This is a genomic window from Bradyrhizobium sp. CCBAU 51765, assembly GCF_015291725.1.
Classification (GTDB): Bacteria; Pseudomonadota; Alphaproteobacteria; order Rhizobiales; family Xanthobacteraceae; genus Bradyrhizobium; species Bradyrhizobium liaoningense.
On record NZ_CP030038.1, the window covers coordinates 6,542,407 to 6,657,749 of the forward strand.

Genomic DNA, 115,343 nt, shown 5'->3' on the forward strand with positions numbered 1-115,343 from the left:
TCGCGCGTGAGCATGACCTAGACCATGACACGCCCACGCACCTTGATTCGCGACACTGTCCGCCTCGCGGGCTTCATCTCTTCTATCCTTCTGTCGGTGCCGGCCTGCGCTCAGCACGCTCAACCGCTCGATGCCCGATTCCTGCTGGGTGTCGGCACCCATCAGGGGCTGGGCGGGCCGGTGAGCGCGCGCGGGTACGTGCCCGCAGAGAACGTCGCCCAGATCAAGCAACTCGGCCTCAATTCCTTCCGCGACGACTTCCCCTGGTCCGATTTCGAAACGGCAGGACGCCGGATGGGCTTCACGCCCAGACTCGGCAGGCTGGAGGCGCAGGTCAGGTCCGGCGTCGCGCGCCCGCTCCTGATCCTTGCGTTCGGCCATCATCTCGTTCCGAATTCGTCACCACCGACGACCGACGAAGCCCGGCAGCGATTCGCCGATTATGCCGCGGCCGCGGCGCAATCGGTCGTGGCGCAACACCCGCTGTTCGAGCTCTGGAACGAATGGAACCTGGCGGCAAAGAAAGATGCCGCGTTCTCACCGGAAAACTATCTGGCGCTCGCGGAGGCCGCACGCCCGGCGGTGAAGCGGGTCGCGCCGAATGCGCCTTTCCTGGTCGGGGCGCTCGGCGACGATCCGGGCTGGACTTGGACGGAGAAGATGCTGCGAACCGGCATTCTCCAGTACGCGGACGGAGCTTCGATCCATCTCTACAATTTCTGCATGGGCCCGAGCAAACGCACCTCCGCCGAGATCATCGATCGGCTCACCACGTTCCATCGGCTCGTGAGTCAGGCGAGCGGAAACGCCGACTTCCCGATCTATGTCACCGAGACCGGCTGGACCACGGCCACCAACAAATGCGGCGTCAGCGAACAAGCCCAGGCCGACAACACGGCACAGCTCATCCTGTGGGCGGCGACCGCGGGACGCTGGCTCAAGGGCATCTGGCTCTATGAGCTCAAGGACAGCGGCAGGAATCCATCGGAGCTGGAGGACAATTTCGGCCTCTACCGTTTCGACAACTCGCCCAAACCCGTCGCCTGTGCGGCCCAGGGCGCCTGGGCTTTCATCCGCTCCAGCCTGAATGCCGAGCGACGAGAACTCGCCAGCGGCGTCGTGTCGATCAATGCGTCAACGGCTTCCGGCGGCAGAATTGCAGTCTGGTCCGAGGCCCCGGACCGACGTTACGAAATCCGGCTCAAGGAGGATCAGGAAGGAGCAACCTTTGCGATGCCGTGCGATTCGGCGGCAAGACCGGCGTCCAGGGCCTGGATTCCGGTTTCGAGCACACCGGTTCTTATTGCAGTCAACAACGGTGCCATTCCCGCCCTGGAGATACGGCCGGCGCGGTAGGCGTGAATTTGCAAACACGAGGTTACGCGATGAAAGTTCTTTTGACGTCCACGCTTTATCCGACACCTCAGGCACCAAAGATCGTTGGCGGTGCAGAGGTCTTCGCGCGACGTTTCGCCGAAGGCCTGGTGCAGCGCGGAGACGAGGTCGAGGTGATACGGGCCGCACCGGCGCCCCAGCAGGCTCGCGAATCCTGCAACGGCATCAACATCTATTCCGCGCCGGTGCAGAACATCTATCTGCCTTTCACCGAACAGAAAAACGTCGCACTGCGCAGCATCTGGCACGCGGTCGACGACTGGCAGATGCAGGCGCCCCTGATCGCGGAACGAGTCCGGGCCTTCAAGCCGGACGTCCTGCATTCCAACAATTTGTCGGGTCTCACCACCGCGATCTGGCGCGTTGCCGCCCAGCTCGGCGTCCCGGTGCTCCATACACTTCACGACTATTATCTGACCTGTCCGCGCTGCTCGCGTTTCGACAAGGGACGGTCTTGCGAGCGCACTTGCACGAGCTGCGGAATCTTGAGCTATCATCGCAAGCGCGCCACGCATTGGCTCAGTGCCGTGGTCGGCGTGAGCGAGCGCGTCCTGTCCATTCATACGGACATGGGCATGTTCACCGAGACGCCGATCCGTACCGTGATCCGCAACGCCTCGACCGAACCGCCACGTGAGCCCTATCCCCGTCCGATCTGCACCACTGAAGTGACGTTCGGGTTCATAGGCCGCCTCACGGAGGAAAAGGGCATCGACAACCTCATGCGCGCTCTTGCCCTGCTGCCCCGCGATCGCATCCGCATGATGATCGCCGGCCGAGTCAGCGACGAGGAGCAAGGACGACTCCGGGGCCTCTCGCGGGATGCGCGAATAGAGTTCATGGGCTTCGTGGCGCCGGACGATTTCTACAGGCAGGTCGATGTGGTGGTCGCGCCGTCCATCTGGCACGACCCCGGTCCACTCGTCGTCGCAGACGCCAAGGCGGCTGGCAGGCCGCTGCTCGGAACGCCCTTTGGCGGCATGCCCGAGGTGATCGAGCATGGCGTGACGGGCTGGCTGACCGAAGCCGATCCGCAATCCCTGGCCGACAGCATGCTCGCAATCGCGGCGGATCCGCACAAGATCGACGAGATCAGCCGGCGCCTCATCGCGGATACCAACAAATGGGTATTTGCCGACGTGCTGTCTTCATACAAGAACCTGTATGAGCAATTGCGCGAGAAACGGATGTCGCGCTTGCACGCAGCAACGGCCGAGGCGCCGCTGGGACGGACCATCGGCAAGGGGCGCCTCATTCCGAGATGACACGCCTCCTGGCGATGGCGGGCTATTTCTATCAAAGCGCCGCGGCGATCATCCTGATCTTCGCGATCAGTCATCTGTTGCCCGCCGCCGACTATACCAATTTCTCCCTGGCACTGGCCTCGAGCCAATTGCTCTGCGTCCTGATGTTCGAATGGCTGCAACTCGCCGGACTGCGCTTTCTGGCGGCAGCGAAGGAGAACGAAGCGGCTCGGTTGAGGTGGTCGCTGCTTGCGGCGGGTCTGTCGAGTGCGGGCGCGCTCGTCCTTGTCGGGAGCTGCGCATCCTTGGCCAGCGTGCTCCCGACAGGGATCGTCGCCCTGGGCCTCGGCATATCCGTGCTCCAGGGCTTGACCGATCTCTATTTCCTGTCGGTCCGCCTGTCCGATCGGCTGGGCATCGCATCGTTTCTTCTTGCGTTTCGTGCCACCGCCCTTCTGACCGCGGCCGCCGCCGGCGCAGCGATCTCCGGAACGGCCGAAGCGACGCTGCTCGGCGTTGCCACCGGCCACATGCTGGGCCTTCTCGCCGGGCTGGTGGCCTATCGCACCCCCCTGGAGCGCGCTTCGCTGCGAACGATGCTCGCCGACTGGAAGGATTTCTCCCGCTACGGCATGCTCGCCGCGGGCGCGTCGGTCATCCATCTGTCGGTGCCGGTGCTGCTCCGTGTCATCGTCATCGGCCGGCTGGGTGCGACGGGAGCTGGCGCCGGATTTTCGATCGCGCTCGATTTACTGCAACGTCCCTTCTGGGTCCTCAATGCGGCGATCCACACCGTGAGCTATCCCGAAGTGGTCAACGATTTCGAGCACGGGACCGGCACAAAATCCGTGCAATCTGCACGCCGCATGTTCGAGTTCATGATCTGCACGACCCTCGTGCTACTCGGCGGATTGGTCGGCTTCATTCCGGATGCCGCGCGCATCCTGGTGCCCCGGGAGAGCCTGGATGGATTCCTGGAGACGGCGCCGGCGATCGCCGCCTTCTATTTCCTGCATACCCATCTGCAGGCGACGATAGCCGTTGTCCCCCACCTCGAGAAGCTGGCGACCAGGCTGGTCCTGGTCGCCGCCGGACAGCTCGCCCTCGTTGTCGCCCTCTCCCTGGTCGCCGTGTCGGCCGGCCTGTCGCCGCGAGCGGCGGTGGGCTGTGCTTCGCTCGCCACCCTCGCAACGATCCTGGTCGCGCTCGGTCCTACGCTGCGGTTCGAGGCATTCCCGCGCTGGTCCTTGGTCATGCAGGCGCTGGTGGCCGCGATCCTGATCGGATCGCTCGGTTCGATGCCGACGGAGCCCGCGGCATGGCTCGCCGGCAAGATCATGATCGCCGCGATCGCAACGGCGATCATCGCATGGCGCGGCGACTTTCTCATGCTGGCTCGCCGCGGCTGATTTGCCGCACCCGCAAGCCTGCCAAATCAGATCCGACGTCCGAGACGGAATCGGGCTCGCTACCAACTGCGCAGCGGGTGCGTGCACCATCACCGAACTGTCACAACCCTCCCGGGTATATCCTACACTTTAATCGCCCATAGAAACGGCATCTGCAAACGTTCTGTGCAGGAAGTTTCACGAAGAGTGGATGACACTCCGTAGGATTGCGGATGCTGCACAACCCATTGCCGACATCACGCACTGCAAGCGTGCAGCATCGTTCCCCTTCCCGACCTGTCGCATGGATCCGATCGGCACGGCCTGCGCATACATTCAGCAGTCAGATCGACAAAATTCTTGAAAGCGCCTTCCTCACGCCATCCTGCTCCGGCATCGCAATCAACGTTCTGCTGCAACAGAGCAAGTCTGTTCCTGCACAAGGAACCCGTTTCGCTCGCTATTTGTAGCTTTGGTTTTTATCTGAAATTCACACTCGACAGAGAAGCTTAACGCAAATCCCTGCGAGCAATTGGTTCGCGCTGAAATCGAGTGTGCAATGCCTGATCAAACAGTCCTCTCCGCCAGCGGCTTCATCAACTCCATCGGCGTCAACACACATGCCGGCTTCGGGTGGACCGGCTACAACAATCTCGCGCTGATGGTCGACGATCTGGAATATCTCGGCGTCACCCATCTCCGCGATGCGATGGGAACCAGCCCCGCTGCACAACCGGTGGTCGAGGGTCTCGCCGCCGCCGGTTACAAGTTCGACTTCCTGGTCTCGTCCGCCCTGCCGCAGTCGGGGACGGCCGGACTTCAGAAGTACATCGCCTCGCTCGAGAAGTTCGCGGCGACCCACGCGGGCAGCATCAGCGCCATCGAGGGGCTCAACGAGGCCAATCACCAGCCCTTCAGCTACAATGGCAGCTCCAGCCTCTCAGCCGCAGCCCAGTTCCAAAGCGCGCTCTATCAGGCCGTCAATTCCAACGCGGCGCTCGCCAGCGTCCCGGTCTACAATCTGTCACTGGCCTACAACGATCCGCAAGGCTACGCCCAGCTCGGCAACATGTCGGGCTCGGTCGACTACGCCAATGCCCACGCTTATGTCAGCACCGGCCTGACGCCCGGCAGCTCCATCGCGGCAACGCTCAGCGCCGTCATGACCGCGGCACCGGGAAAGCCCGTCGTCATCACCGAGACCGGCTATACCACGCAGGCCAACACTCAATATCTCGGCGTCAACGAGACGGTGCAGGCCAAATCGATCCTGAACACGCTGGTCGATGCCTACAAGGCCGGTGTCAGCGCGACCTATCTCTACGAACTGTTCGACCGCGACTCGTCGGCCGGCAACACCAACCCTGAAGCGAACTTCGGACTGTTCAATTCCGACGGCACGCCGAAGCTCGCCGCGACGGCGATTCACAACCTGACGACCATTCTGGCCGACGACGGCAAGGGCGGCCTGCAGCCGACTGGTCCATTGAACTACACCCTGAGCAACATGCCGGCCACAGGCAACAGCATGGTGCTCGGCAAGAGCAATGGCGCCTACGAGCTCGTCGTCTGGGCCGAGCCGAAGCTCTGGAACGACGCCACGGATACCGAGGTGTCCAACGCGGCCCAGACGGTCACGGTGAATCTCGGCGGCGTGCATCATACGGTGAAGGTCTACGACACGCTGACGGGAACCACGGCGATCGCCAGCTACACCGACGTCAGCACGATCACGATTCCGGTCAGCGATCACGCGCTGATCATCGAGATCGACGCGCCTCCGACCACGCCGACTCCGCCTGACACCCGGGCCAGCGTCAGCGGCACGGCTGCCGAGATCGTGCCGCAACTGTCCGACCTGAGCGAGTCGACGGCGCTGCAGACCATCACGTTGACGGATTCGCACGTCCTGCCGGTCGCTTCGAAAGCGACGATGGACTACATCATTGCCCATTACGGCAGCGCGCTGTCCAAGATCCAGGGCGGATACTCGTTCTCCGTGACGAATACGGCCGCGACCTGGACCAACACGAAGACTTACGACGCGAGCGGAAAGCAGCTGTCGAGGTCCGACACCGGCCTCAATTCAAGCGGGCAGCCGACCTCGACCACCGTCGTCTACAGCGACGGTTCCCAGGACCTGATCAGCTACACCAATGGTGTGAAGACGAAGTTCGTTCATGTCGGGACCGACGCAACCCGGACCACCGACACCTACAACACGGCCGGAGCCCTTCTGAGCGAGATCGTGCAGAAGTCGAACGGCTACTACTCCACCACGCTCTACACCAACGGCGTGAAGACCGCCGCCTACGTCAAGAACGCCGATGGTTCGCAGGACAATTATTCCTACAACGTCATCGGAAAGAGCTTTACCACACAGGTTCAGCACCTTGACGCCTCGGGGAAGGTCACCTCGGTCACCCGCAGCCATGCCGACGGCTCGCTGGATTCGACCCAGGTCTACAACAGCGACGGCAGCAGCGTGATCACGTTGTACAGCGCCACCGGCGTCAAGCTGGTCGCGACCAGCTATCATGCCGACAAGAGCAAGGATGTCTGGACCTACAACATCAAGGGCCAGACCTATGCGACCGAGCACGACGTCTACGATGCGACCGGATTCCTGACGACCCTGACGCGCCTGCATGCCGACGGCAGCCTCGCCTTCAAGCTGATGCAGACCGCGGACGGCACCAAGACGACCGACTGGTATAATGCCGCCGGCAGCCTCACCAGCGAGGTGGTTCAAAAGGCCGACGGTTTCACCTCGACGACCCTCTACAGCAACGGCATCAAGACCAAGGCCTATATCAAGAACGCCGACGGCAGTCAGGACAATTACGCCTATGGCATCACCGGCCAGAGCTACGTCACGCTGATCCAGCACGTCGATCCGTCCGGCAAGGTCACGGCCGTCACCCGCAAGCATGCCGACGGCACGCTCGACTATTCGCAGGTCATCAATGCCGACGGAAGCAGCGTCATCACCAACTACGACGCTGCAGGCGTGCGAACCAAGCAGACCGACTATCACGCCAACGGCAGCAAGGACGTCTTTCTCTTCAACATCACCGGTCAGAACTACACGACCGAGCACGACATCTACGATGCGACCGGCTTCCTCACCACGCTGATCCGCAAGCACGCCGACGGCAGCATGGCGTTCAAGCTGGTGCAGGGCAAGGACGGGACCAAGACGACGGACTGGTACGATGCCAAAGGCGTTCTCACCAGTGAAGTGCTCGAGAAGCCGAGCGGCTACAACTCGACCACGGTCTACACCAATGGCGTGAAGAGCGCGGTTTACATCATCAACGCCGACCAGAGCCACGACAACTACAGCTACAACATCGTGGGCCAGAGCTACACCACGCAGCACCAGCACATCGATCCGGCCGGCCGGACGACCGAGGTAACCCGTTGGCATGCCGACGGCTCGCTCGACTATACCGAGGTCGTCGGCAACGACGGCAGCAGAGTGGTGACCAACTACGACGCCTCGGGCATCAAGAAGACGGAGACCGACTATCACGCCGACGGCTCGAGGGATGTCCATCTCTTCAACGTCGTCGGTCAGAACTACACGACGGAGCACGACACTTACGATTCCACCGGCTTCCTCACCCACATCGTGCGCACCCACGCCGACAACAGCCTGGCATTCACGTTGGTGCAGAGCGCCGACGGCACCAAGACCTCCGACTGGTACGACGCGAAGGGTGTCATCACCAGCGAGGTGACGACCAAGAGCGATGGCTACAACTCCACGACCGTCTATACCGCCGGCGTGAAGACCGCGGCCTATATCAAGAACGCCGACGGGACGTCGGACAATTGGAACTACAACGTCACCGGGCAGTCGTATACGACCCAGCATCAGCACCTCGATGCCTCGGGCAAGCTGGTCGAGCTCACCCGGACCCATGCCGACGGCACGCTGGACTATACCCAGGTCATCCACGACGACGGCAGCAAGCTGACCGACATCTATAACAGCGCCGGCGTCAAGACTCAGGAGGTCGCCAACAACGCCGACGGCTCGAGGGACGTCTTCCTGTTCAACTTCAACGGACAGGCCGGCACGACGCAGCACGAGAACTACAACACCGCCAATGCACTGCAGTTCATCGATCAGACCAAGACCGACGGCACCCATAACGTCACGGCCGTTGGGAGCGGCGTAACGATCCAGGGCGGAGCCGGCAACGACGTGTTCTCGGCCGCGCCGAATTCGACCACCATCGCCTACGATCACGGCCAGGACCAGATCCTCAACTTCCAGGCCGGCAACGCCGCAACTCACGACGTGATCCAGATCTCGAAGCTGCTGGCGGCAGACTACAGTCACCTGCAGATGACACAGTCCGGCACGAACGCGCTCATCACGTTCTCGGCCGAAGACTCGATCCTTCTCAAGAACGTGTATGTCAGCAGCCTGACGAGCCACGACTTCTTGTTCGTCTAAAGTCGCGGCAGATTGGCATCTATCGAGGCAGCGTGGGACGGGGGAACCCCCGTCCCACCCACAGCAAGCGGCCGATGCGCCTACAACAGGCAAGGACCGCCTTCGGACTAATCACCTGATACAGCCGCACCGACCCCGGCTCGTTCAAAGGCCCATCAGCACTGCACATGATTGGCGGTGGCTACGAACTTGCGTCACAATTGCTGTCTAAAAGAGACCTTCTTGTTGCTGCAGGGATATCGACGCCGACATGGAAGTCCGCGAACCAAAGCGATTCGTTCTTCTCGACTTCTACCGGTTCATCGCCGCGCTAGGCGTCTTCATCTTTCACCTGAAGAACATCGACAAAGGCATCTCGCCGGCCTGGAACGGCTCTTACGGCCTGTTTGTCGACATGTTCTTCATCCTGTCCGGTTTTGTAATCTCCTATTCCTATCCCGCGACCTCGACAGGTCTGCGATCCTATGTGCGCTTCCTCGTCAGGCGGATCGCGCGAATCTACCCCTTGCATCTGCTCACATTATTGATATTCGCGGTCCTTGCTCTCGTGGGCATATCCGGGCCGACCTCGCACGCGAGCTGGCTGGATTTCCTTCACAACCTCCTCCTCGTGCAGGCGTGGGGCGTCACAGATCACCTCAGCTTCAACTCGCCGGCCTGGTCCATCAGCGCCGAGCTGTTCTGTTACGTTCTATTCCCACTGTTCATGCTGCTGGCCGGCAGGGTCTCGCCGCTGATGCTCGCGATCATCGTCGCGCTCTGTTACGGAATCCTCGCCCACGCTCACCTGCCGATCTGGCAGGAACGCTCGCAGATGTACGGAGCAACCTTCGATTTCGGGATGCTGCGGGCCCTTCCGAGCTTCCTGAACGGGATTCTCCTGACCGTCCTGTTCAGGCTCTCGAGCGACTGTCGCAGGAAGCCCGTCGCATTCGCCGGAATAGCGCTGTTCGCCGGCTCGGTCCTGCTCCTCAACCTCTATGCCAAGCCCGACCTTGCAATCATATTGTTCTCTCTCGCGATTCTCGTCACGGCCACCGGAGAGAGCGCGTTCGCCCGGTTTCCCGGCTCTGACTGGCTTGGCCGCCTCGGCAACACATCATACGCGATCTACATGGTTCACGAAGTGCTGCTGATCCTGCTTTTCAAGCCGGCGTGGCACTATTTCGGACTTCAACCAAGCATGTTTCCAGTGTTTGCGCTGGTCTGCTGCATCATTCTGACGGTCGTCGCCGACATGACGTATCACTATGTCGAGAATCCCGCTCGAAAATTGATCAACCGGCTTGCGCCGGGCGATGCAAGGTCGGCCCGCATCCCGAAGGCGGAGCCGCTCGATCTTTCGGAGACCCGGCAAGCGGCCAACGCGAGCTAGGTGTCTGCAGGGCGGATCCTGCAGCTAGGTTCTCGACGATCGCCGCACACGGCTCAGGATTTCCTGGCATATCCGCACCACGGCCGGCCGGGCGATCGCGACAACGACGACGAGATAAACCGAAGAACCGAGCAGCACGAGCGCGGCGAGACGCAGCCATGGCGACATGGCCGGCATCGCAACGGAGGCACCAGCCACCGCGCATGCCATCACCGCGGAGCCTGCAAGTGCGGGCACCAGCGCCGCGGCGTAGGGCCTGATACCGAGCGACAGGATCCGCATCGAGGCTCCGGCGGATAGCGGATACAGGAACAAGGCGCGAGCGACGTAGCCGACAGCAATCGCGATGAGGCCAAACGGCGCAGCGAGGATGAAGATGGCTATGTTCGAAACCGCGTAGATCAGCGTCAGCCAAGTTTGCCAGTGCGGTTTGCCGAACGCCAGGATAACGGAGTGATTGTAGAGGCCGATCGTGGTCAGGAATCCGGTGACCGACATGATCGCGAGCAGAGGGGCGGCCTCGCCCCACTTGGACCCGAAGAAGCCAGTGATCAGATCCGGCGCCAGAACCGCTATGCCAGCGAAGATCGGAGCCGTCAGCAGCGACGTGTACATGACGAAGGCAACCAGCGTCGAACGCGATGCTTCACGGTCATGCTGGAGGCCAGCGATGGTCGCAAAGAACACCCGGTTCAACGCATTTCCAATCACGGTACTCACGGCATTGACCAGGCGCTTGGCCAGGCTGTACAAGCCCGCGCCGGCGGCGCCGGTGTACCAGGTCACGAAGATCAGATCGGAATTGGCATTGGCGAAGTTCGTGATTCCCGTCATCGCCACGTAGCGCGCATAGCTCAGGAGTTCGACAACAGCCTGCCGGCTGACCCGGAGCCGAGGACGCCAGGGCGTCAGAATCCAAAGGCTGACCAGCGAGATCAACGACGTCGAGACGAGCTGTCCGACCAGCGCAAGGACCCCGTACCCCTGGATCGCCAGCCCAATCCCAACCGCCCCGCCAACCGAGATTGAAGAAAGCGAGCGGATGGCGAGGGATCGAAACTGTTGATTGCGCATCAACCAGGCTTCGTGCGTCCGTGACAGGCCCTGTACGGCCACCACGATGCAGAACCCCTTGAGAACGATGGCAATGTCCGAAAGACCCGAGAATCGTTCGATCGCGCCGCTCGAGGCGAACAGTGCGAGCGCTGCAAACAAGGAGAGGCCCGCGATGAGCCAGAACGAGGCAGTGTAATCCTCGTCCTTCGGCTCGGCACGCGCCTGGACCGCTATCGCGATGCTCTCGATCAGGACTGCCCGGCAGAATTCGAGCGCCAGCGCCCCCGTTGCCACGATGCCGAGAATCTGCGGCGACAGCAGCCGCGCCATGATCATGTAGATTGCGAGCGTGAGAGCCTGCCCGACTGCGGAATCGAGTGCGGACCAAATGACGCCCGAAACGATCGAGCGCGGCTTGATATTCTCGTGGCGCAATTGGAGGCCTGTCACAATTTCCGGTTAGGCCGACTTTCGTCGTTGAGCCATTGGCTGCAATGGTCCAATAGTCGCCTTGTTTACGAGGACACTACGGCAAGAAAGCAGCTACAATCCGAGGCAGCATGAATTTTCGGACCAATCTACGACGGTTGATGAACGAGGTCGGTTGCGACTTTATTCATCAGCTGCCGTATCCGCACGTGGACTTGTTCTTCTGGCGTCCCGACGACGGAACGATAAATTTCGGTGACTATCTTTCGATCGTCGTCGTTGACCATCTCTTGCGGCATTTCGGCTATACGCTCGCCGACGAGGTGCCCCGGCAAACGCGCTTGTTCGCGATCGGCTCCGTGCTCCATTACGCGCGAAACGGCGATGTGATCTGGGGCAGCGGCGTGAACGGACGCCCCGGCCAGGATGACCTCAATCGCCGCGTGCAGAACCTGGACGTGCGAGCGGTGCGCGGCCCTCGTACACGGGAGGTTTTGCAGCGTCGGGGCATCGCGGTACCCGAAGTGTTCGGGGACCCTGCGTTGCTGCTCCCTCAGCTGTTTCCGAATCGCTTTCGCCCCACGGCCAGGAAGCCGTGGGTGTTTGTTCCGAATTTGCACGATTTGAGTCTCATCGACCGTGGCGCCGATACAGTGGTCTCACCGCTGGGATCATGGAACCGACGAATTGACGCCATTCTCGAAGCGGAGCTGGTTCTGGCAAGCTCGCTCCACGGCATCATTGTCGCCGAGGCATTCGGGATACCGGCTCGCTACGTGCGTCTGAGCAGCGGAGAATCCGAGTTCAAGTATCGTGACTATTACGAGGGCACCGGCCGGTTTGCCGTCGAGTTTGCCTCGAGCATTGACGAAGGTCGCGAGATGGGCGGGGCTGCGCGCCTCAACTTCGACCATCGTGCCTTGATGAGTGCATTCCCGATCGACCTCTGGAGCGGAAACAGCTGATATGGCCAAGCGCCTCCGCGTCGCCATCTACGCACCGCATTTTGCGGAATATTCCTACCGTCTCGCATCGGGATTGGCCCGCCATAGCGATGTCCGGCTGGTGCTCAACCGCAAGGACGCCAATCAGCAATGGGAGCTGGCCGATATCGCCGTGCCGGCTCCATTCGAGACGAGAGTTCGCGACCTGAGCCTGCGCCGCGGCGGCGCCATCGGCATCCCGGCCTCGTTCCTCGACATAATTTCGTTTCGTCCCGACGTGATTCATTGTCACGAAGTTCCGGAGATCTACACGTCCAGACTGATCCAGCTTCTTCGTCCGCTCGGCATTCCGCTAGTGTTGACCGTTCACGACGCGATCCCGCATTCGGAAGGCGGCTCCGGTACGTCGCCGCGTGAAGATGCATGGCGCGGGCGCATGCGCGCAGCCGCGTCGGTCGTCACCACGCATGGCAAGAGCTGCATCGCCGATTTTCGCCGTGCCTCGCCTGACTTCAAAGGGGAAGCGATCTCCAGCATGCACGGCGTGCTCATGGTCCCACCGGCTGGGGGCGCGGTCACTGCGCCGGAGGCCGCGCGCATCCTGTTTTTTGGACGGATGTGGGCCTACAAGGGCCTCGACGTCTTCATCGATGCGATCGACATGTTGGCCCGGCGCGGTGTGGCCCATGAAGCGATCGTTGCCGGCCGCGGCCCCGAGATGACACGGCTCGGGGCGCGCATGGCGGCGATGCCGACGGTCAAGACCATCAACGCCTATATTGCGCCTGCGGAGACCGGACGACTGTTTCAGTCCGCGACCGTGGTGGCCCTGCCCTATAAGGATGCGACGCAGAGCGGCGTGCTTGCATCCGCCTATGGGAATTCCCGCCCCGTGGTCGCCAGTGCCACTGGCGGCATTCCCGACGTCGTCACCGACGGGGTCAACGGGCTCCTGGTTCCTCCCGGCGATGCCGCGGCGCTGGCCGATGCGCTCGAGCGCGTGCTGACGTCGAAGCCTCTCGCCGCAACGTTGACCGAGGGCGCACGGCAGACCGCCGCCGGCATCCTCAACTGGGATCGCATCGCTGAAGGACTGCTGGGGTCCTATCACAGGCTCGCCGGTCGCACCGCGAGCTGAGCGCGGCCGGTGCCCTCAAACCGATTGCTCGATCTGCGGCCGGGAGAACATGCCGCGGATCGCGCCATCCAGCAATCGCCTTAGCCTGACCTCGATCAGCTCATAGCTGATCGCGCTTGCAACCAGCGACATCACCAGCCCAAGCCCGATGAAGGCGGTCCACAGCAGCCAGCGGTCGACGCCGGCGGCGACCAGCTTCAGGCCGATCACCTGCAGGGGGAACAGCACGAAGGGGTGCACCAGATAGAGGCTGTAGCTGATCTTGCCGACATATTGCAGCGCCGGCAGGCTCAGAGCTTTGCCAAGGCCTGATTCCGGCGCAAGCACCATGCCGAACAGCAGGAATCCGGGAATGAGCCCCACGAACGGGTGAAACAGTACCAGGCTCGCATACAGCGCCGCCCCGCAAACGAGGCCTGCGAGAAGACCGAGCCGTCCGGGAATGGAAATGCGGAATCCCGTCGCACTGAACAGCATCCCGATGCAGAAGAACGCGGTGATCGGCCAGTGCATCAGGCAGGCGATGCCAAGCAGGATCAGGGGCGCCGCCAGCAATCTGCCACCGGTGCGCCACACCGAGAACGTCAGCGCAAACCAGATGTAGAACGCCCACTCATAGGTCAATGTCCAGGCGTTCTGCTGGGCGATGGGCAGGCCGAGCGCGTCCTGCACGAAGAACAGATTGGCCGCGAAGATCGCGAGGTAGCTGCTCAGATCGATGCCGCGGAAGAACTTGTAGGCCACGATCGGACCGATCGCGAACAGCGCAAGATGCAGCACCACGAACACTGGCATGATGCGCAGGACGCGGTCGAAGAAGAATCGCGACAGCGACCCATGCCGCACCAGGCTCGCCGGGATCAGGAATCCGCTGATCATGAAGAACAGCTCGACGCCGTGCCCGCCGACATTGATCACCGATTGCAGCCAGGGCCAGAGCGGCGGCAGGAAGCCGGGATCCGGGATGTCGTACATGCCCCCCTTTGGCATGTCGTAGAAATGATCCATCAGCACGCTCAGCGCAGCGATCGCGCGAAGGCCCTGGACCGACGGAACGAACGATCCGTCATAGGCAGCGCCTGGCTGGTGGGGTGTTTTGATCACTCTGCGGCACCCTGGGTGCTGAGGGCCGGCTCCAGAATGACAGGTTTTCTCCGCGCCGAGCGGAACCTCTGCCCGAAGGAAATGCTGGGCTTCTCGATGAAGGCAAATGTCATCCAGCTGACCAAGATCGACAACGCAAGGATCACGGCCAGGAAGATCGACCATCCCAGCGGCCCGTCGCCGAACCAGAACAGGCGGTGGACGACCACGATCACGAACGGCGACATCAGGTAGACCGAATAGCTGATCACACCGACGAACGCCATCGGACGCCACGCCATTCGCTCGCCGAACACGGCAAAGGCGATGAAGACCAGCGCCGCGCAGACATAGGCCGATCCGATCGAATAGCTGTAGAAGAAATTCTCGTGATAGACGCCTCCGAAACGCCGATCGGACAGGGCGGCGGCGAAGATCGCATACAGCAGCGTGCAGACGGCCACATGGGTCCATCGCAGCTTGCCGCCAATGACGGTGTCGCGGATGATCTTGCCCAGGAACATCGCCGAGAGGTTCAACCCGACCTCCATCACGGAGGATACGGTTCTGTTCTCGATCAGAAGCGCAGCGGTCGTTCCGACCAGCGCGGCCGCGACGACGATCGTCACCGCCGTGAAGCGCTGGTTCAGCAGTCCCATCGCAAAGAGGATCGTGCATCCGACGTAGAACAAGAGCTCGATCGCCAGCGTCCAGTAGAACACCCAGAGGTTCGGGACGTTCACGAAGGTCTGCAGCATGGTCACGTTGGCGGCGATCTGCCCCAGCGGATAGACTTTCGAATTGAGCAGCTGCATCGTCACAAGCCCGACGACGAGCGAGGTCCAGTAGGCCGGATAGAGCCGGAAGAAGCGGCTGATCGTAAAGTCCCGCACGGGTGTGGCGCTGTCCGGGAAGCTGAACGGAATGACGAAGCCGCTGACGAAGAAGAACAAGACGACGCCGAACCGGCCGAAGTTCATGTAGTAGCCGAACACGTCATGGATGGGCCAGTAATAGGCGCCCGTCGGATGCTGCTCGACGATCACCTCGAATACGTGCTGGACCAGGACCGACAGCACGGCAATGCCGCGGAGCGTATCGATGAATGCAAGGCGTTTATGCATGATTCGTTCTCACCTGCTCCCGCTCGCCGCCGGTAGATCCGGGCGGAAGCCTTCCAGCGGCGGCATCGGCTGCCGCATGACGATCGGCACGGCGTCGACGCCCCGTGCGGAGGTCGCACGCCGCGAGAAAACTTCGCTGAAGCTCAATGCGATGATCAGCAGGCCGGATGCCGGGCCGTAGTTGAGCACCGTGATCGTGAACAGATTGACGACGAACAGCAGCGTCAGCTTGTACACGTCGGTCGCACCGAACGTTGCCCGGAACACCATCACCATGAACGCGACGAAGGGAAGACCGAACATCAGGTAGGTCCCGATGTAGAAATTGTCGACCGGCACCCAGTAATGCGCAAGCGGCGAGAACAGCTTCTGCGGATAGTTGAAGCAGCCCGCGCCGCAGCCCGTCACGAGGCCTATCGGCATGAGCTGGCTCATATAGACGAAGGGTAACTGCCAGCTGTTGTTGATGCGATCGAGAATGCTGAACAAGGTCGAGTGCGGCACGGCGGCGGTGCCGGACGCCAGCACGATCATGAAGAACGGCACGAAGATCGCGACGAAAGACCATTGCGCAATGGCCCGGATCGCGGGGAAGCGCGATCTTTCCGGCAGCATCCGCACGAACACCAGCAAGAGCAAATAGAGCACGAGCACGATCATGGTCGTCTTGCTCGTGGTCAGCTTGATGGCATAGATCGCGATGGAGCCGAACAGGAGGCACCACGTCGTGCTCATGCGAATGGAGGTGATCGCGAACGATACCAGGATGAAGAAGGCCGCCATGGTATTGTCGGCTGCAAAGCCCATGAGGCGCTGGTCGTCGCCGCCATAGGCCCACCACAACCGCCCGGCCTCGCGTACGGCGCCGAAGGCCTCGTATTTGTAGCCCACCCAAGGCATCAGATAGAACTTCGTCAGGAAAACGCCGATCACGGACAGGTAGAAAGTCACGGCGATGACCGACAGCAGCTTTCGGTATGAGCCGAGGCTCGAATCGCAGAAGCAGAATCCGACGAAGACTGGCAGCATCATCTTGAACGACGAGATCGCTGCGTTCATCGTCCCCATCATGAAGTAGCCCAGCACGAGCGACAGCATGATCTGCACGAGCACCAGCAGAGCCAGCGTGCTGCGACTGCGCAGGACACAATGGACGAAGAACTGGGCGAGGCACAGGAGCGCAACGCCGTCGGGCACATACCACAGCGCATCCATGTGATAGATACTGGTATAGTAGCGCATCACGCCGCCGAAGGCGTCGCGGACCAGATAGGCGCCGAGCGCGATCGCCTCGATGTTGAGGCTGATCAGCGTGATTTTCGGCCGGTTCAGCGCGAGGATGGTCATGTCCGGCTCAGTTCGTCGGCCGCGCCGATGGCGCCGGAGAGGCGGAGAAATCGGTCCGGCTCCCGAGAGCGTTCCGCATCCACCTGCCGCCGGGAATCTCGACGTAGCGATAAGTGAAGTGCGAAACCACGAGCACCGCGGCCAGCGAGACGACCAGGTTCAGCGTGGCCGGCAGACCCGCCCAGACCGAATCCAGCGCAGCGATCCGCCCAGCTCCCACGGCCCGCACGAAATACTCGGCCAGCAGCACCACGAGCGCGTGCACCATATAGATGGAGTAGGAACGGCGACCGAGCCAGACCAGCGGCTTGGCCACCAGCATCCGCGGCACCAGCAGCGCATCCGGAAAGGCCAGCAGACTGCCAAGGAAGATCGCGAACGTCACCGGCGCGAGGAAAGTTGCCGCAGGATTGGTCTCCGCCAGGGACACCAGGACGATGCTGGCGATCATGGCGACGAATTGCAGCATGCCCTGCACGGCAGGACCCGGCTTCGCCGGCAGGCGATCGACGATCCTGACCGTCAGCACGCCCAGGAAGAAGCTCACGAAGCAGCGCAGGATCCCGAAATCGGTCTGAAGCCCGAGGCTCCTCTTGTCGAGCACGAAGATGATGAAGACCAGGCTGCCGACGGCAAGCGCCCCGCACAGGACGTAGAACCACAACAAGGAACGCATGCGCTGGGCCAGCAGCACGATCAGACCGAACACCAGATAGGTGTAGAACTCGACGCTGATGCTCCAACTCGGCGCGTTCCAGCTGAGATAGTCGATGAACCCCATGGAGTGCAGCAGCAGGACGTTGAGAATGAAGGAATAGGCGTTGTTCACCTCGAAGGCCGCCGGCGCGGCCACCACGACGCCGGCCATGACCAGGCTGATGCGCAGGAGGCGAAACAACAGATTTGCCAACAGCATGACGATGTGCAGCGGATAGACCCTCGCCAGGCGCCGCACCATGAATTCGCGCAGCGAGAAGCGCCCGAAGTCGCTCTCGACATAGCTGAGCGACATAACGATCCCGCTGAGAACAAAGAACAAATCGACCAACAGCCAAGCGCTCCTGAAGAACGAGCAGTTGATCCACGCATTGTGCGGGAATGCCGCGAGGAAAGTCGGCATCAGCAGCAGGTGGTGAATCACCACCGAAGTCGCGGCGATCCCCCGAATGCTGTCGAGCGGCAGGACATGCGTCTTCTCACGATGAACCGACTCCGTCACATCAACATTCCATAGCTATTGCACCGCAGCAGTGTGTATCAGGTCTCGCGCATGTTCAATCTTCGCGATCGCGGACTCGCGCTCGATGCATGCTGATCGACGATACTTTCAATGCTCGCAGATCATTCCGACATGCGAGCGCCAACTTCACGCCACTTTTTGTTCGAGGCGCGCATGCTTCGGGCGCAAATTTCATGAGCCGTGATGATTGCGAGCATTTGCGTGGAAAGTGTGCGCGAAATTCGGCGCTGTTGCGGTAGGGCGCAGCGACATTGATCCCGGATCTCTTCGCGTGCAGATGTCGCATATGTCGCGCCGATATTTTTCGGCAGGAAGGGAACAATGTCCGCGCATGGCGCTTGTGTCGGTTTTGCGACGCGTGTTTGCGGCGCCTTGACGGACGAACGCCTCATTTGTTTTCACGTTGCAACATTCCTGGGCGCAAGCATGCCGATCTCGCAGGCATTGCATCTCCCGCTTTTGCAACCGATCGGAAGCAGCTAACGCATTCGTTGTGGACGATCGTTGTATCGAGCTTTTGCGCCGCACAAAAATTGACACAGTTGACTGGCAAGTTTCGTGTGTTCTCCTACTGCAACAGGGACGAAGGGACACGGATGGGCTGCGGAGCAACACGTCGTCACATGAAGCTGGGATGGCTCCCGATCGCCTCTGCCCTGATTCTCATCAGCGTCGATGCTTGCCATGCGCAGTGCGTCGAATTCTCGGACCGCGCCTCGCAGCTCGAACTCGACACCTTCGTCAAGTCGCCCTCCTCGCTGCTGGAGCGGCTGCGCAATGACAAGGAGAAGTTGCGATATCGGCTCTCTGCCTATCTCGTGACGGATCCATCGGTGTTGCCGTCCGTGCAAACGCTCATCTCAGCATCGGCTTCAGCCGATCGGTCAGCCATCGGCGCCGCGCTGCGGATAGCGGAAGGCCGGTGCACGTCGACGAAGCCTGACGCGGCGCGCAAGATCAAGGATTTTGCACAGCGGATCGGAGATCTCAACGTGCAAGCAGGCTATTCCGCGGCGGGAGAGGACAACTCCGGCGCCCCGCTGGCCCAATCGCAAGGCAAGGGGCTTGCGCAGCCGCGCCGAGGCGGAGCCCTGCTCGACGGCGAATGGAGGACCAAGCTGGCCGACCCGTTCAAACCCGTCCCCATTCCGAATTGATCAGCGATCGTCAAAGGCAGCGAATTCACAGATGTATCAGCCTAGAGAGCACTTTCAGTCGGGCCACCGCTTCGGCATCGAGTTCGGCGGAGCGGTCCTCAGCTTCGAGCGCGTGACCGATGTGCTGCGCCGCCAGTGGCCGATCATCGCGGTGTGCGTCGGAGTTTCGCTGGCCCTGGTGATCGTGTACCTGGCCACGGCGCAACCGATGTATACGGCGAATGCCCGCATCATGATGGATACGCGTCAGGCGCAGGTGCTGGACAAGGACAGCAACGCCAGCAGCGCTCTGATCGATACCGGCTATGTCGACAGCCAGGTCGAAATCATCAACTCGGACGACCTGATTCTGTCCGTTGTCCGTCGCCTGAAGCTGACGGAGGATCCGGAGTTCAATGGTTCGAGTCCAGGCCTCCTCTCCCTCATCATCGGCAAGGCCACGTCGATATTCAGCTCCCGCGAGCCCGCGTCCCAGGAACGAATCGAACATGCCGTGGTCGGGCAGGTTCAGAAGAACCTGCGAACGGAGCGCGTCCTCGCCACATATGTCCTGTCGCTGAACTATCGCTCGCGGAGCCCCGACAAGGCCGCCAAGATCGCCAATGCCATCGCCAATGCCTACCTTGTCGGCGCCCTCGAAGCCAAATATCAGTCCACCAAGCGGGCAACCGAGTGGCTTCAGCAGCGCAGCCTCGAGCTGAGCGAGCAGGCGACGGCCAGCGACCGCGCCGTGCAGACCTTCAAGGCCGAGCACAACATCGTCGGTACCAGCCGCGGCCTGATGTCCGAGCAGCAATTGTCGGATCTGAATACGCAGCTGGTTCAAGCGCGGGCTGCGACCGCCGAGGCCAAGGCCCGGCTCGACCGGATCGACGCGATCTCCGATCAGGATCTCGCCCAGCCGACGGTGACGGACGCTCTCAACAACGCGGTGATTACCCGCCTCCGCGCCCAATATCTCGACCTCCAGGCCCAGTATGCCGACTGGTCCAAGCGCTACGGCAAGACTCACCTTGCAGCGGTCAATCTGGCCAACAAGATGGAGGAACTGCGCAAGAACATCGCCGATGAGCTGCGTCGGATCGGCGACGCTTATCGCAGCGACTACGAGATCGCAAAGAGCCGCGAGGCCTCGCTCGAGAAGAACGTGAAGGAGCTCGTTGCCCAGGCGGGTCACACCGGCCAGGCCGAAGTCAAGCTGCGCGATCTCGAAAGCGCCGCCGACACCTATCGCAATCTCTACAACAACTTCCTCGAGAAACTGCAAAGCGCGACTCAGAACCAGAGCTTTCCGCTCAGCGAGGCGCGTCTCATCAGCACCGCCGCCAAGCCGGATCGCAAGAGCTCGCCGCGCACGGTTCTGGCGCTGGTGGGAGGCCTGGTGGGCGGTCTCTGTCTCGGCTTCGGCGTCGCTTTTGCGCGGGAACTGCTGAGCGACGTGCTGCGGACCCCCGGCGAGGTCGAGGACGAGCTCGGCGTGAAATGTCTCGGCGTCCTGCCCGATATTCGGTCGTCCACGAAGGCCGGCCCATCCGATCTGTCCCGCTACGTCGTCGATCATCCATTCTCGCGGTTTGCCGAGACGCTGCGCAACATCAAGGTTTCGATCGACGTTGCCCGCCTGACCCGCGAGATCAAGGTGATCGGCATCGTCTCTTCCCTTCCCAAGGAAGGAAAAACGACTGTCGCCGCGAATTTCGCGCAGTTGGTCGCTCTGACAGGGCACCGCACGGTTCTGATCGACGGCGATCTGCACACGCGTTCGCTGACGCGAGAGCTCGCGCCCAATGCCAAGAGCGGACTGGTGGAGGCGCTGAACGATCCCGCGAGCCTCGGCTACCACGTGCAGCGGAGCAAGGAAACGGGACTGGATTTCCTCCCCTCCGTCGTAGCTTCCCGCATGGTGAATTCGGCGGACGTCATCGGATCGAAGGCGATGGCCGAACTGCTCAAGGTGCTGAGAGACCACTATGAGTACATCGTGATCGATCTCGCCCCGGTGATGCCGGTGGCGGATTCGAAGGCCGTGAGCTTCCTGATCGATGCCATGGTCTACGTCATCGAATGGGGGCAGACGACACGAAGCGCCCTTCAGGAGTCGGTTTCCGGCTCGGAAGTCCTCCAGAAGAAGCTGCTCGGCGCCGTGCTCAACCGCGCCAACCCGAAGATGCTCAAGCGCATCGAGGCCTACAAGGGCAAGCACCACAACAGCTATTACGTCGAGCATGCCTGACGCGCAGGCGCGGCGGCTGGCTTTGGGTTGAATAGATTGCCGCGGGTCGGTCACTTTCCCGCTTGCGGGAGAGGCGTAGGCCGCCTCCGGCGGCCGTCATCTCAAAAGACGCCGAGGCTATGCCGAAGCGCCGGGTGAGGGCTTTCTCCTCTTGGGGATTGTCCCATTGCGGAAGTACCCTCTCCCCAACCCTCTCGCGCAAGCGGAAGCGAGGGCCCACCACCGTCGTCGCAGCGATCAATCCCTTCAGCCGAACAGGACGACCCCGGGCCCGCTGCCGTGGCAGCGGGCCTTGTCGTGCTTAGCGGAATTGCCGCGCGAAAGGGCCATCGAGTGCGTCTTCGCGCACGAGGCAGTTCGAGCCCGTCGGGTGATCGGAGATTGTGCCGGGCACACCCGGGCCTCCGTATTCGTCCGGAATCCACAACTTGCGGTTATTGCTCTAGCCAAAAGCAAGGATTGACGACAAGATGGTGGCTCAGGCAATGCCGCCATTGGCGAGACCTCCGTCGAAGAGAGACGGGACAATCCTGGCCTTGATGCCTCAAAATGCTGAAACTTTAGGCATCTTTCTTTCTCGGTGCCCTGAGGCTAGTCTGGCCTCATATTCGCAGTTCCTTTTCCGGTGGCTCGGATGCTGATCGTATTTACGATTCTGACGATTTGGGTTTTGCTCAACATTCTATTCGTGTTGGTCGTAGTTCCCCCGCGCAAGTCGCTGCGGCCACCCGCGACGACGACGCTCTCACCGGCGCCCATCGACCCAAGCCGGCGTGAGATCGAGCATGACGAACCCTTCTCGATCCGCCACGTCATCGTCTCCGTTGCAATGGGGGCCTTCTTCGTGCTCGTGCCGCCGCTGCTCGCCCTGCGCGATGCAATCATGCGGCTCTTCGGCAGGCCACCGCGCAGCGGAGCCTGAGGCCCTCGGGCCGGAGGTTCCAGCAATTCAGAAATCGACCGCCTAATAGGCTTCCTGGAACATCACTGCGGATGCAGTGCGGGCCATGATCTTCAGGTCGAGCCAGATGCTCCAGTTGCTGACGTACCAGACGTCGTACTCGACCCGCTTCTCCATCAGATCGATCGTCGGCGTTTCTCCCCTGAATCCGTTCACCTGGGCCCAGCCCGTCAGGCCCGGCTTCATGTGATGGCGGTAGACGTACTTGCTGATGAGCTCGTCGTAGTAATTGTCATGGGCGAGCGCGTGCGGGCGCGGGCCAACCAGTGACATGTTCCCACGCAGCACGTTCCAGAGCTGCGGCAGCTCGTCGATGCTCGTCATGCGCAGGAAGCGCCCGATCTTGGTGACCCGAGCATCCCTCTTGGTCGCCTGCGTCACTGTCTCACCGTTCTCACTGACGGTCATGGTTCGAAACTTCCAGATCTCGAACGGCCTGCCGTTAAAGCCGCGGCGCGACTGCCGGAATATGACGGTTCCGGGGGAATCCAGCTTGATCAGCACGGCAACGGTCAGCAACAGCGGCGTCAGCATCACAAGCGCGAACAGAGCGACGCCGATGTCGAGACAGCGCTTCTGCAGCCGCTCGAGGATCGTGAGCGGGGGCCGCTGGATCTCGACCGCGACGGTTCCGCTGACCGGCAGAAAGGGACGGGTCACCAGGTCAGCGACCGAGTCGTCCGGCAGCAGGCGAATGGGCTGCGGGACGGCGCGCAAATATGGCCCGAGCTTGCGCAGCATCGGCAATTCGTTCCAGTCGATCGCAAGCAGGTATTCATCGACATCAGCCGAACGCGACTGGCGGATGACGTCGCGGATCTGACGCTCCCAGTGCCCATCATCCCGGTCGGCTCCGAGCACGAAATGGCGCGTGACGTCGAAGCCATTCCTCCGCAGATCCTTGAAGCGGTTCGAGGTGAAGTCGAGCGGCTTCAGGCTGAGCAGGATCACCTTGCGGTCGACCAGCCGGCTTCGCGCAAAGCTCGTGCCGAACACGGCCTGCCAGCCGAAGCGGAGGCTGATCAAGCCAAGTCCGCCGATCAAGGCGAACACGATGACGGTGCCACGCGATAGGTTGTCGGTCGATTTCAGCAGGAAAGCCGCAACGGCAAGGATCGTGAGCGACGTCAGCCAGATAAACACCGCCATTCGAAGCTGCCACACGAGATTGAGCAGGCGGTGCGTGGAATAGACGTCGCGGAAATAGGCAATCCCGACGAACACCACGCCGACAAACAATCCGGCTCCCACCGACGCGCCGTCGGGAGGCGAAGTGACGGCCATACCATACAACGAAGCACCCGCCGCATAGCTCAGCAGGATCAACAGAAAGTCAGCACCGATGACGACGATCTGAAAAGGCCTCTGAAGAGCGCTGCCGCGCGCAGACGACAGCGCATGCGCATTCTCAGAACCATAAGTTGCAACAGCCATTCGAACCTCTGCCTATCGAGAGAGTGCATGACGCTCATCGTGATGCTGAAGACTCGTCACTTCCCCGCAGTGAAAGTGTTGATTGATCGCAGCGACATTGTGGCGCTGCACGCAAAACTTTTGCGGCGCACGGATGACGCGTCGTGTTGACATGCGCAGCGAAATTCGACGCGCCGAAAATGTCGTCACAGTGCTGACATATGAGCGGACGGACTGCCCTATTTTGAATCAAGTTCCGCATCGAATGCGAAGCGGTCGTTGCATCAACGCTGCTTCGCTCAACTTTGAGGCGGTGCATTGCTCCCGCCGAAAGCAAAGCCGGGTCGACACGAGAATTTCCTCGGGCTTCAATCTGTGGATGCATGCAAGACTTCGTGCTAAGTCATGCAGACTTGCCGCACGCTTCGGGGCAGCGATGCAATTCTGCGAACCGCTCCTGTTCCTGAAGCCCGAAACAAGGCCGGCAAAAAATGCCGCGCCCTTCTTTTGGCGTGATCAGGTCGGAGAACAAGACGCGGCCCCACCGAACGCACGTTGTTCGTGTTGGATGGAAGCTCTCCGGTGCCGACGACTTGGGGACATTTTTTCGACCACCCGATCGATTCAGCGCCATGATATCCCTCGTGCGACCACGCCCGCCCACTCCCAAGCCGCAATTGCCGGACGGAGTTCGGATCTATGCGATCTCGGATATCCACGGCTGCGCGCATCTGCTCCAGCCCATGCTGCGGGTGATCGACGCCGACGTCGCGCGCAGCCGGCCGCGCTATGCCGTCGAAGTCTTCATGGGCGATTACATCGATCGCGGCCCGGATACGCGCTCCACCCTCGACATCCTGGTCGAGCGGAGCCGCAGGGGAAATGCGGTTTTCCTCAAGGGCAACCACGAGGCCTTTCTGGTGAGGGTGTTCGAAGACCCTTCGCTATTCGAGGACTGGATTGCCTTCGGCGGCACCCAGACATTGATGTCCTACGGACTTGCCCCGCCGGACCTCAAGCGCGACGAGCCGGCATCGATCCTGCGCGACTTGATTCGCGCGATGCCGACCGAGCATCTGGAATTCCTGGACAATCTGCGGTTGAGCTTCAGTTGCGGAGACTTCTTTTTCGTCCATGCCGGCGTTCGCCCGGGCGTCCCGTTGGCCGAGCAGACGGAACGCGATCTGCTCTGGATTCGCGAGGAGTTCCTCCGGAGCGAGGAGCAGTTCGGCAAGTATATCGTCCATGGCCACACGCCGGTGCGCAGCGCGGAATTCCTGACCAACCGCGTCAACATCGACACCGGCGCCTATGCGACCGGCAACCTCACGCTGATGAGCATCCAGGGAAGCCGCATGCTCGCGGTGTGATACGGACGCGACGTGCCCGCCATGGCGAGACGCTTCGCCTAGTTGAGCAAGCGGCGCTTATCTACCCGGGCCCGGGTTTCGGCCATCCAATCGTTCCAGGCCCGCTCATGTCTGACGTAGAGCTCGAGCCAACGCTCGTTCTCGCCCTCGCGAACGCAACTTTCCTCGCCAGCCAAACCGGCGCTCAAGCGGGCATCAGGATTGTCCAGGGTTTCGAATTCGATCGTCTCCGAGATCGTCAACCCAACAGGCACACGTTGTCCGGCGCCATCGACGATGTAGCGCCGAGGCGCGTCCTTGTTCACTCATACCTCATGCCCATTCTTTCAGTGAGACCCCAGATGCCTGCGAGCCGATCGGACCTTACCTAAAAGGCTCGCCGGGCATGGCCGAATGTCGAGGTGGGATTCGGCTGGGCCGCTCGACGCGAAGTACCGCGGGATGAGTTCGCAGGTCCTCGCTGAACGTGCCAGGCGCGCAGTACGTATCCCAAGATGACGCCGGTGCCGAAAATGGAAGCGGAGACAAGTGCAGAAGCCATAGGAGTCGTCCCGGATAGTGCAGGATTTATCAAGGCCAAGCAGTGTGTCGACATCATGGTTCTCGGCGATTCCTGGCGCCGAAAGATTGTTCAGGCGTGACCTCTCGTGAGCATGCAGCGCTTGTGGCAGCCCTGTGGGGCCTCCCGTGCATCTCATCTCGGCCGCAACGTTCGAGATCTTTCTAAACGGGTCACCCTCTATATCTCTATATAGAGAGATTGCTCTTGGCCTTCGTATCCTGTTGCCGCAGAGCAGACGCCTCTTCCTCGCGCAATGAAATTTAGGACAACCGGCGAGCCCATGCCCTTGCAACCATCTGGAACCCGTCGCATTATTTCACATCTCACTCACGAGGGATTTAATCCAATGCAGGTCCGCGCCCTTATTCCATCCATTGCCCTGGCTGCCCTCGGCCTCGGCTTGACGGTATCCGTGGCTCCAGCCGCCGAGCTCGCCCTTGCTCCGGCGCAACAGCGGGTAGCCCACGTTCAAGGCGGAGTTGTGCTATGGGATGACGTCTACCCGCCCGCAATTTACGGCCCCCAGCTTCGCCCGGTCGAGGAAGTCGCAGCCATGAAGGCGCAGGCGCGCCCGGTGTCCCAGCGCTGGTGGGGATATTGGTACGTCCGGTAGGATCCCGAAGCGAATTGACTTGAGCGACTTTGCACTAACACCAAAGGCGCTGGATTGACCGGGGAGCGGGTCGCCGGATTTGAGCTAGCGCGTTCTCTAATGCTGCTTCTCGTCATTTTGGCTCGGGGCCAGTATCGCCCACATGCCTCGCAAGTGCCAGCAGGCTGGCTTGCAACCCCAAGGCATCGACCGACGGATTGTACTTGAGGTGGGGTCATGCGCAATACGTCATGGCGCGCGACTTCACCGCCCCGGAGTCGGCTCTGGCTCATAGATATCACCTACATCCCGACTGAAATGGCTAGCTGTATCCGGCTGCCGTCATCGACCTGCTCAAGATCATACGCCTGCGCGACCAGATGCGCTCGAACTCGCACCATCCGCATTGACGATCGCCATCCGTCAGCAGCGGTCCGCTGCCGGATTGATCAATCAATTCCGATTGCGTGGTGCCGCGTGCCTTCCAAGGACATCGCTCACGGCAAAGCAATCAAAAGACGAGTGCGGGTAAGATCGAATCGGGGACATTCTTGAAGCCGGACCAGGGAGGGCTGCCATTTCTCCCTTGCGGATTGCAGCATCTACAACCGTCGGTTTTACAAATTCAGTTGGCGGAGCAAAGCTTCACGCTCGTCGAGAAGTTCTCGTAGTCGTCGAGCATTGTCGGATTGCGTCTCCTGCCACTCTATGCGGTCCTCGGCAGTCCACAGGTAAGACTCGCAATTCAACCGAGCTTTCTCTGCCCTATCAAACTCGGTGAAGAGTTTGATGTCGCGCTCAACCTGGTCCAGCTGTTCCTGCAGAGTTCTTGGCATCAGCCGTTCCCTCGGCTCTGCCTCTAGCCCATTTCGATTTTCCGTGTATTCGGCGTAGCGATCAATAGGCATTCACTCGCCTCGGGCGCATGGATCGTCGCTCAGACATCACCACAGGTTGCATTTCTAGGTCTAGATATCCTTATTTCTCGATTGAGGTCAAACGAGGACGGCTGCGACGCAACTTTTGATCTGGAACGGGGGCGCCGGATCCGGACCACGAGGGCAACAAGATTGCTGCAAATTTCTCGACTTGAGAACAGGTCCCAGGAGCCGCCTACATATTTGTATCTTAAAATTGAATTCCTAGTTGAATACAACTAAGGTCTGGAGCCGGTCCGTGAGCGCCTGGAATTGAAGGCGCAGCGCGGCATCCGTCCGGTCGTCGATTCGCCACGACCGAAGCGCTGAAGGCCGCGACGAGCCGCTACTGCTCATATGGATCTCTGCGATGAAGTCGGCCTAGACGCCCGAGCTTATTGATCGCATCGCCACACCAGGCAATCGCTCCATGGTTGGCACATTAACGGCCCTTGGTCAGCCAGGTTGTGCTGGATCTGCATCATGATCTGCACGTGTCCACCGGAAGACGACGCAGGATCAGGAATCCAAGGCCTGTGGCTTGAGCCAATCAGTGGCGCGGATCGGATGGCTCCGAGATTGCATTGCAGGACTGGTCCCCATCGGACGCGAGGCGATCGCGCACGACCCGCGCGGGCTCGCCAATGGCCACGACCTCGGGAGGAACGTCCTCGCGTACGGTGCTCCGCGCGCCGACGACGGCGCCTCTGCCCACCTTCACGCCCGGCGCAACAAATACGTCGCTGGCGATCCAAACTTGATCGCCGACCGTGATCGGGGCAGTGATGTAGCTGAACGCGAGGTCGGCCATGTCATGCGATCCCGTGCAGAGATAGGATCGCTGCGAAATGACGGAATGAGAACCGATTGAAATGCAATCCAGGCTGTACAGCTCGACGTGATCACCAATCCAGGAATAGTCCCCTATCTCAGTCTTCCAAGGGTAGGTCACGCGCACCGTCGGGCGCAGCAGCACCTTGCGGCCGATCTTTGCTCCGAACAGGCGCAACAGAAAGCGCCGCCATGCAAAAAAGGGCTGAGGCGAAAGTGCAAAGAGTGTCGATTGAACGACCTGCCAAAGCAGCACGACGACCGCTCCCCGTCCGCGAAACCCCGGCGGTACACGAAACTGATCCAGCTTCTGAAACTCGCGCATTCTGGTAAGTTTGGCCGACAGAGGGAGGGCTACGCTTCACCGATCGTCTATGGCGGATGCCTGGGTCGTCAGGTAGGCCTCATAGGCGCGCCGCATCCCGGCCTCCAACGGAGTCTTGGCCTGCCACCCGAGTGCTGAGAGACGACTGACATCAAGCAGCTTGCGCGGCGTTCCGTCAGGGCGTGTCGGGTCAAAGACGATATCCCCCCGATAGTCGACGATACCGGCGATCATACGGGCGAGCTCAGCGATGGTGATGTCGCTGCCGGTCCCGATGTTGATCGGCCTCTCGTCGGAATAGTTCTTCAGCAGGTGAATACAGGCGTCCGCCATGTCGTCCACGAAGAGAAACTCGCGACGCGGCGAACCGCTTCCCCAGACCGCGACGCTCTTGCTTCCGGCGACCTTGGCTTCGTGAAAGCGTCGGATCAGGGCCGCTGCGACATGGCTATATTCCGGGTGATAGTTGTCCCCGGGGCCATAGAGATTGCTCGGCATCACGCTAATAAAGTCAGAGCCATATTGGCGCCGATAAGCCTCTGCCATCTTGATGCCGGCGATCTTGGCGATCGCATAGGGCTCGTTGGTCGACTCAAGCAGACCAGTCAAGATCGAGTCTTCGCGCAGCGGCTGAGGCGCAAATTTTGGATAGATGCAGGATGAACCGAGAAACATCAGCTTCTCGGCACCGCTTGTATGCGCAGCGTGGATGACGTTAGCCGCGATTGCGATGTTCTCGTAGATGAACTCGGCGCGAAGCTTGTCGTTCGCGGAAATTCCTCCCACCTTGGCCGCTGCGACGAACACGACCTGCGGCCGCATCCTTGCGAACCAATCGGACACCTGAGCTTGGTTGATCAGGTCGATTTCGGTTCGCTTTGCGGTGAGCAACCGCACGTTTTCCTGCGCGAGCCTGCGCACGAGCGCAGCGCCGACCATCCCCCGATGCCCGGCGACGTAGACGCTCTTGCCATTCAGATCAAACTTTGTGGTTGGCACTCGATAGCTCCCGCCTTGCATCCTTCAGATCGCTTGCCACCATCTCGTGCACGAGCTGGCCGAACGTCCGCTTCGGCTTCCAACCCAGCATCCTGTTCGCTTTGCTCGCATCGCCAACCAGAATGTCCACCTCGGTCGGGCGGAAATAGGTCGGGTCGATTCGAACCACCGTCTTGCCGGTGCTTCTGTCGATGCCAGTCTCATCAACGCCCTTGCCGCGCCATTCGATCTCGCGTCCTACCTCCCTGAAGGAGAGTTCGACCATCTCGCGCACCGAGCGGGTCTCGCCAGTGGCAAGCACGAAATCGTCCGGCTTGTCCGCCTGCATGATCAAGTGCATCCCTTCGACATAGTCCTTGGCATGCCCCCAATCTCGTTTCGCCTCGAGATTGCCCAGGTAAAGCGTATCCTCGATCCCGACCTCGATGCGGGCCACGGCGCGCGTGATCTTGCGGGTCACGAACGTTTCACCGCGGATGGGACTCTCGTGGTTGAACAGGATGCCGTTGCTGGCAAACATCCCGTAAGCCTCGCGGTAGTTGACCGTGATCCAGTATCCGTAGAGCTTCGCGACACCATAGGGCGAGCGCGGATAGAACGGCGTTGTCTCCCTCTGCGGGATCTCCTGCACCAGCCCATATAGCTCGGACGTGGATGCCTGATAGAACCGCGTCTCCTTCTCCATGCCCAGGATGCGGATCGCCTCCAGAAGCCGCAGTACCCCGATTGCGTCGGCGTTAGCGGTGTATTCGGGACTCTCGAAACTGACGCCGACATGGCTCTGCGCCGCGAGATTGTAGATCTCCGTCGGCTTGATCTGCTGCACGAGCCTGATCAGATTGGTAGAATCCGTCATGTCGCCGTAGTGCATCAGGAACGGCACATCACCAATGTGCGGATCGCGATATAAATGATCGACACGGGCAGTATTGAAGGAAGACGAACGTCGCTTGATGCCATGAACGACATAACCGAGCGATATAAGGTGCTCGGCGAGATACGCACCGTCTTGTCCAGTGACGCCCGTAATTAGCGCAACCCGCCCACTCATATGCGAAAACCTGCCGTTGACCGCCGGGATTGGAAACAAATACGATAACGATGGAACCGCTCAACCACCGTTGTCATGTAGAAGCGACCTTCCATGCAGGTCAATCGTAGCAGGGACTGATCATTAACGCCGGAGACATTCTGACGTGTCACGTCAGGACAGACGAAGAGCGTCATTGATCGACGTCGTCGCCTTCTCGGAAACCACACCCGTCCCGTGTTCAGATCTACCCGGCAGACCGCAAATCGAACTCATGCTCTCGATCCAGCGACGCACGATGGTACGGCGGTCCCAACGTTCGATGGAACGTTTTCGTCCCTCTGCGCCAAGCCTCTCGCTAAGAGAAGGATCTTCGCTTAACTGAAGAATGGCATCTGCAAGCGATCGAACGTCTCCCGGCGGAACGAGCAAACCGGCACCCTGCACTTCGGCAGCAAGTCCCGTGCCCCGTTCTGCCATCGCGACGACGGGGCGGGCGGACGCAAACATCGCCCCCAACTTAGACGGCAATACAAGGTCGGCCGCCTCCGCCCTCTGCGGGACTACGTGAAGGTCAGCCGTCGCCAACAATTCGTTGAAACTTTCGTTCGACTGGAGTCCCAGGAAATGAATTCTCGGATTCTCAGAGGCCATGTCCACCAATCTTGCCTTGTGCGGCCCTTCACCGGCCAGAATGAAATGCAGTCGCGGATTACGCCGAAGAAGAGCGGCGGCTTCGACGAGGAGGTCGAGTCCCTGCTTGGCCGACATGGTCCCGGAGTAGAGAGCAACGGCGTCATCTTCGTCGATATTCAGGGATGCGCGATATTTGGTCTGCTTCGGACGGGGAAATATCACATCCGTGTCGATCCAGTTTCGGATCTCGGTCGTTCTTTGCGGATCGACGTCCTTGTCCCACAAACGCTCCACCATTTGCGGACAGATGCTGGAAACGCGATCAAACGATCTGAGGACCGCCGCCTCCGCCTTGAGCATCACCTTCCGTAGGGAAGCATTCCGGAGCAGTCCTAGACCGTATGCGGCATCAATTTCGAAGTCTTGCACATGAAGCCACGACTTAGCGCCGGTGCGACGAGCAACAAAGGAAGCAAACCGGGCCGACATCAACGACGGCGCGACGGAAATTATAATGTCGGGCCGCCAGGAATATGCATCGATCAGCGCCGGCACCAAGCTTGTCAGCGCAAAGGACAAGTGGTGAATCAGACGCTTTGCACCAGTCGGCTGCTTGGGAACGTAGATCGGCGCTCGCATGACGCCCACGCCCCCCATCATCGAGCGCCTGAAATAGGAGCCACTCAAACCGGCTGGGATGCTCCAGGCCGGATAGTAGGGAGGCGCCGTAACGACCCTCACCTCGTGGCCCTCGGCAACAAGGCTTTCGCAAAGCTCCGTATTGTATTTGGCCACGCCGATCAGATCGGGAGCGTAATTGATGCCGACCAAAAGAATACGCATTCAATCCAAATCCTAAACGATAACTCGTATCCAAAGAGCCCAAGACAGCCAAGGATCACCGTTTGGCTTTGCAGCCTCCGCTGAAACGATCGCTGCCGCGGCGGCTAATCGCCGCTTGAACTCCGGTGCAAAATCGAGGGGACTACGTTCGGTAAGGCCCGCCAATCGTCGGAAAGAAAAACTTCGCTCCGCATCGACACGCTTCTGCCGATCTTGGATCCTGACCGAACTCAGCCCCGCAGTCCGTGAACCTCCGGGCCAGTACGTGCGCTTGCGCAAGGTACCAGTCTGTCGTTCCCCGCACTTTCGCTTGCGAGGTTGGTGGCAGCTCTCATTAACGGAGTAAAGAAAGGATCATTTTAATGATGAACGCGTACCGTCAGGAGCCGTCAAGCGCGACAAGCAACGCAAGCCCTCCGAGAAACGTCCCGTCTAGTAAGGCCGGCGAAGGATCGGGCTGGTCTCCGCTATACAGACCCGATCCCAATACCAACCGTAGGGAGTTTCCACGCGGACTTGAGGGCAACGCCGCCGCGGTACATAGCGGTATGGATATGGTTGAGCCCAGAAGGTGACCGGAAATACGTGTTCGGCCGGCGTCGGGACGACGGGTGCCGGCAACTGCATCGCAGCGATTGCCTGCGGCCCGGCCAACAAGACCATTGCCGATACCAACAACCCCAAACGCCGGATAGTCTGCTTTGCCATCACCTTCCCCTGCGCTCGCCAACCGGCGACGAAATGCGCCAAATCAGAATATTTCAAAATTCAGCCGGATATCGAGCAGATTGTTTATCAACGGGATCGGAAAAAGGCAACGGACCATAGCGTACTCATCCACCAGCCCGGAATGTCGAATCGGGGCCGCTAGAAGGCGCCGGCACCCTCCTTTTCCGGCGCTCGCCGGTACTCGCCCTTGATGAATTGTGTGCTGACAGCCTGAAACAGCGGGGCGTTCTCCCTGCCAAGACCCGCGAAGACCAGGATATCGCGCAGGGTTCGCCACCGACTTTCGTCGTATTCGCCTATTCGGGCGCCGACAGGTAGCACCAGCGACCGCTGCTGCTCCATTTCGAACTTGACGCGCTCGGGATCGAGGCCGGACCGGTCAAAATCGACAATGATCGGAATCGCCCGGCTGTAGTCGGCATAGGCAAATTGCCACCCCCGAACCAAGCCGTGCAACAGATCGGCAATTGCGGACGGCCGCTCTCGAATCAGATCGTTGCTGGCGAAATAAACCTGCCCAGGCACGTGGATTGCGTAGTCCTGGGGTTTCATGACGTTCAATGGGACGTAGTTCGCGCTTGTCTGGCTAGGCTGCTGATCGATCGGGACAACGATCGCGTCCACATCCCCAGATCTCAGTGCCTGGAAGTCGGCCCGGTCGGAAACCTTGACGATCTGGCTACGTGGCAATCGAAGCCTGGCCATCATGGCGTCGAAGACGACTTCTGCCTCACTCCCCTCGCGGCAACCGATGCGCTTGCCGATGAGGTCATCCGGCCGATGCAAGCCCGACCGCTCCAGCGCGAAAATCGCCACCGAGGTGTCAAGGAAGCTGGCTGCAAAGGCCGTGACAGGAGCCCCTCGCCAAACCGCAAGCAAGAACTTCTGGCCCGTCGTCACCCCGATTGCATTTTCCCTCGCAACCGTTTCGACGAAATTGGGATCGTCTGGAAGGGCTCTCATTGCGACGCCTCGCTTGAAATAGCCCTCCTTGGCAGCAATCATCTCCCCGGCGAAGCGAGCGGAGTAGGGCCCATCCAGGAAGAAGCTAGCGTGAAACGCGGAATCGGCGGGGGTGTGGACGGGCGTAACGTCGGGAATCAAGGCGAAGACAACAAGGCCGGTTGCGGACAGCGCCGCGAGACCGATCGCCACCCGGCGCGTCACCGTTGATCCCGATCGCCGTCGTCGGTGACGCATGAACGTATCCCCTTCCGACCTTCGAATTTTGTGTTCCAAATGGCAGAATTAGGATAATAAGAGTACAAGAAGTAAGGTTATTTTTTCATTCGTCTTGTTTCGGCTACGGCCTTTCCTGATAGCACCCAACCGGATCTTCCTTTTTCTGAGTTGATATTATGACAATTGCATCGGCTCGCCCGACCTGCGCCGCGGACAGTCCGGTAGAGATTCACGTTCTCGATGAGGCGAATCCGGCACGTGCAAGTTTAGTCGTACGATGGTGGCGACCCAACATTGTCGAGCTGCTTGCTCTTGTGGCCGACGCTATCATCATCGTCGCAAGCGGCGTCGGCTGCGCCGCCGGATACCAGATCTATGCACGGCCTGAGCACGATCAACTCGATGTCTACACCGCACTCAGCTTCCTCGTTGCGCTCAACTTTATACTTCTGATCAAGGTTCAGCACGGCTACGCTCTCAAAAACTTTACTGACCTGCCGCGGCTATTCAAAAAGACACTGGCAACGTGGACAGCCTTGTTCAGCGCGCTGATCGTTATCACCTTCGCCATGAAGGCCAGCAATCAAGTCTCGCGCGGCACGATAATCTCGTTCTACCTGGTCACTCCAGTCCTGCTTCTGCTGGCGAAGGCAGCCATTGCGCGATTTGTCACGACGGCGTTGCGGAACGGTGGTGCCTTCGCTAGGCGCCGTGCTGTGGCGATCGCCGAGCGCGGGTTGCTGTCATCGGAGGCAATGGCAGAGCTCACACAGCATGGCTACCGGATCACGCGGATCATGGAGCTCCGCCCGGAGTGCCTGACTTCGTCGACGCTGATCCCGTCGATCGGACCGCGCCTCGACGACTTCATCGCCTACGCGCGGGAGAACCAGATCGAACAGGTGTTCCTGCTGCTCAAGTGGGATCATTGGCACGCGATCGACATGATCGCGGACGCGCTGAGAATCCTTCCGATACCAGTAAATCTCGTCTCCGATCCGGATGTCTCGAGGTTCTTGCGCTACCCGGTCACGACCGCCGGAAGCAGCATGATTGCAGAGATACGGCGTGCACCAATTTCGCGACAAGAACAGGCTCTCAAACGCGCGTTCGACCTGATCGGTGCCAGCCTCGGCCTGCTGGTGTTCGCACCGGTCATGCTGATGACCGCGATCCTAATCAAATGCACATCGACCGGCCCGGTGCTGTTTCGGCAGACCCGGAACGGCTTCAACGGTCGCGCCTTCAAGATCTACAAGTTTCGGACGATGCGCGTGCTGGAAGATGGACCGATCATTCTGCAGGCGCGCAGGAACGATCCTCGCGTAACCCCGGTCGGCAGATGGCTACGTAAGACCTCGATCGATGAACTGCCGCAGCTCCTCAATGTCCTGCTCGGCGACATGTCGCTGGTCGGCCCCCGCCCCCACGCAGCTGCGCACAACTCGGAGTATAAGCAGGTCATCAGCAACTACGCGTTTCGCCAACACGTCAAACCAGGCATCACGGGCTGGGCCCAGGTCAACGGTTACCGCGGCGAAACGCTGACCATCAACATGATGAAATCCAGGGTCGACCTGGACTTGTGGTACATCAACAACTGGAGCATCTGGCTCGACGCGAAGATCATTTTGCGCACCGTGGTACAAGTGACTCGCGATCCCGTGGCCTACTGATGTCTTGCCCCGCCCCATCCGGTAGAGGCATTCCATTCATTCAGCGATGCCGCCAATCATATGGGCACGCGCCTGATCGTGGATTCGTTCGCCCAGAATGAGAATCAGGCAATTAACTCTGTCCTCAAACAAGCTCGCATCGGGGCTGCGCATCATCCTATAACGTTGCGCAAGAGGGCACCAACGCTAAGGCCCTAGCGCCCGCCAGCAGCAATCCAATTTCAGGAAGATGAAAACCTACCTCATCAAATATTTCGTTCTGGGCAGCGAGCAGGTCATCTTCAGCTTCTCCAATTTCTTCTACCTGGCGGTGGTCGCGCGCCGGCTGCCGCTGGCCGAATTCGCCGAGCTGAGCCTTGGATATACCTGCTACCTCATTCTCATCGGCGCTCATCACGCGGTCATCTGCGATCCCATCATCGCGACCGGAATCAGCGCACAGGACAGTCAACGATCATTGTTGCGGCGCCTGTGGACGATCAATGTATCCTTTTGCTGCCTGGCACTGGCCGCAGGATGCGCACTCGTCTTGAACAGCAGCACTCACGAGATGCAAACGCTCACCGTTGTAGCTCTCGCCTGCCTGTTCTTCAGCTTTGCCGGTCCGGTCCAGTTCGTTCGGCGAATTATGCACATTCAGGGACACGTGCAAGCATCCGCCGTCGCAGCAGCGGCTTACGCAACGGTCCTGATCGTGTCAGCCTGGATGCTGTCCCACGTCAATCTGGAATCGCACTTTGCATATACCGTACCCTTCATCCTCGGCAATCTGGTCTTCCTTGTCTCAGCTTGGCGAAACATCCCACGCAAGCTCAACGACAACCAGAACATGTCCCTGAGGTCCCATTTCCGGGCGGGATATTCGTTCCTGATCAACAACCTCCTCGGCCTGGCGACGACAAATATCTATCCGTTCGTGTTCGTGTTTCTGAACTCGCCCGAAGCCGTTGCAAGCTATCGGCTGATGTTCGCCGTGATAGCTCCATTCGCGCAGTTGCTTGGCGGGCTCTCAGGATTCATCACCCCGCGCATTGCAGTCGCGAGGATCAGTCAGATTGAAACGCCTCACCTGCTCATCCTGGCTCTGATCGTCTTTGCTCCGCTTCCGTTGGCCGTCATGGCAATTTGGTTCGGCAGCGACGCGGCCTCTCTCATCTTCGGAGCCAAGTATGTCGCGCTGGGAGGATCAATCCCCGTTGCATTGATTTCGACGAGCTTCGCCCTCGCACTCGCGACCGTGAGCATGTGGCTGAGGGCCAATCACCGGCTCGGCCTGATGCAGGCCGGCAGCTTGATCTCCGCGGCGATCACCGCCGTCATCGCGATTCCCAGTTGCCTGGCTCTTGGCGTTACCGGTGCGTTCGTGTCGCTGGCGATTGCCAATGGCGCCGCGGCGCTTTGGGTGGCAGTCAAGGGAACCTCGGGCCGTATCCGAACGCAGCCCGGTTAGCCGCTCAATTCTGCGACGTCTCCGGCATTGAGCTGCGGCGAACTGAGGGAGCTGCAGGAATATGGACGGTCCGTTTGGTGAGAAGGAGCATGACCGCCGAAGCCACGACGGTAGAGCTATGGATTGCCCATTCCGACCACCCCACTTGAAACGGGCCGCGAAGCAAGATCATGCAAAGCATCGGCGAAAGACAGAGAATGAAGTACAGCGGCGACAGCCGTTGGGCAGCGAGGCCGCGACGTTCTACCCGATCGAGAACATAGACGATCGCGACGGACATCAGCATCGCTCCAACAATCCCGAAGCTGAAATAGCCCTCGATCGGCGGCGGAGCCGAAACGTTATCGGTGCCGAAGCCTTTCAGGATGAAGATGTAGTCATGCATGATCTCGCCGACTGTTCTTCCCTTCCCCGCCCAAAGGTCGCGCGGAACGAAGAACAGCAGTGCCCCCATGATGTTCGATCCCCATTCCAAGCCCTTCATTTCGACCCACATGATGGCGTAGCAGAACAGGTCGAGGCCTGAGAAATCAGGATGGACGAAGAACTGGGAGAACGGCCGCTGATCGAGAGAGACGTTTGCGTACCGGAAAATGGATCCGAATATGGGCGACGCCAGCAACCCGGCGAAATAGGTGACAAGAAACAAACGAACGCTTCTTGGACCAAATACCGCAAGCACGCAAAATACGATCAATGTCGAGGAGCGAAAACGTGCGGAAATGAGCGGGTTGTTGATGAAGAGACCCGCCAGAAGCAGAACGGCAAAGCACGTCACCCAGCCCGTGTTCCGGCGAGCCAAGGCGACACTGGCGCCGATAACAGGAGCAACCAGGGTAAATGGCCGGAAGAATGCCGTGACCAGAATGTTGATCATCTTGCTTTCGCCAACCACCGAACCGAAGGCCTCGCGGTTCACCTGAAGCAATGACGAGCCAAGATAACCAACCAATCCGAGCGATACGACCATCGAGGCAGCTGCCAGAAGGGTGTAGTTCGGGTTTGGCTCGGCGGCGAGGCTTCTGTCCAGAAACCGGTTATGGCGGGGTTCGGGAGCTCGAAAGGGACGATAGACGACGAAGCAGAGGCCCACGATCGTCATGAATGCGCAAAGGACGCTGGCCGGCACAACGAGACTTACATCAGCCAGAATTGGATCGAAGTCGTTTCCGATCTGCTGAAGAGGCGCCACGGCCAGAAACAGAAGGTTGAAGATGAAGAAGACAACGAACAGCAGGTAAGATCTGGCCAGAGCGATCTTCAGTCCGAATAGGGAAACGATCCCGTTCACCGCGAGTATCATGGCAGCGATCAACGAAGCACGCGGGCTGGACCAGGCCTGGGTGAACGAGAGGAGCAAGTAGGCTCCGGCCGAGCCGATCACGACATAGTCGAAGACGCTCTTCGGCGTCACATACAACTGGGAAGCGGCTGCACTACGCGAGATCTGGTTCATAACCTAAGAACATTAGAGTTCGCCAAGCTCCACGTTGCGGCGCCGGCTCTGGAAAGAGCACATCCCACCGCAGTTCGGCCTCGGTGCAGATCGTACAATACATATCTCGGTCGCGTTAACGCTTCGAACTCGCTCACCTTGCGGCCAAATCTCAGGTGAGATATCCTTGTAATATATAGAAGATATCAACGGAATACTTACTTGAATGTCCTTTTTCCCGGCCCGGATTAATGACGACCTTAAGCTGCACGCCCGTATGGACCGGCGTCGGCTTCTCTCCGCCGGCATCCTCCTCGCGGGAGCATCTTCAATGCCGGCCTCGGTGGCGGCCGCGACGAGTTCAGGAGCGAAGGCGAAGAAAGTTTACGCTCATTGGCATTGGTTTCCGACCTCGTTCGATAACTGGCCGGCGGACAAAGATCAGTATGCCGATTATCTGTCGCCAGACGGGACCCAAGGTAAACTTCGGGCCGAAGGCGGCTTCGTTCGCGAACGGCCCCTGCCTCGACCTCCACGCCCAGAGGCAAACTGGGCTGTGCTCGACATGCTCGATGAGATCAAAGCCGCTCGTCACATCGGGCTGGATGGTTTCCTGTTCAACATGGGAGGCATAGACGACGGCTCCCCGTACATGATCCACCTGCGCAACATGCTCGAGGCCGCCCAACAGGGCCCGCCGGGATTTGAAGTCATACTATCGATCGATACCGTAATTCTGGTGAAGACGCCGGTCGATGCAATCGCCGACGCAATCCTCAAGCTGGCGCGGAACTCCCACGTTGCGCGTCAATCCGATGGCCGACTGATCCTCGGGGCCTTTTCTCCCGAGCAATGGGACGTTGGCCGATGGAAGGAACTGTTGCAACGACTGACGGCCAGCGGAGAGAAGGTCTTCTTCTATCCTACATTTCTTGATGTGCGCAGAACGATCGATTTCATGGATTTGATCGATGGCGCATCGATGTGGGGGGTCGACAAACTGAGCGACATCCCTCTGCTCAAGAAAGTAGGAAAGTTGGCGAAGCAGGCCGGGAAGGTCTGGGCATCCGTGGTGTGGCCCCAGGACTTCCGGCCGCACAATCGCTGGTTCTCGGAATGTCACAATAGTGAATTATTCCGGGCTTCATGGGCCGCGGCGATGGAAATCGGCTCCGACGCGGTCAACATCGCCACCTGGAACGACTATTCCGAAGGATCCGAAATTCGACCGTCCACCAGCATTCAATATGCTTTCTATGATCTCGCTGCGTTCTATATCGCTTGGTTCAAGAACGGCACGATGCCGCCGATCACTGAAGACGTGCTCTACTATTTTCACCGAATCGAGTCCACGGAGGCGGCTGGGACCGGCTCTGCTCAACCGTTTAGGTTCGCGACAAATCTGGTCAGCCGCTTTGCCGATCCGCCTCAGAACGACATTGAGCTGCTTGCGTTCTTGAAGGAGCCGGGCGAGCTCACGATAGTGACCGCGAAAGGCGCGAAGAGCCTGAAGGCGAAAGCTGGAATCACGTCGTTCCGAATTCCGCTGGTGCCGGGCAAAGTGAGTTTTCGCCTCAGCCGCGGAGACGCCAGCGTCATAGAGCTCCCGAGCGCGTTCGAAATTCGTGAGACCTCGGCCTATCAGGATTTGCTGTATCACGGCGGATCGTCGTCCCGTCCACCGGTCTAGAATATTCCGGTCGTGGTTCAGGCGAGGACTGCCTGGATATTTGGCCGTCATTTCTCTTGAGCGCACCAGCGTTAGTGAGTCCCATGCATTCAACTTTCTTCCCGGAATTGGCTGCCGGCGGATTTTCCAGAATCGACGGTACGATCGCGTTCTACCAACGCGTGAATGCCCTCGTGACGCCGAGCACCAGAATGATCGATTTCGGCGCAGGCCGCGGCTCGATCCATGAAGACGCCAGCTCGGAGTACCGGCGCAATCTCTGCAATTTCAAGGGACGCGTTGCCCAAGTCATCGGACTGGACGTCGACGAAGCCGTCTTCACCAATCCGTCGCTGGACGAGGCGATGCTCTTGGATCCGACGGGACGTGCGCCGCTGCCTGCCAATTGCGCCGACATCATCCTGTCGGATTACACATTCGAGCACATTCCGGATCCGGCTCAAAGCACCGCCGAGATGGACAGACTTTTGAAGCCCGGCGGCTGGATCTGCGCGCGAACCCCAAACAGGTACGGCTACATCGCATTGGCCAACCGCCTGATCCCGAGCGGAATTAGCCGCACCATACTCAGCTCGGCACAACCCGAGCGCAAGGATGAGGACATCTTTCCGGCGGTCTATCGTTTGAATACGCCGGCTACGCTACGGAGGTATTTCCCACCCGCGCGTTTCGACCATTTTGTATATGCTTGGGATGCGGAGCCATCCTACCACGCCAACAACCGCGGCCTCTACCGTGCGTTCCAACTCGTTCAGTCGCTTACGCCTCACGCCTTCAAGACGGTCTTGATGGTCTTCATCCGGAAGAAGCTCGACTGTCCGGCGGAAGCCGCCTAGCTGGTGCGCCGGTGAATTCGCGTCCTCGAGGCGATACACTATCGAAATAAACCTTAAAGCCGAGATCTTGACCAAACCGCAGCACTTTCGGTTATTTTGAGTGGGCGCGAGGAACGACTATGCTGAAGATTGTTATTCAAGTTTTATTCCTTTTCATCCCCTGGAGAGTCCGTCGGCTGGTCCTCAACGCGATCCCCGGTTTTTCGATCCATCGCGACGCGCGGATCGGTCTGTCCCTGATCCTCGCCGACGAATGCGTCCTGGAAGCGAAGACCTACATCGGTCATCTCAACTACATCGGCCGGCTTGATCGGTTGCAGATGGATGAAGATGCGGTCATTGGCAATCTGAACTGGATCGGTGGACTGTCAACTCGCCTGAATTCGCCGGCCTTCCGAAACAGGACGAAGCGACGTTCGGATCTTATCATGCGCAAAGCGAGTCTGGTGATGAGCCAGCATTACATTGATTGCACCGATCGGATCGAGTTTCGTCAATTCTGCGGTCTCGCCGGATTCCGCAGCCAGTTGTTGACCCACGGGGTCAATCCAATGTCTGCCCGGCAGACATGCTCTCCAATCACGATAGGAGCCTACACGATGATCGGCACCGGCGTGATCATTCTGCAGGGCGTCACTATCCCGGACTATTGCGTTGTGGCTTCGGGCGCCGTCGTGACCCACGTCGCGCCCCAAGAATACTCGATGATCGGCGGTAATCCCGCGGTTCACCAGCGAGACATCCCCAAGACCGCAAAGATCTTTCACCGAACGGCTTTCACAGTCACCTGATATTCAAACGCGGCTCGTAGCCGTATCCCGGGCCCGGCCCATGTGTCGCGCACAGTGATTTGGCCTCCACGGCCCGTCGGGCGACATCAGGGATCCGCGGCGCTGCCCCGCCAAATGCTGCGCTCGCCACCAATTATTCATTGGCTAACATGCTGAAGGACCGACGACCTCGTGCCCGGTAAAATGATCGTTGTGGCAGGCCCCCTTCCTCCGCCGGTTCATGGCGCAGCTCTCATCACCAAGCGGGCGGCCGACACTCTGCGCGCTGCCGGATTTCAACTCGCGTTCGGCGACACCTCACCAGGCGATGCTCCCGATCGGTGGCGGCATCATTTCAATCGCGCACGCGCATACGTCCGATGCGGACGAACTGTCCTTCGCCACCCGGAGGCCTCGATACTCTACCTCTCTCTGTCCGGCGGATATGGACTGCTCTATGACCTACTGGTCGTCGTCCTTGCGCGGTGGCTCGGGAAGACGATCGCGTTCCATCATCACAGCTTCGCCTACCTGACGAAGCGTAACGCCATCTTGGCGTCCATTGTTCGCATGGCCGGCGCCGACCAGTTTCATATCGCGCTCTGTCCCAGGATGGCCACGACCCTTTCGGAGCTGTATGGCAAGCACCTAAGGACAGTCGTCATTTCCAACCTGGCGTTTATCGATTTGCCCTCTGTCGAACTACGGAGCTATGACCGGACATTCAGCTCGATTGGCTATCTATCGAACATCTCGCTCGAAAAAGGTATCGACCGCTTTCTCGACCTGATGGCTCGACTGCGCAAGAGCGGATCCGGCCTCACGGCACGAATCGCCGGTCCCTGCGCCGATCTCGAGATTGAGCACTACATCAAGCGCCGCGCGAACGAGATCGGTGGGATTGAGTATGTGGGGCCCGTATATGACGGCGCCAAGGTCCACTTTCTCTCCTCGATCGACGTCCTGGTATTTCCGACGAGATACGTCAACGAGGCGCAGCCTGTGGTGATCTATGAGGCGCAGATGGGAGGTGTCATCGTCGCTGCCTCCAACCGTGGATGCATCGCCAACATGGTGCCGGAAAAACTGCTGCTCGATCCGCGCGCGTCAGATCTCGACGGGATCGCGGAACAAATCCTCGCGTGGGAGAAGTCGGTCGCTGACTTTCAAATCGCCCTGAACGAGGCCGAGCGTAATCGCGCAGCGCTGCTCGTTCAGCGCGGAGATGACGCGAGAAAGTTCGTAGACCTTTTCGATGCCCCTGCGATCAGATGAGCAGGGCGCTCGGCGAGCTCATTTTTGAGACAGTGAATATCGAAACATCGACATCTTCATCGTTCCCAGAATCGTGTCGACGCGCTGATAGCCGTAGACGGTCGCATCCTTGCAGTGATCACTATGGTAGTAGCAGATCTTGACCCTGATCATTCGAGAGCAGTTGTTCTTGACGCTCACGATATGATCCATCAGCTCTCCGTTCTGGACATGCCCTTTGGCGGCCGCCTCAACATTGAGGCAGGGACGATTGGCGCCGTCACGAATGACGGGCGATTCCGATGTGTCGGCGGCGCCCTGCATCGTGAGTTTTGATTTCGCGCTTTCTGCGTGAGCCAACGGAACGTTCTGGATCAATGTCCAGGCCGGAGCCATGCAGATCAGCAGGACAAGCCGAAAGAGCGATCGAACCATTACCGCCACATCCTTTCAGGTAAATCGACTCCCGGCACAGTGGCCTTCACGCCGTCATATGCCAGCCGCTTCGCAAAAGTTTCACGGGCGACCAGGCGAACGCCCCCGAGGCTCGCCAGCAATCTATCCCTCTGAGGCCAGCCGACTCCCGTCAGGTTGCGTGCCGCATCATCGGTGAAGTCGCTTTCGACCATGCCAGCGAACTCGGCAACGACCTTTTGCTGCAGCTGTTCCCCGAGCAGTGGAAATATCGCAAGCGCCAACCTGTTGCGGCGGAGCGCGATCCACCCTTCGTATGGTCCAGCCGCGTACGACTGTTCAAGATAGCGAATATTTCCCGCATCGAAACCGTCTCGCTCGTTCTTCACCCAATACAGCAATAGCCAAAGAAAAGCGTCGGCCGGATCGAGCATCAACGACGACTTCAGCTTGTTCTCCGCGGCCGACAATCTGCGCTCCAGGTCCTGGGAACCTTTTCCCTGCAGGCCTTCCTCGGCCGAGCGAAACGCAATCAGCGCTCGGGCTCGTACCAGACTGGGGTAGGGAAGGCTCGATGGCGAGTCAGCGTCCATTCGAACCGCGATCGACTCCACGATCCCCGGCTTGAGCTGTTCACCGATCAAAATGTGCGTGGCGACGGAGCTGACCTGCAGATCGGTCCAGAACGATGGCAACACGACCAGTGACCAGGCTACTCCAGCGATACCCGTCAGAAGCAATACGCCCCTGCAACATTTTCGCCAGATCCCGCCCATGTTAATCGACGTAGCCGTAATGGGCATAGTTCTTCTTGTAGTAGTAACGGCTGTGGTACGGCTCGTAGCGAGCAAGGCGCTTCGTATCTGCCTTGTTGAGAACGACGCCAAGCAGCTTGTCTTGGATTTCCTGAGAACCACGCAGATTGTGCCTGACGACATCCATCAGGGTCTTGCCCCACTCCACGACGAATATGTAGGAGTCGACGAAAGTCGACGTCACGCGCACGTCCACGACCGGCGCCATGGGCGGCATGTCGAGCACGATGTAATCGAACTTGTCCCTCAGCTCGCCAATCAGGCCATGCATCATCTTGGATGCCAATATCTCGTTGGTATGAAGAAGCTTGGAGGTCGTACCTGCAGCCAAGATCGAGAGCCCCGTCTGCGCATCAACCGTCAACGCTTGCTCTAGTTTAGCCTTATGCGCGAGGATCTCGACCAAACCGGACTCCGCGTCGGGCGTCAGCGCGCGAGAAAGCGAGGGATTGCGGAGATCGCAATCGATCAGGAGGACGCGCGCACCGCCATGGGCCATCAATTGCGCCAGGTTGGCAGACAGCGTGCTCTTGCCTTCATTCGGAAGAGTCGACGTAACCGCCAGCACGCGGTTTTCTCGAACAATCGAGTTCAGATCGACTGCCACCTTCGTCGAGCGCACCGCTTCGGAGAAGCGCGAGAGAGGATGATCAACGACGTAACGCAGCAATTTCGGCCTTGCGTCCTTGGTCGCAGCTGCGTTCACCGTCGGCAACAGCGCTATACAACTCGCGCCGAGCACCTCTTCGACCTGCTGAGTCGTCCTGAACACCCGGTCCATCATTTCACGCACGATCGCCAGGACGAAGCTCAGCACCAAACCGCCAAAAAGAGCCACGCCGAGCACGATAAGAGTCTTTGGATAGCTCTTGACCAGCGGTGTCGTTGCTGCACTGATCACGCGCGCTTCACTGATGGGGAACGATTGCTGCTGGACCGATTCCATGTAGCGCTGCAGGAAATTGTCGTACATCGCCTGATACGACTGCGCATTGCTGTCGAGCTCGCGTAGCCGAACCTGCGCCTGATTGGTGAGCTGAGACTCCGAGACCACGGTGGCCAAACTAGCCTTGATGCTCTCCTCGCGCGTGACGGCGATATCGTAGTCGCTCTTGTAAGACTCCTGAATGCGCTTGAGCTCGTCGATCATGTTCCGCTTGATCTCGTCCATTTGGCGACGCAGGTTCACTGCGGCAAGATGATCGTGGCCATACTTGGCGGCCCAGATCGCTTCCTTGGCGGCCATGTCGACATACTGGCCTCGCAGCTTGACGATAGTCTCGTTCCGAAGAGCATCCGCCACTGCCGCGTCCGGTATTTCGCGCTTCAGAATATCGTTGATGCGGTCCAGCCGCGCCCTGGCCTCGGCCGTCGAGGCATGCGCCCCGACCAACTGGCTATTCACTTCGGCGAGCTGTTGCTCGTTCATCAAGCGCCCGCCGGTATCGACAATGTTGTTGGCCGTTTTGAAATCGACAACCGCCTTTTGTGCCGCGGATGCCTGAGCGCGCAACTCCTTGATGCGATCCTGCAACCAGACGCTGGCGCGACGCGTCGATTGGTACTTGGCTTCCAGCTGGTCAACAATGTAGGCGTCAGCGATCGCATTGGCGATCTGCGCCGCTTTCGCTGGATCACGCGACGTGAAGCCGATCTCCATGACGTATGTGAGACCGAGACGCTTGATGGTACGATTGCTCTCAAAGCGTTGCAGGGCTTTGCGCTGCAATCTGAACTCGGAACCAGCACGGCCACTGGAAAACAGATCGGAAAAGAAATTGCCGATGGACCCGATCAAGCTTCCGCCGTTGCCGAGGAACTCCGGATCTTCCGTCAGGTGCAGATCACGAATGACCGCCAAGCTGATGTTCTCGGACTTGAGAATTTCGACCTGCGTTTCCACCGACGCGGAGTCAGGGGCCACGTCACCGAGCATCGATTGCTGCTGGAACAATTGTACTTTGCGAGTGTCGATGACGATCGACGCCGTAGAGGTGAATTGCGGAGCTTCGGTAAAGAGATAGAGAAGCGCCAAGATCACAGAGGCGGATATGATCGCGACGATTGTTGGGAACTGATGCCGGATGACATCCAAATGCAAAGTCAGCGACTGAAACGGGGAGCCTTGAGTCTCGGCGAATTCGCGATTGATCTCTGATGTGGACTTGTTCAGCTGCAACATCCGGTAATTCCTGAAATCAATCAATGCCCGTACTTGGGCCGACAAGCGCGCGGCGACGTGATTTCACGTGTCCGCAAATCCCGCATAGTCATCGAAGCATGGACGCACCATGTGCTTCACGGGCAGTATATCGCGCGAGTCACTGCGGAAGATCAAAGGCAGCGCGTGACACGCTGCCTTGGTTTATTTTCTCTAAGAGGATGCCGGCGCAAGAGGCCCGGACGTTATTGCGTCGGACTGACCGCAGGATAGGCGGTCGAGGGAGTCACTGAACCCGTATAAGTCGTCACACTGTTCGGGTAGTGCAGGCCACCAAAGTTCTGGACACCGGAGCCGCTGCCACCAAAGGCAAATCCGAAACCGGTCGTCGGGCCCCCACCACCGGAGCCACCACCCCCGGCACCACCCGCCGCAGCGATTGCAACATCACCGGTTGCGGCCTGATAGGCAGCAATCACGTCCGGATTGTTCGTTCCAGCGACGGCGGCCTGAATCTCATTGGCAAACGCCTGATCGGTCTGTGCCGCCATGCGGGCGACCTGGGCAAGTCCAGCGACGATCGCACGCAACTGATCCTTCGTTGTCGCCGGGTTCTTCAGCAGTTCGATCAGACCCGGCACTGTCGTCGGATCCGACGCTCCAAGGTCGCGGACGCGCGAAATCAATTGCGGACCGCCGTCAGGATATTGCTGCAAAAGCGTTGCAGGAGATCCCTTGAAATCGGAGATGATCTGAGCCTGCAGTTGCCGGCTGGGCGGATAAACAGCCGCGCTGGCGGCGGAGGATATCGAGCTTGCGATCGCAATCACCACAGCGGCTCGAACCGTAAACCTGATAAGGTTCATAATTTCCTCAACAACTAGTTTGCCTTTATGGCCCGAACGAAACGATGGGAAAGTAGTCGAAAGAGGCAGTCCTGTCCACCAAATCTAAAGGAATAGTTAAGGCCCAAGTACCTGCAAAGAGGACTGTTTTGGCGATCCCGAAGTGCGAGCACGGGTCGACAGCGCATTTGCCGCAGCCCCTTTCGGCTCGACGCTCCCCTCGCCGGAGTGAAAGGATTGCGCCAGGCCGACCCCGAAAAGCGCAAAGAAGGGGATGCTGTAACCCGGTATCTGCAACGTGAAATCAAGGCCGGAATGGAACAACGGCAGCAGCGCAGTGCCGATGGCGGCCAGGGGAATCGAAGCGTCACGCTTGCGGCTGAACACCCCGCGCGCAAGCACCGTGAGCATGACCGCCCAACCGGCCGCCAGGAGGAGCGTCATCGGAATTCCGGCCTCCAAAGCGACCTCCAGAGGGGTCGAATGGGCAGCATTCCAGGTACCGCGCATAGAAATATTCGGGCTGCGGAAGGCTGGAAAGGCCGACTGGAAAGTCCCCATCCCAGTACCAAACCAGGGGTTATCGGCGATGATGAGCAGCGAGGACTTCCACCCCTCAAGCCGGCCACTATCGGTCAGCCCCTGGCTATCGAAGCGGCCCACGACACGACCACCGAGCAATTCCAAGAGAACAAGAGCGACCAAGGCGGCGGCCGCCAAGGCCATCCAGACGCCGGTGCGCGGTCGAAGGTCCTTCCGGAGGAAGACGACAAAGACGAAGATCATGGAGAGGAGCGAAACAGCCACGCCCGCGCGCGAGCCAGTCATGAACATCGCCATGACGCAGATCAGGAGCGCGGCGAATTTCAGAGCTATCGAAGCCTGCGGAATTTTAGCCAGATCGCGGGAGAGATTGCTCCATCTGAAGCGTCCTCCGGGAAGGTGGCGGCGCACGTCCGTGAGAAGCAGAAGTATCCAGATGACCGCACATGAGCCGAAATAGGCCGCGGCGGTATTGCGGTTGATGAACGTGCCGGTGACGCTGCTAAGATAGGCGGTCTTGTCGCGCCACAGAATCATGGTCGGTTCGATGAGAAACGAGAGGACGCCATATGCAGCGTAGAAGCTGCCTGAGAGCGCGATCACCAGCATTACCTGGCGTGCACGGCTCGCGTCGGCGCCAATGACGAGCCCCACCAGAATAGCCAAGATGTTTGCAAGTGGTGCCCCCACAGCAAAGAAAGCTTCGTACCTGACAATCGAGGCCGATGGCGCAACGGCTGTATCGAACAGCGAGCCGAGCTGCTTCCAGATCGGATGATATGGCGCAATCCGCGGGCTGTCAGACAGCTGTTCGTGCAGCGCGAAGCCGTAAGCGGCGACAACGATGAGGATGCCTGCGATGATCCAGAGATGGGAACGACGCAGGGCGTTCGCCGGCGCAAATATCAGGGCAACTCCCAGACAAGCGCACCAGAAGGCAACGGCCAGATTGTTGGTCGACCCAAACGGGAACGGCGCGCTCGCTACAACAAAGAACAGCACACAGCTGGATGCGAGATCAGCCGACCAGCGAATGTTCATCGAAACACGGCCCATCGCTTTCGTCTGACACACCCCAGTGGAGAATACATTAGAGCGGATGATCCCGCAGGCGTCCAGCAAGTGCCGCACTCGGAAGAGACGGCGGTGGATGATCCATTCTGAACCGTACCCCGCCTACAGAGGTTAATTCCCGGCGTCAACTCATCCGGGAGCACAGTTAAAGAGGGAGAACGTTCTGCCGGCCCTGCCCGCAATGCGTCCCGATCCTGGCAGCCTCGAGTTCGTTAACAGGACGGTTCGCCCCAAGCGCGGATCTCATCCGATGAAGGGGCTGGACGGTCCCAATTTCAATCGTCTACGCTGGATTTCCGCAACGTGGTCCGGTAGTGCTTCGCCCGCACCGCATCTCCAGGCTTGCGAAAGCCCACGTCGCCAATTGCCGGCGGATTGTTTCCGAGAGAATTCCTGCTTCCGATCGAACGTTTCCACGAAGTTCTTATGTCAGACGACCAGCGTTGCTGGTCGTCGCTCTGCGAGGGTAAATTGAATATTGATGTCATCTTAGCGACACGCGGCAGACCGGCAGACGTTCAAGTTCTTCTAGACCAGCTTCGACTTCAAGAACGCGCGCCTGATAGCGTCATGCTTGTGGGCGCTGAACCCAAGGATTTGCCCGGTGCTGCCGCCGTCCCAAATGATCCGAGCGTGCACCGACTGGTTTCTCCTCGGCCGGGACTGACGTCGCAGAGAAACCACGGCGTACAAACGGCCAAGAAGATAAGCACTCCCGAGGCCTGGCTTGCGAAGATCATTGTCTTCTTCGACGATGACTTCAGGCCCGCAGCCGATTGGCTGCAGAAATGCGAAGCGCTGTTTGCGGCAAGTCCACAGGTCCTCGCCGTTACAGGAGCGGTGATCATGGACGGGGCAAGAGGCAGCATCGCAATCACCGAGGATCAGGCTTCGGATGCGCTGGCGCTGCCTCGGGCGAGCGATCAGACCGGATACAGCAAGGGGAAGCAGGGCCTGTACGGGTGCAATATGGCCTTCAGAGCGACAGTCTTCGACCAATGTGCATTCGACGAGAATCTGCCGCTCTATGGTTGGCTGGAGGATACGGATTTTTCCGGACAGATCAGGAAGTTCTCGGACATCTATCGAGCTTCAAACTTGATCGGTGTACATCTCGGGTCAAAGTCCGGACGGGTCAGCGGCTACAAATATGGCTACTCGCAGCTTGCCAATCCGCTCTATCTTGCGCGCAAAGGAACAATTACCCTCGGAAAATGCGCATACTTTTGGACACGAGCGTTCGTGTCCAACGCGCTGCGCTCACTTCGCGAGCATCCGATGATCGATTATCGAGGCAGGCTAGCCGGAAACATGGCTGCAGTGGCGGATTTTATAGCCGGATCAATTCATCCAACCAACATCTTGTCCTTCCACCGCTAAAGCATGATCCGGAAAAGCGCGCAGCGGCTTTCCGAAAAGATCATGCTTAAACAACATCCTAAAGCGCGATGACGATTCGCCCTAATCGCATCGCGCTTTAGAAACGCATTGCGCACGACGCTCATCACGCTCTGGACACGAGTACGAAAACCATGATTGACGAAAACCTCATTTACGATCTCGGCGCCCATAAGGGTGAAGACACCGGGTTCTATCTCAAAAAGGGATTCAAGGTCGTTGCCATCGAAGCTGTACCGGAATTCTGTAGCGCACTTGGCCAGCAATTTTCCCAGCAAGTTGCCACGGGACAACTGAAGATCCTCAACCTGGCCGTCGCCAAGACGCCGGGGAATATCGACTTCTACGTCAACACCGAGCACTCGGTCTGGGGAACGGCAAATCTCGAGTGGGTCAAGCGAAACCAGATGCTGGGCGCAGCGAGCGTGCAAAAGATAACGGTCAAAGCCGAGCGGCTGGCCGATATCATGCGCGACCACGGCATTCCCAGATATTGCAAGATCGATATCGAAGGGAACGATTTCGACGCATTGTCATCGCTCGAGAACATTTCCGAACCCCCGCGATTTGTGTCGATCGAGTCCGAGAAGAAGAATTGGAATGATCTCGTAAAGGAGTTCGAACTGCTCAGGAGCCTGGGCTATTCCAAATACAAGATTGTGGATCAAAGCCTCGTCTCCCTGCAGGAGCCGCCTCAGCCAGCGACCGAAGGCTGTTTCCAGCCGCACAAATTCGAACAAGGCAGCAGCGGACTGTTCGGCAACGAATTGCCCGGGCGGTGGATGGACATGTTCGAAACGCTTGAGGTCTACAAGGGGATCTTCCGCGGCTATGCGCTGGCGGGAGACGCCGGCATCTTCCAGGGACGAAAGAGCGTATTCCGCATGCTTGGCGGGATTCAGGCCGCGCTGGTGCGCGCGGCCGGGCGAAAGGACTACCGCTTCCCGGACTTTCCTCCAGCGGGTTGGTACGACACGCACGCAGCGCGATAGCGTGTCGGGAGCAGATCAGATCGGGAAGCGCCAGCTCATTTGCCGAGGCTGATTGCTCCTTGCCCGAACTAGAGAGGGCAATCGATCGAGTAGATCCGAAGATCCACATTCAGGCGGCTGTTCCGGGTCTGTGCCCGGTAGGCATAGAATGCCCCGAGGCTATCGTTCCCGGGGTCGAGTTTTATTCCGGGGGTTAATTCGTCGGGCGGGACCAGAAGGCCGATGTGCCGGTTGAGGGCGGAGATCTCGATCCGCCCCTCGCCGTCCGCAAAATGCCCGCTGAGCTGGGTCACGGTGACCTTCGGCAGCCCGCGGCGCTGATGGCAGACATCCTCCTCCCAGAGCTTGGTCTGTTGCACCAGCGGTTTGCCGGCGCCATCGGGAACGACGATATCGGGAAAAGACAGGCGAAGCATTCCGAAGAACTTGCTCTCCTTGGAGTTCGCCGAGAGACGAACGGTGAAGGACAGCTCGCCCTTGGCCCCCCTCAGGCGCGACAGGATCGGAGCATCCGGCTCGGCGGAGACCAGCACGTCGATCCGATGGCGGACGCCCAGTTCCGCGGCAGCACCGAGAGCCTTTCCGATCGGTGCAAGCCCGAAGGCGAGAGGAACGAGCACCAGAAGACGCCAGAATGCTCGAAACCGCATGAAGCCCCTTGCAACACTGCGGGGTGGACCGATGACGGCCACGCCGCGTTCAGTGGCGCCTTGATCCAAATCCCGAACTGGTAGCCCCGGCAGAACCGCTTCGATTGCTAAACGAAAATGGCACCGGGACAAGGCCCGGTGCCATCGGTCTTGGTCGATCAAGTTGGCGTCTTACGGCGCCAGCTTGATGTTGTTGCGGAAGATCAGGGCATCGTTGGAGAGGTTCACGGCATCGCTGCCGGTCGCCATGATCACACGCAGATAGGTCAGGAACTTGGCGACTTCGACGTTGCGCGAGTTCGAGACGTAGATGATGTCCTGGTTCTTCATCATGACCTTGGTGGCGAGGAAGAAGCCGCCCGGATCGCGGAAGTTCACGTTGAAGATGACCGGGATCGTCTCTGACGTGTACTTGCTCACGTCGATGCCGAGCTGGGCCGCGACCTCGCGCGGCTCGCGGCGATAGAGATACACCGCAGCCGGATCGGCCTGGCCATCCAACAGACCACCAGACTTGCCGACCGCTTCGCCGAGGTTGATGCGCCAGGCATCGAAGTTGAATTCGCCGCTCTGGCCGCTGGCGCCGAATGCCAGGAATTTCTGCTGTTCGCGATAGACGTAGATGCTGTCGTCCGGGCGAACATAGACGTTGTTCTCGGGCGCCATCACGAGATTTTCGAACGGCACGGTCGCCCGCTTGCCGCCGCGCTCCAGCATGACCCAGGTCTCGAAGCCCTGGCCCTTGATGCCGCCGGCACGGGTGATCGCATCGAGCACGCGATCCTTCGCACCCGCCGCGCTCGCCGGATAACGCGCCGGCGAATTGACCTCGCCGAGCACGCTGATGAGCTGGGTGCGCTGCGAAGACATCGCCACGACCGCCTGCGGCTCGATGGCGCGGTTGCCGATCTTGTCAATGATCGAGCGCTGGATCTGGACCGCCGTAAGGCCCGCGGCTTTGACCTGGCCGGCATAGGGCACCGTGATGAAGCCGTCATTGTCCACCGCCTGATCCGGGATGGTCACGAAGTTGCCCGGACGGACGCCGGCTTCCGCCGGGATGAACAGACCGCCTGCCGCGGCTTCGAAGATGGTGACGCTGACGACGTCGCCGATGCCGAACACGATGCTGGCGGGCGGGCGGCGATCGGTGAACACGCCGGCGAGCCCCTTGGGCTCATGGGTGTGCAGGATCTTCACCGTAGCCGGATTGAGCGGCACCAGCTCGTAGGCCGGCGCGTTCTCGGTCTGGATCTTGTTGTTGACGTCGTCGGTCAGTGGACCCGAGCCGGGATTGGTCGAACAGGCCCCGAGCGCTAGAGCGACCGCCAGAAACGCAGGCTTCAAAACATAGGTCTTGGCAATAGATGACATGAATCGCGCCCGATAGTCCCAATTGACGTAAGTTGGTACGGCCTAGGGGGGGGGTGCGACAAGCGTTCCGGGCGGTTAACAGAGCGATCCGTTGGCTAGTGTTGCCTGCGAGCCACTCTTGGAGGCTTGGTTTAACCCTTTGTGACTATTTGTTGTATTTCGTGTGCCCGGCGGGCGGGCAAAATGCGCAAGTTGAGGCCTCAGCATGTCGGGCGGAGGCCTCGCCGCCCTTCGCCAAAGCTGGGTCCATTCAGGATAGGACTCCCCCGTGTCTGGCCTCCTTCTGATCCCGCTGTTGGCAGGTTCCCTCCTCAGCGCCGCTGGTCGGCCCTGGAGCCCTGCCGCCCCCTGCCCCGGCGGCCCAGAATCGTCGTGCCACGAAGCGCCACTTGTTGCGGTCGCCCAACCGGCCCCCTCCTCCGTCTGGAAATTAACCCGGACCCAGGGGGCCAAGGACGGCGAGAGCTTCGCCGCCATTATGAAGACCGCGGATACGGCCCGGTCGGACCCGGACTTTGCCGGCCTGATCGTCCGCTGTGCGCCACAGGGCAAGATCGACGTGATGGTGGCCTTGATCCGGCCCTTCCCGCCGCGGAGCCGCCCGAAGGTCACGATCGCTGCGACCGGCGGCGGCACCTTGACCTTCGACGCCCGCATGGCGGCCGCAGGCGCTACCGTGCTGCTACCGGACGAGGTCTCTGCCTTTGCCGCCGGCAAGTGGCAGACAGCGGCCTCGCTGTCTGTGGCGGTCAGCGAAGGCGACAGCGAGATCAGGGGCGTAGTAGCGCTGAACGGGCTGCGAGAGGCCTATCATTCGCTGCTGGCAAGTTGCAGCCAATAGGCCAAATTTAGCCATACAACTTAAGGGTCTTTTTAGGGAGGGGAACCTAGTGTCCGGAGCACGGAGAGTGTTTCGGATGACCGCGTTTTTGATTTTCAGCTTTCTCGTCGGTGCCGTGCTGGGGCAGCGCTTTCGCGTCCTGGTGCTGGTGCCGTTGACCTTCGTCATGTTGCTTGCCGCCGTCCCGGTCCGCTTGATGATCGGTCTCACGGTGATCGAGAGCCTGAAAGGCATGGTGTTCGCAGCCATTGCCCTTCAGGGTGGTTATCTCTTCGGGTCAGGGGCCCGCTTTGGCCTTGCTGCCGCGCGTGCCGGGCGCGTATTCGTCCGCCCGGTCAAGTCTGTGCGCTGATGACGCCGGGCTGAGGCTGCCACCAGCCTTCGCAGGGCGCGCGAAAGCCAGGCGGGTTGTCGACGAAGACCTCTGCTTGAAAACCCACCGCTCGCTTGTATTGTGACCTGACCGTTTCAGGATTCCCTTCGAGCCCCGTTTGTCCTTCGCTTATTTTACCCTCATCGTTTCCATCGCTTCCGCTTCCGCTCTCGAAATCGCCGGCGTCAAGTTCGGGGCACAGTTCGCGACGATGGCCGCAGCACTGAGCTTGCTGGCGGCCGTCTCGAGCACGCGCAAGGCCGGCTACGATCACTATGTTCGCGCGACCTCGTGGGGCCGGTGGATCCTGATCGCCATTCCGCTGTGTATCGCCGCCCAACTGGTCCCTCTTCCGCTCAGGTCGGCGCATCCGATCTGGGCGAGCGCTCACGATGTCCTCGGCGGTCTGCCGCTCGGGCCGATCACAGCCGACATCGGCTTGACCCTGAACGCGCTGCTGCTGGCGCTCGCGGCGATCTCGTTGCTCGGCGTCACCGTCCTAGTCGTGCGCAACCGCAGCCGTGCCCAGTTGATCCTCTTTGTGCTGAGCGGCGTAGCCGCGGTTGCAGCCTTGATTCTCGACTTGCATCGGCTGTTGCCGGCGTTTGCTGCAGACGTACCGCATGACCTCACGACGACCTTGGCCGGCCTTGGCCTCATGCTCAATCTGGCGGTCATTCAGCTCGCCGCTGAACGGGCCGAAACGCATCACTCGGTGCTGCGCTCGGTCGCGATCGGCCTTTGCGGCCTGGTCGGAGTTTTGGTCAGCGCCGCCGCGATCTTTGGGTTTTCCGGAACGAACAGTGCAATCGCAGCGGCTTTCGGCGTTGTGCTGATGCTGCTGATCCTCGTCATCCGCAGATTGGATCTGTCACCATTGGCCGCGAGCGCATTGTCGGTGGCAGCCCTGGTCGGCGCCGCGATCGTGCTCACCTTCCTGTTCGAGAAGAGCTCCGGACCGGTCCTGATGCGGCTCGTCCCGGAGATGGGAGCCGAGACCAAGGCCGCCCTCGAGCGAATGTTGGCCGACACGCGCTGGTTCGGCGCTGGTGCCGGGACCTTTGCTGCGGTGGGCAGGATCTATCAGAGCGATGCCGGAGCTGTCTTGAACGCGCCCTCGGCGGCCATGGCCGCCTTTGCGGGGATGGGATGGATCGGCTTGGCTGCCATGATAGCCGTGAGCCTGATCGCTTTGGTCCGCCTGTTCTTCGGCGCTCTGCAGCGCGGACGCGACTCGTTCTTTCCCGCGGCAGCCGCGGCCTGCGTTCTGTTTGCGCTCGCGCAGAGCTTTGCGGGTCCAGGATTGCTTCGCCCGGCAGCAATCCTGTGTCTCGCGGTGATCGTGGGATTGGGGCTGTCGCAGAGCGTCAGCCAGTCCGGATCACGATAGAGCGCCGGGTGATCAGACGGAGCGATCGCCGAGTGAGGCCCAGTAGTTCGGGTTCTTGGGCGACTGGATGCGGACCCAGCGATAGGGCCTCTTCGACCAGGGCATGATATGGCCGGAGAGATTGTCCAGCACGAGATCGCCTGAGAAGGTCCGCACCACGACGACGAGATGATGCTCGCCCCAGGAGGTCACGACCTCGCTGAGCAGCACCGAACGCGCCGGGAAGCCCTTGGCGATCAGATCGTGGCGTTTTGTCACAGCGTAGTCGTTGCAGTCGCCGCTCGCGGGATGCAGCAGCCACTTTTCGCCGCGCAGCCCTTCCAGGTTGGGTTCGGGACGGATCGCGCTGTTGACCCGCTGGTTGACCTCCTGCATCTGCGCCAGGCGTTGGGCCGTTAGCTTCAGGCGTCCGCCGCGGAAGACGATCTGTTGCGGCCGCGGTTTGCACTCGTCCTTGTACTTCAGGCAAAAGATGGTGAATGCCATCGGCGCCAGCGTCGGCTGGTCGAACTTGATGTACTGGATGGCACCGCGCAGCCCCATGGGCGCGCCGACGAACGCGGCTTCCGCATTCTGCTGCCCCCCCGCAGCAACGACGATTGCGGCCACGGCCGCCAGGAATTTCACGACTTTGCGCATGTTGCGCTCCCCGTTCTTGTTGGGGGGACGCTACATGAGACGCCTTGAAATACGGCTCAAACGCTGCGCGACCCTTTAATCAAAATGCGGGCTAAGCGGTCGGAAATAATTAAGAATACCGAAGTGTGACTTTTCTGCTAAGAGCGGTCGCGACGATCCGCTCGTGACGCCAGAAGCGATTCGACCGACCTGATGGGTTTTTCCAGCCATTTTCGAAAGAAGACCAAGCCTCGGCTTCCCGACGGCGTTCGCGTCTATGCGATCGGCGACGTGCACGGCCGTGCCGATTTGCTTCAATCGCTGTTAACCGTGATCGACGTCGATCTTGCCCGCTCGGCCCCCGAACGCGCCATTCAGGTCTTTCTCGGTGACTATGTCGATCGCGGCCCGGACTCACGCGCCGTTCTTGATCTCTTGATCGAACGCTCGAAATCGCACAAGACGGTTTGTCTGAAGGGCAACCACGAGGTCTTCCTGCTCGAGGTCCTCAAGAACCCGGCCCGCTTGCAGGAGTGGCGCCACTATGGCGGCCTGCTGACGCTGGTCTCCTACGGCATCACGCCGACCATGAATCCGTCCGCGGAGCAGCAGGTCGAACTGATCGAGGGACTGAAACGTGCGCTGCCGCCGGAGCACTTGGCCTTCCTCCAGCAATTGCCCTCCTCCTTCACGTGCGGCGACTTCTTTTTCGTCCATGCCGGCGTCAAGCCGGGCGTCGCGCTCGATCGCCAGAAGGATGCGGATCTGCTCTGGATCCGCGAGGAATTCCTGATCTCCGAGGAGCGCTTCGGCAAATATGTCGTTCACGGTCATACGCCGGTCAGCGCGCCCGATATCCGCCCGAACCGCATCAACATCGACACCGGAGCCTACGCCACCGGAAACTTGACGCTGCTGACCATCCAGGGCGATAGTCTGCTGGCAATTTAAAGGGCTCTGGCTAGACCTCGGTCCCGTCGTAGGGCCCGCCCGCACAGGCCTCGTCAATTCCTCCATGAACCGCATGATCCCGCTTCGCGTCGTCGGCATCTGCACCGCAATCGTGCTGGCGCTTCACGCCGGCATGGCGTTCTACGGCGATCTAACAAGGCCGAACTTTCGCGCCGGCGATTTGTTCTCGGGCAAGCTTCCGCCCGACAAGGCGAAGCTGGCAGCCGCCGCTGGCTTGGCCGCGTTTTCCTGGGATGGCGATCTGCTTGCGAACTACGCGGCGGCGATGGCCTCTGACGTTCTTCAAGGTCCGTCGACCGCGGCAGGCGGCAGGGCCAGCGAGAACAAGGCAGCCCAGGCCGCCGTCTTGGCTGCCTTGGAAATCTCTCCGATCCGGCCCGCGCTGTGGCTCACGCTCGGCATGCTACAGGCCCAATCCGGCGAAGCGGTCACGCCGGCGGTGAAGATGTCCTACTTGACCGGATCGGTGCCGATCGACGTTGCCTTCTCTCGCGTCCGGACCGTGACGTCGAGCGCGGCGGCGACCGATGAGGAGATCAAGCTCCTGGCGCAATCCGACATTCGGTCGGCGCTGGCCAATCGCTCGCGTTACGAGCCTCTGCTGATCGCGGCCTATGTGCAGGCAACGCCGCAAGGCAAATCGCTGCTGCTGGAGACGACGAAGATCACCGATCCCAAATTCAACGAGATCTTGCGGCGGTACTGAGCCTGCTCCAGCCTTGTGGCTATCGCGTCCGGGGCTGAAGCGAATTCCTCAGCGTACCGATTTCGGATTGACGGGCACAAAGTCCTCGTCGCGGCGCGGCTGATCGGATCGCCCCTTGTAGACGAACATGCCCTTCTTGGTCGCGACGATGTCGCCTCGCTGCAGGCTTTCATCGTTGAGCAGGCTCTCGGTCGCGACAAGGTCCGGATCTACCGGAATGGGCTTGGAGAGCTCGGGATGCTCCCGCCGCTCGCGCAAGACGTCTTTGGCGCGGCGCCGTGCGTCCTCGATCCGCTGGCGCCATTCGTCGCGCGTGACTTCCGGCTCGCTGGATGAAAGATAGTCGTTGAGCGAGGGCGCCAGTTCGGTCTGAGCGAGACCCAAGGCCGGACAGGCGAGACCAAGGCCGAGTCCACCGGCGATGGTTGCGACCGTCCGAGACAGCTTCCCAAACCGCTTTTCACAGCGGCCACGTCGACCCTTTCGCACGATGGTGCCTCCCTGACAGAGCGACAAGGACGACCATCGGCCAATGTCCTCGTCTTCCATTCCTCAGCCTACACCTTTGCCGATGGCAGGAAAGCCAGTTCGCGGGCGAGCTTCCCTGGGGCCTTCCCGCAAAAAATCGAAAAACAACCCCATGCACAGTAGCCGGAGCCAGTCGGATCAATGGGTTACAGTTTTCCGAAATGAAATTGACCTGTCGGGCAAAACAGGGGCAAAATGGCATGGTCCGGAGAGAGGCCAATCGGATGACCGAAGGACCTGAGATCCGCGTCACGGGATCGGCTCAAGGGCAGACGGCTCTGCTCTAAGACCTCATTAGGTCATTGCTGCTAACTTTCGGCTTCCGCCCCGTGGAGTTGCAGAGAATGCGCGCAAGTCCGGTATTGCTGGCAGGTGTCGTCGTTGCGGCTTCGGTCATATCTGGCCCCGCGGCGCACGCCAGCCCCCTCTGCATCAAGAAACGGACGCCGTTCGCCTTATCGCAGGATACGGTGAGGTGGACGATGTCGATCGAACCCGGGGCCGACTGCATCCAGGGGCTACGTTGGTCGTACATGCAGATCTTCAACGTCTCGGTCGTGAGCGGACCATCGCGAGGGCAATTGGCGGTGGTCGGGTCCGGCTTCCGCTATTCGGCCGAAAGCACGGCGCGCGGTGCCGACAGGTTCACGCTGCTGATCTCGGGCAAGAACCGGCACAACCCTGGCACCTCTACCCTGGAGGTCGAGGTCAACCCGCAATAGCTTGTCTCACAGCGCCGCCGAAGCGGCTAATAGCGGCTCGACCCGCTCCCCCGGGTTCTGTTCCCGTGATAGGGCCGGGCGCGTCCGCCGCTCGTGACCGGCGGCTCGATCCGGCTCGGAATATTCCGAGTCGCGTTGGGAGGTGCGGGCTGCGAGGGGTTGACGATGACGTTGCGATTGGGCGTCGAGGAGTCATTGACGCCCTGGGCCCAAGCGCTGGCAGGGACGGCAAACGCGAATATGATCAAAACCAATCGTTTCATGCGATATCTCCCGATCAAGAACGTCAGGGAGGCGGGCACCGTTCCTTCACGGCTGCTTGACAGTTCGTTGCGTGACCTCACCTGGGCACGGCAACCAGCTTGCCATCCCTCCAAACGCCTTGGGCGGCCCTTCCGGCAGGAAGGCTCCCCGTCACGTTCCGGATTGCGGTCGGCCGGGACGCAGCTTGGGTGGTCTGCGCTTTTTTCGTCGGGGTCGTGATGATGCTGGAGCTGGTGGTGTTGGCCTGATCCTTGGTCCCTTGCGCAGAAGCGGACTGAACCAGGAAGGCCAAAAACATGGTTGCTGTCAAAACGCCGCGCATGGTCAAACACCGGAATGGGGAGCTGCGCGAAATGTCACAGGTTTCTGCCCAAAAGCAAGCGCTTCGAGACGATCGCGCAGGACCTTCGCAGGGCGGCCATAAAGCGCTCACCCCGGCCGGGGAGAGCCGGGGCAAAAGGCCTAGCGAAACAGCAATATCCGGGCTAGTTGATCGGCCTTGATGACCGAGACCGGCGACACAGCAGCCAACGCCTCGAAGGCGCAAGAGATCAAGTCCGGACTCGTCCGCCTGCTATCCGGGCGGATCCGCGAGATCTCCGACGACCCGCGGCAGATGCGGGATATCGTCTACGAGTTGGCCCGCGTCAAGCTTCTGGAACAATTCACCCCCGCCAGTGCGTGGGAGGCACGAGAGCTCCAGCAGGTCCTCGAACGCGCCATTCGGGAGGTCGAACGGTCGTTTGATCGAGACGGAACTTCCTCATCAGCAAGGGCGAGTGCCACCGTCGCGTCGAATTCTCCGCAAGTGGATGCCCCTCCTCACGCGCGGGTTACTCCCCCGCCCATTCCAACGTCGCCTGCTTTGGCTTCCCCGCCCCCTTCCATGGCCGCGGAAACGGCACGTCGTCCTGTCGCATCGCCCAGGTCGCCCGACCATCCCAAACAAAGGGGGGCCTTCAATTCTCTCATTCGATTGACCGCGATCCTCCTGCTCATTGCGGGCGCCGGGACCGCGATCGTCTCTTGGCCACGGCTGAGGACACAACTGACCGCATTGTCGCAGGTAGCGCCGCCGTCCGAGCGGGCGAAGACTTCGGAGCCTCAACCGACCACGATTCCAAGTCCCTCGCTGGGCGAGACCTTGGAACGAACGCCGGAGAATCCAAAGGAGCCGGCGCCGATTGCGCACCCCTCGATGCCTTTGCCGACGACGTTCGGCGTCTACGCCTTGAGCGAGGGCCAACTGCATGAGCTCAAGCCGGTGCCCGGAAAGATTCCGGACCGGCGCGTCGCGATCTCGGCAGCCATCAACGCGCAGAGCGTGACCACACTGATGGACGGCGATGTCAAATTCGTCGTGTTCAGGCCCGATGGGGGCGTCGACGCAAGCGGGACTGAAGTTCGGGTCGTCGCGAAAGTTTCCCGGGCGTTGGGCGTCGATGCCAGCGGGAAGGCCGCCATGGTCAACGCCGGCGATTCCTGGGTCATCCGCAGCATGTCGTACCCCTACAAGGTAGGTCCGATCGAACAGCAATCGCGAATGCTGTTACTCCAGCCGGAGCAGGACGGCTTCACGCTCGCTCCCGGCCGCTACATCGTCGTGGTCAAAGGGATGGGCTACGACTTCACGGTCGCCGGAACGGTCACTGATCCCAATCAATGCGTCGAACGCATCAACGCGGCGAACGGCGCGTTCTACTCGCCCTGTCCGCCGCCACGACGCTAAAGCAACACCACGCCAAAGCAACATGGGTTCTGATTGTCTCAGAACCGAAGCCCTCGATTCCTGTCTCGATACGTCTTCTTCAAGCGAGCCGTCCTCCACTCGCTCGAAAACGCTCTCGTCGCCTTTCTGTTTTTCATTTGGACGGCTTGTTGTCCTTTGGCGCATCCGCCGGCATGTCGTCGACCTTGCCGTTATTGGCGACGCATTTCTGGAAGTACTCGCGCTGATCCTTGCCCGTTCCCTTGGCGCTGCCGGCTGCGGGATTGCCGATTTGCCTGGGCGGAAAGGCCTTGGCGACCGCAGCATCGCATGCGCGCGCCACTTCGGCGGTGATGGCCGAAGCCGTCGCCGGCGCAGCCAGAGCCAAAATACCTGCCAATCCAACCAACGTCTGTAGATTTTTGACCGGCACCTCTGCTCTCCTTCAAATCCGTGAATGCTTGCCGGAACCATAGCAAAAAGGATCGCAGCACCAAACCGCAAAGCGATGCTGAATTGTCACGCGCTCTGCCCTGAGTGCCGCATACGACTCTTGGCGGCATCCTGACGGCACGCCTGTTCTTCGAGACGGCGCTTACGCGCCTCCTCTCCATGTGCAGCGTCCGCTTTCGGCGCTGGCGGCTCAGGATGAGGCTATTCGGCGTCCGTGGCCGTTGAAACTGCTGTCGCGCACTCCATCCTCATCTCGAGGCGAACGATGGCTGCAGAGCGCGCAGCAAGATCCGCAATACTAGCTATCGAGCTGCGGCGGCTTGAAGTCCGGAAAACGCGTGAGCATCGCGGTCTTGACGAACTTCAAGTGAGCAATGGTGCTTGCCAATTCCTTGAGCCGGCGCTGGCCGTTCGAGATGTCGGCCGCGAAGAGATCCTGATGATGATTGTCGAGCGGCTCCCGCTCGAGATATTCGTCGGTCCCGTTTCCGAAGGTGACGGATGCACGCGCGAGGGCATCGTCGACGCGCCGGTTGAGCCCGGCCTGCTCCCTCTCCGCCTCCTCCAATGCCGTTTCGATCGCCGCCAGGACGGCGCCGATCCGCGCGCGGTCGGTCTCCGCATCACGCTCGACGGAGCGGGCCTTGAAACCCTTGTCCTCGCGGCGGGAGCCGAGAAGATTGTGTGCGCGCGCTCTCAGGAACAGCTGAAACATCCGGGCCATCCCACATTCGAGATTTAGGCGGCATACCATCGGTCAGACATAGTTAACAAAGCCTAAAGCTTGCGCCCGCCCCAGCCGGCTTTGTGCGATCAGACCAGCCAAACGCATTTCGAATGCGGCCACGGGCGGTTGCAGACGACATTGACGAAACATCCGTGATCATACGGAGCGCCATGCGCGAACTTCCTCTCGGTAAGGTTGAGAGGTTAGCTTAATCCGCGTTGTTTGTTGCGAATTTTCACGCTTTCCTTATCCATCACTCGCACCGGGCTTCCCCAAGGCCCGGCCCCGCCCAAGCAAAGCCGTCGAGCGATATGGGTCCGCTTGGCGGCTTTGTCGTTGTGTCGACGAGAGGATGATTTCGCTATGGCGCGCAGGCCCTGGTCGTTCAAGGAAGACCGCCGGCTCATGGAGTTGGCGAAGTCTTCAGCCTCGCTGGAACAAGCGGCGAAAATTCTCGGGCGCTCACCCGATGCAGTCAAGCGCATGGCGTTACGGCTTGGCCTTTCGTTGAAATCGAAGACGGGCAAGAAGACCTGACTTCGGCGCGGCAGCGCGCGCCTCACGCCGCACAGTCCCTCGCTGCGCCTGCAACGTCGAACCGCCCGAACGTATCAGCTTGAAAGCAGGCCTGTGCGAGCGGCGCCTTGATGCGGCAGGCCCCTTTAACGATATTTTCGGCTTTCGGACCTGACGGACAACCAACCTTGTATGTTGGCGCCATGCGCAGGAACCACCTCATAGCAGCTGCGAGCATCTGTCTTGCGCTGATCGTCTATGCCACCCTGGCGAGGCTGGCGGGCAGACCCGCGCTCATGGGGCATCACGAGGCCTATTGGGTCGTCGTGATCGAGCGCTTCAGCGCCTACGGGCTGCTCGGCTTCCTGCTCTCCTTCCTGCTGCCCGGACGGTTCCGCCTGGCCTGCTCTCTCGTCATCGCGGTCGCTATGGGGCTGGAGCTGATGCAGGCGTTCATACCCGACCGCGATCCGGGCTTCCTCGACGTGTTGCAGAAGGCGGCGGGAGGCACGGTGGGCGTCATGCTCGCCCAGATGATCTTGGCGTTCCTGCCCAGACCACCTTCCTAAGGCGGCCGGCTCAAGCCACCCCGCGCCTGTTGCGGGATTCGGAGGGAGCCAGGAGTCCGGCCATCTGCCGATGGGTGTTCTGCAGCGCTTCAATGGCGAGATCGAGATCGAAATCCGTCTCGCGAACGGATGCAAAGAATTCGACCATCAGTGCCGGATCGAGTTTGACGCGTGTCATCCCATCGCGGCTCTTGCGACGATCGAGTGACAAATGGATGGCCCGGTCCCGGGCCTCCATGGCGCTGCAGCCGCAAAGCGCACCGAGTTCGTCGTATGTCATCCAGATTTGAGGCATGTTCTTCCCACCATGCTTGACCGGCCGCAATACTAGCTCTCGCTTCTAAAGGCAGCATTGCTTCAGCGCGGCTGCGACGCGACTTCGAGACAACAATGTCAATGCAACGCTAATCAGGGCGGCAGATGCGAGCTCTTGTGGCGCTGCGCGGATCGCCGTCGGTCTGGCTCCTACTTGGGCGAGCCAGCCGTGAAAGGACGCCGCGTGCGGGAACGGGCGTCGAGCCCCTTGGGCAGCTTGTCGGCCTTGAGCTTCACGACCGCGCTGCGGGCGTCGGCAGCCGGCGCGTCTTCCTGACTGTAGATCAGCGTCACCTCGAACTTCACGTCAGGCGCCTGCCGGGCCGTTCCCGAACAGGTCGCCATCGCGCCGGTATACACGCCGGAGAGCTCGACCTCGACTTCGTCGAGCCCGAACACGGTCGGCGGGCCGTCGGCATGTCGCCGTGTGGTGAGGACGGCCGTGAATCGCTGGTCGTCATGGAACTGATAGGAGCCGCCATAGGTGAAGAAGCTGTCACTGCCGGAAATCCGACCCTGGGCCACATGCACGATACCGGTGCCTTGCGCTTGCGCGGTTCTGAACCACGCCGCGTATTTGCCCTCTTTCAGCATGGAAAGATCCACCCATGAATTCCATGCGTATTTGCAACGAACCGTGCGGCCGCGACAATGACCGCGGCGGCGAGCATTCCGCCACGGTTAACACCGTGCAAAGTCAATCCGTCAAATTTCCGCCGGCGCAGGAGGCGGCGCCCGCAGCAAGCCTCAGAACAATTCTATGCCGTCGTCCGCGGTCTCGACTGCCTCGACCGGGCGCAGGGCGGCGATCGACCCCAGCCCGAAGGTTTGCAGGAACTCCCGGTGCACGTCGCGCTCGCGTTCCATCGTGTAGCGCGCAAAGAGCTGGTCGAGCACCGCTTCGTCCTGCGCTTGCGGCCGCGGCTGCTGCGCGGCTGTGCTCGCGGCCTCGAGCCGCGCCGCGACCGCGGGCAATGCCGCAGAACCTTCGCCGAGCGTGGTCATCAGGCCTTGCGCCGAATTCATCAGGCCCTCGAATTCCGCACCTTCATCGACGAGCCGGCTCATCAGCTTGCCGAGCCGGTCATTGCCGGCCTCGACCTCGCGCAGCGCCTGGAGGATCTGCGGTTCGAGCTTGGCGAGCTGCGTGGGATCGCCCTGCACGCGGAGCTCCCTCAGCTCCCCCGCCGACCGCTCGATGCCGTCGAGCACCGGCCTCAAACGCCCCGCTCCCACCGAGACATGGTCGGCGGTTGCCTTGAGCTCGTTGGCAATGACGACGAAGGCGCTGCCGCGGCTGCCGAGATGGCTGGCCTTGAGGCCCGCATTCATTCCGATCAGCGTGATGTCGATCGTCGCCTCGGCCAGCCCAGCGATCGCCTGGCGAAATTTCGTCAGCGTATCCTCGACGATCGCGAGCGCCTCGTCGACCGAGCGGCCCGCCCCCTCGCAGGTGGCGATCAGCGTCGATGCGTGCGCCAGCGTCTGCTTGATGCGTGTCAGGAACGACGACGAGCCGCCATCCTCGCCGCCAAACAACGTGCGGCCGTGCCCGACGACGCTGCCCGCATCGTGCAGGATGGCGGTCAGCGCGCGAACGATCTGGCCGATGTCGCCGCCGAACTCGCGCTGGGCGTCCCTGAGCTGGGCCGCCTGCAGCTGGCAGATCGCACGCGCGCCGTCATCGCTCGCGATCGGCTCGGGAACGAGGCTCGGGGCGGCTCCAGACACAAGGCCGAGACCGTGGGAGACGTGCTCGAGACGCTGACGCGTGCTGTCGCCCGCCTGCAAGGAAACGATCGCGCTGCCGACCGCCTCGGCGATCTTCCTGGTGCTGGAGCCTGCGCGGTCGGCCAGATGGCTGCTGTTGCGGCGCTGGTCATGCAATCCGGAATAGGCGGAGCCGAGTTCGGCGCTCTCCGCCGCCAGTTGATTCCGGTAGCGGCTCTCGAACTCCTTCTGCCGGCCGAATGCGGTGGCGACCGCCTCCGAGAGGCGCTGCTGATCCCGCGCACAGCCCTCGATCGCGCCCTGCACGGCCTTGCCGAGATCATAGGCCTCCTGCGTGAAGGCGAGAAAGCCCTCGCGATCGCCGTCGAGCGCGGCTGCCTCGATCCGCGCGCTGCGGGCGATGATGGTGATCATCTGAATGTGCTTGAACAACGGCTTGAGCAAGGCGGACGCCTCCGCCGTGTTCTTGCCGATCGTCTCGAGCAGGGCGCTTTCGGCCGGCAGCGCCTGCGCCAGGTCGCTGAGCCGCGCTGCGATCTCCTGCAGAGCGGTCGCGGCGCCTTCGATCTCTGCGCCGGAGAGTTCCGAGGAAAGCGTTGCGAGGCCCTGGTTCAGCTCCTTGAAGATGAGATGTCCGCGCCCGAGCTCGTGACCGACGCGCGCGAACACGTCCTCGATACGCGAGGAGACGTCCTCGATTGCGGCGATCGCGTCGGCAAGCGTGTCGGCGGGAATGACGGACATTGCGCTCAACCTGCCACCGCAACGTGCCCGGTCTGATACCAGAGCATGATTTCGCGCGGGATATGGTTCAGCGATACGACCTTCTCGACGCCGCCATGGGCGATGGCTTCCTTGGGCATGCCGAACACCACGCAACTCTCTTCATCCTGAGCCCGCGTCGAAGCGCCGAGCTTGCGCATCTCCAGCATTCCGCGCGCGCCGTCATCGCCCATGCCGGTCATGATCACGCCGAGCGCGTTGGCGCCGGCATGTTGGGCCGCCGAACGGAACAACACGTCGACGGACGGACGATGCCGGGACACCGGCGGCCCATCCTTGATCGCGATCTGGTAGCGCAGGCCGATGCGCTGAAGCAGCATGTGGCGGGCTCCCGGCGCGATATAGGCGCAACCCGGCAGCACCGGTTCGCCGTCCTCGGCCTCCTTGACCCGGATCTGGCAGACGCCGTCGAGACGCCTGGCAAAGGCTGCGGTGAAGCCTGCCGGCATGTGCTGGACGATGACGATGGGCGGACAGTGCGGCGGCAGCATTTCAAGGACGTCGTTGAGCGCTTCGGTGCCGCCCGTCGAGGCACCGATGCACACGATGCGTTCCGTGGTCGGCCGGACCTTGCCCTGCACCGGCGGCGGGATGATGGCATCGGCCGTCAGTTTCTTCTCGATTGCGCGACGCTCCGCACGCGGGCGCACCCGGGCGCGGGCGGCCGACTTCACGGCCTCACGCAGCCGCGTGGAGCATTCGAGCAGCGCCTGCCGTGTGTCGATCTTCGGCTTCGGCACGATGTCGACTGCACCCGCCTCGAACGCCTCGAACATCACGTTCGAGCCCTCCTCGGTCAGCGAGGAGCAGATGATCACCGGTATCGGACGTTGCGCCATGATCTTGCGCAGGAAGGTCATGCCGTCCATGCGCGGCATTTCGAGGTCGAGAATGATGACGTCAGGCAGCTCCTTCTCGAGCCGCTTGGCCGCCACGAACGGATCGGACGCGGTCGCCATCACCTCGATCTCGGGATCTTCACTCAGGATCGTCAGCAGGATTTGGCGCACCGACGCCGAATCGTCCACGATCAGCACGCGAACTTTCTCCTTCGGCATTCTGGTTGCGCTCCGGCTAGACCTGGAAGATGGTTGGCTGAACCTGCTTCAGCCCAGGCACAGCACTGTGAATCATCGATTCCGAATGCCCGACCAGCAGATAGCCGCCCGGACGCAGATGGCTGCACAATTGCTCCACCACCTTGCGCTGGGTCTCGCGTTCGAAATAGATCAGGACGTTGCGGCAGAAGATGATATCGACGTCACGGTCGACGGGATAGGACTTGTCCATGAGGTTCATCCTCATGAAGTGCGTCATGCGACGCAGCTCAGGGACGATCCGCACTTCGCCGCGCGATTTGTCCCGCGACGACGAAAAATATCGTTTCACGAACTGCTCCGGCACCGGGGCGAGCACGTCGCGGTTGTAGATCGCCGTCCTGGCGAGGCGCAGCACCGCAGTCGAGATGTCGGTCCCGAGGATGCGGTACTGGAAGCGTGAACCGGTCCGCGTCATGTCGTCCAGCACCATCGCGGTCGTGTAGGCTTCCATGCCGGTCGAACTCGCCGAGCTCCAGACCTTCAGATTCGCGCTTCTCCGTCCACGCGCCTTGAGCAGGGCGGGAATCGCGACGTCGCGCAGGAAAGTGAAGTGCTGCGGCTCGCGGAAGAAGTCGGTCTTGTTGGTCGTCACCACATCGATGAGATGAGTGAGCTCGGTGTCGAAATGGTCCGCCTCGAACAGGTTCTCGACATATTCATTGAGGCCGGAGAAGTTCAGCGCGCGCACGCGCTTGTGCAGCCGTCCCTCCAGCATCAGCCGCTTGCCCTGCGGTAGCTTGATGCCGACCTGGCCCTCGATCAATTCGGCGATGGTGCGGAAATGGCGGTCCGAAAGATGCACGGCCGTGTCCTGCATGGCAGGCATCATGGCCGCCTGCCCCGACCAGGGACGGCCACCTGCATTGCATAACCGGCCATACGGAGCATCCTGAATCCTACACTTTAACTAAAATTGCCGAAGACGGATCGGCCCGCCGATTGAGGGGCCGATCCGTCAGAATCCTAGCGCTGGAAATCCGCGTCCCGATCGTCCTCGCCGTCGTTCATGTCGAACGCGAAACCGCCGCCACCGGCAGCCTTCACGGCGCGCGCCGGCTTGGCCAGCGGCTTCCTCGCCGGACGTTCGACCGCCGCCATGGTGGCCGCCTTGGCGCGCAGCTGATTCACCGCCCGGTCGATCGGCGCGGCATGGCCTTTTCCACCCTGCTCGATGCGGAAGTAGGCGATGGTGGACTGGAGCTGCTCGGCCTGCGAGGCGAGCTCCTCCGAGGTCGAAGACACCTGCTCGGATGCGCTGGCGTTCTGCTGGCCGACCTTGTCGAGCTGCTGGATCGCCTGGTTGATCTGCGCCGAACCGACGTCCTGCTCGCGGCAGGCCGCGGTGATCTCTTCGACGAGCTCAGCGGTCTTCTTGATGTCGGGAACGAGCTTGGACAGCATCGCGCCGGCCTCCTGCGCCACCTTGACGGTGTCGGTCGAGAGCGTGCCGATCTCGGCCGCTGCCGCCTGGCTTCGTTCGGCGAGCTTGCGCACCTCGGAGGCGACCACCGCAAAGCCCTTGCCGTGCTCGCCTGCGCGCGCGGCTTCCACTGCGGCATTGAGCGCGAGCAGATCGGTCTGACGCGCGATCTCCTGCACGATCGTGATCTTCTCGGCGATGGTCTGCATCGCGCTGACGGCGCGGCCGACCGCTGCGCCGGACGCTTCCGCATCCTTGGCCGACTGCGCGGCGATCTTCTCGGTCTGGTTGGCGTTGTCGGCGTTCTGCTTCACGTTCGAGGCCATCTCCTCCATCGAGGAGGAGGCTTCTTCGGCAGAGGAGGCCTGTTCGGTCGCACCCTGCGAAAGCTGCTCGGCGCTCGCGGAGAGCTCCTGGCTGCCGGCCGAGACGTTCTGCGCCGCGGTGAGGGCTTCTGCGACGATCTGCCGAAGCTTCTCCACCATGCGTTCGAGTGCAAGGCCCAGCGTATCCTTGTCGGACAGCGGCTTGGCTTCGACCGTGAGGTTGCCCTGGGCGATCTCGTTGGCGACGGCGGCGGTCTGATTGAGATTGACGGTCATCGCATTCAGCGACTTGATGAGGTCGCCGATTTCATCATTGCTGGATGAATCGATCTTTTGGCTGAGATCGCCGATCGCCACTGCATCGGCAAGGCCGACCGCATTGGAAAGCGAACGGCTGATGTTCAGAGCCATCCAGACCGCGGCAGCGATAGCGATGACGAGCGAGGCGAGGATCAGGGAAACGAGAATCAGGGTGGCGTGGCTTCCGTCGATTTTGGCCTGCTCGCTCTCCGCGGCCATCTGCTTCTTCACATAATTGATGTAGTCGCTCGCCGCCGTGAGTGCCGGCGTGGAGGCCTTCAGGCCCTCGGTCATCGACCGCTCTGTGGCCCTGGCCTTGTCCTGTTTGGCGAGCGCAAGCGTCTGATCCTGTACCGCGTTGGAGTTCGCGTAGGCAACGGCGAAAGTCTCGATCATTTTCCTGCCGGTCTCACTCGCGCTGGAATAGACCTCGTCCTTCACTTTCATCGCGCGTTCGCGCAGTTGAGTGATCTGGCCGATGAACTTGTCCTGGTCGGCCTCCCCCGCGAGGATAGTGTTCTTCTCGGCCCGCACCTGAAGCAGGACGGCCTCCTGAAGTTCGCCAACCTTGGCCAGCCGGCCGGCGCGGGCAGACAGATGCTCGGCCGTCGCGACCATGTCGTTCAGCTTGAGATACGCGACGCCGCCGGCGATCATGGACAGCAGGATGACGACGCCGAAGGCGGTGGCAAGCTTGGCTTTGACGGTGAATCTCATGTCAGTCTCGTTGGTTCGAATTAGGGTGTTTACGCGTGATCACGCTTCACTCTTACTCAGGCGGCGCGAGGTGCGTCCGCGCCGGCATCGCGCCCTTCCGGGATCTTGTCGTTCGCCATCAGCTTGGCGAGGTCGAAGATCACGACGAACTTCTCGCCTTTGCGACCGATGCCGGCGGCATAGTCGGACTGCCATTTGCCGCCGATCTCGGGGATGGGCTCGATCGCCTGCTCGTCGATGTCGGTGACTTCGAATACGCAGTCGGCGACAAAGCCGACGCCGACCAGGCGGTCCTTCATCGGCACGTCGAGGATGATGATGCGGGTGGCTTCGGTGGACGGCACGCCCGGCAGCCCGAGCTTGGTCCGGAGGTCGACGATCGGATAGCCGCTGCCGCGCACGTCGATCATGCCGAGCAGGAAGTTCGGGGCGTGCGGAAGCCGCGAGATCGGCCGCATGTCGAGGATCTCACGGACATTGCGGATGCTGATGCCGAACGTCTCGCCGGCGAGCCCGAGCGTCAGATATTGCGAGGTTGCGGCCATGATGCAGTCCAAGGATCCGGATGTTGGCAAATGAATGCGGTCCGGCATAACGGCCGGACCTGCTAATCAACGCTGGAAGTCGGCGTCGCGGTCGTCTTCGCCGTCATGCATGTCGAAGGCGAAGCCACCACCGCCACCGGCGACCTTCATCGCGCGTGCCGGTTTGCGGACGGGGGCCGGCTTCTTCGTCTCGCGATCCACAGCCGCCATATGCGCAGCCTTGGCCCGGAGCTGACCGACGGCGCGGTCGATAGGCTCGGCCGCGGCATTCGCCTTGCGTGCCGTGTGCTCGATCCGGAAGAACGAGATGGTGGACTGGAGCTGCTCGGCCTGCGAGGCGAGCTCCTCCGAGGTCGAGGACACCTGCTCGGATGCGCTGGCGTTCTGCTGGCCGACCTTGTCGAGCTGCTGGATCGCCTGGTTGATCTGGGCCGAGCCCACGTCCTGCTCGCGGCAGGCCGCGGTGATCTCCTGCACCAGTTCCGCGGTCTTCTTGATGTCGGGCACGAGCTTGGACAGCATTTGGCCCGCCTCTTGCGCGACCTTGACGCTCTCGGTCGAGAGCGTGCCGATATCTGCCGCGGCCGCCTGACTGCGCTCGGCGAGCTTGCGCACCTCGGAGGCGACCACCGCAAAGCCCTTGCCGTGCTCGCCTGCGCGCGCCGCTTCCACCGCCGCGTTGAGCGCGAGCAGGTCGGTCTGGCGCGCGATCTCCTGCACGATCGTGATCTTCTCGGCGATGGTCTGCATCGCCTCGACGGCACGACCGACGGCGACACCGCTGGCTTCGGCGTCCTTGGCAGATTGCGCCGCAATCTTCTCGGTCTGGTTGGCGTTGTCGGCGTTCTGTTTCACGTTGGAGGCCATTTCCTCCATCGAGGAGGAGGCTTCCTCGGCGGACGATGCCTGCTCGGTCGCGCCCTGGGAGAGCTGCTCGGCGCTGGCGGAGAGCTCCTGGCTGCCGGCCGAGACGTTCTGCGCCGCCGTAATCGCCTCGGTGACGATCTGCCGGAGCTTCTCGACCATCACGTTCAGCGACCTGACGAGATCTCCGATCTCATCGTTGCTCGCCGAGGGGATGGTCCGGCTGAGATCACCCTCCGCGACCGCGCCCGCAAGGCCAACAGCCCTTCCGAGCGAACGACTGATCGAGATGGAAATCCACAGCGCAGCCCCGATCGCAACCGCCAGCGAGACGCCGATCAGCATCGTCAGCAAGAGTTGGGCCTGGTGCCCCTCTGCCTTGGATTGGACAGCCTGCTCGGCCATCTGCTTCTTCGTGTTGACGACATAGGCCCCCATGGCTTCCATCGCGTCCGCGACGACCTTGCGGCCGTCACCCATCGAGCGCTCCATGGCCTTGGTCTTGTCAGTTTTCGCAAGCCGAAGCGTCTCTTCCTGGTACGTATTCATCTTGGCGTAGGTGGCTGCAAAGCTGTCGAGCAGCTTCCGGCCCCCCTCGCTGGCGAGCGCGTAGACCTCGTCCCTGGTCCTCGTCGCTTCGTCGCGAAGCCTCGCGGCCTCAGCGGCAAACTGCTCGGCCTGAGCTTCCGTTCCAAGAACTGCGTTCTTTTCGGCGCGCAGCTGAAGCAGAATATCCTTTTCGATCTGCGTTGCCTTCTCCATCCGGTTTGCACGCAGGACCATGCTGTCGGCGGTGGCCATCATGTCGCCGAGCTTCATGTACGACACGCCGCCCGCGAGCCCGGACAGGACAATGACCAAGCCAAACGCAGTGGCAAGCTTTGCTTTGACGGTAAATCTCATTTCCAGCCCCTACAGATCTCGCCCCGAGACCTCATTTCAATTCAGAATGCGTTCCATGTTGGGAACGATGACGAACTCTTCACGCCACTTCGCGATAAAGCGAATGAACTCTGGTTTCCAATGCATGCCGACGCGTGGCGTCTGCTGCACATCCGTCTGCGCGATCTCCGTGACTTCGTAGACCTTGTCGGCGGTGAGGCCGACCAGAACCGGTTCGCCGTCGAAATCGAGTTCGATGACGACGATGCGCGTGTCGGCCGAGTCGTCGAGCTGCGGCATGCCGAAGCGAATGCGCAGGTCGGCGAGCGGAATGACGTTGCCGCGCACGTTGATCACGCTGGGAACGAAGGCGCGCGCACCCGCCACCTTGGTCACGGGGACGGGATCTATGATCTCGCGCACGAGACCGGCGTCGAGTGCAAATTTCTCCTCGCCGAGGCCGATCATCACGACCTGCATTGCGCCGCTCTGATGCTCGCTGTCCAAATTCCCGTTCATCACGCCGCCTCGTTGATATGCTGCTTCTCGACCTTCGACTGCGCCAGCGAGACCAGCTGCGCGACGTCGAGGATCAGAGCCGCCGTGCCGTCGCCAAGGATCGTCGCGCCGGAGAAGATCGTGACGTCGGAGTGCAGCTTGGAGAGCGACTTGATCACGGTCTGGTGGTTGCCGATGATCTGGTCCGCGACGAGGCCGACGCGGCTCTCGCCTGTAGAGATGATGATCGTCTTCTGGTGCTTGTCCGGCGAACCGGACGAAGACATGATCTCGCGCAGCCGCAAGAACGGCACGAGGTTGCCGCGCACATTCAGGAAGTTGCGGCCGCGCGAACGTTCGTCCTCGGCCGTCAGCTCGACGCACTCCTCCACCGCCGACAGCGGAATGATGTAGCGTCCCTCGCCGACGCGGATCAGGAGGCCTTCGATGATCGCGAGCGTCAAGGGCAGGCGCAGCGTCACGGTAGTGCCCTGTCCCGGCCTGGTCGACAAATCGATCGTGCCGCGCATGTTCTCGATGGTGCGCTTGACCACGTCCATGCCGACGCCGCGGCCCGACAGCGCCGAGATGGTCTGGGCGGTCGAGAAGCCCGGGTGGAACAGGAATTGATGGATCTCGTGATCGGTCAGCACGGCGCCGGCGGCAATCAGCCCCTGCTCTTCCGCCTTCGCGCGGATGCGCGCGGTGTTGAGGCCGCCGCCATTGTCCTTCACGGTGACCAGCACCTGCGCGCCGGAGTGGACGGCGGCGAGCTCGATCCGGCCCTGCTCGGCCTTGCCATTGGCAGCGCGCGTGGCGGTGTCTTCGATGCCGTGGTCGATGGCATTGCGGATCAGGTGCACCAGCGGGTCGGCCAGGCACTCGATCATGGTCTTGTCGAGCTCGGTATCCTCACCTGTGGTGACGAATTCGACCGGCTTGGACAGATCCCGCGACAGATCGTGCACGAGCCGGCGGAAGCGGCCGAACAAGGAGCCGATCGGCACCATGCGTGCACCTATCGTGGTGTCGCGCAAAGACGAGGCAAGGCGCTCGATCTCCTCGGCGATCATCTTGATCGAGAGGTCGGAGCCGGAGGCGGCGAGCTGGGTCAGCCGCGCCTGCGCGATCACGAGCTCGCCGACGCGGTCCATCAGCTCGTCAAGGCGTTCGGCCTGGACGCGGACGGTGGCGATGCCGCGCTCTTCGCGCTTGGCTTCGGGTTTCGGCTCCGGCCTCGGTTCAGATTTGGGCTCGCTCTTGGCGACGGGCTGGTCGGCGACCGGCGCGGCGGGAAGCTCTACCGGGGGCACAGGCGTCTCGGCCATGGGCCCCGGCTCCTCGTCGAGGAGCTGAAAGAGCGGTGCAGGCGCGGGCGGTTCGACATGCTCGAGCGGCGAGAGCGTCAACTTCAACTCGTCCTGGACGAACATGAAGACGTCGTCGATCGCATCCTTGTCGCAGGCCGCGTGCAGCTTGACGTCCCACTTCAGATAGCAGTCTTCCGGCTCCATCTCGTCGAGGAACGGGACGCCGTCGGTGACAGGCACGACGAAGCACGGGCCGAGCTTGCAGAGATCTTCCAACAGGTCGAGCGGATTCGAGCCGTTGCGCAGGATATGGGATTCGAATTCCAGATAGAGGTGCCAGCCGGCCTGCTTGCTGCCGGCAGGAGCCAGCGAGGCCGCCTCGGCGATCTCGACGACCGGAGCGTCAGACCTGTCGGCCGAGACGAAGCGCTTGAGATCGTCGAGAATGGCTTCGCCGATAATGTCGTCGGTCGACTGCGGATCCTCGATCAACGCGCGGATGTAGTCCTTGGCAGCGAGCGCGACCGAGATCAGTTCCTGCGTCGGCTTGATCTCGCCCTTGCGGACACGGTCGAAGGCGGTCTCGAATTCGTGGGTGAAGGAGGCGACCTTGTCGAAACCGAACATGGCGCCCGACCCCTTGATCGTGTGCAGGGCGCGGAAGGCGGAATCGACCAGTTCGCGGTCATCGGGACGCTGGCCGAGATCGAGCAAGGCCCCTTCAAGAACTTCAAAGAGCTCACTGGCTTCCTGACGAAAGACCTCGGTCGGGTCCATTGCGCTCATGTACGCACCAACTTGCCGACCACGGCGAGCAGCTGTTCAGGCTTGAAGGGCTTGGTGATCCAGCCGGTGGCGCCGGCGCTCTTGGCTTCCTGCTTCACCGTGTCGTTGGATTCGGTGGTCAGGAACACGATGGGCATGCCGACCGCGCTCGGCAGCTTGCGCAGTGCGCGGATCAGCTCCAGCCCGTTCATGACGGGCATGTTGAGGTCGGTGATCACGAGGTCGAGCTTGCCGGCCTGCGCCTTGGCGAGCCCTTGCGCACCGTCGCCGGCCTCGATCACGTTGTGACCGGCCGGCTCGAGCACGACCTTGATCATTTGGCGAATGCTGGGGGAATCGTCGACGGTAAGAATCGTGGCCATCAGGTGCCATCTTTCTTTTGCGGGAAGTGCTGATCGATCATCGCCTCGCTGGTGAAGCCAGCACGGCGAAGGGTGTTGCGCAGAGACTGGGAGAATGACGTGAGCACCACCGGACGGCCTTGGGCCTCGCCCGTCTTGGCGGTCGACAGCAGAAGCTGGATCGAGGTCACGTCGGCCTTGTCGACGCTCGAGCAGTCGATCTCGAGTCGCTCCTGGCGGCCGAAGGCCTCGCGAATGAGCTCATAGACGCTGCGAATGGCCGCAATGCTGCAATCGGCGGGCAACCGCAACGACCACTTCGGCTCCGAGGGATTGAGCGCCATCGCTGCACCCGCCTTTGCTAGAATTCCGCCACTCGTTTGACGCGAATCGAGTGAGCAAACTCCTAACACGGGCATCCGTACAACTACGGGTCACACTTGCTCGGAATTCGCGCAACTGTGCGCAAGCGTGTACAACCTGCTGAGATGTCATCGAGACGTGCGCATCCGTGCGGCCGTTTGCTTCGCGTTAAATTCGCTTGGACTATGGCTGGGGTTCGTGTCTTTGCCAGCGAAGAGAGCCCCGGCCACCGATGCTGACCCAAGCGCTCGTGGTTGATGACAGCCGCTCCGTCCTCAACTTTCTGAAACGTCACATCGAGGCGGGAGGTCTGGTCGAGGCCACCACCTTCCTCGATCCCGTGGAGGCGCTGGCCTGCGCGCAGGAGCGCGTTTTCGATCTGGTGCTGGTCGACTACGAGATGCCGCATATGGACGGCATCAGCTTCATCCGCACCTTCCGCAGGCTACCCGGCTGCACCGACATCCCGATCGCGATGATCACCTCGCGTCAGACCGATGACGTCAAGATGGAAGCGCTGCAGGCCGGTGCAACCGATTTTCTGCCCAAGCAGCCGCAAAGCCTTGAGATGACGGTGCGCCTGCGGAATTTAATTCAGCTTGGTGCAGCCGTGCGCAAGCTCAACGACCGCGCTGCGCATCTGGCCAGCGACGTCGCAGCAGCAACGCGAAAGCTCGGCGAGCGCGAGGAGGAGATCATCCTGCGGCTCGCGCTCGCGGTCGAATACCGCGACAACGACACCGGCGAGCACACGCTGCGGGTCGCCAGATACAGCCGTATCATCGCCGACCAGCTCGGCCTGCCGGCCCGGCTGTGCCGCGACATCTATCTGGCCGCTCCCCTGCACGATGTCGGCAAGGTCGCCATTCCCGACAACATTCTGCTCAAGCCGGGCAAACTCACCGACGACGAGATGGCGGTGATCCGGACGCATGCGACGATCGGCGAGCGGATCCTGGCCGATTCCAGCTGCGAGCTGATTCAGCTCGGCGCGCAAATTGCCGCAGGCCATCACGAGCGCTGGGACGGCGCGGGCTATCCGAACGGCCTCAAGGCGGATGAAATCCCGGTCGCCGCGCGCGTGGTCGCAGTTGCCGATGTCTTCGATGCCCTGACGACACGGCGGCCATACAAGGAGCCGATATCGCTCGAGGCGGCGCGCAATTACCTGGCTGAGAACGCGGGCCGGCAGTTCGATCCAGCCTGCGTCGAGGCTTTCCTGTCGCGCTGGGACGAGGTGGTCGAGATCGCCGCCGGCCAGCGGACGACCGCTTTTCAGAGGACCGATGCCCCTCTCGCTCCGTCGCAGTGAGTGTGGCGGAGAGCGGTTCGACCGAGGGTCGTTCGGCCGGGGCCGTCCCGACCGCCTGACATTGGCGATCCGCCAACATCTTGCTGCGGCTTCATTTTTCTCCGGTCGCCGGTTTGAACCTGTTCCTGCTAGAGTGGCACCAATAACCAAGAGTGATTCTGGTCACACTTGCCCGGACGCCCTGCTGCTACGCATTGAACCGGGACGGGGCGGCAGAGCATCGTCGAATTGGATGAGAATTCCCATGAAAAGCCTGATTGGCGCCTGTGTCGGCGTGTTTTTCCTTGCGGCTCCCGCTTTGGCGCAGACTCCTGCCGCGATCGTCGAGGACGTCCAGGGCAAGGTCGACGGCATCGCGTTCATGGACTATGTGGCGCCGGGCAAGATCATCAAGCTCGGACCGAAGGCCAGCATCACGCTCAGCTACCTCAAATCGTGTGAGCGCGAGACGATCAGCGAGGGCGTCGTTCTGGTCGGCACAGAGCAGAGCACCGTACAGCTGGGCGAGGTCAAGCGGGAGAAGGTGCCCTGCGATACCAATGCGGCAAAACTGTCGGAGCGCCAGGCGAACCAGAGTGCCGCAACGTCCTTCCGCAGCGTGGGGCCGGACGCCAAGAGCACCCCGTCCAAGCTGCCGACGCTCTACGGTGTCGCACCACTGGTGCAGGCGAGGAGCGGGGGCACGCTGGTGATCGAACGCACCGACGGCAAGGAGCCCACGATCACCGTGCCGCTCAGGAACGAAACCATGGTCGGCGGCAAGTTCTATGACTTCGCCAAGGCCGGGAAATCGTTGACCCCGGGCGGCAGCTATCTCGCCATTCTCGGCGCCAAGCGCTACGCCTTCCAGATCGACGCCAGCGCCACGTCATCGCCGACGCCGATCGTCGGCCGCCTGCTGCGGCTCGAATAGGCGGCTCCGCGAAGGCGCGATGCGGCGGATCGGCAGGCGGGACATCGTTGCGACGATCCTGATTGCGCTCCTTGCGGGCGCGGTCTTCACGTCACCGCCGCTTCAGGCGCTGCAAGGTCTCTCCCTCGACATCCTCACGGCGCTGCGCGGCAAGGTCATTGGCGATCGCCGTGATCCCGCCACCTCGCCCGTCGTCGTGGTGGCGATCGACGGAGAGACCTACGACACACCGCCCTTCAAGGGATCGCCGACGCAGACCTGGACGCGCGAGATCGGCCGGGTGCTCGGGAGCATCGCCGAGGGCGGGGCCAAGGTGATCGGCTTCGACGTCATCTTTCCGAGCTCGATCGAACAATCCGAGATTTCCTTTGGCGACGCGCCGCTCGGCACGCGGATGAAGGGCTTTGACCGGGACTACCTGATAGCCCTGCGGCAGATCTCCGACACCGGCAAGCTGGTGCTCGGCGAAATCCTGAGCAACGACCACCCGGAGAGGCCCTACCGCGCGCAGCAGCTGGCAGTGAAGAACAACATCCGCGCTCTCAACGTCCATACCGACCCCGACGACGTGGTCCGGCGGATGCCGCTGAGTTTCTCCATCGATGGCAAGCCGGTGCCCGCGATGGCTGTCGAACTCGCCGCGCGGGCACTCGGCGCCAAACCCGAGGTCGGCCCATCCGGCGTGGTGGAGTTGTCCGGCTATGCGATTCCCAGCGCGGTGCCCAACACGCTGACGCTCAACTTTCGCGGCCTGGGCCGCGACGTCCCGACCTATTCTTTCGCCGACCTGCGCGCCTGCGCCGAGAAGGGCGATCGCGATTTCTTCCGCCGCGGCTTCGACGGCAAGGTGGTATTGCTCGGCACCATCCTCAATTTCGAGGACCGCAAGCTGACCTCGATGCGATTGTCCGGTGGTTATGACGGCTCGCCCGCGCCACGATGCGCCCTGCCCGCCCGCGCCGGCACTGCGCAGCAGGCCCGTAGCGACATCGCGGGTGTGTTCGTGCACGCCGCTGCGGTCCGAAATCTGATCGAGCAAGACGCGGTGACCGAGCCCGGCTTTGCCGCGCGGACCGTTCTCACGATTGCGCTCGCGGCGATCATCGCCTGCGCGGCCTGCATGCTTGCACCGGTCGGCGCGGTGATCGCCTGGCTCGCCGTCATCGCCGTTTACGCAGCCTTCGCCGTCGGTGCGTTCGTGCATGCGCTGGCGCTGCCTCTTGTCGAACCGGCCCTGGCAAGCCTCGCCGCGCTGGCGATGATGATCGGCTACCGGTTCGTGCTGGCCGATCGCGACGAGCGCTTCCTCCGCAAGAGCTTTGCCTATTATCTCGCGCCCGAGGTCATCGATACCATGGTGGCGTCCGGCAAGATGCCGGCGCTCGGCGGCGAGATGCGCAACGTCACGATGTTCTTCTCCGATCTCAGCGGCTTCTCCTCGATCGCGGAGACCATCACGCCGGTCGAGCTGGTCACGCTGATGAACGAATATCTCTCCGCCATGACCGACATCATCGAAAGCCACGGCGGCTACGTCGACAAATATATCGGCGATTCCATCGTCGCCATGTTCGGCGCGCCGGCCGACGATCCCGCGCACGCGCGCAACGCGGTTCGTGCCGCGCTGAAGTGCCACGAGAAGCTGGCGGAGCTCAATGCCGGCCATCCCGCCTTCGCCGGCCACGGCCTGTCGCATCGCATCGGAGTCAACAGCGGCGAAGCCGTGGTCGGCAATATCGGCTCGCGGCGCCGCTTCAATTACACCGTGATGAGCGACACCGTGAATGTCGCCTCGCGGCTCGAGGGCGCCAACAAATATTACGGCACCGCGATCATGGCGTCGGAAACCACGATGGCGCAGACGGACGACACCTTCGCCTGGCGCGAGCTTGATGCGATCAGGGTCCAGGGGCGCGGCGAGGCGATCAGGGTGTTCGAGCCGCTGGCGGAGAAGGACGCCGCGAGCGACGAGCAGACCAAGGTTGCCGCGGCGTATGCGGAAGGGCTGGCGTGCTGGCGGGCGAGGGAGTTTGCAAAGGCGGCTGATGCGTTCGACGGCGTAGCGAAGATCGATCCTGCGTCAGCTCGGTTCGCCAAGCGTGCGAAAGTGCTGACGGAGACTCCGCCGCCGCCGGATTGGACACCGGTCAATACGCTGGAAGGAAAGTAGCGCGGCTCACCAAGTGCGCCTTCTTCCCCTTTCCCCCTGTGGGAGAAGGATGGCAGCACTCATGTTAGCGAGATCATTCCCTAGAACGGCAGCCCTACGTAATTCTCCGCGAGCAGGCGCTGCGCCGTCTCGGACGAGAGCAGATAGTCCAGCTCCGTCTGCTGAAGCCGGTCCTCGTATTCGAGCCGGTCGGGAAAACGGTGCAGCAGCATCGTCATCCACCATGAGAAGCGTTGTGCCTTCCAGATCCGCGCGAGCGCCTTGGCGGAATAGCCTTTGAGACCGGAATCGTCGCCGCCCTGATAGTGCGCGAGCAGGGCGTGGTAGAGATAGTAGATGTCGGAAGCGGCGCTGTTCAGCCCGCGTGCGCCGGTCGGCGGCACGATGTGGGCCGCATCGCCGGCGAGGAACAGCCGGCCATAGCTCATCGGCTCGGCGACGAAGCTGCGCAGCGGCGCGATGCTCTTCTCGATCGACGGTCCCGTGATCAGGCGGCCGGCGACCTGCTCCGGCAGGCGGCGCTTCAGCTCGGCCCAGAACGCATCGTCGCTCCAATCCTCCACCTTGTCGGTCAAAGGCACCTGGATGTAGTAGCGGCTCAGCACCTGCGAGCGCAGCGAGCAGAGCGCGAAGCCGCGATCGTGCTTCACATAGATCAGCTCGGGCGACACTGGCTTGGTGCGCGACAGCACCCCCAGCCAACCGAACGGATAGACCTTCTCGTATTCGCGCAGCACGTCCTTCGGGATCGACCTGCGGCTGACGCCGTGGAAACCGTCGGCGCCGACGATGTAGTCGCAATCGATGCGGATCGTTTCACCGTTCGAGCGATAGGTCACGTAGGGCCGGTCCGACGTCAGATCATGCGGTGTCACATCCTCGGCATTGTGCACGACCTTGCCGCCAAGCCGGTCGCGCGCCTCATAGAGATCGCGCGTCAGCTCGGTCTGGCCGTAGACCAGTACCGAATTGCCGCCGGAATGCTTGTGCAGATCGATCTTGGAGAGCACGCCGTCATGGGCGATCTCGAAGCCCTGGTGGATCTCGCCCTCGCGGTCCATCCGCTCGCCGCACTGGGCCTCGCGCATCAGCTTCGCAAAGCCGTGCTCGAGCACGCCGGCACGGATACGGGCGAGCACGTGATCGCGGCTGTATTTCTCCAGCACGATTGTGTCGATGCCCTTCAGGTGCAGAAGCTGGGACAGCAACAACCCGGACGGCCCACCGCCGATGATACAGACCTGAACTTTCATTTTTGCATCCTCCCGTCGGCACTTTTTTGCAGATTAGGCGCTGCAAACCGATGGAGGGTTTTGCCTTTGTCTTGTACTATTCGAACATGAGAAGAACAGCCCCTGCCCCTGCGATCCGGGTCTACAATCTGTTCGGCGAGTCCGGCGATCTGCCCGACGTCGTGCATTGCGAGACGATCGCGTCGCGCTCGGTGCTGCACGACTGGACCTTGGCCGTGCATCGCCATGCCCGGCTGCACCAGGTCCTGCTGATCGAGCGCGGCGGCGGCGAGGCGACGCTCGACGGACGCCTGGTGCCCTTGAGGCCGATGCAGATCGTCAACGTGCCTGTCGGCCACGTCCACGGCTTCCGCTTCGTGCCTGATACCCAGGGCTGGGTGCTGACCATCGCGGCGGAAATTCTGGATGAGGCGCTGCTCGCCGCCGAGGGCCTGCGCGGTGCGCTGTCGCGATCGGCCGTGGTGCGCGGCACGCCGCAGATCCGCGCCACCATGAAGCAGATCTTCGCCGAACACGCCGCCCGTGATTTCGGCCGTGCGCACGTGCTGCGGGCCTTATCGTCGGCCATGATCGGGCTCGTGGCCCGCGCGCTCACGAGCGAGAGCGGCGGCAACGGCACGGCGGAAAGCGGACTATTCCGCCGCTTCGAGGCGCTGCTCGAACAGCACCATCTGGAGCGCTGGAGCGTTGCGGACTACGCAGGCGCGCTGTCGATCACGCCGACCCATCTCAACCGGATCACGCGGGCGGCAACCGGCGACACAGCCTCGCATCTGATCCTCAACCGGCTGATCCGCGAGGCGCGGCGCAACCTCGTCTACACCAACCTGCCGGTCTCGACGATCGCCTACGCGCTCGGTTTCGAGGACCCCGCCTATTTCAGCCGCGTCTATGCCGCCGCCACGGGACTGTCGCCGCGCGCGTTTCGTGCGCAGTTGCATGACGGCGAAGGCTGAACCATCGGACGAAAGACCACGCGCGCTGATGGTCGGAGGCCACGCCGCAGTCGCGTTGGTTGCCGGCGCGCCCTACTTACCTTCGTATAAAGAGTCCCATCCTTTGGATAGAGGCCCTTTACCTCCGTACAATTGAGCGGCGAATGCGCGCGCCTTAGCGTGACTGCATTCAGCGCCCTGGCGCTGGTGGCATGGAACCTCCCTAACCTCGGCGCAAGGCGGCTGCCCCTGTCCGGTCGTCTGCGCCGCCTTTTCAGCAAGCCATCGGCGCCTTCAGTATTTTCCGGCCGACACATCGCGCCATTTCGGCTGGATCCGTCAGCTTTCGTGTCGAACTCGGGATTTGTGCATAATGTCATCGTTTGGGAAGATCGCGCTCTTTATCGATGGCTCCAATCTCTATGCCACCTCCAAGGCGCTCGGCTTCGACATCGATTTCAGGCGGTTGCTCAGCGAGTTTCAAACCCGGGGTACGCTGCTGCGCGCCTTTTACTACACGACCATCGTCGAGGATCAGGAGTTTTCGTCAATCCGCCCGTTGATCGATTGGCTCGACTACAACGGATACACCGTCGTCACCAAGCTCACCAAGGAGTTCGTCGACGCCACCACCGGCCGCCGCAAGGTGAGGGGCAGCATGGATGTCGATCTTGCCGTGAGTGCGATGGAACTCGCCGAACACGTCGATCAGATCGTGCTGTTCTCGGGCGATGGGGACTTTCGGTCGCTGGTCGAGGCCCTGCGACGCCGCGGTGTCCGCGTGACGGTCGTCTCCACACTCTCCACTCAGCCGCCCATGGTCGCCGACGACCTGCGCCGGCAGGCGGACGTGTTCATCGACCTGGCAGACCTGAAACCGAAAGTGGGGCGCGTTCCGGTCGACCGGCCGGGATCGCGCGAGGTACGGCAGCCACCGCAATTCCTCGCGCGCGGATCCATCAATCGGAGCGACCGGGTGGAATGAACCGGGGACGGCCGCCGGCACCTCAGACGTCGAAGAACACCGTCTCCTCCGGCCCCTGCAAATTGATCGTGAAGGAATACACGATCTTGCCGGCGCGCTCGCTGCGCGTTGCGATCAGCGTCTTGCGGCGGGTCGGCTGCTCGATCAGGTTGAGCACCGGATCGACGGCGTTGGCCGCCTCTTCGTCCGAGAAGTAGAGCCGCGTGTTGAGGCCGATGTTGATGCCACGCGCGACGACCCAGACATTGATGTGCGGTGCGCATTTGCGGTCCGCCTTGTCGGTGATCGCGCCCGGCTTGATGGTCTCGAAGGTGACGAGGCCGCTCTCGAAGTCGGAACCGGCGCGGCCCCAGCCACGAAACTCCGGCTCCAGCGCGCCCGCCGAGCGATCGGCCGGATGGTTGTAGCGCCCAGCCGCATTGGCCTGCCAGATCTCCAGCAGGACGTCGCGCAGCGGCGTGCCGGTGCCGTCGAGCACCTTGCCTTCCAGCGTGATGCGTTCACCTGCAGTGTTCGGCGTCACCAGCACATTGGAGAAGTTCTTCTCGAAAATGTCGAAGCCGGCCATCGCCGGGATCAAGCCGATATGGACGTAGGGCCCGGCCGTCTGCGAGGCGGTTTCCTTGAGATAGTTGAGCGGCTGCGGCATGGCTCAGTTCCCCTCGGTACGATTTTCGAAATAGGTGGAGCGCTGGCCGCGCAGGACAATGTCGAAGCGGTAGGCGAGCGAATCGAACGGCGTGGAGGCGTTGAGGTCGAGCGGCGCGACGAGGCGGTCGAGCGCATCCTTGTCCGGGATCGTCGTCAGGATCGGGCAGACCGGGATCAAGGGATCGCCCTCGAAATACATCTGCGTAATCAGCCGCTGCGCGAAGCCCGAGCCGAACACCGAGAAGTGGATGTGGGCCGGGCGCCAGCTGTTGACGTAGTTGCGCCAGGGATAAGGACCCGGCTTCACGGTGCGAAAATAATAGTAACCGGTCTCGTCGGTCAGCGCGCGGCCGCAGCCACCGAAATTCGGGTCGATCGGCGCCAGATACGTGTCCTTCTTGTGCCGGTAGCGGCCGCCGGCATTGGCCTGCCAGAACTCGACCAGCGTGTTCGGAACGCCCCGGCCGGTCTCGTCCAGCACGCGGCCGTGCACGATGATGCGCTCGCCGACGGGATCGCCGTCCTTGGCGTAGTTGCGGATCAGGTCATTGTCGAGCGGGCCGAGATCATTGTGCCCGAACACCGGCCCCGTGATCTCCGAGACCGAGTTCTCCAGCGACAACAGCGCCTGGCGCGGCGAGCGCAGCACCGAGGATTTGTACCCCGGCGCATGCGCCGGCGGATGGATGGAACGGTCACGCTGGAAGAAGCCGCCGTCGCCGAGCGGCGGCGTAAAGGGCTCGGGACGATTGAGGCGGGGATCCCGCAAGGCTGGCGCCTGGGCATTCATCGGCGTTGTCTCTCCCTGTGGCGCCCCGGGATCCGGGCGCGCGGCTTGTCGGGAGATCATGGATCGATCTATTCTCAAGATAAATAGATCGATTATAATGAATTCCATGAAGGAAATCGATCATTTGGCCCTCGACGGCCACGCTCTCGAGCTGTTCCTCGCCGTGCTGGAGGAAGGTTCGGTGACAGCGGCGGCGACACGGCTCGGCCTGACGCAATCGGCGGTCAGCCACGGGCTGAACAAGCTGCGGCGGATTGCCGGCGATCCCTTGTTCGCCAAATCCGGCCGCGGCATCGTCGCCACAGCGCACGCCCAGGCCCTCGCCGCGAAGGCGCGCGCGTTGATCGACGAAATGCGCAGCTTTGCCGGCGGCGTCAGCTTCGCGCCGGCGCAGGCCCAGCTGTCGCTGACGATCGCCGCCAACGACTTCCAGCGCGACCTGCTGCTGCCACGGTTCTTCGGTCACGTCGCCGGGCAGGTGAAGAGCCTGAACCTGCGCGTGATCCCCTCGCAATCGCCTTCGCCCGCGATGCTGCGCGAGAACCGCTGCGACCTCCTGATCACGCCCCTGCCGCCGTCCGGCGTCGACATCGTGCAGAAGCGGCTGCTGAGGGATCACTATGTCTGCTATTACGATGCAAAGGTGCGGGCTGCGCCTGCCAGCCGCAACGCCTATCTCGCGGCGCGTCACATCACCGTGGTCTACACCGACAACGAGCGGCTGGACTTCGACCGCCGGCTGGCAGCGAACGGGCTTCACCGCGACATCGCGATCTCCGTGCCGAGCTTCTCCGGCGTGCCGTCCTTCCTGCGCGGCTCGCAGATGCTTGCGAGCATGCCGAGCCTGCTCGCGCCCGGTGTGATGCGCGGTTTCGCGCAAACGCCGATACCGCTGGCGTCCCGCACGCGAACGCTGGCCGAGCTGCCGATGTTCATGGTCTGGCACCAGCGCTATCAGAAAGACCCGGCCCATCGCTGGATCAGGAGCCAGCTCGAGACTGTCGCGGCGACGGCCGCCGCCTGAACGACCAGCCGCAAATCCTGATTCCCGCCAAACCCACTGGTTGCGCAAGGGGAGCCACGCTAAAATCCCCCCATGACAGTGACCGACATTGCGAGCCGGACCTACAATCACAGCTGGCGGCTGGATCCCATCATCCGCAGCCTGCTTGATACCGACTTCTACAAGCTATTGATGTTGCAGATGATTCGGGAAGACTACCCGGATCAGCAGGTGACCTTCTCGGTCATCAACCGCTCACGCCATGTGCGGCTTGCCGAGATCATCGACGAGGGCGAGCTGCGCGCCCAGCTCGATCACGCCCGCACCATCCGCTTCAGCAAGAAAGAGCTGATCTGGCTTGCCGGTAACACCTTCTACGGCAAGACCCACATGTTCTCGGCCGACTTCATCCGCTGGCTGGCGGAATTCCGCCTGCCCGAATACGAGCTGCGGAAGGTCGACGGCCAGTACGAGCTGCATTTCCACGGCCCCTGGACCCACACCACGATGTGGGAGATTCCGGCGCTGGCCATCCTCAACGAGCTGCGCTCGCGCGCGGCGATGAAAGGCCGCGGCCGCTTCGAGCTCGACGTGCTCTACGCCCGCGCCAAGGCCAAGCTTTGGACCAAGGTGGAACGGCTGCGCAAGCTCGAGAACCTGCGGCTCTCCGACTTCGGCACCCGCCGCCGTCACGGCTTCCTCTGGCAGCGCTGGTGCGTGGAGGCGGTGAAGGAAGGCCTGGGCTCGTCCTTCATCGGCACGTCCAACGTGCTGCTCGCGATGGACAACGATCTCGAAGCGATCGGCACCAACGCGCATGAGCTGCCGATGGTCGCGGCCGCGCTCGCCAGGGACGACGAGGAATTGCGTTGGGCGCCCTACCGCATTCTCGACCAGTGGCGACAGACCTATGGCGGCAATCTCCTGATCGCACTGCCCGACGCCTTCGGCACCAAGGCCTTCCTGCGCGATGCGCCGGAATGGGTCGCCGACTGGACCGGCTTCCGCCCCGACAGCGCGCCGCCGATCCAGGCCGGCGAGGAGATCATCGCCTGGTGGGACAAGAAGGGCCGCAACCCCAGGGACAAGCTGCTCGTCTTTTCCGACGCGATGGACGTCGGCTCGATCGAGGAGACCTACCACCACTTCACCGGGCGCGTGCGACTCTCCTTCGGCTGGGGCACCAACCTCACCAATGACTTCGTCGGCTGCACGCCGGACGGCTCGTTCAACCTCGACCCGATCTCGCTGGTCTGCAAGGTCTCGTCGGTCGACGGCCATCCGGCCGTCAAGCTCTCCGACAATCCGGAGAAGGCGACCGGCCTTCCCTCGGAGATCGAGCGTTACCTGCGCGTGTTCGGCGACGCGGGCCGCGTACGCAAGCCGGTACTGGTCTAGCCGACCTCCCCTTGATCAGGTGAACCGCGCACGACGAATGCGCTGCATCGGCTCGCCGATGCCGCGCCGGTCCCGGTTCGCCGGCATTTGAAGCGATTTGCGGGCGCCTGCTTCACGACGGCTTCACCCTGCGACGGAGTCCTCAGCACCATTCAGGTCGAGTTAAGCAACCATCCCGTCTACTTGGCGTTGCAGGCGCAACGCTCCGTTGGGATCGTTGATCGACTTGGGGAATAAGGTGTTTCGCAAAACAGCGACGTCGGTGGAGGGACATTGCTTCCTTCACGTCATCAAGCTCGTCTCGCCTTTCGTGATGGTCGTCATGCTCCAGGCGGCGATCGCGGGATTCAGCCTCGAGGTGATGTCGTCGGTCCGCGCCTATGTCGCGGGCGAAGCGCTATGGTCGCGCTCGCAGAAGAATGCCGTCTACTTCCTCAATCGCTACCTGCATTCGGGCGAGGCCAGCCAGTTCGCGCAGTACCAGGCCGCGCTCGCCGTTCCCATCGGGGACGAGTTCGCGCGCTGGGCGCTCGAACGCGATCCGGTCGACGTCGAGGCCGCCCGTATCGGCTTTCTCCAGGGCGGCAACCATCCCGATGACGTACCAGGACTGATCTGGCTGTTTCGCTACTTCAACCGCGTCAGCTTCTTCCAGGACGCGATCCGCGAATGGGCGGCCACAGATCCCATGCTGCTGGAGCTGAGCGTGTTCGGCGAGTTGATCCGCTCCGAGCTGGAGAACGGTCCCATTCAAGACAGCCGCCTGCAGTTCCTGTCGTCGCGGCTCTCGGAGCTCAATACCCAGTTCACGGTGCATGCCAAGCGTTTCTCCGCCGTCCTCAGCGAAGGCTCCCGCACCATCAAGGTGACGCTGACTTGCATCAACATCGTCACCGCCGCGGCGCTGATCCTGCTTCTGATCTGGCATACGCGGCGGCTGGTGCTGCAACGACAGGCGTTCGAAAACGCCCTGCATGCCGAGACACAACGCCTGGCCTGGCAGGCATCGCACGACTGGCTGACCGGCCTGTCGAACCGTCGCGCCTTCGAGGCGCGCCTGCAAAGCGAGCTGGACAATGCCGCGGCGGGTACGCTGGGCCTGATCCTGCTTGACCTCGACCAGTTCAAGGGCGTCAACGATAGCTGTGGCCACCTTGCCGGTGACCGGCTTCTCCGCGATGTCTCGCGCCTCCTGCAACAGGGCCGGCACCCGCGTGATCTGGTGGCCCGGCTCGGCGGCGACGAATTCGCCCTGATCCTACCGCAATGCTCGCCCTTGGAGGCCATCGACATCGCCGAGCGTCTGCGCAGGTCGCTCGAGCTGCTCAGTTTCGCCTGGGACGATCGTTGCTTTGTGGTGACCGCGAGCATCGGAGTAACCTGCATCGTCGACCGCAACATCACGCTCGAGGATGCGATGCGGCGCGCGGATGCTGCCTGCTATCGCGCCAAGGAAAAGGGACGCAACCGCGTTCAGGTCGAGAGTGGAAGCCTTGGCGCCGTCGCCGTCGCAACCCGCCCGCGCGAAGCTGCGCGCGCCTGACGCGGCTCGCTGCTGTCAGCGCTGGGGCAGAATCCCGAGCCCTCCGAGATGCACGTCGAGGAATTGTTCGATCTGCTGGCGCAGCATCTGCGGCGGCACGGCCACCATGCGCTCCTCGAGGCCGAGCGAGATGATGCCATGCACGGCGGAAAACAGTGTGCGCGACAGCAGCGCGATCTTCACGTCATCCGCATCCGGCAATAGCCGCACCAGGGGTGGATGCATCAGCGCAAAGGCATCCATCACCATCTGAAGGATGTCGTCCGGATAAGGTCGATCGTCCTCCATCCGATGCTCGAACAAGGAGCGCAGCAGATTGGCGTGTCCTGCAAAGAAATCGAGATAGGTCTCGGCAAGCCCATAGAGCTGGCGAACCGGATCCTCGGCGGGAACGCCTCGCAGCCGCGCCGTGAGCGCCTGAACCGTCTCCCGATTGACGGTCAGGATGACCCCGTCGAAGTCGCCGAACTCGTTATAGACGCTGCCGACCGAACAGCCGACAGCCTCGGCAACATCCCGAACCTTCAATGATCTCAGCCCCTTAGCTGCGATAATGCCGCGGGCGATCTCCAGGATCTGGCGCCGCCGCCGGCTTTTTTTCTGGTCGCGCAGCGATTCTTCTTGAACATTGTTCATTTTCAAGCTACTCATATGAACATTGTTCAATTTAACTCGGAGACCTGCGAAATGCAAACCCTCGCTGTTGATATCGCCTCCACCTTCGTCGATGACGCCACGGCTCTCGTGACCGGCCTCGGCCGGGCCGCCCTCAAGGTCGTGATGGCGCCGATCGATCGCATCGCCAATGCCTGCGACATTGCCGGCGTGCTTGCCGAGCGCCGCGCGACCTTGCGGATGTGGCGGACGAACCGCGCCCGAGCCCGCCACGAGCGGCGCCGGTTCAGCCTGCTCGGTCGCTTCTCGCCGTTTCGGCACCTCGCCCATCTCACCTGAGACGCAGCCGGCACGTTCCGATCGGTTCGAATGCAAGAGCCGGTTACAATGTTGGACTCACCATGCCCCGACATTCGCGCCAGACAGCGCGGCCCTCGGCGATGCGGTTCAGCTTTTCCTCATTGCCCGGCGCGATATCCGGGCGAGCGCGGCCGCCCCGCCCGAGCTCGACGCGGCCTCGACCAGATATTTGCGAACCTGACGAGACCACTTGGAGACCAACAGGATCAGAGGACTGGGGGGACAGTGCAGGCGGCGATGTCGTTATCCTGCACGCGTTCGTCCCAAATGCCTTCCGACCTGACCGTCTCACCGGCAATTCAACAATCTCAAACTGTATTTCCAAGGCAGGACTAGTCATGATCAGGGAATTGATGTCGTCACGCCGCTTCGCGCCGCTGTTCTGGGCGCAATTCTTCTCGGCGCTCAATGACAACGTGCTCAAGAATGCGCTCGTCATCATCCTGCTTTACAGTGCAGCGACGGGCCACGGCGATGCCCTGGTGACGATCGCAGGCGCCGTCTTCATCTTTCCCTATTTCATCCTGTCGGGCCTCGGCGGCCAGCTCGCCGACAAATACGTCAAATCCGTCGTCGCAAGGCGGCTCAAGTTCGCGGAGATCTTCGCCGCCGGCTTTGCCGCTGCCGGCTTCTTTCTGCATTCGGTGCCGCTGCTGTTCGCAGCGCTGGCGCTGTTCGGCGTCATCGCCGCCCTGTTCGGCCCGGTGAAGTACGCCATGCTGCCGGACCAGCTCGAACTCGGCGAGCTCGCGACCGGCAACGCGCTGGTCGAAGGCGCCACCTTCATGGCCATCCTGCTCGGCACCGTCGCCGGCGGCCAGTTCGTGGCCGGCTCCGCGCATATGGGCTGGGTCGCATCGGCCGTTGTCGTGCTGGCCCTGATGTCCTGGGCCTTCGCCGCCCGCATTCCCGCGACCACGCCCTCCGCGCCCGATCTGCCGGTCGACGCCAATCCCTGGACCTCGACGCTCGGCCTGCTCAGGACGCTCTACGCCGACCACCGGCTGTGGGACGGCACCGTGATCGTCTCATGGTTCTGGCTGGTCGGCGCCATCGTGCTGTCGCTGCTGCCGGCGCTGGTCAAGGACGTGGTCGGCGGCACCGAGAGCGTGGTGACGCTGTGCCTTGCGATCTTCGCGATCGGCATCGCCATCGGCTCGCTGTTCGCCGCAAGCCTGAGTCACGTTCGCCCGAACCTCGCACTGGTGCCGATCGGCGCCATCATCATGGGATGTGCCGGCCTCGATCTCGCCTGGGCCATCGGCGTGACTGCCAAGGCTCAGGACCTCACTGCGGCCGGCTTCGCGACCTCGTTCGCGGGCCTGCGCATGCTGGCCGACTTCGTCGCCTTCACATTCGGCGGCGGCCTGTTCGTCGTTCCGTCCTTTGCCGCGGTCCAGGCCTGGTCGGCGCCGTCCGAGCGCGCCCGGATCATCGCCGCCGGCAACGTGCTGCAGGCCGCCTTCATGGTGGTCGGCTCGCTGTTCGTCGCGCTGTTACAGGCGGCCGGTCTCCATATCGGCTGGATCTTCTTCGGCCTCGGTCTCGCCAGCTTCGGCGCGGTGTGGTTCGTCCTGACCAAGTGGGGCAAGGAAGGCGTGCGCGATGCCGGCGGGCTTCTGTTCCGCGCGCTGTTCCGCACCGAGGTCCGCGGGCTCGAGAATCTGCCGCCTCCGGGTACGCGCATGCTGATCGCGCCCAACCATGTCAGCCTGATCGACGGCCCGCTGCTGCACGCCGTGCTGCCGATCGACGCGAGCTTCGCGGTCGATACTGGCATCGCCAGGGCCTGGTGGGCCAAGCCGTTCCTGCGCGTCGTCAAGCACTACACCATGGATCCGACCAAGCCGCTGGCCGCGCGCGACCTGATCAAGCTCGTCGCCGCCGGCGAACCGGTGGTGATCTTCCCGGAAGGACGCATCACCGTCTCGGGATCGCTGATGAAGGTCTATGACGGCACCGCGATGATCGCCGACAAAGCCGACGCCGTGGTCGTGCCGGTTCGCATCGAAGGCGCGCAGCGCTCCTATCTCAGCTATCTCAACAGCAGCCAGATCAAGCGGTCGTGGTTTCCGCGCGTGACGGTCACCATCCTTCCGCCGGTCAAGCTCCCGGTCGACGAAACGCTCAGGGGCAAGGCGCGCCGCAATGCCGCCGGCGCCGCGCTGCAGGACGTGATGATCGACGCGCTGGTGAAGAACGCCATGCTCGATCACACCCTGTTCGAAGCACTCGGACACGCCTATCGCGACCGCGACACCGGCAAGGTCATCATCGAGGACGCGCTCGGCACCAAGCTGACCTATCGCAAGCTGATCCTCGGCGCGCAGGTGCTGAGCCGCAAGCTGGAGAGCGGCACCGCAATCGGCGAGAATGTCGGCGTGCTGCTGCCGAACTCGGCGGGCGTTGCCGCCGTCTTCATGGCGCTGCAGAACATCGGCCGGGTGCCGGCGATGCTCAACTTCTCGGCCGGCCCGGTCAACGTCCTCGCCGCCATGAAGGCTGCGCAGGTCAAGACCGTGCTGACCTCGAAGGCCTTTATCGAGAAGGGCAAGCTCGACAAGCTGATGACCGCGATCTCCACCGAGGCGCGAGTCGTCTATCTCGAAGACGTCCGCGCTTCGATCGGTGCCGTCGACAAGATCAAGGGCCTGCTCGCCGGCACCGCGCCACGCGTGTCCCGCCAGGCCAGCGATCCGGCCGTCGTGCTGTTCACCTCGGGCTCGGAAGGCACGCCCAAGGGAGTCGTGCTGTCCCATCGCAACATCCTCGCCAACGCGGCGCAGGCGCTGGCGCGCGTCGACGCCAATGCCAATGACAAGGTGTTCAACGTGCTGCCGGTGTTCCACTCGTTCGGGCTGACCGGCGGAATGATGATGCCGATGCTGGCGGGCATCCCGATCTACATGTACCCTTCGCCGCTGCACTACCGGATCGTGCCCGAGCTGATCTACCAGACCGGCGCGACGATCCTGTTCGGCACCGACACGTTCCTCACCGGCTATGCCCGCTCGGCGCACCCTTACGATTTCCGGACCCTGCGCCTCGTCATCGCCGGCGCCGAGGCGGTCAAGGACCGCACGCGGCAGGTGTTCATGGAGCGCTACGGCATCCGCATTCTCGAAGGTTACGGCGTCACCGAGACGGCGCCGGTGCTGGCGATGAACACGCCGATGGCCAACCGTCCCGGCACCGTCGGCCGCCTGTCGCCGCTCATGGAAAGCCGCCTCGATCCGGTCCCCGGCATCGAGGACGGCGGACGCCTCTCGGTACGCGGCCCGAACGTGATGCTCGGTTACCTCAGGGCCGAAAATCCCGGCGTGCTCGAAGTGCTCGCCGAGGGCTGGCACGACACTGGCGACATCGTGGCGATCGACGGCGCCGGTTTCATCACCATCAAGGGCCGTGCCAAGCGCTTTGCCAAGATCGCGGGCGAAATGGTTTCGCTGTCCGCGGTCGAAGCCATCGCGACCGCGCTGTGGCCGCAGGCGGCCTCCGTCGCAGTGTCGATCCCGGACCAGCGCAAGGGCGAGCGCATCGTCTTGCTGACGACACAGAAGAACGCCGAGCGCAGCGCGATGCAGGCTCAGGCCAAGGCGATCGGCGCCTCCGAGCTGACGGTGCCTGCCACGATCATGGTGGTCGACAAGGTGCCGCTGCTTGGCACCGGCAAGACCGACTATGTCACGGCGACGACTATGGCCCGCGAGCAGGCGTCTCCGCCAGAGCGTGAGGTGGCGTAAGAGGTTCCGGAACGGGCGGCGCGCGGGTCACGCCGCCGTCCGCCGCTCCTGCGCGTAGCGTACCAGTGCGGTGAAGCGGTAGATGCCGTGCACGAACTTGCCGTAGGGCATGCTGATGAACAACGCGAACACGGCGCCGAGATGCAGCGCGAGCAGCGGCCCCATCGCGGCGGTCTCGCGCAGCACCAAGAGCAGCATGCCGGTGAGGCCGGTCAGGAACAGCATGGCGATGAAGCCGACGTCCATGCCGTAGCTGTGTTCGTCGAGCAGCGCCGGATCGCGTCGCATTTTGGCCGTGAACAGGCCGATCGGCCCGACGATCAGGCCGATACCGCCCAGTGTTCCCAGCACCACGGGCAGGTCCCACCACGGATAGGGCGCCTCGCGCCCGAGCAGATAGTGGTAGAGCGTCGCCACCGACGTCGCGGCGAAGCACAGCAGGAAGCCGTAGAAGGTCAGGTGGTGATAGAACTTGCGCCGGTCGGTGGGCTTGTCGTCCTCGTTGTAGCAGCCGACGCCGCCGCCATGGAGATAGCGCAGCTCGCCGGCGTCGCGGATCGCCTGGAAGATCGAGCCTCCGTCCGCGCGGCCGCCAATGGGTGCGCCGATGTCGCGCCAGAAGGCGCGCACGCTCATGACGAGGGCCAGGATGGCGTAGAGGAAGGCGGCACTGAACAGAGCAGCCATGGTGTTATGTGGCATGAGCTTGTAGAAGGCGCCTGGCCCGGTGTGCACGCCGAACAGCACGCTACGATCTTTGAGCGCAGCAAAGCCGAGGATGAAGGCGGCCATGCTGAGCGCGGCGATCATGCTGATGACGAGGCCATTGCGCGCGAACGCACCGGACAGGGCCTGCGGCCAGGCATAGGCCGCATAGGATTCCGCGCGCGCAACCGCCAGCGTCTTGGGGACGTTGACGTTGAACTCGTGCGGCGGCGAGAACTGGCAGTCGACGTAGCAGGCGCCGCAGCCATGGCAGAGATTGGCGAGATAATTGAGATCGCCGTCGGAGAAGGCGCGGCGCATTTCCATGGCCGGAAACACCGCGCACAGACCTTCGCAATAGCGGCAGGAATTGCAGACCGTCATCAGGCGGTCGGCTTCGTCGAGAATCCTAGTTCCGTGCATGTTTTGCTGCTTCCCGTCCCGCGATCCGCCCGAACACGCTGCCGATGGTCATGCCCATGCCGGCGGCATAGCCCTTGCCGAGCACGTTGCCGGCCATGATCTCGCCGGCCGCGAACATGTTGCCTGACGGCTTGCCGTCCTTCATCAGCATTCGCGCCTCCTTGTTCACGCGCGTGCCGAGATAGGTGAAGGTGATGCCGGGCCGCACCGGATAGGCGAGATAGGGCGGCGTCTCGATCCGGCGCGCCCAGTGCGTCTTCGGCGGCGTGATGCCCTCCGTCACGCAATCGTCCAGAATGGTGTGGTCGAAGGTGCCGGGCCTCACCGCGGCATTGAACTCGGTGACGGTCTTTTCCAATGCGACCCGATCGAGCTCGAGCTTGCCGGCGAGCTCCGCGATCGTCTGCCCGGCGATCGGCGGAAACAGCGTCGGCATGAAGCTGGTCACGACGGTGGAATCGAAGATGATGTAGGCGATCTGGTCGGGCTGCGCCGCGACCAGCCGGCCCCAGATCGCATAGCGCTTCGGCCAGATGTCCTCGCCTTCGTCGTAGAAGCGCTGCGCGTGCTTGTTGACGACGATGCCGAACACGACCGAGTCGTGCCGCGCGATGATGCCGCCGTCGAATTTCGGCGCGCGGGCATCGATCGCGACCGCATGACACTGGGTGGGATCGCCGACCTCCTGCACGCCTTTGTCGAGCAGCATCTTCAGGATCGAGCCACGATTATACGGCGTGCCGCGGATCAGGAAGTTATCGGCGGCCTCGCCCCAATATTGCTTCAGCCATTCGATGTTGGCCTCGAATCCGCCGGCGGCGGCCACCAGCGAGGTCGCGCGGATCTCGCTCTCGCCCTTGATCGGCCGCTTGAGGCGAGCAGCGAGGAACATGCCGTCCTCGATCACGAGATCGGTGACCTCGGCGTCGTATTCGACCTCGACGCCGAGCCGTTCGGCGGTGAGATAGAGCGCGTTGAGCATCGCGCGGCCGCCGCCGAGAAAGAAGGAGTTGGTGCGGCCGAGGCTCAGCGTACCGCCGAGCGAAGGCTGCCAGCGCACGCCCTGCTCCACGATCCAGTTCAGGATGTCCTTGGACTCGCGGATCATGTGGCGCGCCAGCACCTCGTCGGTCTGCCCGCCGGTGACGCGCAGCAGATCCTCCCAGAACTCTTCTTCCGTGTAGGGACCAGTCAGGATTTCGGTCGCCGCGTCATGGGCGCAACGCATGTTACGGGTGTGGCGGGTATTGCCGCCGCGATAGAACTTTGGCGCCCCCTCAAGCACGAGCACGGATGCGCCGCCGCGCCGGGCACTGATGGCCGCGCACAGCGCCGCATTGCCGCCGCCGATCACCAGCACGTCGTATTTGCTGCTCATACCGTCTGCCCGATGGCGCCCGAGATTAGAGACTTTCTGTCCGTCAGCGGCATGCTCGACCAATTCCACCATTGCGCACCTTTGTATACAAAGATATACGGAAGGCACGCAAGTGGCGTCTCTGCATGGGCAGGATGCGCATCGAGGGACAATGGCCAGACGCCCGGCAAGGACAGGCGGGTCGATTTCGCGCAGCGCAGGCGTTGCGCTGGGCGAAGCCGTGTTCCGCTCGCTGTGCGCGGCGCTCCAGGCCGGCAGCTACCGCGCGGGCGACCGCCTGCGCGAGGAGGAAGTCGCCCAGCGGCTGAAGGTCAGCCGCACCCCGGTTCGCGAAGCGCTGGGCCGCCTCGCGGCACGCGGCTTCGTCGAGCCCGCCGCTGGCCGCGGGCTGATCGTTCGCAATCTCGACATCTCCGAGGTGCTCGAGCTCTACGCCATGCGGGAGATCATGGAAGGCGCCGCCGCGCGCCTCGCCGCCGAGCACGCCTCAACGACGGAGATCGACGCGCTCCGAGACATCGAGCAGGCCTTTGTCGAGGCGCCGCAGACCGACGCCGCGGAGATGGCGCGGCTCAATCGCGCCTTCCACGAGGCGATCTGCCGCGCCGCGCGCAACCGCTATCTCGACAACGCTTCGCGGGAACTGCAAGACTGGATCGCGCTGCTCGGCCCGACCACCTTCACCGTATCGGGGCGCCCCTCGACCAGTCACGGTGAGCACCAAGGCATCATCGAGGCCATCGCCGCGCGCGACGGCGACAAGGCGGAAAAGCTGGCACGCGCGCATATCCGGGAAGCGCTGCGCTGCCGGCTGAAATTGTTGCAGAAGCAATAGGTGACCTACCGCCTCACCCTGCGCGCGGGACGCGCGTCTTCAGCCGAGGCCGGCAAGGCTTCGTCAAGCAGTTCGGTCGGACCGCCCAGCGTGCGCGTCAGGCGGATCGCAGCCTTCAGCAACAGCGACGTCATCGCCTTGATGTTGTCCCGCGTGAAGCGCAACTTCGGCCCCGAGAGCGACAAGGCGCCAACGCATTTGCCAGCGGGACCGAACACCGGGCAGGCAAGTCCGGCGCAATCCGGATCACGCTCGCCAAAGGACATTGCGATGCAGCCCTTTCGGATCTCGTCATAGCCCTCGCCTTTCTCCCCGTCGAAGGCGAGGATGACGCGGCCGGCCGCGCCGCGGTCGAGCGGCAGGAGCATGCCGGCCTCGACCCGGTCCAGCGTCGAATGCTGGGAATCGACCCGAAAGACGCACAGCCTGCGCTTGGCGTCATGCCGCACGTGATACGACGGGCTTTCGGTGCCCTCGGCCACGAGCTGCCGCAACAGCGGCACCACCCGATCATGCAGATTGTTGCTGCGCTGGTAGACCGCGCCGAGCCGGAACGGCGTCGGCCCGAGATGGTAGCGGCCGTCGGCGAACTGCACGAGATAGCCGAAATCCTGGAGCGACGTCATCAGCCGCAGCAGCGTGCTCTTGTACATTTTGGTGCGCCGGGCGAGCTCGGCCAGAGTCATCGGCTCCGGCGCATCCTCGAAGGCCGCAAGGATGCTCAGGGCGCGGTCGACGGCGGCGACACCGGACGAAGGCATGCGGTCTCCTAGTCAGGGAATCCGGAGGGATCGATGAGCTTTGCGATGACGGGAAAATAGGCGTCGCCCATGCTCTTGTCGATCGTCTCCTGGAAGATCGTGCGCATCAGCGCCGCGCCGCGCAGATTTAGCCCGGCCTGCGCACCCAGCTCCAGCGCATAAGAGAGATCCTTCATTGCATACTCGGTCGAGAACGCACGCAGCGGAAACTCCCTGGCGACGATCGCCTTCATACCATGGTTACGCAGCGCGAAGCTATCCGCCGACCCCTTGGACAGGGTCTCCAGCAGCAGCTTCGGCTCGACGCCGCTGTGCTTGGCGATCGCGACCGCCTCCGCCAGCGCATTGACGGTCTCGAACAGCACCATGTTGTTGAGGATTTTCGTGACCTGCCCGGCCCCGGTGTCGCCACAGAGGGTGACATCCGTGGCGAAATGCCGGATCAGCGGCTCGACCTTCGCGAACTGCTCGACTGTCGCGCCGACCATGACGCTGAGCGTACCGTCCTGCGCAGCCTGACGCGTGCGCGCGATCGGCGCGTCGATCCAGAACGCGCCCTTGTCAGCGAGTTGCTTCGCGAACGATCGGGTCAGGCCGACATCGGAGGTGCCGAGATCGACCACGGTCTGGCCGCTTCCGATGGCCGGCAGGATGCCTTCGAAGACCGACATCACATGCTTGGCGCTGGGCAGGCACAGGAAGATCGTCTCGGTGGCGCCGACGACATCTTCAACCGACCTCGCCGCGGTCCCTCCATCCGCAACGATCCGCGCCAGCGGCTCTGCGGCGAGGTCGAACGCCAGCACGGGCCGTCCGCTCTTGCGCAAGAGGTTGCGGCAGATCGGCTCGCCCATGACACCGAGACCGATGAACCCAATTGAACCAGACATTCCGTTATTCTCCCTCGAAAATCCTGCGACCGGGCGGGTGCGGGCCCGCCCGGTCGACGCAGTTACTTCACCAGCGGACAGCCGCCCTCGCTCATCGGCCGGAACACCTCTTCGCCCGGCTTGGAGCTGACGATCCGATAGTAGTCGAACTTGTACTTGGACTCCTCCGGCTTCTTTACCTGAACCAGATACATCGTATGCAGCACGCGCCCGTCCGGGCGGACCGCAACGTCCTTGTTGTACATATCGTTGACCTTCATCTCGTGCATCTTGGCGGCAACGGCCGTTGCATCGGTGGTGCCCGCCGCCTTCACGGCGGCAAGGTAGTGATGCACGCCGCTATAGACCCCGGCCTGCACCATGCTCGCGACCTTGCCGTCCATCAGAGCGGCGTAGCGCTTCGACCAGGCCCGGGTTCCCTCATTGAGGTCCCAATAGAACGAGGTCGTCACCTGCAAGCCCTGGGTGACCTTCAGGCCGAGCGAATTCACGTCCGTGATGAACACGAGAAGACCAGCGAGCTTCTGGCCGCCTTCGACGATGCCGAACTCGCCCGCCTGCTTGATCGCGGTCTGCACGTCTGCGCCCGAGGTCGCCAGCCCGACGACGTCGGCCTTGGAGCCCTGCGCCTGCAACAGGAAGGATGCAAAATCGGCGGTGCCGAGCGGATGTGCGGCCGAGCCGATCACCTTGCCGCCGGCGGCCTCGATGAACTTGGTCGCGTCGCGCTGAAGTGCGTGGCCGAAGGCGTAGTCGGCCGTCACGAAGTACCAGGTCTTGCCACCGGCCCGCGTGATCGCATCGCTGGTGAGCTTCGACAGCGCGTAGGTATCGTAGTTGAAGTGGAAGCTCACCGGCGAACAGGACTTGCCGGTGAAATCGGACGAGCCGGGGCCTGAGATCACGAAGATCTTGTTCTTCTGCTTGGCGACTTCGAGGATGGCAAAGCCGGCCGACGAGGCCGCGCCGTCCGCAATCATGTCGACGCCCTCATTGTCGAACCATTTGCGCGCGGTGGCCGATGCGATATCCGGCTTGTTCTGGTGGTCGGCCGAGATGATCTCGATTTTCTTGCCGAGCAGCTCGTTGCCGAAATCCTCCGCCGCGAGCTTTGCGGCGGCAACCGAGCCGCGCCCGCCATTGTCGGCGAACACGCCGGACTGGTCGTTGAGCACGCCGATCCTGATCACATTGTCGGCTGCAAGTGCGGTGCTCGCTTGTGCGGCCAGAATTGCCGCCATGATCCAACGCAACTTCATAAGATAAGCCTCCCGTTTACGAATTTTGCTTGTTGAGGATGTCTTGCAGGACCGGCGCGATGTAGCGGCGGAACTGTTCCGGGTTCTCACTCATCGGAAAATGGCCGAGCCGCTCCATCACGGTCGCCTTCGCGCCGGGAATGCTGGCGGCTGTCCGCAGCGTGTCCTCCGGCGTGCAGGAGAAATCGTACTCGCCGGTGAGGAGATAGAGCGGACACTGGCTGACGTCGATGTTACGGGTGCGCCCGCGCAGATCGCCATCGACGCGATAGAAATAGAGATCGCCCTTGAAGATGCCGGGACCGCCCTGCTTGTAACCCCATAGCGTTTCGTTCCGTGCCGCCTCGGGGCCGCCCGGCGCGATCAGCCCGGACACCAGGGCGGCGCAGACCTCGCCGCCATGAACGTCAGGCCGGTTCAGCCAGGCCGTGTCGTACCAGGGCTGCTGGAAGTCCGCCGCCTCGAGCCCGATCAGGGCGCGAAACTCGCGCGCGTGCTCGATGGCGAGATTGAGCACGATGCGGCCGCCGATGGAGCAGCCCATCACCACCGGGCGCTCCAGCTTCAGCGCGTTGCAGAACGCACGGATGGTCGCGGTGTAGCTTGCGGTGGTCAGCCGATATTCGGTGCCGTATTGGCTTTCCGGCGGATTGGACTTGCCGTGCCAGGGCATGTCGAAGGCGATGATGCGGAAATGCCTGGTGAACTCGTCATCGCCGAGCAAATGGCGCCATTGCCGTGCGTCAGAACCGGCGGTGTGGAGGCAGACCAGTGGAATGCCGCTGCCGCTTTCCTCGAAGTAAATGCGGTTGATCTCACCGCCGATTTCGACATGCACGTAGCGACCGACGATCGGCTCGATGAAGCCGCTCATGACGCGCCTCCAAAGCCGTTCTGTCGGGGCAGCGCCAAGAGATCCTTGAAGTACTGAAGATGCGTCATGAAGGGGTGCAGATCCCCCTCAAGGGTCGCATGTCCGCGCTTGGTCAGCGCCAGCAGGTCATGCCAGCCCGCCGGCGGCATCTTCTGCCAATAGGCGGCAAGCGCAGCCGGCGTCGCACGGTAGGCGAACCGCCACGAGCGCATCAGGACAGGAGCCGGCGTCATATCCACGATCTGCCCGGCGCGGATAGCAACGTGAAATGGTTGCGTGCTCGGCCCGAGCAGGCAGTCGACGTCGAGCCAGCGCCCGTGGGCGGTCAGAGCGGCATCGCGTGCCAGCAAGTCGGGGATCGCCGTGAAAGCCGCGACGACGGCGTCGGGCGTGAATGACACCGGCTGGCCGTCGCCTTGATGGACGCGTTCGGATTCCATCGTTTCGTCCCTCCCTCTCCATCGTTCTGTTGTACAGAACGCCATTCTATTTCATCTTCACTTCTATACAGGGCTTGCGAGCGAACTCAAGTGCACGGGGCCGCATGCGGTGCCGCGGGGACGCCGCCTGTTCAGGGATGAAGCTTTGTCTCGCCGCCGGCGCAGCCCGAGATCAAGCTTCGAGGACGCGCGCGAGCAGCCAATAGCCGCCGAGCAGGCCGATCACCGCGGACACTGCATAGACCAGCCCCGCCGCCCTCACCGGCTCGGACCGGTCCTGAGCACTCAGTCGATCGGCCACGCGGAGGATCGGCAGCGCGACTGCGACGATCGCGACCTGCCCGATCTCGACGCCGATGTTGAAGGCGGCCAGCGCCGGCACCGCTGCGTTGGGTGGCAGCCCGATCTCGCGAAGCGCACCGGCGAAACCAAAACCGTGGATCAGCCCGAACAGAAAGGCCATGCGCCAGCGCTTGTCGACATCGCGCGAGAAGAAGTTCTCCACGGCCACGAAGACGATCGAGGCCGCGATCGCAGGCTCCACAAGGCTGCTCGGGATGACGAGGACATCAAGCGCGGCCAGCGACAAGGTGATCGAATGGGCGATGGTGAAGGCCGTCACGATCTTGACGACCGGAATGAGCCGTCTCGCCCACAGCACAACGGCAATCAGAAATGCGACGTGATCGTAGCCGAGGAAGATGTGCTCGATACCCGTGAGGAGATAGCGCTGCATCGTCGACCACAACGGCGGCGGCGCGCTCGAGAGGATGACCGTCGTATTGCCGGCGTCGAGCAAGGCCTGCGCCTCCGATCTGCCCTGCGCGATCAGCACGACCTGTCGCGCGGCCGGGTCTCTCTCGGTCAGCACGGTCGAGCGATAGATGAGGTCGCCGGGGGCGTCGGCACAGGCAAAGCTGTTGCGATAGATGATGCCGTCACCGTCCGGCAGGATCGCGGCATCTCCGGCCGAGCAAGCCCTGGCGCCGCCTGTCACATTCAGGTGCGTGCTCATATAGACGAGGATGGCGGATCTGGCAGCTTCGACCGCCGCAGGATCGACCGTATCCTGTCTTGCATCATAGGTCCTCGTGCCGATCAGGCGATCGACATCGCTGCCCTTCAATCCGATCTCGACGCTCACCGTGCGATCGGCGGTCAGCGCCACGCGCGCCGCGACGAGGTTGACCTGGTGCGCTTCAGCCGGGAGAGCGATGCCGAGCAGCGCCGCGAACCACAGCAGCAGCGCGCACCTCACGATCCCGCTCCGTCACGCCAGCACATCCGCCACGACCGCCTTCAAGACATCCCGCACATCGGCCGGCTTTAGCCGCACCTGTAATCCGCGCTGACCGCCATTGAGATAGACCAACTCATGCGCGAGCGCGCTCTGCTCGAGCACGGTACGTACCGGCTTGCGCTGGCCGAACGGGCTGATGCCGCCGACCTTGTAGCCGGTGACGCGCTCCGCCTCGGGCGGCTTCATCATCTGCGCCGACTTGCCGCCCGCGGCGGCGGCGAGCTTCTTCATCGAGACCTCCTGGTCGGACGGCACGATCACGCAGACCGGCTTGCCGTCGACCTGCGCCATCAGCGTCTTCAGGACCCGCGCGGGGTCCTCGCCAAGCGCGGCAGCCGCCTGGAGCCCGATGCTCTCGGCATCAGGGTCGTAGTCGTAGGCATGAACGGTGAAGGCGACACCGGCGGCTATGAGTGCGCGTGTTGCGGGGGTGACCTTGGACATGGGCCATATCTACCACCGTCATTGCGAGGAGCGAAGCGACGGGGGGATGGGGGTACAATTGCCCGCCACAAGCTGTCGTCCCCGCGCACGCGGGGACCCATAACCCCAGGGAGGAGTTTGGCGAAGGCTCCTAGTCGGGACGACGACCGTCCGCAATCGCGAGATCACGCGGTATGGGTCCCCGCGTGCGCGGGGACGACAGTCGGATTTGGCGGCGCCAGGCTGCCAAACCCGACAAGAACGTCCTACTCCGCCGCGTCACGCATCTCCGCGCGCTCGGCGCGCACCGCGCAGAATTTGAATTCGGGGATCTTGCCGAACGGATCGAGTGCCGGGTTGGTCAACAGGTTCGCCGCCGCTTCCGCATAGCAGAACGGCATGAACACCATATTCTCCGGCACGTCGCGGTCGGAGCGGACCTTGACCTCGACGGCGCCACGGCGCGTCTCCAGGCGAATGAAATCGCCCGGCGCGAGCTTCTTCTTGCGCATGTCCTTCGGCGACATGAAGGCGACCGCCTCCGGCTCGATCTGGTCGAGTACCTGGGCGCGGCGCGTCATCGAGCCGGTGTGCCAGTGCTCCAGCACGCGGCCGGTCGACAGCACCATCGGATATTCGTCGTCGGGAATCTCGTCCGGCGGGATGACCTTCGCCGGCACGATCTTGCCGCGACCGCTCGCGGTCGGAAAACCCGTGGTGAAGATGATCTCGTTGCCGGGCTTGTCGGGAGCGTCGGCCGGATAGGTGACCGCGCCTTCGCGCAGCAGCCGCTCCCAGCTGATGTTCTTCAGCGACGGCATCAGCTCCGCCATCTCGGTGTAGACGTCGCCGGCGCCGGCATAATTCCACGGCAGGCCCATGCGCTTGCCGATCTCCTGGATGATCCAGAGATCCTGCCGTGCATCGCCGGGCGGCTTGATCACCTGACGCGCGAGCTGCACGCGGCGGTCGGTGTTGGTGAACGAGCCCTCCTTCTCGGCGAAGGCCGAGGCCGGCAAAATGACGTCGGCGTGGAACGCGGTCTCGGTGACGAAGAGGTCCTGCACCACAAGATGATCGAGCATGGCGAGCGCCTGGCGCGCATGCTGGAGGTCGGGATCGGACATCGCGGGATTTTCGCCCTCGATATACATGCCCTTGATCTCGCCGGCATGGATCGCGTTCATGATCTCGACCACGGTCAGGCCGCGCACGGGATCGAGATCGTGTTGCCAGAGCTTTTCGAAAGCGCCACGCATGTCGTCGCGCCCGACCGGCTGATAGTCCGGCAGGAACATCGGGATCAGCCCGGCGTCGGAGGCGCCCTGCACGTTGTTCTGGCCGCGCAGCGGATGCAGACCGGTTCCGGGACGGCCGACCTGGCCGGTGATCAGCGCCAGCGCAATCAGGCAGCGCGCATTGTCGGTGCCGTGCACGTGCTGGCTGATGCCCATGCCCCAGAAGATGATCGAGGATTTTGCCCGCGCATAAGTTCGCGCCACCTCGCGCAAGGTCTGAGCCGGGACGCCGCAGATCGGCTCCATCTTCTCCGGCGTGAACTCCTTGATCTTCTCCTTGAGGTCCTCGAACCCCTCGGTGTAGCCGGCGATGTACTGTTCGTCGGTGAGGCCCTCGGTGATGATCGTGTTGATCATCGCGTTCAGCATGGCGACGTCCGAGCCGGGCTTGAACTGCAGATGCCTGGTCGCATGACGCGACAGCGACTGCCGGCGCGGATCCATCACGAACAGCTTGGCGCCGTTCTGCTTGACCGCGTTCTTGATGAAGGTCGCGGCCACCGGATGGTTCACGGTCGGGTTGGCGCCGATCACCCAGATCACTTCGGCATCCATCGCGGCGGAGAACGGCGCGGACACCGCGCCCGAGCTCAGGCCTTCGAACAGCGCTGCCACCGACGATGCGTGGCACAGGCGGGTGCAATGGTCGACGTTGTTCGAGCCGAAACCGGTGCGCACCAGCTTCTGGAACAGATAGGCCTCTTCGTTCGACCCCTTGGCCGAGCCGAAGCCGGCCAGCGCCTTGACGCCCTTCTCGTCGCGGATCTTGACGAGGCCCCTGGCGGCGATGTCGAGCGCTTCCTCCCAGCTCGCTTCACGGAAATGCGTGAACGGATTGGCCGGATCGACCTGGTCGTTGGCGTCCTTCTTCGCATTCGGCAGCCGCACCAGCGGCTTGGTCAGGCGATGCGGATGGTGGATGTAGTCGAAGCCGAAGCGGCCCTTCACGCAAAGACGATTGTGATTGGCGGGGCCGTCGCGGCCTTCCGCATAGATCACCTTCTCGTCCTTGACCTCGTAGGTGACCTGGCAGCCGACGCCGCAGAACGGGCAGAGCGAGTCGACCTTCCTGTCGGCATAGGTCACGCGGGTTTGCTTGTCGTCGAGCATCACGGCCGGCATGAGCGCGCCGGTCGGACAGGCCTGCACGCATTCGCCGCAGGCGACGCAGGTGGACTCGCCCATGGGGTCGTCGAAGTCGAACACGATCTTCGAATCGTGATTGCGGTAGGCCATGCCAATGACGTCGTTGACCTGAACCTCGCGGCAGGCGCGCACGCAGAGGCCGCACTGGATGCAGGCGTCGAGATTGACGCGCATCGCCGGATGGCTGGCGTCGGTCGCCCAGCGCTCGGCGGCGGGGAAGCGGCTCTCGGTGACGCCCGTCGTCTCGGCCCAGTGCCAGAACTTCGACTCTGGATCGTGCGAGGTCTCGCGCGCCGGTTGGTCGGCGACAAGCAGCTCCATCACCATCTTTTGCGCCGACACCGCGCGCGCGGACTCGGTCTTCACCTTCATGCCGACCGACGGGGTGCGCTTGCAGGACGCCGCCAAGACGCGCTCGCCCTCGATCTCGACCATGCAGGCGCGGCAATTGCCGTCGGGGCGATAGTCCGGTGCCGGCGAATAGCACAGATGCGGAATCTCGCGGCCCTGGCGCTTTGCGACCTGCCAGATCGTTTCGCCGGGATTGGCCTCGACCTGCTTGCCGTCGAGCTCGAACGTAATCTTGGTCATTCGGCCGCTTCCTTGAACTCGTCAGGGAAATATTTGATCACGGAGGACAGCGGATTCGATGCCGCCTGTCCGAGCCCGCAGATGGAGGCATCGCGCATCGCCTGGCTCAATTCTTCGAGCAAGGCACGGTTCCAGACCGGCTTCTGCATCAGCAGCGCTGCCTTCTGGGTTCCGACCCGGCACGGCGTGCACTGGCCGCAGCTCTCGTCCTCGAAGAACTTCATCAGGTTCAGCGCCGCCGCACGCACGCTGTCCTTTTGCGACAGGATCACGATCGCGGCCGATCCGATGAAGCAGCCGTATTTCTCCAGCGTGCCGAAATCGAGCGGAATGTCGTCCATCGACGCCGGCAGAATGCCGCCGGACGCGCCGCCCGGAAGATAGGCGTAGAACTGATGGCCATCGGCCATGCCGCCGCAATATTTCTCGATCAGCTCACGCACGGTGATGCCGGCGGGCGCGAGCTTCATGCCGGGATTCTTCACGCGCCCGGAGACCGAGAAGCTGCGCAGACCGTGACGCTCGTGGCGGCCATGGCCCTTCCACCAGTCGGCGCCCTTCTCGACGATGTCGCGCACCCACCACAACGTCTCGATGTTGTTGATCAGCGTCGGCAGGCCGAACAGGCCGACCTGGAACGGATAAGGCGGCTTGTGCCGGGGCAGGCCACGCTTGCCCTCGATGCTTTCGAGCAGCGAGGATTCCTCGCCGCAGATGTAGGCGCCGGCGCCGCGCCGCATGTGCAGCGTCGGGCCGCCCGGCGGCAGCTTTGCGATCTCGCGCTGGAGGATCTCGCGTGCGGCCGGATACTCGTCGCGCAGATAGATGTAGACGTCGGAGGCCTGGACCACATGCGCGCCGATCAGCATGCCCTCGATGAAACGATGCGGATCGGTTTCCAGATAGTAGCGGTCCTTGAACGTGCCGGGCTCGCCCTCGTCGCCGTTGATCGCCATCAGCCGCGGGCCGGGCTCGCCGAGCACCGCGCGCCATTTGCGCCCCGTCGGGAAGCCGGCCCCACCGAGGCCGCGCAGCGAGGCGTCGTCGAGCGCCTTCAGCAGATCGTCCTTCGACAGCTCGCCCGAGCGCACGCGACCCAGCAGCCTGTAGCCGCCGCCGGCGACATAGGCGTCGTAGTCGACATATTCGGGCAGATGCGCGTGGGTGTCGCCGGCCTTTGCCACCGCCATCACATTGGCGACGGTGGCGTGATCGACGAAGTTGTGACCGACCTCGGCAGCGGGTGCGGTGTCGCAGCGGCCGACGCAGGGCGCGCGCACGACGCGGATACCGGGACCTGACGCGCTCTGCAGGTCCTCGAGCAGCTTCTCGCCGCCGAGCATCGCGCAGGTCAGCGAATCGCAGACGCGGATCGTCAGCGGCGCAACGTCAGGCTCGCCCTCCTTCACCACGTCGAAATGCGCGTAGAACGTCGCGGTCTCGAACACTTCGGCGAAGGCGAGCTTCATCTCGTCGGCGAGCGCCGCCAGATGCGCAGCCGAGATCTGGTGGTACTTGTCCTGGATCAGGTGCAGATATTCGATCAGCAGATCGCGCCGCCGCGGCCTGTCGCCGAGCAGCTGCTCGATCTCGTGCGCGGCGGTGGGATCGACCTGCCGCCCCTTGGGCGTGGCCTTGGCGCGCCGACGTCCCTCACCGGGATGCTCGAAAGGGCGGACCTCATGCACGTCGTGGCTCATCGATTCGTCTCGATCTCGTCTTTTGGAACGGCTCCAGTCTTAGCCTCTGGCATGCCAGATGCCAAGAAAAATGTCATGTTCACGGAAGCAGTTAAGCGCGGCCCAAGGCCAACCATGATTGCTGCCTGAACACGGCCTTGCGCTTGTCACAACGCGCCTGATGACAGAACGAAGCCCGAATTGGCCTGGAGATCAATAAAGGCTTCCCATGCTGCGATAGCGAAATCGTATCGCGGGAGCGCGCATCGCGCGCTCCCGCGGTGAATGCGCGATCAGAAGATCTTGACCGCGCTCTCCAGCGTCTTCCACACACCCCAGGCGAGGGGTACGCCGACGAAGGCCCAGAACAGCGCCGCCTTGGCGTCGAGACCGCCGAAGCCGATGCCGTAGGAGCCGTGCGGTCCTGCGGCGGCGGCGCTGGCGCTCGCGGCCTGGAGCTTGGCGACGTCGGCATCGCTCATGTGCCACTTCGAGTCGACGGGCTTGATCAGGTAGTTGCAGATCAGGCCTGCGACCAGCATGGCGCAGAGGATGTACATGGTGGTGTTGTAGAGCTGGTCGCGGGGAACGCCGGCCGCGAGCTGGAACTCGCGGATGTAGTTCACCACGACCGGGCCGATGATGCCCGCGGTCGACCATGCCGTCAGCAACCGGCCGTGGATGGCGCCGACGAACTGTGTACCGAACATGTCCGCGAGATAGGCCGGCACGGTGGCGAAGCCGCCGCCATACATCGACAGGATGATGCCGAAGCCGAGCACGAAGAGCAGCTTCGAGCCCATGGCCGCGAAGGTCGGCGCCAGCGCGTAGAGCACGATGCCGAGGATGAAGAACGTATAGTAGGTGTTCTTGCGTCCGATCTTGTCCGACAGCGAGGCCCAGAAGAACCGGCCCCCGATGTTGAACAGCGACAGCAGGCCGGCGAAGCCCGCGGCGATCGCCGCGATCTGCGCCTTCTGTCCGGCATCGAGCTGGTTGAAGCCGACGTCGGGCATGCCGATCAACTTCCCGGCGAAAATCTCCTGAAGCATCGGCGAGGCCATGCCGATCACGCCGATACCGGCGGAGACGTTGAGGCACAGCACCCACCAGATCAGCCAGAACTGCGGTGTCTTGTGCGCGTCATTCAGGTGGACGTTGTTCTTGGAGATCATCGCATTGGCCTTGACCGGTGCGGTCCAGCCCTCGGGCTGCCAGCCGGTCGGCGGAATGCGATAGCGGAACGCGCCGATCATCATGAACACGAAGTAGATGATGCCCATCGCAACGAACGTCTCCCAGACGCCGACCGAGGTCGGGCTCTTGAAGTAGTTCATCAGGAGATTCGCCAGCGGCGCACCGATCATGGCACCGCCGCCAAAGCCCATGATGGCCATGCCGGTCGCCATGCCGCGGCGATCCGGAAACCATTTCACCAGCGTCGACACCGGCGAGATGTAGCCGAGGCCAAGACCGACGCCGCCGATCACGCCCGAGCCCAGCCACATCAGCCAGAGCTGGTGGGTGTAGATGCCGATCGCGCCGAGAAACAGGCCTCCGCACCAGCACAGAGCGGCAACGAAGCCGGCCTTGCGCGGACCGACCCGCTCGAGCCAGCCGCCCCAGATCGCGGCGGAGACGCCGAGCAGCACGAAGAACAGCGTGTACATCCAGCCCAGGCTGGCGACCTTCCAGTCGCAGCTCGTGGTGAACAGCTCCTGCCACAGCGACATGTCCGGACAGGCCTTCGGCGCCGTGATGCCGATCGCACGCGACAGCGGAAGCCAGAATACCGAGAAGCCGTAGGCCATGCCGATGCAGAGATGGATGCACAACGCCGCCGGCGGCACCAGCCAGCGATTGAAGCCGGCCGCCGCGATCGTGCGTTCACGATCGAGGAAGCCGGAAGCACCGACCGGTGCAAGAACGGTATCGGCAGTCGTCATAAGCATTACCTCCCAGGCGCGGCCTTGCCGGCACATCGGTTTGAGACCGGTCGTGCGCGTGCTTGGCAGCCGCGCATGACTGGTCGGATTTCATGCCGAAGCGGAAGCATCCGGTGCGCATCGCCTCGTGTGCGCCGAGCAAGCAGCCGATCGCGGGTCGTCCGTCGCCTCGCAAGCAGCGTTGTCGTGACGGCTATTGCGCCCTCATCCCCCTCAACACCCTGTCATGAGATGAGCAACGCACGTGCCAGAATCCGCATCGTGACGATTCAACGACTTCCCGCAACGCAATATATTGCAGGGGACAGAATGTCCTGGAAGCCTCGGACAAAATGTCCAATCAGGTCGCTTCCGGCAGCCACACCGTGAATGTACTTCCGGAGCCGACGCGGCTTTCGGCCGTGATCTGTCCGCCCTGGCGCTCGACCAGCGTCTGGCTGATGGAGAGGCCGAGCCCGGTGCCTTGCCGCCGCTTCGTGGTGTAGAAGGGATCGAATATCTTCTCGATCACCTCGGTGCTCATGCCGATGCCGGTATCAGTGACTTCGATGGCGACGCCTCGATGGCCGTCGCGCTCGGCATCGAAGGAGCGAAGCGTCAGGGTTCCGCCGTCCGGCATCGCGTGGATCGCGTTGACGATGAGATTGACCAGGACCTGCTGCAGCTCGTTGCGGTTCATCAGCACGAGCCGATTGGCGCGGTCGTCCCTGACCACGCCGATCTCGGTCTTGTTCAGAAGATGCTGCACCAGCGGCAGGCAGTCGGAGATGACGCTGGCCGGCACATGGCGCTCGACATAGCCGGCATATTCCTCCGGCCTCGCAAACTGCAGCAGCTTGGTCACGATCTGGCTGATGCGGTGAATCTGCTCGTCGAGCAGGCGGAACTCGACCTTCGCCTTGTCGGCATCGGCGCCGAACACGCTGCGGATGACGTCGAGATTGCCCTGCATCACCGCGATCGGATTGTTGATCTCGTGGGCAACGCCGGCGGTGATCTCGCCGATCGCAGCCAGCTTCTCGGACATGATGAGCTGCTTGGTGGTGGCCTCGAGCTTGAGATTGGCGTGCTCGAGGTCCCGGGTGCGCTCCCGCACGCGGACGTTCAGCTCCTCATTCCACTCCCGGAGCTGTCGGTCGCGTTCCTGGATCTGGTCGAGCAGGCTGTCGAGATGAACCGCGACGCGGCCGATCTCGTCACCCAGCACCGGCATCTTGGTGCGGGCGGAGAGATTCCCGCGCTCCACCTCGCTGATCGTCGCCGTGACGCGCTCCAGCGGCATGAAGATCGAGCTCGCCCAGCGCAGGAAGATCGGCACGGTCGCGGCGGTGATCGCGATGAACGCCGCGACGATGATCACCAAGGTCTGGTATTTGGCCTCGCTGAACGGCTTCTCCAGGAAACCGACATAGAGCATGCCGACGCGCTTGCCGTAACTGTCGACCAGCGGCTCGTAGGCGGAGATGTACCAGTCATTGACGACGAAGGCGCTGTCGAGCCAGGTGCGCCCCTCGCCCAGCACGGCCGAGCGCACCGCCGCCGACACGCGCGTCCCAAGCGCGCGCCGTCCCTCGAACAGGCGGACGTTGGTCGATATCCGCACGTCGTCCAGGAACAGCGTCGCGGTGCCCTGGCTGCCCTCCGGCAGGCTCGCCGCGCGATAGACGAGATCGTTGATGGTGTCGATGAATTCCAGGTTCTGGTTGAGCAGCGTGCCGCCGACCAGCGCAGCGGCGCCACCGTCGGGCAGCATCGCCCGACTCGCCGCGTGCACGACCATGCCACGCGTCTCCGTGCTGCGGTCGGTCGGCACCGCGTTCGGGGTCGGCACGAGATCCAATCGCGCGCGCTCGGCCAGGGCCGGCGAAATTGCGGCGAGTTCGTCGTTGCCGAAAATGTCGATGCCCGTCGCAGGGACCTGGCCCGACAGCGCCGAGGTGATGATCGGCCAATCACTTCTCGGTTGATGCTGCAACGGCGGCGATGAGGCCAGGACGTCGCCGCGACCGTTGGTCAGATACAGGAAATCGAGACCGATCTCCTTGCGGGTCTCGTCGAGCAGATCCTGCAGGGAGCCGCGCGCATCCGGCGCCAGCACCTCGTGGAAGCGGGCCGACAGGCTGAGCGCCCGGATCTGGAAACCGGTCTTTTCCAGGATGCGGGCAAGATATTGGTGGGCGATGGTGAGATCGCCGTTCACCTTGGAGATCAGGGTCGCGTCGAATTTCGCGTTCCAGCGATAGATCGCGACGCCGAGCAGGAGCGGCAGGATGACCAGCATCGGCAGCAGCGCGATCGCGAGCAGCCGGAAGCGGACGGAGCGTCCCCGCACGGGCTCGCCGCTGCGGCCGGCGGCATCAGACATCCCACAACGCGCATTTGCGGTCGATGGTCTTGCGCGAGATGCCGAGACGCCGAGCCGCCTCCTCGCGGTTGCCATTGACCTCCTTCAGCACGCCGAGAATGTGACGGCGCTCGAGCTCGGCGAGACTGTCGGCGGGCGCCGACTGACCGTTGTTGCGGGGACCGGCGAAATCATCGGGGAAGGCGCCGAGGATCAGCGTGCGCTCGATCAAATTGCGCAGCTCGCGCACATTGCCCGGCCAGTCATAGCTTGCGAGCGCCGCCCGCACCGAGGCGTCGATCGCCACCGGCGGCATGCCGAGCTGCACCGACAGCTTGCTCATGAAGATGGTGGCGAGCTCCTGCACGTCGTCGCCGCGATCCTTCAGGAGCGGCAGGCGGATCTGCATCACGTTGAGCCGGTAGAACAGATCGGCCCGGAAGCGGCCCTTCTCGACCTCCTGCTGAAGCTCGGCATTGGTGGCGAAGATGAAGCGCAGGTCGACCGGAACTTCACGCTCGGAGCCGACCGGACGGACGCGGCGGTCTTCGAGCACGCGGAGCAGCTTGCTCTGCATCGGCAGCGGCAACTCCCCGATCTCGTCGAGGAACAGCGTGCCGCCATGGGCATACAGGAACAAGCCCTCGCGGCCCGAATCGGCGCCGGTGAAGGCGCCCTTGATGTGTCCGAACAGCTCGGCCTCGATCATGTCGGGCGGGATCGCCGCGCAATTCACCGGCACGAACGGCTTGTCGGCGCGGTCGGACAGCGAGTGGATCGAGCGCGCTGCCACTTCCTTGCCGGTACCGGATTCGCCGGTGAGGAGAATCGAGGTCGGCAGGCGCGCGACGCGCGCGATGGTCTCACGCACGCGCAACGTCGCTGCCGACTGTCCGATCAGATTGTCGCGCAGAAAGGTGCGGTCGGACGAGGCACGCAGAGCATAGCGCAGGACATAATTCTCGCGCTGGAGGCGGACGCGGTCGAGGCATCGCGCCACCGCGTTGAGGATCTGGTTGGAGCGGAACGGCTTGAGCACGAAATCGGCCGCACCGGCGCGCAGGGCCTGGATCGCGGTGTCGAGGTCGGCATAGGCGGTGATCAGGATGGCATCGGCGAAGAAGCCGACGGCGCGCTGCTCGGCGAGCCAGTCGACGCCGTTCTTGCCGGGCATGATGTTGTCGAGAATGACGACGTCGTAGCGGTTGGAATCGAGCTTGCGCGAGGCCTGGTCGGTATCGGCCGCCTCGTCCACCAGCTTGCAGCGCGGCTCAAGCGTGCGCACCAGGAAATTGCGCATGCCCGGCTCGTCGTCGACGATCAGGATGGAGGCCTGCGCCAGCGCGCTGAACTCCGGTCCTGCAGCCGCCTTGCCGAGCTTGACGTCAGGCTCGCGTCCCGCCGCGGGATTTGCGGCTGCGCTTGCCCTCGATGTTGTGAAAGTCATGCCCGATGTCTTGGGTTTGAGGGTCTTGGGTTTGAAAGTCTTGGGTTTGAGATCGTCGACCGCAATAAACGGCGTCTTTCGCATTGCAGCGAAGCTACGGCCGTCCCCCCGCAGGCGCAGCATAGTCAAACGTCGCCGCCGTGAACATTCGCCTTTTTACGGGGCGCCGCTCTTTTCGACCAGGAACACGATGCGCGCCTCGTTGCGCTCGGTGATCTCGACCTTGTCGCCGGTCTCGCGGATCAGGTTCGGAATGTCAATCACCGACAATGGATCGGTGCAGTGAACCTCGAGCTGATCGCCCGGCTGCAAAGGCTTGAGCGCCTTGCGCGTCTTCAGGGCGGGCAGCGGGCATTTCAGTCCGGTGAGATCAAGCGTCGTTCTGGTCATGGCTGCAACATGGCGGGACCGGTCGATCGCGTCAACGCAAAGGCGCCTAGAGCAGACCGGCGTAGGACAGGAAGCCGACGTCCTGCCCCGGCTCGACATTCGTGATGTCCTCGCCGAGTTCGACGAGGCCGTCGGTCTCGACCAGCGATGACAGCAGCCCGGCCCCTTCGCGCGGAAACTTGATCGCCTCGAGCGCACCGTCCTGCGCGCGCCGCAGGGAGGCGCGCACATATTCCCGCCGGCCGGCCTTCTTCCTGTAAGTGAACGCCGCGCGCAGCGGGATGGGTGTCAACGGCTCCGGCAAGCCACCCGCGAGCGCCAACACCGTCGGTCGCACCACATGGACGAACGTCACGAAGCTCGCGACCGGATTGCCGGGCAATCCGATCAGCGGCGTGCCGCCGATGATGCCCATCGCCACGGGACGGCCGGGCTTGATCGCCATCCGCCACAGCACCAGCGAGCCGATGCTCTCGACCGCCGCCTTGACGTGATCCTCCTCGCCGGTCGAGACACCGCCGGTGGTGAGGATCAGGTCATGGTGACCTGCGACCTGCTTCAAGCCGTTCGCGAGCGACGTCCGCTCGTCGCGCAGAATGCCGAGGTCGCTGACATCGCAGCCGAGCCGGCGCAGCATCGCCATCAGCATGAAGCGGTTGGAATCGAACAGCTGCGAGGCGGAGCGCGGTTCGCCAGGCGACGCCAATTCGTCGCCGGTCGAGAACACGGCGACACGGATGCGCCTGACGACCTCGAGCCCCGTCAGGCCGAAAGCGGCGGCAAGGGCGACATGCTGCGGTCGCAAGCGTTGGCCGGCGCGGAGCGCGACGTGCCCCTGCGGAATGTCCTCGCCTGCGGGACGGACGTTGGCCCCACGCTTCAGCCCCGGCGGCAGCACGATCCTGCCGGACTCATCGATGCGGACGTCCTCCTGCATGAAGACGGTGTCCGCATCGGGCGGCATCGGCGCGCCGGTGAAGATGCGCGCGGTGTGACCGGGCCTGATCGGCGCCTGTGCAACGCCGCCGGCCTGGATGCGACCGTCGAGCGGGAACGCCCGCGCGGCGCTTTCCGGAAGGTCGGCGTTGCGCAGGGCGTACCCGTCGACGGCGGAGTTGGTGAACGGCGGCAGCGGCAAAGGTGCGGCCACGTCGCGCGCGAGCACGCGCCCGTCGGCATCGACCAGCGCCACGGCTTCGAGATCGACGATCGCGTTGACGCGCGTCGTGATGAGGCCAACGGCTTCGTCGACCGACATCATCGGGCCGCCGAAGGCAAAGCAGTCGTCCGATAGTTGCGCCATGGTGCCTCGTCAGCGTATCGCGGCGCTCTTTGCCACCGCTTCCTCGACCGGCATCGCCGCGCGCAGCAACAGTTCCGCGGCAGCCGCGATATCGTCGAGATGGACAGTCGGCAGCCTCGTGTCAATCGCGACGTCGCTCGCAATCCCGGCAATCCCGGGATCATCGGGAAACAGCAGCGGCTTG

98 protein-coding genes (1 of these 98 running past the window's edge) are annotated in these 115,343 nt (G+C 62.3%); 40 read left to right on the plus strand and 58 right to left on the minus strand.

Annotated elements, in window-relative coordinates; translation table 11 throughout:
- Positions 1–24: 24 nt before the first annotated feature.
- The 5 genes from XH96_RS30920 to XH96_RS30940 all read left to right on the plus strand — a co-directional run bounded on the left by XH96_RS30920 (position 25) and on the right by XH96_RS30940 (position 9,870).
- Entirely contained in the window at positions 25–1,356 is a 1,332-nt protein-coding gene (locus tag XH96_RS30920; RefSeq protein ID WP_194389323.1) for a hypothetical protein, read from the plus strand.
- A gap of 29 nt (positions 1,357–1,385) precedes the next feature.
- Positions 1,386–2,660 (plus strand): glycosyltransferase family 4 protein, encoded by a 1,275-nt coding sequence (locus XH96_RS30925; RefSeq protein ID WP_194389324.1) that lies wholly within the window; start codon positions 1,386–1,388, stop codon positions 2,658–2,660.
- The gene (locus XH96_RS30930) at positions 2,657–4,048 is read left to right on the plus strand and encodes a hypothetical protein (protein WP_194389325.1); all 1,392 of its coding nucleotides are present in this window, start codon (positions 2,657–2,659) and stop codon (positions 4,046–4,048) included. Before XH96_RS30925 ends, XH96_RS30930 begins: the two co-directional genes overlap by 4 nt.
- A 538-nt stretch (positions 4,049–4,586) precedes the next feature.
- A complete protein-coding gene (locus XH96_RS30935; RefSeq protein WP_194389326.1) occupies positions 4,587–8,495 on the plus strand; it encodes an RHS repeat protein in 3,909 nt (1,302 codons plus the stop codon).
- Between the two features lie 250 nt (positions 8,496–8,745).
- Positions 8,746–9,870: an acyltransferase gene (locus XH96_RS30940; RefSeq protein ID WP_194389327.1), complete on the plus strand. Its 1,125-nt coding sequence runs from the start codon at positions 8,746–8,748 to the stop codon at positions 9,868–9,870.
- A 24-nt stretch (positions 9,871–9,894) separates the two neighbouring features.
- Here XH96_RS30940 and XH96_RS30945 read toward each other — a convergent pair whose 3' ends face one another.
- Complete coding sequence (locus tag XH96_RS30945) at positions 9,895–11,376, minus strand: lipopolysaccharide biosynthesis protein (protein ID WP_246789797.1); 1,482 nt, start codon at positions 11,374–11,376, stop codon at positions 9,895–9,897.
- A gap of 110 nt (positions 11,377–11,486) precedes the next feature.
- On the opposite strand from XH96_RS30945, the gene XH96_RS30950 reads away from it, so the two are divergent.
- Together XH96_RS30950 and XH96_RS30955 are read left to right on the plus strand one after the other, a co-directional pair.
- The gene (locus XH96_RS30950) at positions 11,487–12,320 is read left to right on the plus strand and encodes a polysaccharide pyruvyl transferase family protein (RefSeq protein ID WP_194389329.1); all 834 of its coding nucleotides are present in this window, start codon (positions 11,487–11,489) and stop codon (positions 12,318–12,320) included.
- A 1-nt stretch (position 12,321) separates the two neighbouring features.
- Positions 12,322–13,437: a glycosyltransferase family 4 protein gene (locus XH96_RS30955; protein WP_194389330.1), complete on the plus strand. Its 1,116-nt coding sequence runs from the start codon at positions 12,322–12,324 to the stop codon at positions 13,435–13,437.
- A 15-nt stretch (positions 13,438–13,452) separates the two neighbouring features.
- On the opposite strand, the gene XH96_RS30960 is transcribed toward XH96_RS30955, so the two are convergent.
- Genes XH96_RS30960 through XH96_RS30975 form a run of 4 tightly spaced genes read right to left on the minus strand, consistent with a single transcriptional unit; the run spans position 13,453 to position 18,210 of the window.
- A complete protein-coding gene (locus XH96_RS30960; RefSeq protein ID WP_194389331.1) occupies positions 13,453–14,541 on the minus strand; it encodes an acyltransferase in 1,089 nt (362 codons plus the stop codon).
- Positions 14,538–15,644, minus strand: coding sequence for an acyltransferase (locus XH96_RS30965; protein ID WP_194389332.1), 1,107 nt, complete (start codon positions 15,642–15,644; stop codon positions 14,538–14,540). Before XH96_RS30965 ends, XH96_RS30960 begins: the two co-directional genes overlap by 4 nt.
- 9 nt (positions 15,645–15,653) lie before the next feature.
- Positions 15,654–16,991 (minus strand): hypothetical protein, encoded by a 1,338-nt coding sequence (locus tag XH96_RS30970; protein WP_194389333.1) that lies wholly within the window; start codon positions 16,989–16,991, stop codon positions 15,654–15,656.
- 7 nt (positions 16,992–16,998) lie between these two features.
- Positions 16,999–18,210 carry an acyltransferase gene (locus XH96_RS30975; RefSeq protein WP_194389334.1) on the minus strand — a complete coding sequence of 404 codons (1,212 nt, stop codon included), beginning with the start codon at positions 18,208–18,210 and terminating at the stop codon, positions 16,999–17,001.
- 644 nt (positions 18,211–18,854) lie between these two features.
- Here XH96_RS30975 and XH96_RS30980 point away from each other — a divergent pair.
- The 3 genes from XH96_RS30980 (at position 18,855) to XH96_RS30990 (ending at position 22,543) form a co-directional block, all read left to right on the plus strand.
- Positions 18,855–19,388, plus strand: a complete 534-nt coding sequence (locus tag XH96_RS30980) for a hypothetical protein (RefSeq protein WP_246789798.1) — start codon at positions 18,855–18,857, stop codon at positions 19,386–19,388.
- Between the two features lie 31 nt (positions 19,389–19,419).
- Positions 19,420–21,621 carry a Wzz/FepE/Etk N-terminal domain-containing protein gene (locus XH96_RS30985; RefSeq protein WP_194389335.1) on the plus strand — a complete coding sequence of 734 codons (2,202 nt, stop codon included), beginning with the start codon at positions 19,420–19,422 and terminating at the stop codon, positions 21,619–21,621.
- Between the two features lie 634 nt (positions 21,622–22,255).
- On the plus strand, positions 22,256–22,543 hold the full coding sequence (locus XH96_RS30990) for a hypothetical protein (RefSeq protein WP_194389336.1): 288 nt from the start codon (positions 22,256–22,258) through the stop codon (positions 22,541–22,543).
- Between the two features lie 42 nt (positions 22,544–22,585).
- Here the strand turns inward: XH96_RS30990 and XH96_RS30995 are convergent, their stop codons facing one another.
- The gene (locus XH96_RS30995) at positions 22,586–24,016 is read right to left on the minus strand and encodes an undecaprenyl-phosphate glucose phosphotransferase (RefSeq protein WP_194389337.1); all 1,431 of its coding nucleotides are present in this window, start codon (positions 24,014–24,016) and stop codon (positions 22,586–22,588) included.
- 27 nt (positions 24,017–24,043) lie between these two features.
- Between XH96_RS30995 and XH96_RS39685 the strand changes: the two genes are divergently transcribed.
- Together XH96_RS39685 and XH96_RS31000 are read left to right on the plus strand one after the other, a co-directional pair.
- A complete protein-coding gene (locus tag XH96_RS39685; RefSeq protein ID WP_256439317.1) occupies positions 24,044–24,166 on the plus strand; it encodes a hypothetical protein in 123 nt (40 codons plus the stop codon).
- Between the two features lie 461 nt (positions 24,167–24,627).
- Complete coding sequence (locus tag XH96_RS31000; protein ID WP_194389338.1) at positions 24,628–25,365, plus strand: metallophosphoesterase family protein; 738 nt, start codon at positions 24,628–24,630, stop codon at positions 25,363–25,365.
- Between the two features lie 38 nt (positions 25,366–25,403).
- On the opposite strand, the gene XH96_RS31005 is transcribed toward XH96_RS31000, so the two are convergent.
- The 6 genes from XH96_RS31005 to XH96_RS31030 all read right to left on the minus strand — a co-directional run bounded on the left by XH96_RS31005 (position 25,404) and on the right by XH96_RS31030 (position 32,100).
- On the minus strand, positions 25,404–25,670 hold the full coding sequence (locus XH96_RS31005; protein ID WP_194389339.1) for a hypothetical protein: 267 nt from the start codon (positions 25,668–25,670) through the stop codon (positions 25,404–25,406).
- 1,466 nt (positions 25,671–27,136) lie between these two features.
- On the minus strand, positions 27,137–27,427 hold the full coding sequence (locus tag XH96_RS31010; RefSeq protein WP_246789799.1) for a hypothetical protein: 291 nt from the start codon (positions 27,425–27,427) through the stop codon (positions 27,137–27,139).
- A gap of 559 nt (positions 27,428–27,986) precedes the next feature.
- Positions 27,987–28,592, minus strand: a complete 606-nt coding sequence (locus tag XH96_RS31015) for a WcaF family extracellular polysaccharide biosynthesis acetyltransferase (RefSeq protein WP_194389340.1) — start codon at positions 28,590–28,592, stop codon at positions 27,987–27,989.
- Between the two features lie 36 nt (positions 28,593–28,628).
- The gene (locus tag XH96_RS31020) at positions 28,629–29,531 is read right to left on the minus strand and encodes a GDP-L-fucose synthase (protein ID WP_305853302.1); all 903 of its coding nucleotides are present in this window, start codon (positions 29,529–29,531) and stop codon (positions 28,629–28,631) included.
- A 40-nt stretch (positions 29,532–29,571) separates the two neighbouring features.
- Positions 29,572–30,642: a GDP-mannose 4,6-dehydratase gene (gmd, locus tag XH96_RS31025; protein ID WP_194389341.1), complete on the minus strand. Its 1,071-nt coding sequence runs from the start codon at positions 30,640–30,642 to the stop codon at positions 29,572–29,574.
- 153 nt (positions 30,643–30,795) lie between these two features.
- Positions 30,796–32,100 carry a WcaI family glycosyltransferase gene (locus tag XH96_RS31030; RefSeq protein WP_194389342.1) on the minus strand — a complete coding sequence of 435 codons (1,305 nt, stop codon included), beginning with the start codon at positions 32,098–32,100 and terminating at the stop codon, positions 30,796–30,798.
- Between the two features lie 571 nt (positions 32,101–32,671).
- Between XH96_RS31030 and XH96_RS31035 the strand changes: the two genes are divergently transcribed.
- Positions 32,672–32,971, plus strand: coding sequence for a hypothetical protein (locus XH96_RS31035; RefSeq protein WP_194389343.1), 300 nt, complete (start codon positions 32,672–32,674; stop codon positions 32,969–32,971).
- Here XH96_RS31035 and XH96_RS31040 read toward each other — a convergent pair.
- The gene (locus XH96_RS31040) at positions 32,968–33,996 is read right to left on the minus strand and encodes an ABC transporter substrate-binding protein (RefSeq protein WP_246789800.1); all 1,029 of its coding nucleotides are present in this window, start codon (positions 33,994–33,996) and stop codon (positions 32,968–32,970) included. The two genes, XH96_RS31035 and XH96_RS31040, sit on opposite strands and share 4 nt — an antisense overlap.
- A gap of 191 nt (positions 33,997–34,187) precedes the next feature.
- Between XH96_RS31040 and XH96_RS31045 the strand changes: the two genes are divergently transcribed.
- Positions 34,188–35,687 (plus strand): undecaprenyl-phosphate glucose phosphotransferase, encoded by a 1,500-nt coding sequence (locus XH96_RS31045; RefSeq protein ID WP_194389345.1) that lies wholly within the window; start codon positions 34,188–34,190, stop codon positions 35,685–35,687.
- Positions 35,688–35,916: 229 nt separating this feature from the next.
- Positions 35,917–37,137: a lipopolysaccharide biosynthesis protein gene (locus XH96_RS31050; protein ID WP_194389346.1), complete on the plus strand. Its 1,221-nt coding sequence runs from the start codon at positions 35,917–35,919 to the stop codon at positions 37,135–37,137.
- A 4-nt stretch (positions 37,138–37,141) separates the two neighbouring features.
- Here the strand turns inward: XH96_RS31050 and XH96_RS31055 are convergent, their stop codons facing one another.
- Positions 37,142–38,593, minus strand: a complete 1,452-nt coding sequence (locus XH96_RS31055; protein ID WP_194389347.1) for a hypothetical protein — start codon at positions 38,591–38,593, stop codon at positions 37,142–37,144.
- A gap of 205 nt (positions 38,594–38,798) precedes the next feature.
- On the opposite strand from XH96_RS31055, the gene XH96_RS31060 reads away from it, so the two are divergent.
- From XH96_RS31060 to XH96_RS31075, 4 genes are all read left to right on the plus strand, one after another.
- Positions 38,799–40,262, plus strand: coding sequence for an endo-1,3-alpha-glucanase family glycosylhydrolase (locus XH96_RS31060; RefSeq protein WP_194389348.1), 1,464 nt, complete (start codon positions 38,799–38,801; stop codon positions 40,260–40,262).
- 191 nt (positions 40,263–40,453) lie between these two features.
- Positions 40,454–41,098 carry a bifunctional 2-polyprenyl-6-hydroxyphenol methylase/3-demethylubiquinol 3-O-methyltransferase UbiG gene (locus XH96_RS31065; protein WP_194389349.1) on the plus strand — a complete coding sequence of 215 codons (645 nt, stop codon included), beginning with the start codon at positions 40,454–40,456 and terminating at the stop codon, positions 41,096–41,098.
- A gap of 119 nt (positions 41,099–41,217) precedes the next feature.
- Positions 41,218–41,889: a DapH/DapD/GlmU-related protein gene (locus tag XH96_RS31070; protein ID WP_194389350.1), complete on the plus strand. Its 672-nt coding sequence runs from the start codon at positions 41,218–41,220 to the stop codon at positions 41,887–41,889.
- Positions 41,890–42,072: 183 nt separating this feature from the next.
- Complete coding sequence (locus XH96_RS31075; RefSeq protein ID WP_210337793.1) at positions 42,073–43,143, plus strand: glycosyltransferase family 4 protein; 1,071 nt, start codon at positions 42,073–42,075, stop codon at positions 43,141–43,143.
- An 18-nt stretch (positions 43,144–43,161) separates the two neighbouring features.
- On the opposite strand, the gene XH96_RS31080 is transcribed toward XH96_RS31075, so the two are convergent.
- The 5 genes from XH96_RS31080 to XH96_RS31100 form a co-directional block, all read right to left on the minus strand.
- The gene (locus XH96_RS31080) at positions 43,162–43,557 is read right to left on the minus strand and encodes a hypothetical protein (RefSeq protein WP_194389352.1); all 396 of its coding nucleotides are present in this window, start codon (positions 43,555–43,557) and stop codon (positions 43,162–43,164) included.
- Positions 43,557–44,234 carry a hypothetical protein gene (locus XH96_RS31085; RefSeq protein ID WP_194389353.1) on the minus strand — a complete coding sequence of 226 codons (678 nt, stop codon included), beginning with the start codon at positions 44,232–44,234 and terminating at the stop codon, positions 43,557–43,559. The genes XH96_RS31080 and XH96_RS31085 overlap by 1 nt, the downstream gene beginning before the upstream one ends.
- A 79-nt stretch (positions 44,235–44,313) precedes the next feature.
- The gene (locus tag XH96_RS31090; protein WP_194389354.1) at positions 44,314–46,533 is read right to left on the minus strand and encodes a polysaccharide biosynthesis tyrosine autokinase; all 2,220 of its coding nucleotides are present in this window, start codon (positions 46,531–46,533) and stop codon (positions 44,314–44,316) included.
- Positions 46,534–46,757: 224 nt separating this feature from the next.
- On the minus strand, positions 46,758–47,378 hold the full coding sequence (locus tag XH96_RS31095; protein ID WP_194389355.1) for a hypothetical protein: 621 nt from the start codon (positions 47,376–47,378) through the stop codon (positions 46,758–46,760).
- Between the two features lie 96 nt (positions 47,379–47,474).
- Entirely contained in the window at positions 47,475–48,941 is a 1,467-nt protein-coding gene (locus XH96_RS31100) for an O-antigen ligase (RefSeq protein WP_194389356.1), read from the minus strand.
- Between the two features lie 459 nt (positions 48,942–49,400).
- Here XH96_RS31100 and XH96_RS31105 point away from each other — a divergent pair, with 459 nt between their 5' ends.
- Both XH96_RS31105 and XH96_RS31110 read left to right on the plus strand, forming a co-directional pair.
- Positions 49,401–50,354 (plus strand): glycosyltransferase family 2 protein, encoded by a 954-nt coding sequence (locus tag XH96_RS31105; RefSeq protein WP_194389357.1) that lies wholly within the window; start codon positions 49,401–49,403, stop codon positions 50,352–50,354.
- A gap of 152 nt (positions 50,355–50,506) precedes the next feature.
- Positions 50,507–51,364 (plus strand): FkbM family methyltransferase, encoded by an 858-nt coding sequence (locus XH96_RS31110; RefSeq protein WP_194389358.1) that lies wholly within the window; start codon positions 50,507–50,509, stop codon positions 51,362–51,364.
- Between the two features lie 68 nt (positions 51,365–51,432).
- On the opposite strand, the gene XH96_RS31115 is transcribed toward XH96_RS31110, so the two are convergent.
- Both XH96_RS31115 and XH96_RS31120 read right to left on the minus strand, forming a co-directional pair.
- Entirely contained in the window at positions 51,433–52,176 is a 744-nt protein-coding gene (locus tag XH96_RS31115) for a hypothetical protein (RefSeq protein ID WP_246789801.1), read from the minus strand.
- A 9-nt stretch (positions 52,177–52,185) separates the two neighbouring features.
- Positions 52,186–53,388 carry a polysaccharide biosynthesis/export family protein gene (locus XH96_RS31120; protein WP_194389359.1) on the minus strand — a complete coding sequence of 401 codons (1,203 nt, stop codon included), beginning with the start codon at positions 53,386–53,388 and terminating at the stop codon, positions 52,186–52,188.
- A gap of 478 nt (positions 53,389–53,866) precedes the next feature.
- Between XH96_RS31120 and XH96_RS31125 the strand changes: the two genes are divergently transcribed.
- From XH96_RS31125 to XH96_RS31135, 3 genes are all read left to right on the plus strand, one after another.
- A complete protein-coding gene (locus tag XH96_RS31125) occupies positions 53,867–54,229 on the plus strand; it encodes a hypothetical protein (RefSeq protein ID WP_246789802.1) in 363 nt (120 codons plus the stop codon).
- A gap of 76 nt (positions 54,230–54,305) precedes the next feature.
- The gene (locus XH96_RS31130; protein WP_194389360.1) at positions 54,306–54,581 is read left to right on the plus strand and encodes a hypothetical protein; all 276 of its coding nucleotides are present in this window, start codon (positions 54,306–54,308) and stop codon (positions 54,579–54,581) included.
- 139 nt (positions 54,582–54,720) lie between these two features.
- Entirely contained in the window at positions 54,721–55,992 is a 1,272-nt protein-coding gene (locus XH96_RS31135; RefSeq protein WP_194389361.1) for a hypothetical protein, read from the plus strand.
- Positions 55,993–56,004: 12 nt separating this feature from the next.
- Here the strand turns inward: XH96_RS31135 and XH96_RS31140 are convergent, their stop codons facing one another.
- On the minus strand, positions 56,005–56,631 hold the full coding sequence (locus XH96_RS31140; protein ID WP_194389362.1) for a transglutaminase-like cysteine peptidase: 627 nt from the start codon (positions 56,629–56,631) through the stop codon (positions 56,005–56,007).
- Positions 56,632–56,823: 192 nt separating this feature from the next.
- On the opposite strand from XH96_RS31140, the gene XH96_RS31145 reads away from it, so the two are divergent.
- Together XH96_RS31145 and XH96_RS31150 are read left to right on the plus strand one after the other, a co-directional pair.
- Positions 56,824–57,561 carry a metallophosphoesterase family protein gene (locus XH96_RS31145; protein WP_194389363.1) on the plus strand — a complete coding sequence of 246 codons (738 nt, stop codon included), beginning with the start codon at positions 56,824–56,826 and terminating at the stop codon, positions 57,559–57,561.
- 64 nt (positions 57,562–57,625) lie between these two features.
- Positions 57,626–58,288 (plus strand): hypothetical protein, encoded by a 663-nt coding sequence (locus XH96_RS31150; protein WP_194389364.1) that lies wholly within the window; start codon positions 57,626–57,628, stop codon positions 58,286–58,288.
- 48 nt (positions 58,289–58,336) lie between these two features.
- Here the strand turns inward: XH96_RS31150 and XH96_RS31155 are convergent, their stop codons facing one another.
- Complete coding sequence (locus tag XH96_RS31155) at positions 58,337–58,777, minus strand: hypothetical protein (RefSeq protein ID WP_246789803.1); 441 nt, start codon at positions 58,775–58,777, stop codon at positions 58,337–58,339.
- A 521-nt stretch (positions 58,778–59,298) separates the two neighbouring features.
- Between XH96_RS31155 and XH96_RS31160 the strand changes: the two genes are divergently transcribed.
- The gene (locus XH96_RS31160; protein WP_194389365.1) at positions 59,299–59,538 is read left to right on the plus strand and encodes a hypothetical protein; all 240 of its coding nucleotides are present in this window, start codon (positions 59,299–59,301) and stop codon (positions 59,536–59,538) included.
- A 766-nt stretch (positions 59,539–60,304) separates the two neighbouring features.
- A complete protein-coding gene (locus tag XH96_RS31165) occupies positions 60,305–61,531 on the plus strand; it encodes a hypothetical protein (protein WP_194389366.1) in 1,227 nt (408 codons plus the stop codon).
- 133 nt (positions 61,532–61,664) lie between these two features.
- Here XH96_RS31165 and XH96_RS31170 read toward each other — a convergent pair whose 3' ends face one another.
- Both XH96_RS31170 and XH96_RS31175 read right to left on the minus strand, forming a co-directional pair.
- Positions 61,665–61,943, minus strand: coding sequence for a hypothetical protein (locus tag XH96_RS31170; RefSeq protein ID WP_246789804.1), 279 nt, complete (start codon positions 61,941–61,943; stop codon positions 61,665–61,667).
- A 318-nt stretch (positions 61,944–62,261) separates the two neighbouring features.
- Positions 62,262–62,678: a hypothetical protein gene (locus XH96_RS31175; protein WP_194389367.1), complete on the minus strand. Its 417-nt coding sequence runs from the start codon at positions 62,676–62,678 to the stop codon at positions 62,262–62,264.
- 375 nt (positions 62,679–63,053) lie between these two features.
- Between XH96_RS31175 and XH96_RS31180 the strand changes: the two genes are divergently transcribed.
- Positions 63,054–63,227 (plus strand): hypothetical protein, encoded by a 174-nt coding sequence (locus XH96_RS31180; protein WP_162832048.1) that lies wholly within the window; start codon positions 63,054–63,056, stop codon positions 63,225–63,227.
- 182 nt (positions 63,228–63,409) lie between these two features.
- The gene (locus XH96_RS31185; RefSeq protein WP_194389368.1) at positions 63,410–63,775 is read left to right on the plus strand and encodes a VanZ family protein; all 366 of its coding nucleotides are present in this window, start codon (positions 63,410–63,412) and stop codon (positions 63,773–63,775) included.
- A 10-nt stretch (positions 63,776–63,785) separates the two neighbouring features.
- Here the strand turns inward: XH96_RS31185 and XH96_RS31190 are convergent, their stop codons facing one another.
- From XH96_RS31190 to XH96_RS31245, 12 genes are all read right to left on the minus strand, one after another.
- The gene (locus XH96_RS31190) at positions 63,786–64,070 is read right to left on the minus strand and encodes a hypothetical protein (protein ID WP_194394333.1); all 285 of its coding nucleotides are present in this window, start codon (positions 64,068–64,070) and stop codon (positions 63,786–63,788) included.
- Positions 64,071–64,240: 170 nt separating this feature from the next.
- Positions 64,241–64,684: a hypothetical protein gene (locus XH96_RS31195; protein WP_035679301.1), complete on the minus strand. Its 444-nt coding sequence runs from the start codon at positions 64,682–64,684 to the stop codon at positions 64,241–64,243.
- 153 nt (positions 64,685–64,837) lie between these two features.
- Positions 64,838–66,565, minus strand: coding sequence for a chemotaxis protein (locus XH96_RS31200; RefSeq protein ID WP_194389369.1), 1,728 nt, complete (start codon positions 66,563–66,565; stop codon positions 64,838–64,840).
- A 5-nt stretch (positions 66,566–66,570) separates the two neighbouring features.
- Positions 66,571–67,662 carry a chemotaxis response regulator protein-glutamate methylesterase gene (locus tag XH96_RS31205; RefSeq protein WP_194389370.1) on the minus strand — a complete coding sequence of 364 codons (1,092 nt, stop codon included), beginning with the start codon at positions 67,660–67,662 and terminating at the stop codon, positions 66,571–66,573.
- Between the two features lie 16 nt (positions 67,663–67,678).
- On the minus strand, positions 67,679–68,533 hold the full coding sequence (locus tag XH96_RS31210) for a protein-glutamate O-methyltransferase CheR (protein WP_194389371.1): 855 nt from the start codon (positions 68,531–68,533) through the stop codon (positions 67,679–67,681).
- 134 nt (positions 68,534–68,667) lie between these two features.
- On the minus strand, positions 68,668–70,467 hold the full coding sequence (locus XH96_RS31215; protein WP_194389372.1) for a methyl-accepting chemotaxis protein: 1,800 nt from the start codon (positions 70,465–70,467) through the stop codon (positions 68,668–68,670).
- A 56-nt stretch (positions 70,468–70,523) separates the two neighbouring features.
- Positions 70,524–71,012 carry a chemotaxis protein CheW gene (locus XH96_RS31220; RefSeq protein WP_194389373.1) on the minus strand — a complete coding sequence of 163 codons (489 nt, stop codon included), beginning with the start codon at positions 71,010–71,012 and terminating at the stop codon, positions 70,524–70,526.
- 66 nt (positions 71,013–71,078) lie between these two features.
- Complete coding sequence (locus tag XH96_RS31225) at positions 71,079–72,779, minus strand: methyl-accepting chemotaxis protein (RefSeq protein ID WP_194389374.1); 1,701 nt, start codon at positions 72,777–72,779, stop codon at positions 71,079–71,081.
- A gap of 36 nt (positions 72,780–72,815) precedes the next feature.
- Positions 72,816–73,277 carry a chemotaxis protein CheW gene (locus tag XH96_RS31230; RefSeq protein ID WP_194389375.1) on the minus strand — a complete coding sequence of 154 codons (462 nt, stop codon included), beginning with the start codon at positions 73,275–73,277 and terminating at the stop codon, positions 72,816–72,818.
- Positions 73,277–75,352 carry a chemotaxis protein CheA gene (locus tag XH96_RS31235; protein ID WP_194389376.1) on the minus strand — a complete coding sequence of 692 codons (2,076 nt, stop codon included), beginning with the start codon at positions 75,350–75,352 and terminating at the stop codon, positions 73,277–73,279. The genes XH96_RS31230 and XH96_RS31235 overlap by 1 nt, the downstream gene beginning before the upstream one ends.
- Complete coding sequence (locus XH96_RS31240) at positions 75,349–75,714, minus strand: response regulator (RefSeq protein ID WP_100231554.1); 366 nt, start codon at positions 75,712–75,714, stop codon at positions 75,349–75,351. Before XH96_RS31240 ends, XH96_RS31235 begins: the two co-directional genes overlap by 4 nt.
- Entirely contained in the window at positions 75,714–76,037 is a 324-nt protein-coding gene (locus tag XH96_RS31245; RefSeq protein WP_194389377.1) for an STAS domain-containing protein, read from the minus strand. The genes XH96_RS31240 and XH96_RS31245 overlap by 1 nt, the downstream gene beginning before the upstream one ends.
- A 251-nt stretch (positions 76,038–76,288) precedes the next feature.
- Between XH96_RS31245 and XH96_RS31250 the strand changes: the two genes are divergently transcribed.
- The 3 genes from XH96_RS31250 (at position 76,289) to XH96_RS31260 (ending at position 80,451) form a co-directional block, all read left to right on the plus strand.
- Complete coding sequence (locus tag XH96_RS31250) at positions 76,289–77,368, plus strand: HD domain-containing phosphohydrolase (protein ID WP_194389378.1); 1,080 nt, start codon at positions 76,289–76,291, stop codon at positions 77,366–77,368.
- A gap of 244 nt (positions 77,369–77,612) precedes the next feature.
- The gene (locus XH96_RS31255; RefSeq protein WP_194389379.1) at positions 77,613–78,281 is read left to right on the plus strand and encodes a hypothetical protein; all 669 of its coding nucleotides are present in this window, start codon (positions 77,613–77,615) and stop codon (positions 78,279–78,281) included.
- Positions 78,282–78,300: 19 nt separating this feature from the next.
- Positions 78,301–80,451 carry an adenylate/guanylate cyclase domain-containing protein gene (locus XH96_RS31260; protein ID WP_194389380.1) on the plus strand — a complete coding sequence of 717 codons (2,151 nt, stop codon included), beginning with the start codon at positions 78,301–78,303 and terminating at the stop codon, positions 80,449–80,451.
- An 80-nt stretch (positions 80,452–80,531) separates the two neighbouring features.
- Here the strand turns inward: XH96_RS31260 and pobA are convergent, their stop codons facing one another.
- Positions 80,532–81,704: a 4-hydroxybenzoate 3-monooxygenase gene (gene pobA / locus XH96_RS31265; RefSeq protein ID WP_194389381.1), complete on the minus strand. Its 1,173-nt coding sequence runs from the start codon at positions 81,702–81,704 to the stop codon at positions 80,532–80,534.
- 50 nt (positions 81,705–81,754) lie between these two features.
- On the opposite strand from pobA, the gene XH96_RS31270 reads away from it, so the two are divergent.
- Together XH96_RS31270 and XH96_RS31275 are read left to right on the plus strand one after the other, a co-directional pair.
- On the plus strand, positions 81,755–82,660 hold the full coding sequence (locus XH96_RS31270) for a helix-turn-helix domain-containing protein (protein WP_194389382.1): 906 nt from the start codon (positions 81,755–81,757) through the stop codon (positions 82,658–82,660).
- A gap of 352 nt (positions 82,661–83,012) precedes the next feature.
- On the plus strand, positions 83,013–83,624 hold the full coding sequence (locus XH96_RS31275) for an NYN domain-containing protein (RefSeq protein ID WP_194389383.1): 612 nt from the start codon (positions 83,013–83,015) through the stop codon (positions 83,622–83,624).
- Between the two features lie 22 nt (positions 83,625–83,646).
- Here the strand turns inward: XH96_RS31275 and pcaG are convergent, their stop codons facing one another.
- Positions 83,647–84,273 (minus strand): protocatechuate 3,4-dioxygenase subunit alpha, encoded by a 627-nt coding sequence (pcaG, locus tag XH96_RS31280; RefSeq protein ID WP_194389384.1) that lies wholly within the window; start codon positions 84,271–84,273, stop codon positions 83,647–83,649.
- 3 nt (positions 84,274–84,276) lie between these two features.
- Positions 84,277–85,065 (minus strand): protocatechuate 3,4-dioxygenase subunit beta, encoded by a 789-nt coding sequence (pcaH, locus tag XH96_RS31285; protein ID WP_194389385.1) that lies wholly within the window; start codon positions 85,063–85,065, stop codon positions 84,277–84,279.
- 97 nt (positions 85,066–85,162) lie between these two features.
- Here pcaH and XH96_RS31290 point away from each other — a divergent pair, with 97 nt between their 5' ends.
- From XH96_RS31290 to XH96_RS31300, 3 genes are all read left to right on the plus strand, one after another.
- Positions 85,163–86,089, plus strand: a complete 927-nt coding sequence (locus XH96_RS31290) for a LysR family transcriptional regulator (protein WP_194389386.1) — start codon at positions 85,163–85,165, stop codon at positions 86,087–86,089.
- 72 nt (positions 86,090–86,161) lie between these two features.
- Complete coding sequence (gene pncB / locus XH96_RS31295; RefSeq protein WP_028178239.1) at positions 86,162–87,466, plus strand: nicotinate phosphoribosyltransferase; 1,305 nt, start codon at positions 86,162–86,164, stop codon at positions 87,464–87,466.
- A 238-nt stretch (positions 87,467–87,704) separates the two neighbouring features.
- The gene (locus XH96_RS31300) at positions 87,705–89,009 is read left to right on the plus strand and encodes a GGDEF domain-containing protein (protein ID WP_194389387.1); all 1,305 of its coding nucleotides are present in this window, start codon (positions 87,705–87,707) and stop codon (positions 89,007–89,009) included.
- A 15-nt stretch (positions 89,010–89,024) separates the two neighbouring features.
- Here the strand turns inward: XH96_RS31300 and XH96_RS31305 are convergent, their stop codons facing one another.
- Entirely contained in the window at positions 89,025–89,645 is a 621-nt protein-coding gene (locus XH96_RS31305; protein WP_194394334.1) for a TetR/AcrR family transcriptional regulator, read from the minus strand.
- Positions 89,646–90,322: 677 nt separating this feature from the next.
- On the opposite strand from XH96_RS31305, the gene XH96_RS31310 reads away from it, so the two are divergent.
- Positions 90,323–93,727, plus strand: a complete 3,405-nt coding sequence (locus tag XH96_RS31310) for an acyl-[ACP]--phospholipid O-acyltransferase (protein ID WP_194389388.1) — start codon at positions 90,323–90,325, stop codon at positions 93,725–93,727.
- Positions 93,728–93,754: 27 nt separating this feature from the next.
- Here XH96_RS31310 and tcuB read toward each other — a convergent pair whose 3' ends face one another.
- Positions 93,755–94,855: a tricarballylate utilization 4Fe-4S protein TcuB gene (tcuB, locus tag XH96_RS31315; protein ID WP_194389389.1), complete on the minus strand. Its 1,101-nt coding sequence runs from the start codon at positions 94,853–94,855 to the stop codon at positions 93,755–93,757.
- Positions 94,842–96,233 carry an FAD-dependent tricarballylate dehydrogenase TcuA gene (gene tcuA / locus XH96_RS31320; RefSeq protein WP_194389390.1) on the minus strand — a complete coding sequence of 464 codons (1,392 nt, stop codon included), beginning with the start codon at positions 96,231–96,233 and terminating at the stop codon, positions 94,842–94,844. Before tcuA ends, tcuB begins: the two co-directional genes overlap by 14 nt.
- Before the next feature lie 151 nt (positions 96,234–96,384).
- On the opposite strand from tcuA, the gene XH96_RS31325 reads away from it, so the two are divergent.
- Complete coding sequence (locus XH96_RS31325; RefSeq protein WP_194389391.1) at positions 96,385–97,068, plus strand: GntR family transcriptional regulator; 684 nt, start codon at positions 96,385–96,387, stop codon at positions 97,066–97,068.
- Between the two features lie 5 nt (positions 97,069–97,073).
- Here the strand turns inward: XH96_RS31325 and XH96_RS31330 are convergent, their stop codons facing one another.
- From XH96_RS31330 to mobB, 15 genes are all read right to left on the minus strand, one after another.
- Complete coding sequence (locus tag XH96_RS31330; RefSeq protein ID WP_194389392.1) at positions 97,074–97,829, minus strand: IclR family transcriptional regulator; 756 nt, start codon at positions 97,827–97,829, stop codon at positions 97,074–97,076.
- 8 nt (positions 97,830–97,837) lie between these two features.
- Positions 97,838–98,719, minus strand: a complete 882-nt coding sequence (locus XH96_RS31335) for an NAD(P)-dependent oxidoreductase (RefSeq protein WP_194389393.1) — start codon at positions 98,717–98,719, stop codon at positions 97,838–97,840.
- 62 nt (positions 98,720–98,781) lie between these two features.
- A complete protein-coding gene (locus XH96_RS31340) occupies positions 98,782–99,978 on the minus strand; it encodes an ABC transporter substrate-binding protein (protein ID WP_194389394.1) in 1,197 nt (398 codons plus the stop codon).
- 16 nt (positions 99,979–99,994) lie between these two features.
- A complete protein-coding gene (locus XH96_RS31345; protein WP_194389395.1) occupies positions 99,995–100,852 on the minus strand; it encodes an alpha/beta fold hydrolase in 858 nt (285 codons plus the stop codon).
- Entirely contained in the window at positions 100,849–101,292 is a 444-nt protein-coding gene (locus XH96_RS31350; RefSeq protein ID WP_194389396.1) for a hypothetical protein, read from the minus strand. The genes XH96_RS31345 and XH96_RS31350 overlap by 4 nt, the downstream gene beginning before the upstream one ends.
- Positions 101,293–101,464: 172 nt before the next feature.
- Complete coding sequence (locus tag XH96_RS31355; protein WP_194389397.1) at positions 101,465–102,550, minus strand: HupE/UreJ family protein; 1,086 nt, start codon at positions 102,548–102,550, stop codon at positions 101,465–101,467.
- A 12-nt stretch (positions 102,551–102,562) separates the two neighbouring features.
- The gene (gene ybaK / locus XH96_RS31360; protein WP_194389398.1) at positions 102,563–103,036 is read right to left on the minus strand and encodes a Cys-tRNA(Pro) deacylase; all 474 of its coding nucleotides are present in this window, start codon (positions 103,034–103,036) and stop codon (positions 102,563–102,565) included.
- A 245-nt stretch (positions 103,037–103,281) separates the two neighbouring features.
- A complete protein-coding gene (gene fdhF, locus XH96_RS31365) occupies positions 103,282–106,050 on the minus strand; it encodes a formate dehydrogenase subunit alpha (protein ID WP_194389399.1) in 2,769 nt (922 codons plus the stop codon).
- Positions 106,047–107,750, minus strand: coding sequence for an NADH-ubiquinone oxidoreductase-F iron-sulfur binding region domain-containing protein (locus XH96_RS31370; RefSeq protein WP_194389400.1), 1,704 nt, complete (start codon positions 107,748–107,750; stop codon positions 106,047–106,049). Before XH96_RS31370 ends, fdhF begins: the two co-directional genes overlap by 4 nt.
- 272 nt (positions 107,751–108,022) lie before the next feature.
- The gene (locus XH96_RS31375) at positions 108,023–109,675 is read right to left on the minus strand and encodes an OFA family MFS transporter (RefSeq protein WP_194389401.1); all 1,653 of its coding nucleotides are present in this window, start codon (positions 109,673–109,675) and stop codon (positions 108,023–108,025) included.
- Between the two features lie 340 nt (positions 109,676–110,015).
- Positions 110,016–112,040 (minus strand): cache domain-containing protein, encoded by a 2,025-nt coding sequence (locus XH96_RS31380; protein WP_194389402.1) that lies wholly within the window; start codon positions 112,038–112,040, stop codon positions 110,016–110,018.
- Positions 112,033–113,466: a sigma-54 dependent transcriptional regulator gene (locus XH96_RS31385; RefSeq protein ID WP_194389403.1), complete on the minus strand. Its 1,434-nt coding sequence runs from the start codon at positions 113,464–113,466 to the stop codon at positions 112,033–112,035. Before XH96_RS31385 ends, XH96_RS31380 begins: the two co-directional genes overlap by 8 nt.
- A gap of 156 nt (positions 113,467–113,622) precedes the next feature.
- A complete protein-coding gene (locus XH96_RS31390; protein ID WP_035700257.1) occupies positions 113,623–113,856 on the minus strand; it encodes a sulfurtransferase TusA family protein in 234 nt (77 codons plus the stop codon).
- A gap of 46 nt (positions 113,857–113,902) precedes the next feature.
- Complete coding sequence (gene glp, locus XH96_RS31395; protein WP_194389404.1) at positions 113,903–115,159, minus strand: gephyrin-like molybdotransferase Glp; 1,257 nt, start codon at positions 115,157–115,159, stop codon at positions 113,903–113,905.
- 9 nt (positions 115,160–115,168) lie between these two features.
- Positions 115,169–115,343, minus strand: partial view of a molybdopterin-guanine dinucleotide biosynthesis protein B gene (gene mobB / locus XH96_RS31400; RefSeq protein ID WP_194389405.1) — the 3' end only. 353 nt of this gene lie beyond the right edge of the window; 175 of the gene's 528 nt are visible here — the last part of the coding sequence; its start codon lies beyond the right edge, outside the window; its stop codon occupies positions 115,169–115,171.

Bases quoted from the DNA above. Each gene is read 5' to 3' on its own strand.
- XH96_RS30920 (WP_194389323.1), top strand. From the start codon at position 25: ATGACACGCCCACGCACCTTGATTCGCGACACTGTCCGCCTCGCGGGC.
- XH96_RS30925 (WP_194389324.1), top strand. From the start codon at position 1,386: ATGAAAGTTCTTTTGACGTCCACGCTTTATCCGACACCTCAGGCACCA.
- XH96_RS30930 (WP_194389325.1), top strand. From the start codon at position 2,657: ATGACACGCCTCCTGGCGATGGCGGGCTATTTCTATCAAAGCGCCGCG.
- XH96_RS30935 (WP_194389326.1), top strand. From the start codon at position 4,587: ATGCCTGATCAAACAGTCCTCTCCGCCAGCGGCTTCATCAACTCCATC.
- XH96_RS30940 (WP_194389327.1), top strand. From the start codon at position 8,746: ATGGAAGTCCGCGAACCAAAGCGATTCGTTCTTCTCGACTTCTACCGG.
- XH96_RS30950 (WP_194389329.1), top strand. From the start codon at position 11,487: ATGAATTTTCGGACCAATCTACGACGGTTGATGAACGAGGTCGGTTGC.
- XH96_RS30955 (WP_194389330.1), top strand. From the start codon at position 12,322: ATGGCCAAGCGCCTCCGCGTCGCCATCTACGCACCGCATTTTGCGGAA.
- XH96_RS30965 (WP_194389332.1), bottom strand. From the start codon at position 15,644: ATGCATAAACGCCTTGCATTCATCGATACGCTCCGCGGCATTGCCGTG.
- XH96_RS30970 (WP_194389333.1), bottom strand. From the start codon at position 16,991: ATGACCATCCTCGCGCTGAACCGGCCGAAAATCACGCTGATCAGCCTC.
- XH96_RS30980 (WP_246789798.1), top strand. From the start codon at position 18,855: ATGAAGCTGGGATGGCTCCCGATCGCCTCTGCCCTGATTCTCATCAGC.
- XH96_RS30985 (WP_194389335.1), top strand. From the start codon at position 19,420: ATGTATCAGCCTAGAGAGCACTTTCAGTCGGGCCACCGCTTCGGCATC.
- XH96_RS30990 (WP_194389336.1), top strand. From the start codon at position 22,256: ATGCTGATCGTATTTACGATTCTGACGATTTGGGTTTTGCTCAACATT.
- XH96_RS30995 (WP_194389337.1), bottom strand. From the start codon at position 24,016: ATGGCTGTTGCAACTTATGGTTCTGAGAATGCGCATGCGCTGTCGTCT.
- XH96_RS39685 (WP_256439317.1), top strand. From the start codon at position 24,044: ATGACGCTCATCGTGATGCTGAAGACTCGTCACTTCCCCGCAGTGAAA.
- XH96_RS31000 (WP_194389338.1), top strand. From the start codon at position 24,628: ATGATATCCCTCGTGCGACCACGCCCGCCCACTCCCAAGCCGCAATTG.
- XH96_RS31010 (WP_246789799.1), bottom strand. From the start codon at position 27,427: ATGCCTATTGATCGCTACGCCGAATACACGGAAAATCGAAATGGGCTA.
- XH96_RS31015 (WP_194389340.1), bottom strand. From the start codon at position 28,592: ATGCGCGAGTTTCAGAAGCTGGATCAGTTTCGTGTACCGCCGGGGTTT.
- XH96_RS31020 (WP_305853302.1), bottom strand. From the start codon at position 29,531: ATGGTCGGCGCTGCGCTCGTGCGCAGGCTCGCGCAGGAAAACGTGCGG.
- gmd (WP_194389341.1), bottom strand. From the start codon at position 30,642: ATGAGTGGGCGGGTTGCGCTAATTACGGGCGTCACTGGACAAGACGGT.
- XH96_RS31030 (WP_194389342.1), bottom strand. From the start codon at position 32,100: ATGCGTATTCTTTTGGTCGGCATCAATTACGCTCCCGATCTGATCGGC.
- XH96_RS31045 (WP_194389345.1), top strand. From the start codon at position 34,188: ATGACAATTGCATCGGCTCGCCCGACCTGCGCCGCGGACAGTCCGGTA.
- XH96_RS31050 (WP_194389346.1), top strand. From the start codon at position 35,917: ATGAAAACCTACCTCATCAAATATTTCGTTCTGGGCAGCGAGCAGGTC.
- XH96_RS31055 (WP_194389347.1), bottom strand. From the start codon at position 38,593: ATGAACCAGATCTCGCGTAGTGCAGCCGCTTCCCAGTTGTATGTGACG.
- XH96_RS31060 (WP_194389348.1), top strand. From the start codon at position 38,799: ATGTCCTTTTTCCCGGCCCGGATTAATGACGACCTTAAGCTGCACGCC.
- XH96_RS31065 (WP_194389349.1), top strand. From the start codon at position 40,454: ATGATCGATTTCGGCGCAGGCCGCGGCTCGATCCATGAAGACGCCAGC.
- XH96_RS31070 (WP_194389350.1), top strand. From the start codon at position 41,218: ATGCTGAAGATTGTTATTCAAGTTTTATTCCTTTTCATCCCCTGGAGA.
- XH96_RS31075 (WP_210337793.1), top strand. From the start codon at position 42,073: ATGATCGTTGTGGCAGGCCCCCTTCCTCCGCCGGTTCATGGCGCAGCT.
- XH96_RS31080 (WP_194389352.1), bottom strand. From the start codon at position 43,557: ATGGTTCGATCGCTCTTTCGGCTTGTCCTGCTGATCTGCATGGCTCCG.
- XH96_RS31090 (WP_194389354.1), bottom strand. From the start codon at position 46,533: ATGTTGCAGCTGAACAAGTCCACATCAGAGATCAATCGCGAATTCGCC.
- XH96_RS31095 (WP_194389355.1), bottom strand. From the start codon at position 47,378: ATGAACCTTATCAGGTTTACGGTTCGAGCCGCTGTGGTGATTGCGATC.
- XH96_RS31100 (WP_194389356.1), bottom strand. From the start codon at position 48,941: ATGAACATTCGCTGGTCGGCTGATCTCGCATCCAGCTGTGTGCTGTTC.
- XH96_RS31105 (WP_194389357.1), top strand. From the start codon at position 49,401: ATGTCAGACGACCAGCGTTGCTGGTCGTCGCTCTGCGAGGGTAAATTG.
- XH96_RS31110 (WP_194389358.1), top strand. From the start codon at position 50,507: ATGATTGACGAAAACCTCATTTACGATCTCGGCGCCCATAAGGGTGAA.
- XH96_RS31120 (WP_194389359.1), bottom strand. From the start codon at position 53,388: ATGTCATCTATTGCCAAGACCTATGTTTTGAAGCCTGCGTTTCTGGCG.
- XH96_RS31125 (WP_246789802.1), top strand. From the start codon at position 53,867: ATGAAGACCGCGGATACGGCCCGGTCGGACCCGGACTTTGCCGGCCTG.
- XH96_RS31130 (WP_194389360.1), top strand. From the start codon at position 54,306: ATGACCGCGTTTTTGATTTTCAGCTTTCTCGTCGGTGCCGTGCTGGGG.
- XH96_RS31140 (WP_194389362.1), bottom strand. From the start codon at position 56,631: ATGCGCAAAGTCGTGAAATTCCTGGCGGCCGTGGCCGCAATCGTCGTT.
- XH96_RS31145 (WP_194389363.1), top strand. From the start codon at position 56,824: ATGGGTTTTTCCAGCCATTTTCGAAAGAAGACCAAGCCTCGGCTTCCC.
- XH96_RS31150 (WP_194389364.1), top strand. From the start codon at position 57,626: ATGAACCGCATGATCCCGCTTCGCGTCGTCGGCATCTGCACCGCAATC.
- XH96_RS31160 (WP_194389365.1), top strand. From the start codon at position 59,299: ATGTCGATCGAACCCGGGGCCGACTGCATCCAGGGGCTACGTTGGTCG.
- XH96_RS31165 (WP_194389366.1), top strand. From the start codon at position 60,305: ATGACCGAGACCGGCGACACAGCAGCCAACGCCTCGAAGGCGCAAGAG.
- XH96_RS31175 (WP_194389367.1), bottom strand. From the start codon at position 62,678: ATGTTTCAGCTGTTCCTGAGAGCGCGCGCACACAATCTTCTCGGCTCC.
- XH96_RS31180 (WP_162832048.1), top strand. From the start codon at position 63,054: ATGGCGCGCAGGCCCTGGTCGTTCAAGGAAGACCGCCGGCTCATGGAG.
- XH96_RS31185 (WP_194389368.1), top strand. From the start codon at position 63,410: ATGCGCAGGAACCACCTCATAGCAGCTGCGAGCATCTGTCTTGCGCTG.
- XH96_RS31190 (WP_194394333.1), bottom strand. From the start codon at position 64,070: ATGCCTCAAATCTGGATGACATACGACGAACTCGGTGCGCTTTGCGGC.
- XH96_RS31195 (WP_035679301.1), bottom strand. From the start codon at position 64,684: ATGCTGAAAGAGGGCAAATACGCGGCGTGGTTCAGAACCGCGCAAGCG.
- XH96_RS31200 (WP_194389369.1), bottom strand. From the start codon at position 66,565: ATGTCCGTCATTCCCGCCGACACGCTTGCCGACGCGATCGCCGCAATC.
- XH96_RS31205 (WP_194389370.1), bottom strand. From the start codon at position 67,662: ATGCCGAAGGAGAAAGTTCGCGTGCTGATCGTGGACGATTCGGCGTCG.
- XH96_RS31210 (WP_194389371.1), bottom strand. From the start codon at position 68,533: ATGATGCCTGCCATGCAGGACACGGCCGTGCATCTTTCGGACCGCCAT.
- XH96_RS31215 (WP_194389372.1), bottom strand. From the start codon at position 70,467: ATGAGATTCACCGTCAAAGCCAAGCTTGCCACCGCCTTCGGCGTCGTC.
- XH96_RS31220 (WP_194389373.1), bottom strand. From the start codon at position 71,012: ATGGCCGCAACCTCGCAATATCTGACGCTCGGGCTCGCCGGCGAGACG.
- XH96_RS31225 (WP_194389374.1), bottom strand. From the start codon at position 72,779: ATGAGATTTACCGTCAAAGCAAAGCTTGCCACTGCGTTTGGCTTGGTC.
- XH96_RS31230 (WP_194389375.1), bottom strand. From the start codon at position 73,277: ATGAACGGGAATTTGGACAGCGAGCATCAGAGCGGCGCAATGCAGGTC.
- XH96_RS31235 (WP_194389376.1), bottom strand. From the start codon at position 75,352: ATGAGCGCAATGGACCCGACCGAGGTCTTTCGTCAGGAAGCCAGTGAG.
- XH96_RS31240 (WP_100231554.1), bottom strand. From the start codon at position 75,714: ATGGCCACGATTCTTACCGTCGACGATTCCCCCAGCATTCGCCAAATG.
- XH96_RS31245 (WP_194389377.1), bottom strand. From the start codon at position 76,037: ATGGCGCTCAATCCCTCGGAGCCGAAGTGGTCGTTGCGGTTGCCCGCC.
- XH96_RS31250 (WP_194389378.1), top strand. From the start codon at position 76,289: ATGCTGACCCAAGCGCTCGTGGTTGATGACAGCCGCTCCGTCCTCAAC.
- XH96_RS31255 (WP_194389379.1), top strand. From the start codon at position 77,613: ATGAAAAGCCTGATTGGCGCCTGTGTCGGCGTGTTTTTCCTTGCGGCT.
- XH96_RS31260 (WP_194389380.1), top strand. From the start codon at position 78,301: ATGCGGCGGATCGGCAGGCGGGACATCGTTGCGACGATCCTGATTGCG.
- pobA (WP_194389381.1), bottom strand. From the start codon at position 81,704: ATGAAAGTTCAGGTCTGTATCATCGGCGGTGGGCCGTCCGGGTTGTTG.
- XH96_RS31270 (WP_194389382.1), top strand. From the start codon at position 81,755: ATGGAGGGTTTTGCCTTTGTCTTGTACTATTCGAACATGAGAAGAACA.
- XH96_RS31275 (WP_194389383.1), top strand. From the start codon at position 83,013: ATGTCATCGTTTGGGAAGATCGCGCTCTTTATCGATGGCTCCAATCTC.
- pcaG (WP_194389384.1), bottom strand. From the start codon at position 84,273: ATGCCGCAGCCGCTCAACTATCTCAAGGAAACCGCCTCGCAGACGGCC.
- pcaH (WP_194389385.1), bottom strand. From the start codon at position 85,065: ATGAATGCCCAGGCGCCAGCCTTGCGGGATCCCCGCCTCAATCGTCCC.
- XH96_RS31290 (WP_194389386.1), top strand. From the start codon at position 85,163: ATGAATTCCATGAAGGAAATCGATCATTTGGCCCTCGACGGCCACGCT.
- pncB (WP_028178239.1), top strand. From the start codon at position 86,162: ATGACAGTGACCGACATTGCGAGCCGGACCTACAATCACAGCTGGCGG.
- XH96_RS31305 (WP_194394334.1), bottom strand. From the start codon at position 89,645: ATGAACAATGTTCAAGAAGAATCGCTGCGCGACCAGAAAAAAAGCCGG.
- XH96_RS31310 (WP_194389388.1), top strand. From the start codon at position 90,323: ATGATCAGGGAATTGATGTCGTCACGCCGCTTCGCGCCGCTGTTCTGG.
- tcuB (WP_194389389.1), bottom strand. From the start codon at position 94,855: ATGCACGGAACTAGGATTCTCGACGAAGCCGACCGCCTGATGACGGTC.
- tcuA (WP_194389390.1), bottom strand. From the start codon at position 96,233: ATGAGCAGCAAATACGACGTGCTGGTGATCGGCGGCGGCAATGCGGCG.
- XH96_RS31325 (WP_194389391.1), top strand. From the start codon at position 96,385: ATGGCCAGACGCCCGGCAAGGACAGGCGGGTCGATTTCGCGCAGCGCA.
- XH96_RS31330 (WP_194389392.1), bottom strand. From the start codon at position 97,829: ATGCCTTCGTCCGGTGTCGCCGCCGTCGACCGCGCCCTGAGCATCCTT.
- XH96_RS31335 (WP_194389393.1), bottom strand. From the start codon at position 98,719: ATGTCTGGTTCAATTGGGTTCATCGGTCTCGGTGTCATGGGCGAGCCG.
- XH96_RS31340 (WP_194389394.1), bottom strand. From the start codon at position 99,978: ATGAAGTTGCGTTGGATCATGGCGGCAATTCTGGCCGCACAAGCGAGC.
- XH96_RS31345 (WP_194389395.1), bottom strand. From the start codon at position 100,852: ATGAGCGGCTTCATCGAGCCGATCGTCGGTCGCTACGTGCATGTCGAA.
- XH96_RS31350 (WP_194389396.1), bottom strand. From the start codon at position 101,292: ATGGAATCCGAACGCGTCCATCAAGGCGACGGCCAGCCGGTGTCATTC.
- ybaK (WP_194389398.1), bottom strand. From the start codon at position 103,036: ATGTCCAAGGTCACCCCCGCAACACGCGCACTCATAGCCGCCGGTGTC.
- fdhF (WP_194389399.1), bottom strand. From the start codon at position 106,050: ATGACCAAGATTACGTTCGAGCTCGACGGCAAGCAGGTCGAGGCCAAT.
- XH96_RS31370 (WP_194389400.1), bottom strand. From the start codon at position 107,750: ATGAGCCACGACGTGCATGAGGTCCGCCCTTTCGAGCATCCCGGTGAG.
- XH96_RS31375 (WP_194389401.1), bottom strand. From the start codon at position 109,675: ATGACGACTGCCGATACCGTTCTTGCACCGGTCGGTGCTTCCGGCTTC.
- XH96_RS31380 (WP_194389402.1), bottom strand. From the start codon at position 112,040: ATGTCTGATGCCGCCGGCCGCAGCGGCGAGCCCGTGCGGGGACGCTCC.
- XH96_RS31385 (WP_194389403.1), bottom strand. From the start codon at position 113,466: ATGACTTTCACAACATCGAGGGCAAGCGCAGCCGCAAATCCCGCGGCG.
- XH96_RS31390 (WP_035700257.1), bottom strand. From the start codon at position 113,856: ATGACCAGAACGACGCTTGATCTCACCGGACTGAAATGCCCGCTGCCC.
- glp (WP_194389404.1), bottom strand. From the start codon at position 115,159: ATGGCGCAACTATCGGACGACTGCTTTGCCTTCGGCGGCCCGATGATG.